General features: G+C 42.1%; 100 protein-coding genes and 6 pseudogenes (1 of these 106 only partly in view). 44 read left to right on the top strand and 62 right to left on the bottom strand.

Going from position 1 to position 115,343, the window contains the following annotated elements; translation table 11 throughout:
- Positions 1-594 precede the first annotated feature (594 nt).
- The gene (locus ACQY3F_RS07075) at positions 595-1,047 is read left to right on the top strand and encodes a beta/gamma crystallin domain-containing protein (protein ID WP_428354187.1); all 453 of its coding nucleotides are present in this window, start codon (positions 595-597) and stop codon (positions 1,045-1,047) included.
- A 193-nt stretch (positions 1,048-1,240) separates the two neighbouring features.
- On the opposite strand, the gene ACQY3F_RS07070 is transcribed toward ACQY3F_RS07075, so the two are convergent.
- A complete protein-coding gene (locus tag ACQY3F_RS07070) occupies positions 1,241-2,245 on the bottom strand; it encodes an IS630 family transposase (protein WP_428353111.1) in 1,005 nt (334 codons plus the stop codon).
- 330 nt (positions 2,246-2,575) lie between these two features.
- On the opposite strand from ACQY3F_RS07070, the gene ACQY3F_RS07065 reads away from it, so the two are divergent.
- Complete coding sequence (locus tag ACQY3F_RS07065; RefSeq protein WP_428354186.1) at positions 2,576-2,761, top strand: hypothetical protein; 186 nt, start codon at positions 2,576-2,578, stop codon at positions 2,759-2,761.
- A gap of 503 nt (positions 2,762-3,264) precedes the next feature.
- Here the strand turns inward: ACQY3F_RS07065 and ACQY3F_RS07060 are convergent.
- Positions 3,265-3,924, bottom strand: coding sequence for a protein-L-isoaspartate(D-aspartate) O-methyltransferase (locus ACQY3F_RS07060; RefSeq protein ID WP_428357630.1), 660 nt, complete (start codon positions 3,922-3,924; stop codon positions 3,265-3,267).
- Positions 3,924-4,664 (bottom strand): 5'/3'-nucleotidase SurE, encoded by a 741-nt coding sequence (gene surE / locus ACQY3F_RS07055; protein ID WP_428354185.1) that lies wholly within the window; start codon positions 4,662-4,664, stop codon positions 3,924-3,926. Before surE ends, ACQY3F_RS07060 begins: the two co-directional genes overlap by 1 nt.
- A gap of 57 nt (positions 4,665-4,721) precedes the next feature.
- On the opposite strand from surE, the gene ACQY3F_RS07050 reads away from it, so the two are divergent.
- The gene (locus ACQY3F_RS07050; protein WP_428354184.1) at positions 4,722-5,297 is read left to right on the top strand and encodes a Smr/MutS family protein; all 576 of its coding nucleotides are present in this window, start codon (positions 4,722-4,724) and stop codon (positions 5,295-5,297) included.
- Here the strand turns inward: ACQY3F_RS07050 and ACQY3F_RS07045 are convergent.
- The gene (locus tag ACQY3F_RS07045; protein WP_428354183.1) at positions 5,250-6,050 is read right to left on the bottom strand and encodes an undecaprenyl-diphosphate phosphatase; all 801 of its coding nucleotides are present in this window, start codon (positions 6,048-6,050) and stop codon (positions 5,250-5,252) included. The two genes, ACQY3F_RS07050 and ACQY3F_RS07045, sit on opposite strands and share 48 nt — an antisense overlap.
- A 75-nt stretch (positions 6,051-6,125) precedes the next feature.
- Between ACQY3F_RS07045 and ACQY3F_RS07040 the strand changes: the two genes are divergently transcribed.
- Positions 6,126-6,536 carry a hypothetical protein gene (locus ACQY3F_RS07040; RefSeq protein WP_428354182.1) on the top strand — a complete coding sequence of 137 codons (411 nt, stop codon included), beginning with the start codon at positions 6,126-6,128 and terminating at the stop codon, positions 6,534-6,536.
- Between the two features lie 300 nt (positions 6,537-6,836).
- Here the strand turns inward: ACQY3F_RS07040 and ACQY3F_RS07035 are convergent, their stop codons facing one another.
- From ACQY3F_RS07035 to ACQY3F_RS07020, 4 genes are all read right to left on the bottom strand, one after another.
- Entirely contained in the window at positions 6,837-7,085 is a 249-nt protein-coding gene (locus ACQY3F_RS07035) for a hypothetical protein (RefSeq protein WP_428354181.1), read from the bottom strand.
- Positions 7,085-7,861: a hypothetical protein gene (locus ACQY3F_RS07030; protein WP_428354180.1), complete on the bottom strand. Its 777-nt coding sequence runs from the start codon at positions 7,859-7,861 to the stop codon at positions 7,085-7,087. Before ACQY3F_RS07030 ends, ACQY3F_RS07035 begins: the two co-directional genes overlap by 1 nt.
- A 312-nt stretch (positions 7,862-8,173) precedes the next feature.
- Positions 8,174-9,535 carry an IS1380 family transposase gene (locus tag ACQY3F_RS07025; RefSeq protein ID WP_428353842.1) on the bottom strand — a complete coding sequence of 454 codons (1,362 nt, stop codon included), beginning with the start codon at positions 9,533-9,535 and terminating at the stop codon, positions 8,174-8,176.
- A 70-nt stretch (positions 9,536-9,605) separates the two neighbouring features.
- Positions 9,606-10,619, bottom strand: a complete 1,014-nt coding sequence (locus ACQY3F_RS07020; RefSeq protein WP_428354179.1) for a Na/Pi cotransporter family protein — start codon at positions 10,617-10,619, stop codon at positions 9,606-9,608.
- Between the two features lie 366 nt (positions 10,620-10,985).
- Here ACQY3F_RS07020 and ACQY3F_RS07015 point away from each other — a divergent pair, with 366 nt between their 5' ends.
- Entirely contained in the window at positions 10,986-11,867 is an 882-nt protein-coding gene (locus ACQY3F_RS07015; protein WP_428354178.1) for an NAD(+) kinase, read from the top strand.
- Between the two features lie 2 nt (positions 11,868-11,869).
- Positions 11,870-13,552 (top strand): DNA repair protein RecN, encoded by a 1,683-nt coding sequence (gene recN / locus ACQY3F_RS07010; protein ID WP_428354177.1) that lies wholly within the window; start codon positions 11,870-11,872, stop codon positions 13,550-13,552.
- A gap of 649 nt (positions 13,553-14,201) precedes the next feature.
- Here recN and ACQY3F_RS07005 read toward each other — a convergent pair.
- A pseudogene (locus ACQY3F_RS07005) lies at positions 14,202-14,993 on the bottom strand (IS1380 family transposase); the annotation flags it as partial.
- Positions 14,994-15,120: 127 nt separating this feature from the next.
- Here ACQY3F_RS07005 and ACQY3F_RS07000 point away from each other — a divergent pair.
- Positions 15,121-16,028: pseudogene (locus ACQY3F_RS07000) on the top strand (tyrosine-type recombinase/integrase).
- Positions 16,025-17,101, top strand: coding sequence for an IS91 family transposase (locus ACQY3F_RS06995; protein WP_428352924.1), 1,077 nt, complete (start codon positions 16,025-16,027; stop codon positions 17,099-17,101). The pseudogene ACQY3F_RS07000 and the gene ACQY3F_RS06995 overlap by 4 nt, the downstream one beginning before the upstream one ends.
- A gap of 210 nt (positions 17,102-17,311) precedes the next feature.
- On the opposite strand, the gene ACQY3F_RS06990 is transcribed toward ACQY3F_RS06995, so the two are convergent.
- Positions 17,312-18,001 carry a transposase gene (locus tag ACQY3F_RS06990; protein WP_428353770.1) on the bottom strand — a complete coding sequence of 230 codons (690 nt, stop codon included), beginning with the start codon at positions 17,999-18,001 and terminating at the stop codon, positions 17,312-17,314.
- A 142-nt stretch (positions 18,002-18,143) separates the two neighbouring features.
- Here ACQY3F_RS06990 and ACQY3F_RS06985 point away from each other — a divergent pair, with 142 nt between their 5' ends.
- Positions 18,144-19,874 carry a monovalent cation:proton antiporter-2 (CPA2) family protein gene (locus tag ACQY3F_RS06985; protein ID WP_428354176.1) on the top strand — a complete coding sequence of 577 codons (1,731 nt, stop codon included), beginning with the start codon at positions 18,144-18,146 and terminating at the stop codon, positions 19,872-19,874.
- Positions 19,875-20,686: 812 nt separating this feature from the next.
- On the opposite strand, the gene ACQY3F_RS06980 is transcribed toward ACQY3F_RS06985, so the two are convergent.
- Complete coding sequence (locus tag ACQY3F_RS06980; RefSeq protein ID WP_428354175.1) at positions 20,687-22,870, bottom strand: IS4 family transposase; 2,184 nt, start codon at positions 22,868-22,870, stop codon at positions 20,687-20,689.
- Between the two features lie 29 nt (positions 22,871-22,899).
- Between ACQY3F_RS06980 and ACQY3F_RS06975 the strand changes: the two genes are divergently transcribed.
- From ACQY3F_RS06975 to ACQY3F_RS06960, 4 genes and pseudogenes are all read left to right on the top strand, one after another.
- Positions 22,900-23,742, top strand: a complete 843-nt coding sequence (locus ACQY3F_RS06975) for an IS66 family transposase (RefSeq protein ID WP_428354174.1) — start codon at positions 22,900-22,902, stop codon at positions 23,740-23,742.
- A pseudogene (locus tag ACQY3F_RS06970) lies at positions 23,739-24,596 on the top strand (Druantia anti-phage system protein DruA). The gene ACQY3F_RS06975 and the pseudogene ACQY3F_RS06970 overlap by 4 nt, the downstream one beginning before the upstream one ends.
- Positions 24,597-25,138: 542 nt before the next feature.
- On the top strand, positions 25,139-25,555 hold the full coding sequence (locus ACQY3F_RS06965) for a hypothetical protein (RefSeq protein ID WP_428354173.1): 417 nt from the start codon (positions 25,139-25,141) through the stop codon (positions 25,553-25,555).
- A gap of 444 nt (positions 25,556-25,999) precedes the next feature.
- Positions 26,000-26,527, top strand: coding sequence for a DUF1097 domain-containing protein (locus ACQY3F_RS06960; protein WP_428354172.1), 528 nt, complete (start codon positions 26,000-26,002; stop codon positions 26,525-26,527).
- A 116-nt stretch (positions 26,528-26,643) separates the two neighbouring features.
- Here the strand turns inward: ACQY3F_RS06960 and ACQY3F_RS06955 are convergent, their stop codons facing one another.
- The gene (locus tag ACQY3F_RS06955; RefSeq protein ID WP_428354171.1) at positions 26,644-27,030 is read right to left on the bottom strand and encodes a group II truncated hemoglobin; all 387 of its coding nucleotides are present in this window, start codon (positions 27,028-27,030) and stop codon (positions 26,644-26,646) included.
- A 95-nt stretch (positions 27,031-27,125) separates the two neighbouring features.
- Here ACQY3F_RS06955 and ACQY3F_RS06950 point away from each other — a divergent pair, with 95 nt between their 5' ends.
- The gene (locus tag ACQY3F_RS06950; protein WP_428354170.1) at positions 27,126-27,794 is read left to right on the top strand and encodes a Bax inhibitor-1/YccA family protein; all 669 of its coding nucleotides are present in this window, start codon (positions 27,126-27,128) and stop codon (positions 27,792-27,794) included.
- Between the two features lie 262 nt (positions 27,795-28,056).
- Here ACQY3F_RS06950 and lpxB read toward each other — a convergent pair whose 3' ends face one another.
- Positions 28,057-29,202 (bottom strand): lipid-A-disaccharide synthase, encoded by a 1,146-nt coding sequence (gene lpxB / locus ACQY3F_RS06945; protein WP_428354169.1) that lies wholly within the window; start codon positions 29,200-29,202, stop codon positions 28,057-28,059.
- A gap of 253 nt (positions 29,203-29,455) precedes the next feature.
- Between lpxB and ACQY3F_RS06940 the strand changes: the two genes are divergently transcribed.
- Positions 29,456-29,998, top strand: a complete 543-nt coding sequence (locus tag ACQY3F_RS06940; RefSeq protein ID WP_428354168.1) for a DUF2058 domain-containing protein — start codon at positions 29,456-29,458, stop codon at positions 29,996-29,998.
- A 395-nt stretch (positions 29,999-30,393) separates the two neighbouring features.
- Here ACQY3F_RS06940 and lnt read toward each other — a convergent pair whose 3' ends face one another.
- On the bottom strand, positions 30,394-31,962 hold the full coding sequence (gene lnt, locus ACQY3F_RS06935; protein ID WP_428354167.1) for an apolipoprotein N-acyltransferase: 1,569 nt from the start codon (positions 31,960-31,962) through the stop codon (positions 30,394-30,396).
- A 282-nt stretch (positions 31,963-32,244) separates the two neighbouring features.
- Positions 32,245-33,294 (bottom strand): UDP-3-O-(3-hydroxymyristoyl)glucosamine N-acyltransferase, encoded by a 1,050-nt coding sequence (gene lpxD / locus ACQY3F_RS06930; protein WP_428354166.1) that lies wholly within the window; start codon positions 33,292-33,294, stop codon positions 32,245-32,247.
- A 398-nt stretch (positions 33,295-33,692) separates the two neighbouring features.
- Here lpxD (ACQY3F_RS06930) and ACQY3F_RS06925 point away from each other — a divergent pair, with 398 nt between their 5' ends.
- Positions 33,693-33,860 carry a DUF2934 domain-containing protein gene (locus ACQY3F_RS06925; RefSeq protein WP_428354165.1) on the top strand — a complete coding sequence of 56 codons (168 nt, stop codon included), beginning with the start codon at positions 33,693-33,695 and terminating at the stop codon, positions 33,858-33,860.
- A gap of 172 nt (positions 33,861-34,032) precedes the next feature.
- Here ACQY3F_RS06925 and ACQY3F_RS06920 read toward each other — a convergent pair whose 3' ends face one another.
- Both ACQY3F_RS06920 and ACQY3F_RS06915 read right to left on the bottom strand, forming a co-directional pair.
- Positions 34,033-36,357 carry a heavy metal translocating P-type ATPase gene (locus tag ACQY3F_RS06920; protein WP_428354164.1) on the bottom strand — a complete coding sequence of 775 codons (2,325 nt, stop codon included), beginning with the start codon at positions 36,355-36,357 and terminating at the stop codon, positions 34,033-34,035.
- Between the two features lie 73 nt (positions 36,358-36,430).
- Positions 36,431-36,643, bottom strand: coding sequence for a heavy-metal-associated domain-containing protein (locus ACQY3F_RS06915; protein ID WP_428354163.1), 213 nt, complete (start codon positions 36,641-36,643; stop codon positions 36,431-36,433).
- A gap of 132 nt (positions 36,644-36,775) precedes the next feature.
- Between ACQY3F_RS06915 and ACQY3F_RS06910 the strand changes: the two genes are divergently transcribed.
- Positions 36,776-37,222 (top strand): rhodanese-like domain-containing protein, encoded by a 447-nt coding sequence (locus ACQY3F_RS06910; protein WP_428354162.1) that lies wholly within the window; start codon positions 36,776-36,778, stop codon positions 37,220-37,222.
- 4 nt (positions 37,223-37,226) lie between these two features.
- Positions 37,227-37,868 carry a high frequency lysogenization protein HflD gene (hflD, locus tag ACQY3F_RS06905; RefSeq protein WP_428354161.1) on the top strand — a complete coding sequence of 214 codons (642 nt, stop codon included), beginning with the start codon at positions 37,227-37,229 and terminating at the stop codon, positions 37,866-37,868.
- 51 nt (positions 37,869-37,919) lie between these two features.
- On the opposite strand, the gene ACQY3F_RS06900 is transcribed toward hflD, so the two are convergent.
- Genes ACQY3F_RS06900 through hpnH form a run of 5 tightly spaced genes read right to left on the bottom strand, consistent with a single transcriptional unit; the run spans position 37,920 to position 42,135 of the window.
- Positions 37,920-38,480, bottom strand: coding sequence for a DUF1415 domain-containing protein (locus tag ACQY3F_RS06900; RefSeq protein ID WP_428354160.1), 561 nt, complete (start codon positions 38,478-38,480; stop codon positions 37,920-37,922).
- 9 nt (positions 38,481-38,489) lie between these two features.
- Positions 38,490-39,275 (bottom strand): MlaA family lipoprotein, encoded by a 786-nt coding sequence (locus tag ACQY3F_RS06895; protein WP_428354159.1) that lies wholly within the window; start codon positions 39,273-39,275, stop codon positions 38,490-38,492.
- Between the two features lie 14 nt (positions 39,276-39,289).
- Positions 39,290-39,907: an ABC transporter substrate-binding protein gene (locus ACQY3F_RS06890; protein WP_428354158.1), complete on the bottom strand. Its 618-nt coding sequence runs from the start codon at positions 39,905-39,907 to the stop codon at positions 39,290-39,292.
- A 7-nt stretch (positions 39,908-39,914) separates the two neighbouring features.
- Positions 39,915-41,027 carry a glycosyltransferase gene (locus tag ACQY3F_RS06885; protein WP_428354157.1) on the bottom strand — a complete coding sequence of 371 codons (1,113 nt, stop codon included), beginning with the start codon at positions 41,025-41,027 and terminating at the stop codon, positions 39,915-39,917.
- Positions 41,028-41,043: 16 nt separating this feature from the next.
- Entirely contained in the window at positions 41,044-42,135 is a 1,092-nt protein-coding gene (hpnH, locus tag ACQY3F_RS06880; protein WP_428354156.1) for an adenosyl-hopene transferase HpnH, read from the bottom strand.
- A gap of 360 nt (positions 42,136-42,495) precedes the next feature.
- Between hpnH and ACQY3F_RS06875 the strand changes: the two genes are divergently transcribed.
- Genes ACQY3F_RS06875 through ACQY3F_RS06845 form a run of 7 tightly spaced genes read left to right on the top strand, consistent with a single transcriptional unit; the run spans position 42,496 to position 53,061 of the window.
- Positions 42,496-43,575 (top strand): phytoene/squalene synthase family protein, encoded by a 1,080-nt coding sequence (locus tag ACQY3F_RS06875; protein ID WP_428354155.1) that lies wholly within the window; start codon positions 42,496-42,498, stop codon positions 43,573-43,575.
- An 8-nt stretch (positions 43,576-43,583) separates the two neighbouring features.
- Entirely contained in the window at positions 43,584-45,500 is a 1,917-nt protein-coding gene (gene shc / locus ACQY3F_RS06870; RefSeq protein WP_428354154.1) for a squalene--hopene cyclase, read from the top strand.
- The gene (locus ACQY3F_RS06865; protein WP_428354153.1) at positions 45,497-46,216 is read left to right on the top strand and encodes a phosphorylase; all 720 of its coding nucleotides are present in this window, start codon (positions 45,497-45,499) and stop codon (positions 46,214-46,216) included. Before shc ends, ACQY3F_RS06865 begins: the two co-directional genes overlap by 4 nt.
- On the top strand, positions 46,213-48,816 hold the full coding sequence (locus tag ACQY3F_RS06860) for an MMPL family transporter (RefSeq protein WP_428354152.1): 2,604 nt from the start codon (positions 46,213-46,215) through the stop codon (positions 48,814-48,816). The genes ACQY3F_RS06865 and ACQY3F_RS06860 overlap by 4 nt, the downstream gene beginning before the upstream one ends.
- A 20-nt stretch (positions 48,817-48,836) precedes the next feature.
- On the top strand, positions 48,837-50,228 hold the full coding sequence (locus ACQY3F_RS06855; RefSeq protein ID WP_428354151.1) for an aspartate aminotransferase family protein: 1,392 nt from the start codon (positions 48,837-48,839) through the stop codon (positions 50,226-50,228).
- A 12-nt stretch (positions 50,229-50,240) separates the two neighbouring features.
- Positions 50,241-52,103, top strand: coding sequence for a 1-deoxy-D-xylulose-5-phosphate synthase (gene dxs, locus ACQY3F_RS06850; protein ID WP_428354150.1), 1,863 nt, complete (start codon positions 50,241-50,243; stop codon positions 52,101-52,103).
- A 49-nt stretch (positions 52,104-52,152) separates the two neighbouring features.
- The gene (locus ACQY3F_RS06845; RefSeq protein WP_428354149.1) at positions 52,153-53,061 is read left to right on the top strand and encodes a cytochrome c oxidase assembly protein; all 909 of its coding nucleotides are present in this window, start codon (positions 52,153-52,155) and stop codon (positions 53,059-53,061) included.
- A 633-nt stretch (positions 53,062-53,694) separates the two neighbouring features.
- Here ACQY3F_RS06845 and ACQY3F_RS06840 read toward each other — a convergent pair.
- Complete coding sequence (locus tag ACQY3F_RS06840; RefSeq protein WP_428354148.1) at positions 53,695-57,522, bottom strand: coiled-coil domain-containing protein; 3,828 nt, start codon at positions 57,520-57,522, stop codon at positions 53,695-53,697.
- A 923-nt stretch (positions 57,523-58,445) separates the two neighbouring features.
- Here ACQY3F_RS06840 and ACQY3F_RS06835 point away from each other — a divergent pair.
- Positions 58,446-59,006, top strand: coding sequence for an ECF-type sigma factor (locus ACQY3F_RS06835; protein ID WP_428354147.1), 561 nt, complete (start codon positions 58,446-58,448; stop codon positions 59,004-59,006).
- A gap of 426 nt (positions 59,007-59,432) precedes the next feature.
- Here ACQY3F_RS06835 and ACQY3F_RS06830 read toward each other — a convergent pair whose 3' ends face one another.
- Together ACQY3F_RS06830 and ACQY3F_RS06825 are read right to left on the bottom strand one after the other, a co-directional pair.
- The gene (locus ACQY3F_RS06830) at positions 59,433-60,263 is read right to left on the bottom strand and encodes a hypothetical protein (RefSeq protein ID WP_428354146.1); all 831 of its coding nucleotides are present in this window, start codon (positions 60,261-60,263) and stop codon (positions 59,433-59,435) included.
- Positions 60,264-60,320: 57 nt separating this feature from the next.
- Positions 60,321-61,516 (bottom strand): ISAzo13 family transposase gene (locus tag ACQY3F_RS06825; RefSeq protein WP_428352995.1). Its coding sequence is split into 2 segments (ribosomal slippage): positions 60,321-60,709 and positions 60,709-61,516, totalling 1,197 coding nucleotides; the frame shifts between segments, so codons are not numbered across the junction.
- A gap of 75 nt (positions 61,517-61,591) precedes the next feature.
- Here ACQY3F_RS06825 and ACQY3F_RS06820 point away from each other — a divergent pair.
- Positions 61,592-62,593, top strand: coding sequence for an acetate/propionate family kinase (locus ACQY3F_RS06820; protein WP_428354145.1), 1,002 nt, complete (start codon positions 61,592-61,594; stop codon positions 62,591-62,593).
- Positions 62,594-62,900: 307 nt separating this feature from the next.
- Positions 62,901-63,521 (top strand): hypothetical protein, encoded by a 621-nt coding sequence (locus tag ACQY3F_RS06815; protein WP_428354144.1) that lies wholly within the window; start codon positions 62,901-62,903, stop codon positions 63,519-63,521.
- A 479-nt stretch (positions 63,522-64,000) separates the two neighbouring features.
- Here ACQY3F_RS06815 and ACQY3F_RS06810 read toward each other — a convergent pair whose 3' ends face one another.
- From ACQY3F_RS06810 to ACQY3F_RS06760, 11 genes and pseudogenes are all read right to left on the bottom strand, one after another.
- Positions 64,001-65,077 (bottom strand): IS91 family transposase, encoded by a 1,077-nt coding sequence (locus ACQY3F_RS06810; protein WP_428352924.1) that lies wholly within the window; start codon positions 65,075-65,077, stop codon positions 64,001-64,003.
- Positions 65,074-65,981, bottom strand: a pseudogene (locus tag ACQY3F_RS06805) (tyrosine-type recombinase/integrase). The gene ACQY3F_RS06810 and the pseudogene ACQY3F_RS06805 overlap by 4 nt, the downstream one beginning before the upstream one ends.
- Before the next feature lie 457 nt (positions 65,982-66,438).
- Complete coding sequence (locus ACQY3F_RS06800; RefSeq protein ID WP_428352924.1) at positions 66,439-67,515, bottom strand: IS91 family transposase; 1,077 nt, start codon at positions 67,513-67,515, stop codon at positions 66,439-66,441.
- Positions 67,512-68,419: pseudogene (locus tag ACQY3F_RS06795) on the bottom strand (tyrosine-type recombinase/integrase). The gene ACQY3F_RS06800 and the pseudogene ACQY3F_RS06795 overlap by 4 nt, the downstream one beginning before the upstream one ends.
- A 73-nt stretch (positions 68,420-68,492) precedes the next feature.
- Entirely contained in the window at positions 68,493-69,413 is a 921-nt protein-coding gene (locus ACQY3F_RS06790; RefSeq protein WP_428354143.1) for a hypothetical protein, read from the bottom strand.
- Positions 69,414-69,416: 3 nt separating this feature from the next.
- Entirely contained in the window at positions 69,417-70,229 is an 813-nt protein-coding gene (truA, locus tag ACQY3F_RS06785) for a tRNA pseudouridine(38-40) synthase TruA (protein WP_428354142.1), read from the bottom strand.
- 14 nt (positions 70,230-70,243) lie between these two features.
- Positions 70,244-70,960 (bottom strand): DUF2959 domain-containing protein, encoded by a 717-nt coding sequence (locus ACQY3F_RS06780; RefSeq protein WP_428354141.1) that lies wholly within the window; start codon positions 70,958-70,960, stop codon positions 70,244-70,246.
- Positions 70,953-71,534, bottom strand: coding sequence for a uridylate kinase (locus ACQY3F_RS06775; protein WP_428354140.1), 582 nt, complete (start codon positions 71,532-71,534; stop codon positions 70,953-70,955). The genes ACQY3F_RS06780 and ACQY3F_RS06775 overlap by 8 nt, the downstream gene beginning before the upstream one ends.
- Positions 71,534-72,910, bottom strand: coding sequence for an aminodeoxychorismate synthase component I (gene pabB, locus ACQY3F_RS06770; protein ID WP_428354139.1), 1,377 nt, complete (start codon positions 72,908-72,910; stop codon positions 71,534-71,536). Before pabB ends, ACQY3F_RS06775 begins: the two co-directional genes overlap by 1 nt.
- Before the next feature lie 99 nt (positions 72,911-73,009).
- Entirely contained in the window at positions 73,010-74,080 is a 1,071-nt protein-coding gene (locus ACQY3F_RS06765) for a hydantoinase/oxoprolinase family protein (protein WP_428354138.1), read from the bottom strand.
- Positions 74,070-75,086, bottom strand: a complete 1,017-nt coding sequence (locus tag ACQY3F_RS06760; RefSeq protein WP_428354137.1) for an ATP-grasp domain-containing protein — start codon at positions 75,084-75,086, stop codon at positions 74,070-74,072. Before ACQY3F_RS06760 ends, ACQY3F_RS06765 begins: the two co-directional genes overlap by 11 nt.
- A gap of 1 nt (position 75,087) precedes the next feature.
- On the opposite strand from ACQY3F_RS06760, the gene ACQY3F_RS06755 reads away from it, so the two are divergent.
- Entirely contained in the window at positions 75,088-75,783 is a 696-nt protein-coding gene (locus tag ACQY3F_RS06755; RefSeq protein WP_428354136.1) for a HisA/HisF-related TIM barrel protein, read from the top strand.
- A gap of 11 nt (positions 75,784-75,794) precedes the next feature.
- Here ACQY3F_RS06755 and kdsB read toward each other — a convergent pair whose 3' ends face one another.
- Together kdsB and ACQY3F_RS06745 are read right to left on the bottom strand one after the other, a co-directional pair.
- On the bottom strand, positions 75,795-76,559 hold the full coding sequence (gene kdsB / locus ACQY3F_RS06750; protein ID WP_428354135.1) for a 3-deoxy-manno-octulosonate cytidylyltransferase: 765 nt from the start codon (positions 76,557-76,559) through the stop codon (positions 75,795-75,797).
- Complete coding sequence (locus tag ACQY3F_RS06745; RefSeq protein ID WP_428354134.1) at positions 76,559-76,744, bottom strand: Trm112 family protein; 186 nt, start codon at positions 76,742-76,744, stop codon at positions 76,559-76,561. The genes kdsB and ACQY3F_RS06745 overlap by 1 nt, the downstream gene beginning before the upstream one ends.
- A 146-nt stretch (positions 76,745-76,890) precedes the next feature.
- Here ACQY3F_RS06745 and rpoH point away from each other — a divergent pair, with 146 nt between their 5' ends.
- Positions 76,891-77,748: an RNA polymerase sigma factor RpoH gene (gene rpoH, locus ACQY3F_RS06740; protein ID WP_428354133.1), complete on the top strand. Its 858-nt coding sequence runs from the start codon at positions 76,891-76,893 to the stop codon at positions 77,746-77,748.
- Between the two features lie 74 nt (positions 77,749-77,822).
- On the opposite strand, the gene ACQY3F_RS06735 is transcribed toward rpoH, so the two are convergent.
- The 7 genes from ACQY3F_RS06735 to adk form a co-directional block, all read right to left on the bottom strand.
- Complete coding sequence (locus ACQY3F_RS06735; protein WP_428354132.1) at positions 77,823-80,318, bottom strand: FimV/HubP family polar landmark protein; 2,496 nt, start codon at positions 80,316-80,318, stop codon at positions 77,823-77,825.
- Between the two features lie 73 nt (positions 80,319-80,391).
- A complete protein-coding gene (locus ACQY3F_RS06730; RefSeq protein ID WP_428354131.1) occupies positions 80,392-81,414 on the bottom strand; it encodes an aspartate-semialdehyde dehydrogenase in 1,023 nt (340 codons plus the stop codon).
- On the bottom strand, positions 81,414-82,502 hold the full coding sequence (gene leuB, locus ACQY3F_RS06725; protein WP_428354130.1) for a 3-isopropylmalate dehydrogenase: 1,089 nt from the start codon (positions 82,500-82,502) through the stop codon (positions 81,414-81,416). Before leuB ends, ACQY3F_RS06730 begins: the two co-directional genes overlap by 1 nt.
- A gap of 29 nt (positions 82,503-82,531) precedes the next feature.
- A complete protein-coding gene (gene leuD, locus ACQY3F_RS06720) occupies positions 82,532-83,164 on the bottom strand; it encodes a 3-isopropylmalate dehydratase small subunit (protein ID WP_428354129.1) in 633 nt (210 codons plus the stop codon).
- 11 nt (positions 83,165-83,175) lie between these two features.
- Positions 83,176-84,582: a 3-isopropylmalate dehydratase large subunit gene (leuC, locus tag ACQY3F_RS06715; protein WP_428354128.1), complete on the bottom strand. Its 1,407-nt coding sequence runs from the start codon at positions 84,580-84,582 to the stop codon at positions 83,176-83,178.
- A gap of 25 nt (positions 84,583-84,607) precedes the next feature.
- Complete coding sequence (lpxD, locus tag ACQY3F_RS06710; RefSeq protein ID WP_428354127.1) at positions 84,608-85,663, bottom strand: UDP-3-O-(3-hydroxymyristoyl)glucosamine N-acyltransferase; 1,056 nt, start codon at positions 85,661-85,663, stop codon at positions 84,608-84,610.
- A 15-nt stretch (positions 85,664-85,678) separates the two neighbouring features.
- Positions 85,679-86,323: an adenylate kinase gene (gene adk / locus ACQY3F_RS06705; protein ID WP_428354126.1), complete on the bottom strand. Its 645-nt coding sequence runs from the start codon at positions 86,321-86,323 to the stop codon at positions 85,679-85,681.
- 351 nt (positions 86,324-86,674) lie between these two features.
- Here adk and ACQY3F_RS06700 point away from each other — a divergent pair, with 351 nt between their 5' ends.
- A complete protein-coding gene (locus ACQY3F_RS06700) occupies positions 86,675-87,136 on the top strand; it encodes a CBS domain-containing protein (RefSeq protein WP_428354125.1) in 462 nt (153 codons plus the stop codon).
- Positions 87,137-87,195: 59 nt separating this feature from the next.
- On the opposite strand, the gene lysS is transcribed toward ACQY3F_RS06700, so the two are convergent.
- From lysS to ACQY3F_RS06645, 11 genes are all read right to left on the bottom strand, one after another.
- Positions 87,196-88,695 (bottom strand): lysine--tRNA ligase, encoded by a 1,500-nt coding sequence (gene lysS, locus ACQY3F_RS06695; RefSeq protein ID WP_428354124.1) that lies wholly within the window; start codon positions 88,693-88,695, stop codon positions 87,196-87,198.
- A gap of 81 nt (positions 88,696-88,776) precedes the next feature.
- Positions 88,777-89,875 (bottom strand): peptide chain release factor 2 gene (gene prfB / locus ACQY3F_RS06690; RefSeq protein WP_428354123.1). Its coding sequence is split into 2 segments (ribosomal slippage): positions 88,777-89,799 and positions 89,801-89,875, totalling 1,098 coding nucleotides; the frame shifts between segments, so codons are not numbered across the junction.
- 104 nt (positions 89,876-89,979) lie between these two features.
- Positions 89,980-90,300 (bottom strand): non-heme iron oxygenase ferredoxin subunit, encoded by a 321-nt coding sequence (locus ACQY3F_RS06685; RefSeq protein WP_428354122.1) that lies wholly within the window; start codon positions 90,298-90,300, stop codon positions 89,980-89,982.
- Between the two features lie 20 nt (positions 90,301-90,320).
- Positions 90,321-91,091: a class I SAM-dependent methyltransferase gene (locus ACQY3F_RS06680; RefSeq protein WP_428354121.1), complete on the bottom strand. Its 771-nt coding sequence runs from the start codon at positions 91,089-91,091 to the stop codon at positions 90,321-90,323.
- A gap of 358 nt (positions 91,092-91,449) precedes the next feature.
- Entirely contained in the window at positions 91,450-91,902 is a 453-nt protein-coding gene (sufU, locus tag ACQY3F_RS06675; RefSeq protein ID WP_428354120.1) for a Fe-S cluster assembly sulfur transfer protein SufU, read from the bottom strand.
- A gap of 204 nt (positions 91,903-92,106) precedes the next feature.
- Positions 92,107-93,330: a SufS family cysteine desulfurase gene (locus ACQY3F_RS06670; RefSeq protein ID WP_428354119.1), complete on the bottom strand. Its 1,224-nt coding sequence runs from the start codon at positions 93,328-93,330 to the stop codon at positions 92,107-92,109.
- Positions 93,331-93,460: 130 nt separating this feature from the next.
- The gene (gene sufD, locus ACQY3F_RS06665; RefSeq protein WP_428354118.1) at positions 93,461-94,786 is read right to left on the bottom strand and encodes a Fe-S cluster assembly protein SufD; all 1,326 of its coding nucleotides are present in this window, start codon (positions 94,784-94,786) and stop codon (positions 93,461-93,463) included.
- Positions 94,786-95,535: a Fe-S cluster assembly ATPase SufC gene (sufC, locus tag ACQY3F_RS06660; RefSeq protein ID WP_428354117.1), complete on the bottom strand. Its 750-nt coding sequence runs from the start codon at positions 95,533-95,535 to the stop codon at positions 94,786-94,788. The genes sufD and sufC overlap by 1 nt, the downstream gene beginning before the upstream one ends.
- 158 nt (positions 95,536-95,693) lie before the next feature.
- Positions 95,694-97,142 carry a Fe-S cluster assembly protein SufB gene (gene sufB, locus ACQY3F_RS06655; protein ID WP_428354116.1) on the bottom strand — a complete coding sequence of 483 codons (1,449 nt, stop codon included), beginning with the start codon at positions 97,140-97,142 and terminating at the stop codon, positions 95,694-95,696.
- A 13-nt stretch (positions 97,143-97,155) separates the two neighbouring features.
- Positions 97,156-97,611 carry an SUF system Fe-S cluster assembly regulator gene (locus tag ACQY3F_RS06650; RefSeq protein ID WP_428354115.1) on the bottom strand — a complete coding sequence of 152 codons (456 nt, stop codon included), beginning with the start codon at positions 97,609-97,611 and terminating at the stop codon, positions 97,156-97,158.
- Between the two features lie 75 nt (positions 97,612-97,686).
- Entirely contained in the window at positions 97,687-99,954 is a 2,268-nt protein-coding gene (locus tag ACQY3F_RS06645) for a DNA internalization-related competence protein ComEC/Rec2 (RefSeq protein ID WP_428354114.1), read from the bottom strand.
- 177 nt (positions 99,955-100,131) lie between these two features.
- On the opposite strand from ACQY3F_RS06645, the gene ACQY3F_RS06640 reads away from it, so the two are divergent.
- A complete protein-coding gene (locus ACQY3F_RS06640) occupies positions 100,132-100,641 on the top strand; it encodes a DUF2062 domain-containing protein (protein WP_428354113.1) in 510 nt (169 codons plus the stop codon).
- 72 nt (positions 100,642-100,713) lie between these two features.
- On the opposite strand, the gene lolD is transcribed toward ACQY3F_RS06640, so the two are convergent.
- Genes lolD through fur form a run of 3 tightly spaced genes read right to left on the bottom strand, consistent with a single transcriptional unit; the run spans position 100,714 to position 103,068 of the window.
- The gene (gene lolD, locus ACQY3F_RS06635; protein ID WP_428354112.1) at positions 100,714-101,394 is read right to left on the bottom strand and encodes a lipoprotein-releasing ABC transporter ATP-binding protein LolD; all 681 of its coding nucleotides are present in this window, start codon (positions 101,392-101,394) and stop codon (positions 100,714-100,716) included.
- The gene (locus ACQY3F_RS06630; protein WP_428354111.1) at positions 101,387-102,634 is read right to left on the bottom strand and encodes a lipoprotein-releasing ABC transporter permease subunit; all 1,248 of its coding nucleotides are present in this window, start codon (positions 102,632-102,634) and stop codon (positions 101,387-101,389) included. Before ACQY3F_RS06630 ends, lolD begins: the two co-directional genes overlap by 8 nt.
- 23 nt (positions 102,635-102,657) lie before the next feature.
- Positions 102,658-103,068: a ferric iron uptake transcriptional regulator gene (fur, locus tag ACQY3F_RS06625; RefSeq protein WP_428354110.1), complete on the bottom strand. Its 411-nt coding sequence runs from the start codon at positions 103,066-103,068 to the stop codon at positions 102,658-102,660.
- 275 nt (positions 103,069-103,343) lie between these two features.
- Here fur and ACQY3F_RS06620 point away from each other — a divergent pair, with 275 nt between their 5' ends.
- The gene (locus ACQY3F_RS06620; RefSeq protein WP_428354109.1) at positions 103,344-103,766 is read left to right on the top strand and encodes an outer membrane protein assembly factor BamE; all 423 of its coding nucleotides are present in this window, start codon (positions 103,344-103,346) and stop codon (positions 103,764-103,766) included.
- Between the two features lie 5 nt (positions 103,767-103,771).
- Here the strand turns inward: ACQY3F_RS06620 and ACQY3F_RS06615 are convergent, their stop codons facing one another.
- From ACQY3F_RS06615 to ACQY3F_RS06605, 3 genes are read right to left on the bottom strand one after another with little or no spacing between them, the layout of a single operon-like run.
- Complete coding sequence (locus ACQY3F_RS06615; protein ID WP_428354108.1) at positions 103,772-104,047, bottom strand: RnfH family protein; 276 nt, start codon at positions 104,045-104,047, stop codon at positions 103,772-103,774.
- A gap of 41 nt (positions 104,048-104,088) precedes the next feature.
- Entirely contained in the window at positions 104,089-104,517 is a 429-nt protein-coding gene (locus tag ACQY3F_RS06610; RefSeq protein WP_428354107.1) for a type II toxin-antitoxin system RatA family toxin, read from the bottom strand.
- Positions 104,517-105,890 carry a sodium-dependent transporter gene (locus tag ACQY3F_RS06605; RefSeq protein ID WP_428354106.1) on the bottom strand — a complete coding sequence of 458 codons (1,374 nt, stop codon included), beginning with the start codon at positions 105,888-105,890 and terminating at the stop codon, positions 104,517-104,519. The genes ACQY3F_RS06610 and ACQY3F_RS06605 overlap by 1 nt, the downstream gene beginning before the upstream one ends.
- A 364-nt stretch (positions 105,891-106,254) precedes the next feature.
- On the opposite strand from ACQY3F_RS06605, the gene smpB reads away from it, so the two are divergent.
- From smpB to ACQY3F_RS06550, 11 genes and pseudogenes are all read left to right on the top strand, one after another.
- Entirely contained in the window at positions 106,255-106,737 is a 483-nt protein-coding gene (gene smpB / locus ACQY3F_RS06600; protein WP_428354105.1) for an SsrA-binding protein SmpB, read from the top strand.
- 92 nt (positions 106,738-106,829) lie between these two features.
- Complete coding sequence (locus ACQY3F_RS06595) at positions 106,830-108,482, top strand: putative bifunctional diguanylate cyclase/phosphodiesterase (RefSeq protein WP_428354104.1); 1,653 nt, start codon at positions 106,830-106,832, stop codon at positions 108,480-108,482.
- The gene (locus ACQY3F_RS06590; RefSeq protein WP_428354103.1) at positions 108,428-108,832 is read left to right on the top strand and encodes a HopJ type III effector protein; all 405 of its coding nucleotides are present in this window, start codon (positions 108,428-108,430) and stop codon (positions 108,830-108,832) included. The genes ACQY3F_RS06595 and ACQY3F_RS06590 overlap by 55 nt, the downstream gene beginning before the upstream one ends.
- A gap of 2 nt (positions 108,833-108,834) precedes the next feature.
- Positions 108,835-109,881 (top strand): NAD(P)/FAD-dependent oxidoreductase, encoded by a 1,047-nt coding sequence (locus ACQY3F_RS06585; RefSeq protein WP_428354102.1) that lies wholly within the window; start codon positions 108,835-108,837, stop codon positions 109,879-109,881.
- A gap of 175 nt (positions 109,882-110,056) precedes the next feature.
- Positions 110,057-110,440: a hypothetical protein gene (locus tag ACQY3F_RS06580; RefSeq protein WP_428354101.1), complete on the top strand. Its 384-nt coding sequence runs from the start codon at positions 110,057-110,059 to the stop codon at positions 110,438-110,440.
- A gap of 184 nt (positions 110,441-110,624) precedes the next feature.
- On the top strand, positions 110,625-111,062 hold the full coding sequence (gene trxC, locus ACQY3F_RS06575) for a thioredoxin TrxC (RefSeq protein ID WP_428354100.1): 438 nt from the start codon (positions 110,625-110,627) through the stop codon (positions 111,060-111,062).
- Between the two features lie 174 nt (positions 111,063-111,236).
- Complete coding sequence (locus ACQY3F_RS06570) at positions 111,237-112,772, top strand: CHAD domain-containing protein (protein WP_428354099.1); 1,536 nt, start codon at positions 111,237-111,239, stop codon at positions 112,770-112,772.
- Between the two features lie 10 nt (positions 112,773-112,782).
- On the top strand, positions 112,783-113,526 hold the full coding sequence (locus ACQY3F_RS06565) for a ParA family protein (RefSeq protein ID WP_428354098.1): 744 nt from the start codon (positions 112,783-112,785) through the stop codon (positions 113,524-113,526).
- Between the two features lie 549 nt (positions 113,527-114,075).
- A pseudogene (gene tnpA / locus ACQY3F_RS06560) lies at positions 114,076-114,477 on the top strand (IS200/IS605 family transposase).
- 152 nt (positions 114,478-114,629) lie between these two features.
- Entirely contained in the window at positions 114,630-114,998 is a 369-nt protein-coding gene (locus ACQY3F_RS06555; RefSeq protein ID WP_428354097.1) for a hypothetical protein, read from the top strand.
- Positions 114,999-115,223: 225 nt separating this feature from the next.
- Positions 115,224-115,343, top strand: the start of a protein-coding gene (locus ACQY3F_RS06550) for an NUDIX domain-containing protein (protein WP_428357628.1). It continues 309 nt past the right edge of the window; 120 of the gene's 429 nt are visible here — the first part of the coding sequence; the start codon lies at positions 115,224-115,226; its stop codon lies beyond the right edge, outside the window.

Raw genomic sequence — 115,343 nt, 5'->3', positions numbered from 1 at the left:
CTAGTGCGACTGTGGAGTCAACAAACAAGTCAGACTCGGGTATTATTGAATTCTCGCTCCTTAGTGAAGAAAAGTAACATAAGTATCTCATGTTTTATGTCATTTAATTAACAAAAATTAACCAGGCATCAGAAGTGTGTTTAAGCTCCTAAGAACAGACTAAGTAAACAATAAGCGTATTTTATTCGTAAGTTTCCATCCTTACTTTTCCTATATTGAATCAGCTGCATATGTTATTTATCAAACTTTATGTAATAAGATTTTCTACACTGGAAAAATAAACCTTTGCTAAAACCTTATAATAGTGAGATAAAGAAACTGGTGGGTTTGTGTTAATTCATAGCTGCATTTCCCGTAATTCTACCTGATTACCCATAACTTTCAGCTATTCTGCGTCATTCCTGCAAGCTTTTAGCAGGAATCTCATGGGTTTAGTGCAGATTCCCGATAAAAGACTTCGGGAATGACGAGGTTTTTAACATACTGATTTTCTAGGTTTATTCTACTGTAGCTGAGAGTTGTACGTAATCAGGTAATTCTATGAAACTCTAATTAAATTTATAACTCACTGAACTTTAACTAAGGGGAAGAGAGATGAAACATATTAATTTAGTACCAAAAAATAGTAAAGTACTCATGCTACTCATTGTAATATTCAGCCTAAGTACAAACGTTTATGCAAAAAAAAACGATTGCTGGGTTGATATATATGATGATACTCAATATAAAGGCAAGTCAATTAGGTTAAAAGGGCCTATTCAATTAGTCAATTTATTTGATGTTCAAGGAACAAATTGGGATAAAAAAATCGAAAGTATTGTTGTTAGCCCTAAAGCTACACTGACAGTATTTGAAAATCAGAATTTTAAATTGACACTGGCTGAAATGGCAAACCACCCAGTCTTAATGAAATCTCTTGGTATTACGCGACAAGATATCCTAGAGGATTCAGAACTGATCTTTCATCCAGACTCTAAAATACATGGTTTTGGAGAGTTTGATTTTTACCATAAAGTTAGGTCGTTGAAAATTACCTGTGTTAAATAAATATAATATAGACCTCGCGTGGTCACGGTTGTATTCTTAAGCTGTAATGAATATTTATGTAATTATACTTCGCGTGATGACGAATGCGGTTGTATAGTAAGCAGATTTTTGTCGATTGCAAAGCCTGTCCCGTACTTGATACGGGGACGCTGAAACTAGCGTATAAGTACCCATGCAAAATTAATTTAACCTTTTATGCAAACTCTACTTTGTAATTCTTTCCAATATTAGACAGCACCTTAAATAATTCTTCCTGAAGAGAGGCATAGGATTCATAAGCTGAAAAAGGAAGCCATTCGTATTTTATTTTACGCCATATAATCTCGATAATATTTAACTCGGGTGAGTATGGCGGTATACGGTAAATGGATAGGTTTTTTTCTTTCCACCTTTCAAGGTTTTCATTAAATTCATTACTCGTATGAGTCGATGCATTATCAATAATAAGAGTTGTTGGTTTTTTAATCTGTTTAGCAAATTCATCAATACAAGCCACAACAACCGAAGTGTTTACACTCCCTTCAAAAACAAAAGAATCAAACCTGCAATCTCTGTTAACAAAACCTAATACATTAAGACGCTTGCTGTTTGAGCTTGGTATTTCAATCGTCTCACCTGACTGTTGCCAAGCATAAGGAACACAGGGTTCTAGTGTAAACCCCGACTCATCAAAGTAGCACAAATCAAGTTCATTCTCTTTATGTTGTTGTATTAATTCTTTTATTTCATCGGTTGCCAAATCAAATTTATCTTGATTACGCTTTATCCTTAAGGATTTTCTAACTCGTTTCCAAACAAGATCAGCTTGTTTACAAATACGTTTTATAGTATCAATGCTAACTGAAATGCCTAGATCTTCTTCAAATTTTGCTAGTACTGATTTTAATGATCTAGGAGATTTTTCAACTCTCTGGACTAAGCTTATTTGTTGTTTTTCAGTTAAAATACCTCGCCGTCCTCTTCCCTGACAGTCAACCAATCCATCGATTCCATTCTTTTCCCAGTTAGAAAACCAAGTGGAAACAGTTTGGCGGCATACGTTATAAATAGAACAAATCATGGGAACAGAATGCTCTTTGAAACTTAATAAAATAGCATGAGCTCGACTTCTACTTAAATGAAGTGGATGGTTTTTATGCATCACATTTAAAGCAGTAATTTCTTCTGGGAGTAGGTGTTTTATATAGAGCACAAACATTTAGAGTCAGCAAAATAATTGTTTATTATGACACCTTTTTTCGTTAAATTAATTTTGCGTAAGTACTTAGCTAGCTACGCAAAGGTTTCAGCAATGTAGCTATCGGCAAAAACTCAGCCGCTAGAAATCCGCATCCGTGACCGCGCGAAGTATAAGTCCTCAGGACCTATAACCGTGAGTGTGTGATGTATAACTGAGTAATTAATATGCAACACCCGTTAAAATTCATAGCGCACTTAATTCAAACCAGACTCAGAGAGAGTCTGCTTCTGTTGTTTTTCACTATTGCTTTGGTGATCTTGTTTCACTTATATGGGCAAACCCAGATAGATGATAACTGGGATCAATTTATCATCGATCATCATTGCAGGATTATCCCAAAAGAAAGTAGTAATAATCATCGCACAGGCTGGATCTGTAATGACGGGGAAACCTATTACAGATGGCGGCAACAATTGTGATATTAAAACACAGCGTAACTATTCAGACAAGCTGAGAGAAGTTACAGCAAAATAATCACTGTAGGATGGGCAAAGGGCTTCATCCGTGCCCGTCAACGAAAACATGATGGGCACGTCGTACCTCCTTTGCCCATCCACAAAACGCTTGTTCCATCAGGGTATTTTTTATCAAAGACCTGCTTCTCTGGTGCCTGGCTGGAAATATACAATCTTGGTGACTGGAAAGTCGGGATACAGGGCGAATAGCCCTGTTATTTAGGCTCACCCTATTCTGTTTTAAAATTATCAGAATGTAGTCTGTATTGCGCATGCTCCATACGGGCTACACAAAGTTTCGGGTATCATTGAACATCTATCCACATAAACCCAATATTACTTAGGAACGCGCACGGAATAAGTTGAGCATCTGGTGCAGGATTTTTATTCGTATTCAAAGCCTGCCCCGTGCTTGATACGGGGACGGAGAAACAGGCGCATAGCCAGCTACGTAACAGTTTCTACAACGCAGAAGACGGATAAAAAGACCCGCCAGTTGCTTAAGTGTGTCGTGCGCGTTCCTTAGCTTCTCCCCGATAAGAAAGGCACAAAGTTCACCGGCTCCAGGCTATCTATTTCATACCCTGATTCAGTACGTATGACTCTTTGTAATTCTTGTATACCCCGTTCACGACCTATAGGAATCAACATAATTCCACCGATGGCCAATTGCTCTAATAATTTCTGTGGAATTTCAGGGGGAGCCGCCGCAACCAGAATACCATCGAAGGGAGCCTTTGCTTCCCATCCCCAACCGCCATCACTATGTAAATAACTGACATTGCGTATAGCTAAGTCCCATAACCTGTCTCTTGCCTTTTTGTATAAGGGGTAGATGCGTTCGACTGTATTCACATGCTCTACTAGCTGTGCTAATACAGCTGTCTGATAACCACAGCCCGTACCAATTTCCAGCACATTCTTTAAATGCCGTTGATCGACTAATAATTCAGTCATCTTGGCTACGATATAAGGCTGAGAAATCGTTTGTCCATGACCTATTGGAAGCGCGGTATCTTCGTAGGATCGACTGGCTAGGGCATCATCCATAAATAGATGCCTAGGCACATTACGCATGGAATCAAGAATTTTATGATTAGTAATTCCCTGGTCAATCAGGCGATTAATCATGCGCTCACGAGTGCGCCTTGATGTCATGCCTATGCCTTGTATCGTGTTCATCAAGATAGCCATTCCTTTAGTGTGTCCAGCGCATCATATCGGGTTAAATCTAATTGCAAGGGAGTTATCGAAACATAGCCCTGACTTACCGCGTAAAAATCGGTTCCTGGCCCCGCATCTTGCTCTGCTCCTGGTGGGCCTACCCAGTAAATAGTATTTCCTCTGGGATCCTTATCCTGAATAACCGGCTCTGCTTTATGCCTTTGTCCCAAGCGGGTGGATTGAAAACCTTTAATTTCAGTCCAGGGCAAGTCAGGCACATTAACGTTCAATATAATATCTTTTGCCAACGGTTTTGCTAGTAAACGCTGCAATATCTCATTTGCAACTTTAACGGCTGTATCCAGATATTGGGGATCGCTACTCACCAGCGAAATTGCGACCGCCGGCAAGCCTAGAAACCGCCCTTCTGTTGCTGCAGCGACAGTCCCTGAATAAAGCACATCATCACCCAGGTTCGCGCCATGATTTATACCCGCAAACACCATATCTGGTTCTTTATCGAGTAAGCCAGTAATAGCCAGATGCACACAATCGGTAGGTGTGCCATCGACTTTAATAAAGCCATTAGCTGTATGCTGGGCGCGTAATGGCATTTCCAAGGTTAGCGAATTACTTGCAGCACTGCGATTCCTATCGGGCGCTACGACTGAAATTTCTGCAAATGCTTGCAGTCCATCAGCCAGCGCGATAAGTCCTTGCGCTAAATATCCATCATCATTACTTAACAGAATATGCATTTTTTCAATAAATTCTATAGAATTGCTTATATTAGAGTTTCATGCCAATAAAATACAGTGATCGTGAGCGATAAACCAGAAAAAAAACAAGATAGTGACTTATTTCTTAAAACTGTAGGGAAAGTAATGCCGATCAAATCGGATAAACATAGTGTTGTGCTTACCAAAAAGCCCCCACCCTACCCCAAGAAAAAAACCTCACTTATTGCTGATAAGTTAACCCTCACTCCCATAGAGCCCATTAATGCTCTGCAAGCTGAAGATACCTTCAGTTATAGCGCACCCGGCCTACAAAAAAACGTTTTGAAAAAAATGCGCCGTGGTCATTATGGAATGGATGCAGAGCTGGACCTTCATGGTTTAACCAGTGCGCAAGCTAAACGCGAGCTGGTAAAATTTTTACATTTTTGCGAACAGGATGGCTGTCGCTGTATACGTATTATTCACGGCAAAGGCTATCGCTCAGAAAATAATTTACCGGTATTGAAAAATGACTTGAATATCTGGTTAAGACAACATCAGGAAGTTCAGGCATTTTGTTCCGCCGCCCAAAAAGATGGCGGTGCCGGTGCTGTTGTTGTTTTGCTAAGCCTGTCCAGCAAATACGCCGATCAAGATGACTCCCAATATTAAACGATACCAGACAAAAGGCATCATGCCGATTTTATTTAGCAAGCGTAAAAACCAGGCGATACTTAGATAGGCAACAATAGCAGATACTGCCGCACCGATAAACATAAAATTCCAGCTAACGACTATGTCTGATTGATATAACTCCAGTGCTTTTAAAGACCCCGCTAATGCGATGACCGGTATCGATAATAAAAAGGAAAACTTTGCGGCAAACTCACGTTTTAAACCCAATAACAAACCCGCAGTAATAGTAATTCCGGAACGTGATGTACCGGGAATTAGAGCGATTGCCTGAAATAAACCCACCATCACTGCATCCAGTAAAGTAATCTTATCGCGTTGTTCTTTAGCGCGCTTTTCAGCCCACCATAGCAATAAAGCAAATACGATGGTTGCCGCAGCAATAATCAAGGGCGAGCGCAATGCCTCTTGCATAGCATCCGACAGACTAATACCAACCAAACCCACTGGAATGGTTCCCAAGCCAACATACCATGCCAGCTTGGCTTCATCATTAAAGCCTTTACCTACTAGAGAACCTAGCCATGCACAGATAATTTGTGCCAGATCTTTACGATAATAAACCACTACTGCTGTTAAGGTACCCACATGCACAGCCACATCAAATGCCAGACCTTGATCTTCCCAGCCCGCTATCACTGGCAATAATATTAAATGTGCTGAACTTGAAATCGGTAAAAATTCAGTCAGTCCCTGTAATACAGCTAAAGCTATTGCTTGAAAAATATCCATTAAAAATCCAATTATAAAAAACAGTGATAAAATAGCGAAATATTCTACCTTGATTAACTCTCAGCTATTAATATTATGCAAAAAAAAATCATTCCATTAAGCGCATTAACCCTTAGCATTGTTCTTGCTTCAGGCTGTACAACTTTTTCTGACAAACCATCTACAGTCATTCAAACTACAGACACAGAAACTGTCATGATGAGCAATTACCCGACCCGTGATCGTGTTGAATATGTGTTTAATTGCATAGCCAAGCACGGCGGCAAACTGGATTATGTCACCCAGTACGCCTGTGGTTGCAAAATCGATAAGATCGCTGAGAAATTGACCTTTGCAGAGTATGAAGCAGCAGCAACCTTTACAATGCTACGCAGTACACCCGGCGAAAATGGTGCTGTTTTCCGGGATCCAAAACATTCTAAAGACTTGCGTACGCGTTTAAAAGAAGCTGAAGCCTATGCTGAAGAAAATTGCTTTGTGAAATAATATATTAAAATCTGGGTGAGCATAAAATTGCTCACTCTGAACTTAAACTATAAGCAGTTTATATTACATTTCTTTAACCTAGAAACCGCAGTTGAGCAGGGATTTTGTGGAAAATCTGAGTGCGAAAGACAAGGCACAGCTAGCAGGCAATGGCCGTAGCCCTTGGCAATAGCTGTAACGCAGTATTTCGCGCTCAGATTTATTCACAAAACCGTGAAGCGGAGTCTGTTCACCCTGCAGGTGATAAGTTGTTACGGTCATTATATTTTATATTCAAATGCTTAGAGTGTTTTTTAGCGTTCAACTGCGGTTTTTAGGTTTAATGATCTTCACGCCTTTCTTTCTTTGCGCGTAAATTATATCTAACTCCTGCTGTAATTCGACAGCTTTTTCAGCATTAGTACATTTTTTCAGTTTTTCTTCTAAGCCCCTTTCTTTTTCTTTTAATTTTTTTAATATGCGCTTGAAGTCTTTGACTCGCCTTTCTTTTTCACGTTGATCGGCATCGAAAAATTCTTGTAGTTTAATTAATAACTTTTTTTTGCCCATTATTTTTTCCTCTGCAAACCTGGATTATTAGATTGCATTGTATTTATTAATTCATTCTCGTCCAGCACCATTTCACGTTGCGCATCCGTTATTTTGTCTTGTTGTACAATAAAAATGGTTTCTGCCATCGCCACTAAATGCTTTTTTATTGCGTACATATAAGCACTATCATTAATCAGGGAAGTGCCCGCATCAGGCGTCACTTTGTGTTCACGAATCAAACCATCGATTCTCTCGTTCATCTGCTGATCCTGATCTTTGATTTTGACTTTAAAAATATCAAATGACAGTAGGTTAATTTCATTACTGCCGCTTTGCTTTACCTGAATGCGTAACTTGTCTAATTGCCTGATTAACTCCGTTATCTGCAAGCGAATTTTGTCATATTCCTGTTTTACAAAATGGTTTTGAGATGTATCCATCAAAATCAGGTTCTTTTGTAAGTGTTTACTATCCTTGATAGCTTCGACTATATGCCTGTTTGCTTCACGCAACCAGTATAGGCGACCGGACTGCGGCATGCCCTTGCTTAGAGTCGCCTGGCTAATAAACTCAATAATTGCACTATAAATTCCTTTTATATTTCGATCATAAGCTGCCTGAACATCATAACTAGCGTTGACTCTGGACCTTAGTAACAATTGTTTTAAATCCTGCGCAGATAAAGCATCTTCTTCAACAAACCCTAGCGTGGTTAGAATAATATGCCGGCCATGTCTATATAATCTCAAGGTTTCCTGATGTACCGCTAATACCACAGTATCAGGAAATGCCATGGCTGCAGCATTCAAAAACTCTGGTTTATCAACACTGACTAATTCGCCCTTTAAAATATGCTGTATAAATTTTACTACCTAAATCCTGCAAGCCCATATTTTGACTCTCATTAACCTGTCTAGCTAAGTGGTTATTAGGTTTTTACTGCCGCTTTGCCAGCCCTCTTTGTCCAACCGATCAAAATATCCAGATTTAAATCATAAATAGAGGAAATTTTTTGTATCGTATGGATATCCCCCGAGCCCAAGGCAATAAACACCCTGCCAACGTGCCATGACCTTTTAATCAAAGTGACTTAACTTCGGTTAATGTTAAGCGAGTAACCCCACCTTAACCCAATCATCCCATTCCTGTTGATAGAGCGGACCTGCAGGTGTTCTGACTCTCAGCTGATTATTGCCTGTGAGTAATTTTCCAGCCACCCGAATCAGATAAGTACGAAGTGTATCCGGCTCCCATTGGCACAACGTTTTGTTGCCACTCAATTGAGCCATCCAGCGCACGGTATTGTAGGCAAGAACGGCGCAATGAAATAATGCGGCATTAGCCAGAAATTGATTCGTTCTGATTTTACCTAAACCCATTTGTGATTTTGCTTCTTCAATCCATGTTTCGCACGTCGCTCGTTCACCATACTTCTTATGTGTTTGCCAAGGCGATAGAGGTTCAGTTGTTACATAACAAAAATAGTCATATTCTGCCGTATCCCAAAGCTCGGACTGAGGTCCTGTCACTTGTTTAGGTTGCTTTATCCTGACCGCGACAAACTGACGAGAGCGAGACCAGCCACCACAACGATATTGAAACTCGCTCTGCTCCCAACCGGGTCGGCCTTGTATGGCTGTCCAGGCCTGTTTGGCCAGCAATGCGTTCAAATTCTTAAGTTTAACCTTTATTAGATACCCATGCCCTCTGGTATCGAGAAATTCAAGCAAATCACCGACAAAATAACCACTGTCACCGCGAAAAATAATGCGCATCCGATTGGGCAAGTGTGCAAGTAACTGTTTGGTAAATTCTACAACACCATTGCTTGTAAAGGCATTGCCTGTCCGGAACCAGGCTTGTAAAATTTCTTTTGTTTCCGCTAGAAAAGCGAGTTGTGGATGGTATGAACGGGCACCTTTCTTTTTGGGGTTGAAGCCTTTGGCACTTCCTTCTTGTCGACCACAAACGGTGTCCACAGTTGAATCGACATCGACCCACTGGACGGATTGTATGCCAGTTTTCGATTTTCCGGAACGAAGCAATCGCCGCCAGTGTTGACCACGCAAAGTATGCGTGAGCGTTTCAAACTGGCTTATCTGCCTATCACTTACTTCTTTAAAGATCCGTAAAATTGTGGTTTCAACAGGAATCTTTATCCAGCCAGCTACTTTGCGCAGTACGCTATCTGCCCATACGGTCGTCACCTTTGCCATTGATGTTGCTCCCCCCATCATGCCAACCAACGTCAATAGAACCACATCAGATAAGTGATGGTCTGCATTTTCACCCCGCCGATGTGGAACGCTTTGTTTTACGGTTTTTTCAAAACCTATCCTGTCTAAATATTTCACGACGGGAATCAGTCCCGCCTGGCTTGTCAATCCATGTGCTGTAGATGTCATTTTTACCGTTCGGGTACGGTTTCTTACGTGAGATGAGGATTTTGATACTTTAGAGGGCTTCATTAAAACAATGAGATAGTGAAATCAGGAAAATGATATTATATCATTGTTTAATAAGGAGTTTTGTGGATTATTATGTATAATGCTTGCAGGATTTAGGTACTAATCTATCGATAAAAGGCAGTAATATCAGAATACCCGTGACATTAAACAAAGTATGAAACATTGCCAGCTTAAGCGTGTAATCATCCGCAGCAATATGCACAAGTGTCGCTAGATAATCCACTGCGAGCACAAACTGATTCAGCATCAATAAGGCAATACATGCCGTTATCACATTAAAGATTAAATGCGCTGCTGCTAATCGCTTACCTTCAACATTGACCCCAAGTGAGCTAATGATTGCGGTAATCGTGGTTCCGATATTCGCGCCTATGGCTAAAGCCAGGGAATTTTCATAGCTAATTTGCTGCACTGATAAAGCGGTAATGATAATGGCCATGGTCGCATCACTAGACTGGATAATCACCGTAGTGACCAGTCCTATTAACATAAAAATCAATAACCCTTTAGTACCCGGTATAGCATATTGAGCCAAATCGATGCTGCCACGAAAAACGGCAAAGCCCTCTTTCATATAATGGATGCCCAGAAATAAAAAGCCCATACCGACTAATATGGAACCCATGGCACTTAATAATTTGCTTTTTTGAAAAATCAGGAAAACGCCAAACACCAGCATCGGCATGGCGAAATTGGCTATTTTTACCTTCAGTCCAAAACCAGCAATGAGCCAGGCACTTGCTGTGGTGCCCAGGTTTGCCCCAAAGACGACCCCGATACCCGAGGCTAAATCTATTAAACCTACACTTAAAAACGAAATGGTCAGTACCGAAACCAGTGAACTAGACTGCATCAAAGTCGTAGCGACCAGGCCAAAACTTAAACTTTTCCACAGCCTGTTAGTACATGCCCTGAGTATTCTTTGCAGTGCCCCGCCTGAAAAACCCTGAAAGCCCTGTTTTAACGATAGAACACCGAATAAAAATATAGCAACGCCCGCAGCAACCTGAGTAAAATCAGGGCTGATCCATAAGCTATAAGCCAAAATCATTAATAAAAGGGGTAAAATAATTTTACTTAGCATGACGGGTATTTTTATTCTGCTCTACTTGTAATTTAAGTATAGGCTAAAACCTCTGTTGCTTGTATATTACGCCTTATAGAATAATTGAATAAAGCGACTATACTTCGCACGGCCACGGTTGCGAATTTTATAACGAGTCGAATTTTGTTGAGAGCAAAGCCTGCCCCGTACTTGATACGGGGGCGCTGAAACAGGCGCATAGCCTAGCTACGCAACTGTTTCAGTAACGCAGCTAGCGGCAAAAAACGCCCGTTAGAGAACCGTGTCTGTGCGAAGTATCATGTATCGCTAGCATATTTCTGGCTCTGACCTAATCAGTAATTTATTGCAGATAATCTTCTATCATTATGATGTGTATAAACATTTATGCTTAAAGAATTCAAAACTATTGGTATTTTAGGAAAAATCCAAGACCCTGAAATAGCTGATACTTTAAAAGCGCTTTATCAATTTCTTAAACCTCATTATCAAATTTCTATTGACCCAGGTAGCGCGGCATTAATCCCGGAATATTCTGGTGCAATTCATCCTCTGACGAGTCTAGTTGAACATTGTGACATTCTTATTGCAGTCGGTGGCGATGGAACATTTTTAGCGGCTGCACGTGCAGCCGCAGATTGCCATATTCCACTGGTTGGAGTTAATCTCGGACGGCTAGGCTTTTTAGTCGATATTTCACCCGATGAGTTACTCACTAAATTAGGCGATATTCTGCAAGGAAAATACCGTAAGGAAAAGCGCTTTTTACTGCGTACCAAAATCATTCGCAATCACCAGATTATTCACGAAGAGACTGCAGTCAACGAGGTAGTCGTACACCGCTGGGTGACCCCCAGCATGATCGAATTACAAACAACTATTGATGGTGTATACCTGAACACCCAGCGTTCCGATGGCTTAATTATTTCTACGCCTACTGGTTCCACTGCGTATGCCTTATCTGCCGGTGGGCCTATTATTCATCCAGGATTAAATGCTTTGTTATTAGTCCCGCTTAATCCGCATACCTTATCCAACCGACCGATTGTGATTAATGGTGATTCCGAAATTGAGATCAACTTTAATAAAAACAAAGAAATCAATGCTCAGGTAACTTGCGATCATATAGACATTCCCGATGTATTAATAAGTGATACAATTTTAATTAAAAAAGACCCTGACCCTATCACCATACTGCACCCGGAAAATCACGATTTTTTCCATACCCTACGCGATAAACTCAACTGGAGCAGTGGCTACCATTTCTAATCATGCTACAAAATCTAAATATTATTGACCTCGCCATCGTCGAGTCCCTGGATTTGAACCTGGAACAAGGCTTGTCTGTATTAACCGGTGAAACAGGCGCAGGAAAATCCATTTTGTTAACCGCTCTTGGCCTGGCATTAGGCGACCGTGCAGATGCCAGTTATATACGGCCAGACTGCGAACGTGCTGAAATCAATCTCAGCTTTGATCTCTCTGACGCACCGGCTGCTCGAACATGGCTGGAAGAAAATGAACTGGATGCCGATGACCAATGTCTAGTACGCCGTACCATACGCCAGGATGGCAAATCTAAAGCCTATATCAATGGCCGTCCGACGACATTGCAACTGTTAAAACAATTGAGTTCGCAATTAGTCGAAATACATGGCCAGCATGCTCACCTGACCTTACTGGACAACGAAGAACAGCGCCGCTTTCTGGATGATTATGCGCAAAACAAAGTGTTGCTGACTGAAACCAATCAGGCTTATGCGCAATGGCGCTCTAATTTTCATGAGCTAAAGACACTGATTCAGTCATCAACCGAGCAAAGCAACCAACAGGATTTATTTAGTTACCAGCTTAATGAGCTGGAACAACTAGATCTGGCAAATTATGATTATCCTGCCCTATCAACTGAACATACCAAGCTGGCTAACCTAGGACAGATCCTGAGCATAGGCCAAACCCAGCTAGACGCATTGATTGAAAATGAACATCAATCAGCCAATCAGATTGTTAATCAATGTATCAGCGCTTTAAGCGACTTAAGTACACTCACAAAGGAACTAGAAGAGCCCACTCAATTGCTGATAGAAGCCCAAATTCAGATTCAGGAAGCGAGCCAGCAACTAAGACATTTTCTTGAAGCCCAGGAAATTGACCCACAGGGTTTACAAGAATTAGACAACCAGCTCAGCATTATCCAAAACCTGTCGCGTAAACATCAGGTCAACCCGGAAGAGTTACCCGCGGTTGCAGAAAATCTGGCGACCCAATTAGACAACCTCACTCACAGCTCTGAACGGATAGAAGAACTCAATACGCTAGTAGAGCAAAATCTAAAAGATTATTTTGCATTAGCAAAGACGCTTAGCAAGAAACGTACGCAGTCTGCAATAAAACTTTCCAAGCTTATTTCGGAGATGATCCAGGAACTCGGCATGCCGCAGGGCGAATTTAGTATCTCAGTTGCCGCTCAGGAACAAAGCCAGCCTAAACTCAATGGCACGGATAAAATCGAATTTCTAGTCAGTGCTAATAAAGGCTTACCTCTACGGCCTCTGGCAAAGGTCGCTTCAGGTGGCGAGTTATCCAGAATCAGCTTAGCCATACAGGTAACCACCAGTCATGATAAAGATGCACCGACCATGATTTTTGATGAAGTAGACTCTGGCATAGGCGGTGGTATCGCTGAGATTGTCGGCCAGAAGCTACGCGCCTTAGGTAATACTGCCCAGGTTTTATGCGTCACACATTTACCTCAGGTAGCATCACAGGCACATCAACATTTATTTGTATTTAAAACCAGTGATGCAGAAATGACCACCTCACAAGTTAGAACTTTATCAACCGAGCAACGTATAGAAGAAACAGCGCGTATGTTAGGGGGTGTCAATATCACCGACTCGACACTGGCTCATGCCAAGGAAATGTTGCTGGCAGGTATGTCTGGTAATCGATGAAAGTACTAAACATTAAAGACTACAATGCTATTGATGCGCTACGTACCTCAGCACCCTATGCTATGTAAGCCCTTACCTGCTAATCTATTCCGAATTTGACCCGACAAACCAGTCTTTGAAAGTTGACACTTTTCGATATTAACACAGTACAGGAGTAAAAAAGCTTTAGCTTTTCATGAAGTCAGCAATAGCTAAAGCTATTGCACTCCTGAAATTGAAATTTAGTCTAACTGGATATATTGCAGGATAAAAAATGGTGGGCAAAAAAGCCTGCCAACCTTACCTGTCTGCTTATAATAACATTAAAGTAATCCTAGAAGGCTGTGAAAGTTTTATGTGTAGGAACAGTGTTTCGTGTAGTATTTAATGTTTTCCTTTACCTACGAACCCTATTATAAGGCAGTTACACTATCACCTAAATCCTGCAAGCCCATATTTTGACTCTCATTAACCTGTCTAGCTAAGTGGTTATTAGGTTTTTACTGCCGCTTTGCCAGCCCTCTTTGTCCAACCGATCAAAATATCCAGATTTAAATCATAAATAGAGGAAATTTTTTGTATCGTATGGATATCCCCCGAGCCCAAGGCAATAAACACCCTGCCAACGTGCCATGACCTTTTAATCAAAGTGACTTAACTTCGGTTAATGTTAAGCGAGTAACCCCACCTTAACCCAATCATCCCATTCCTGTGGATAGAGCGGACCTGCAGGTGTTCTGACTCTCAGCTGATTATTGCCTGTGAGTAATTTTCCAGCCACCCGAATCAGATAAGTACGAAGTGTATCCGGCTCCCATTGGCACAACGTTTTGTTGCCACTCAATTGAGCCATCCAGCGCACGGTATTGTAGGCAAGAACGGCGCAATGAAATAATGCGGCATTAGCCAGAAATTGATTCGTTCTGATTTTACCTAAACCCATTTGTGATTTTGCTTCTTCAATCCATGTTTCGCACGTCGCTCGTTCACCATACTTCTTATGTGTTTGCCAAGGCGATAGAGGTTCAGTTGTTACATAACAAAAATAGTCATATTCTGCCGTATCCCAAAGCTCGGACTGAGGTCCTGTCACTTGTTTAGGTTGCTTTATCCTGACCGCGACAAACTGACGAGAGCGAGACCAGCCACCACAACGATATTGAAACTCGCTCTGCTCCCAACCGGGTCGGCCTTGTATGGCTGTCCAGGCCTGTTTGGCCAGCAATGCGTTCAAATTCTTAAGTTTAACCTTTATTAGATACCCATGCCCTCTGGTATCGAGAAATTCAAGCAAATCACCGACAAAATAACCACTGTCACCGCGAAAAATAATGCGCATCCGATTGGGCAAGTGTGCAAGTAACTGTTTGGTAAATTCTACAACACCATTGCTTGTAAAGGCATTGCCTGTCCGGAACCAGGCTTGTAAAATTTCTTTTGTTTCCGCTAGAAAAGCGAGTTGGACGAAGCCGCTATCGCGGAGAAAAACAGCGCATCCCTTAAATTTAAAGTGTAACCTCATTGCCTGTTATATGCATAACAGGTAACTTGTAAGCTCATCCAACTAACAATAATGAGGTTACACTGTTATGACACCATCGATAGAGCTTAAATTCAACCATTATTATATCCAGCACTGTAAGCATTTAAAGCTTAAGGGACTGCAACCCAAAACCATTGACGCTTATTCACGCGCTATTCGCCGTATCGGGGAACACTTTCAGGGGCATCTGGATAACTTAACGCAAGATCAACTGGTGGATTATTTTCATGCTCTTTTAAGCCGCCTTTCCTGGAGTGCCGTGAAACTAGATCTCTATGGTCTCAAGTTTTTCTATACACATGTGCTACAAAAGCCGTGGGTTGATGTGCTAATGATTAAACCACCACGATGTACGCGTATACCCGATATTGTCACTGTGGTTGAAGCACAACAACTGTTTATGTCGACCCGTAATCTAAGCTATCGAGTTTTTTATTTTACGATTTACAGTCTAGGTTTACGTTTGGGCGAGGGCTTAAGCCTGAAAGTAGGTGATATTGATGCGACACGCATGCGGGTACATATTCGCAATGCCAAAGGCAATAAGGATCGGCTTGTGCCTTTGCCTGTGAATACCTTGAAGGTGTTGCGTAAGTTTTGGGCTGTGCATAAAAATCCAGTGCTGGTATTTCCCAACCGTGCCCGGGGTCTAAAAGGTGCACATCTTGCTGAATCCCCCCTTGATCGCGGTGGCATCCAGAAGACAATCCGTCTTGTGACGCAAGAAATGGGACTAAAAAAAAGATTTCCTGCCACTCGCTGCGCCACAGTTACGCCACTCACCTGTTAGAAGCCGGGGTTGATTTAGTTGAGTTGCAGAAGATTCTGGGCCATACCAGTTTAGTAACCACGGCTCGCTATACGCATTTGACCGATATTACCGATGAGAATGCAGAGCTGCACATTAATCAGTTAGTCAATGACTTTTCTATTCACTGGGGGCAGATTTCATGATAACCCTAGCTGCAGTGATTGATCAATTTCAGTCTGACTTTTTAAGCGAGTATCAATCTCGTTTACGCTCCAATCAGATCAGTGCATTACATGCCATGAAGAGCTGTCGGACACAGCTGAGTCCTGTGATGCAGGTTAACTGTGCAGACTGTGACTATCAAACCTTTGTGCCTCATTCCTGTGGCCAGCGTAACTGCCCGCATTGTCAACATCATGAGAGTCAACAATGGATTGAACGACAGGTACAAAAACAAGTCCCTGCTGATTATTTTATGAATACCTTTACCTTACCTGCGCAGTTAAGGTCGTTAGCCAGGCAGCATCCGCGGTTACTTTACAGTATGATGTTTGACTGTGCCTGGGCGACTTTACAGAGTTTTAGTAAAAATGATAAGCAGTTGCAAGGCGATGCCGGGGCGATTGCTGTCTTACATACACACTCACGCGAATTAAATTATCATCCGCATATTCATGTCATTATGCCTGCGGCAATCGTGGATAAAATCAAGAAGCTCTGGCGCACTAAGGAAGGCAAATACCTGTTTCATCATAAAGCACTAGCAAAAGTATTTCGTGCAAAGATGCTAGCGCGTATGAACGAAGAAAAGTTGCCATTTCCCACAGCTATTCCGGAAAAATGGGTGGTCGATTGTAAGTTTGTCGGTGCAGGCGATAAAGCATTGATATATCTGGGTCGATACCTGTATCGTGGTGTGATTCGTGAACAGGATATCTTATCCTGCCAAAATGGCAAAGTAACCTACCGTTATCAAGACAGCAAAACCAAACGCTATCAAACCAAAACGGTATCGGGGGCTAAATTTCTGTGGCTGGTGCTGCAACATGTTTTGCCTAAAGGCTTTCGTCGTGCGCGCAATTATGGCTTTTTACATCCGAATAGCAAGGGTGTTATTAAGTTGATTCACTCCCTGCTAAAGTTTGACCCGACGAAGATATTGCGTGCACTCAAAGTACGGCCGGCATTCAGTTGCAAATGTTGTGGCGGGGCGATGGTTGTTGGGCGTCGGCAAATACCCAGGGTGGAAATAATGTTTCAGCCTTTGCCAACTTAACAATTGGAATCACTAGCGCTTATGTAAATTTAAACACTTCGACCCAGGCTATCAGCGGATTAAATGCTGAGGGAGTTGCTTGGGCTAAAATCGGAGATTAAGGCAGAATTTTGCTCCGATACTTGGACTTTGAGAGTTGACTGCAATGGACAACGCTCAAAGTTCAGTTAAACAGGTAAAAACAGAGGTTCGATTCATCAGTCGGGCTGATCAACAAAAAGCTATTTTCATAGAGCGCATTAAATGAATTCCTACTATCGTGCCGGGCTTGTCCAACAAACGGTTCAGATTGTGGCTCGCTTCGCGATCACAATCTAACCTTATTCGTTGTGGATGGTATGAACGGGCACCTTTCTTTTTGGGGTTGAAGCCTTTGGCACTTCCTTCTTGTCGACCACAAACGGTGTCCACAGTTGAATCGACATCGACCCACTGGACGGATTGTATGCCAGTTTTCGATTTTCCGGAACGAAGCAATCGCCGCCAGTGTTGACCACGCAAAGTATGCGTGAGCGTTTCAAACTGGCTTATCTGCCTATCACTTACTTCTTTAAAGATCCGTAAAATTGTGGTTTCAACAGGAATCTTTATCCAGCCAGCTACTTTGCGCAGTACGCTATCTGCCCATACGGTCGTCACCTTTGCCATTGATGTTGCTCCCCCCATCATGCCAACCAACGTCAATAGAACCACATCAGATAAGTGATGGTCTGCATTTTCACCCCGCCGATGTGGAACGCTTTGTTTTACGGTTTTTTCAAAACCTATCCTGTCTAAATATTTCACGACGGGAATCAGTCCCGCCTGGCTTGTCAATCCATGTGCTGTAGATGTCATTTTTACCGTTCGGGTACGGTTTCTTACGTGAGATGAGGATTTTGATACTTTAGAGGGCTTCATTAAAACAATGAGATAGTGAAATCAGGAAAATGATATTATATCATTGTTTAATAAGGAGTTTTGTGGATTATTATGTATAATGCTTGCAGGATTTAGGTATTATAATTTATACCGACTTTATCCCAGTAACAGGACAATTTTTATGCATGCTGACAACAGTATTCTGATTTATATACTGGAGCTTTTAGCGGCTGCAGTCATAGCGATCCCCATTTTTCATCGCCTGGGACTGGGTTCTGTACTTGGCTATCTGGTGGCAGGTGCAGTACTTGGGCCTTGGGGTCTCAAGCTAATTAATGAAGTTGAAGATTTGCGCCATGTCGCCGAATTTGGTGTGGTCTTTTTACTGTTTTTAATCGGCCTGGAAATGAAACCCGATCGTTTATGGGTTATGCGTCGCATGGTCTTTGGCTTAGGTGTTGCCCAGGTATTAATCACTGCATTGCTCCTATTTGCTACCGCCCAGCTCTTTGGTTTCCCATTAAAAGTCAGTATTATTGCCGCTTTTGGTTTAGCCCTATCCTCGACCGCCTTTGGCCTACAGATTTTGTCTGAAAAAGGCGCACTTACCTGTACTTACGGTAGAGCGTCATTCGCCATACTGCTATTACAGGATCTTGCAGTGGTACCTCTGATGGCAATGGTTTCGCTTTTATCAGGTGGCGAAACATTATCCAGTAGTGCCGGAGTCGGCTTACTGAAAGTATCCGCTGGTATTATTAGTGTAATTCTCGTCGGGCGTTTTTTACTCAATCCGATTTTAGATCGCGTTGCGGCCAGCCGAAATTCTGAAGTTTTCATTGCAGCGACGTTATTAATGGTGCTGGGTATCGGTCGTGCGATGGAGTTGCTACACTTATCGATGGCGCTAGGTGCATTTTTAACCGGGCTGATGCTTGCCGAATCACATTATCGTCATCAAATTGAAGCCGATATCGAGCCAGTACGTGGCATACTATTAGGCTTGTTTTTTATGACAGTCGGCATGAGCATTGATTTCGGTCTATTGATCAAGGAATGGCAGTGGGTTTTACTGGCAGTTGCCGGCCTATTGCTGATTAAAACTTGCGTACTGTGGGTTTTATCAAGAATAAGCGGTCTAGATAATCGTAATGCCTTACGCGTAGCTCTACTATTATCTCAAGCCGGTGAATTTGGCTTTGTCTTATTCGGCTTAGCATTGATTACCGGTGTGTTATTACCCGAGCGTGTGCAATTTCTTACCTTAGTCATCGCCTTGAGCATGGTGACTACACCCTTTATCGTAAAGTTAGGTGACTGGTGGCTATCCGTGACTTCACTAGACGAAAGCGAAACAGCCATAACTAATACTACTGCGCCAACACCTAATACAGCTGACGTTGAAGGTAAAGTCATTATTGCTGGTTTTGGCCGGGTTGGCAGACGTGTCGCCCAACTATTAGATCGTGCTGGCGTGGAATATATCGCCTTAGATAATAATCATGAATGTGTTAATCAATTTCGGGGCGAAGGTTTTAATGTTTTTTTTGGTGATGCCAGAAAATTAAAAGTACTCCAGTCAGCAGGGGCTGAACACGCTACCATGCTACTTTTTTCACTGGATGATTTCACCAACCTTGAACATTTGGTTTTAGATGTGCGCCGGCATTATCCTAAAATTCAAATTCATGCGCGTGCACATGATATTGCCCATTGTGAGAAGCTACTTAACGACGGCGCAAACCAAGTCGTTTCAGAAACACTGGAAGCGGGCTTACAATTAGGTCAAATGGCGCTGATCAATAGTGGCTTTGATAAAGACAAAGCGAACAGACTAGTTGCCGATTTTCGTTTGGAACTGTATAGCGCACTCAATGACAGTGTAATTTATAAATCCAGGCCGCCTAATTAGGCGGCTGTCCGAGAATACAAACCGTCGCGAGGGAAAGCTATTTTGAGTCCGTTTTTTCGTTCATTTGAGGCGAATAGTTGTATTCTTTAACGAAAATGCGCGGAAATCACATAAACAGAAACTACAATCTATATAGGATGCACTGTCAATAAGGAAGCGCAATAATCACCGATAAATGCGCTTCATGCTTCAGCACATCCTTTTATTAAAAATAAAACCACGTCCTTAGGACGTGGAGTTGGGCGGAAGGCATATTAAATAATTGTTTAAGAAGTATTGGTGAGAGTGAGTAATGAGAAAAAAAGGGGAGATACTCTTGTGTTTTGGATTACTTATTTCTTCAATAAAATCACTGTCTTTTTTTGAGAGATACGAGATACACAACAAATAAGACGGTTTCAGGGTATCACCAAAGCACCCTTCTTGGGTAACCACGTCCTGTGGGCGTGAGTACTTCGTAGGCTCTGCCTGACACTATTAGAGAGTGTTAAGAGGAGCGGTATAACAGGGCTACCTTTTAAAAGGGCTTAAAGAGGGGGAGTAAAAAAGCTTTAGCTTTTTCCGCAACAGCAATAGCTGAAGCTATTGCACTCCACCCGATTTTTTGAACACCAACGATGCTAAAAACACCCTTCTAGGGCTGCCTATTACCCATAAATCATGACACACAATATCACCCGCCTTCCAGCAGCAAGAACCCGGCACACAAAAGCTGCAAAGCTGCGTACCCTCGCCACATGATTTGATGACCGGGCGGGGGATCTTTTTTCCGCCCCAGATGTCCTCCAATTCTTGCTACCAATTGTACAGCTTCACCTAGTAACAAAGGGGGTTTTAATCTTTTTTTTTGCGTAGGCGTGCAGGGTACGCAATTCAACATCAGAAAATAATATTTCAGCAGGAAGCTCAGGCGTTTCTCTACCCAGAAGCGTCATGAGCATGATCCGCCAGGCGATAACCAGATTGATACCAATCGCCCGACGCAACCGCTCAGCCGTTTCATGAGCAAGATCGTCAATTTTACAGCCTGATTTTAGCACACGATGCCAGTCTTCAATTCGCCAGCGCAACGTATACCAACGCAAACACTTTTCAATGTCCTTTGCGGATTCAATTTTAATCGTTGTCAGTAAAAACCACTCGACGGCCTTTGTGCCTTGAGGCGGGTTTTCTTCTAGCGCATGGATAAGCTGTATTTCAACCGGCTCTTTGTCATGATAATAGCTGGGAGCAGGGAGTTGTATGGCTAAGTGACGCAATGCCAGTTCTGCCCGCCTTCCTGGTCTTGCTGCTTTGGCTTTTTGCTTGCTTTTTTTAGGTCGGGCACTTTGCTGGGGAACATTCACGCTGACTCGACTTTGTACGCTGGTTTCACGAATGGCTGCGAACAGTTTGAAGGGGGATTGATTAATATTACGGTCGTGCTGAGCACGAATAAGCAGTTCAACACGGGGGTTTTTTCTTTGTTCATCAAACAATTCAAAAAAATCAGCTTCCCGGTCACAGACATTAACCAGTTGTGTTTGCGGCATGGTGGCCGCTAATTCAACTAAATCACGGTGGTGCTCTATCCAGACAAAGGTCTTTTTTTCTTCAATCGGTATTTTTGATGGCTTACGTTTGTCATCGGGCAATCGGGGGTGCGGGGCAATACACTGTGCTTTTAGGACGCCCAATGGCAATCCGTTTGGCGCAATGGCGAAGCTTGAGTGTAAAGTCAGTCCTTTGGTTTTTGCACCGGTCTGGTTGGCTTTCAACTCCCCTAAACCACTGCATTTATCCAGGTTTGTGTAGTTGAGTTCACTGCCATCTTGCAGACATAGAACCGTTTTTTGCCCCATCATTCGTCGCGCTGTCCGTTCGCGGTGAGGTTGCAAGATATTTTCCAGATTAACGGCTGAGCCTTCTGGCTGGTCAATCATGCGATAGTAGGCCTTGGTGGCTGGCCAGTCACCTTCAACTGTCCCTGAGAAGGCACTGCCAGGGTTCTGGGATTTTGCATCAGCGACGTTGACGAGTCTTTTGCTTAATCGTTTATCGCCCAGTGGCGCACCGCCAAATTCATGTTCGGCCCATTGCTCAGCATCCAGTCCTTCACTGATAGCCAGTGCGCCCAGACCTGCATTGGCTGATAATCCCAGCTGTTTCCTGAAAGAGGTATCGAGTGGGTACATATAAATCGTTTTTTGACTTAATGTCGAGTCATTATGCCGGTCCTGGCGTCCCCGCCCTTTGGTTTTTCCGATGGCCAACCAGTTTGAAGCCTTATAGCAGGTGCCCGAATAGTGCTCGGTATCAACAAAGCTTTCAATGAGCAAGGGTGAGTATCCATACTGCCGGTTAAAATCTTTTGCTATCGTTGCCATGCTCATGCCCAGTACTTTCGATGCCAGGTATTTGCAATTGACGCTGGGACGGATCAAAAAACGACTCATCCCTACGATCCTATGGAGCTGCGCTTGACGCTCTTCTTGATTCCAGCCTATCCATTGATCGCGGGCGGATAATTGCAAAGCCGGCGCGGCATACCCAATCCCTCCTAACCAGCCATGCTCGGAACGAATCAGGTAGCGCATTTGCCGGCCCACCAATGTTGCGGCTTTCAGGTAGTGCTCTGTGAGCATCAGTTCATTCCAGATTCGCATCTGCTCTGCCTCTTGTACTGGTACCAATTCAAGCGCTGTAATGTGAATGACTTCAGCGGGTACATCAACAGGGTGCGGCACGGAGTCCGTTAAGCGACGGGGTGATTTAGTGCCTGTTTTGTGTTGCGCCTTAGGGAGCTCAAAATGTCCCGATGATTCTAGATCACGGAGTGCTTTCAGGCAGCCACTGGTTTGCATTTTCCCGCGTGCATCGTGAAATTCAAAGTGTGTACAGACTTGTTTGGCTAAATCGCTTCTATGTGCAACTCCCTTGCCTCCCAGTAATTGTTTGATGTATTCTATATTGCTTGATAAGGAGAGTGTTCGTTTGATTTGGTGTTGTTTATTCATGCCTTATAGCATGCAATAATTATTCTTTATTGTCCAGCTGTAATTTATGGGTAATAGGCAGGCCTAGCCGTAGTGGTGATATACCCATCAAGTATTTTTCCGGACTGGATAAACACCTGAAACAGGTCATTGTGGTCTGTGATCGTTATAAAGGTTACATTCGGCTGGCACGGGAAATTCCACAGATCATACTGGCTTTCTGCTGGGCACATGTCCGCCGTGACTTTCTGGATGCCGCCAGAAGCTATCCGAAACTTGAAGCATGGATGCTTGATTGGGTCGAACTCATTGCCGAACTCTATCATCTTAACAAGCAACGCCTGAAAGAGTGGGACGAAACAAAAAGTCTGGAAACCCAGAATCAAGACTTCAAGCAACACCATCAAGCCCTTGCACAGGCAAGCCAAAAGATGAAAGAGCGCTACGCGCATTTACTGGAAGCGGAGAAAGAGAACAAAAACCTAGAGCGCATTCAATGCAAGATCCTAAACAGCCTGAATAACCACGGGAAAGGATTGATGGTATTTGTGGCTAATCCCCAGGTGCCCATGGACAACAATATCGCCGAGCGGCGTATGCGTAATCCCGGTATGGGGCGTAAAAACTATTATGGTTCAGGGAGTCAATGGAGTGCCAGACTGGCAGCCATGATGTTTTCACTGTTTCAGACAATCCTGTTATGGGGATTGAACCCACATCACTGGCTTCACGACTATCTAGATGCCTGTGCGAATAATGGTGGGCAGCCTCCCTCAGACATCCGCCCGTTTATTCCCTGGATGATGAGCGAGTCGCGCAAACAGCAGTTGAGCAAACCCTTGCCTGAACTGACTGCGACTCCACTCGAGTCAGAACAGCCCCAATCACCATGACACGGTATTGTGGACGAAACTTTAGCGAGCAGGAACTGGAACAGATGCGGAAATTGATTGCCGAGGATGCTGGGCGCACGCGTGCCGAACTTTCGCGCCTGACCTGCAGGATGCTTGATTGGTACAAGCCTGATGGAGGGCTCAAGGATATGTCATGCCGTGTTGCCATGCTGCGCATGGCAGAAGATGGACTTATCGCTCTGCCGCCACCACGGCGCAAACCACCCCCGCGACAGAAACTCAACTTTACTGAACAGACGGACCCGCAACCAGCGATCCTCCGGCCTGTTCATGAACTTGCGGCCATCCAGCTTTGTCCAGTCATCACCCGTGATCATTCACGACTATGGAATGAGTACATACATCGCTACCACTACCTGGGGCACAAGCCGCTACCCGGCGCACAGCTTTGCTACTTCGTCATCCTCGACGAGCAAATTATTGCAGCGCTCGGTTTTAGTGCGGCCGCCTGGCAAACGGCACCACGTGATCAGTTTATTGGCTGGAGCCACGAACAGCGGCAAAAAAACCTGCCGTTAGTCGTGAACAATGCCCGTTTTCTGATTATGCCCTAGGTGAAATCCAAAAATCTTGCTTCCACTATTTTATCCATGATAGCTCGTCGCCTTCCTACACAATGGGAAGAGCGTTATGGCATCCGTCCGGTGTTACTGGAAACTTTTGTTGATACCGAGCGATTTGCAGGGACTTGTTACAAAGCCGCCAACTGGATCTACGTAGGTAAAACCAAAGGGCGCGGCAAGTTGGGACCTGCTGGTAAACAAAGCGTACCCATCAAAGACTTATGGCTTTATCCGCTGTGTCGTCAGTTTAGAAGCCACCTAACTCGCTGATTCTAGGTAGTATGTGTTGGTCGAATATTTACTCCCTTTAAGACATAAGATAATGAAATGGTTTAATAAAACAGGACACTTCATATCGGGCTTTGGTGGTTGCAGACACCTTACCCCCTGATTGCCGCCTTACGAAGGCTCACTTTCGCTTAGGTGATTGATTTGGCTAGAGCTTCCTCAGATTCCGCATTGGCTCTCTATAACCGTGGTTCCCTGTTGGGTAGCTATGGAGAGTTTCTTTGGACACCCTTGCTTTCGCCTACTTCTTCCCTTCTCACAGGGCAAAGGCTGGACTTTCACCAGCTAGCTGACTATCATGCCAGTCACACTACGTTATTTCGCTTTGCTCAATAAGCTAACCCAGCCTACGCCTTAACTTATTGATATTAAATCAATAAATACTTAAGTAAGCAGCATTAGGATTGAGGGGGATCTATAAAAATTTAGGTTATTGATATTATTTAGCTTAATATTAAACATCAATCCTCCCCTAGCCCCTCCTTGATTAGGAGGGGGAGTTATTCTATTTACATGATAATAACATGAGCTTATTTGTAGAAAAAATCACCCAGTGGATTAATAAACTAGTTTCTCTGGTTATATTACTGGTCATGCTGCGCCTGGTTTTATACATGCTAACCAATCTCTATGTCTCTGCTCAAAGAATGGCGTCTGGAAATATGTGGCTGGCTAATCACGATGCTGAAATGCTGGATTGGGTGGTTTTTTTTATCGTTATGGTAAAGGCCTATAAAGTGCTGGTCTCCTATACTAAATATCAGCATGTCAGTATTCGTTATGTAACTGAGCTGGTAATCATCACCTGTTTTCTAGAATTTATCTTTGAACAGGATCTTAGTGAACAAATCCGCATCATTTTAGGTGCTGTCGGCATAGCAACCTTGTTTTTATACCTGTATTTTTACACAACATTTAAGGAGATGGACATTGGGCATTAGCCCAGTCTTATTCTCTGCAGTTGCGCCCTGAATTTCAGGTGCAGCATTATCCTAAAAACCGCAGTTGAACGCTAAAAAACACTCTAAGCATTTGAATATAAAACATAATGACCGCAACAACTTATCACCTGCAGGGCGAACAGACTCCGCTTCACGGTTTTGTGAATAAATCTGAGCGCGAAATACTGCGTTACAGCTATTGCCAAGGTCTACGGACATTGCCTGCTAGCTGTGCCTTGTCTTTCACACTCAGATTTTCCACAAAATCCCTGCTCAACTGCGGTTTCTAGGATTATCCGATTGCGTAATTTAAATTTACATGCTTAAATCAGCGAGCATCCACTACTCGATATTATTAATATCGCTTAGTCGTTTTTTTATATTGCAGTTCCGTCTCACTGCAACTTAACTATTTAATCGAGACGATCTTGAGGAGATAAGAATATGAATAGTCTTTCAGCCCTGTCTGTCAGTATTGGAATAATCGCAGGAATCGCAACTTTTCTGGCTGTAGGCCCGTTGAGCGGCGTGTTTCTAATCTGGGCAGCAACCATTTCCTGGGCAGCTTATTTTGCTCTAGGTGGCACAGATGAAGCAGCAAAAAACACGGCTATCTGTAGTGTGTTTGGTGTTGTTGTAGCAACCTATGCAGCCTATGAAATAGCGACCATTTCGCCTGATACTTTACTTGGCTTTCCAATGATGGCGGGAATCATTGTAACTTTTACCGTGATCGCCATGTGTCTGGCTGCTAACGTTCCTGCACTTTCTGCAATACCTGCTAGTGTGCTTGGCTATTCAGCGACCTTTGGCTACCTTTTACAAACACCAGACAAGTTATCTACAGACGTGTTGCTTAATCTAGGATGGGATAACCCAGTCTGCGTTATCTCTTTCTCGCTATTGCTGGGCGTGGGACTAGGTATAGGTTCTGCAAAGCTTGCAGCAAAATTGACGACTATTGCCGATTAATCAGCTGCATTAATAAAGCAACACCCGTAGCCTGTATAGAGTTTACGGAATACTGAGCATTCAGAGCCCATCATTCTCACGTATTCCGCAAGCTCCACAAGGGCTACATTACGCTATTACTCGGCGTTAATCATATGCGTTGCTAAATCCTCTATTGCCTGTTTAAGGTTCTTTCTTAATTCATCCGGCATTGCTATTTCGTACAAGGCTTTGTGCATACAAAATATCCATTGGTCTCGCGCCTGCTGATTGACTTTAAAGGGAAAGTGCCTCTGTCTTAATCGTGGGTGCCCATACTCTTGTATAAATAAATCAGGACCGCCCAGCCAGCCAGATAAAAATTTAAATAGCTTATCTTTCGCTGCAGATAAGTCAGTCGCGTGGATTGCCCTTAGCTCTTTAGCCTCAGGCAGGGTGTCCATATAAAAGTAAAATCGCTCGACTAAACTTGTAATCGCTTTTTCACCACCCAATATTAGATAGGGAGTCTGTTGTTCTGTCATTTATTTTGTATTTTTTTGTAAATTTGTTGTTCAATATTAGCAAATTCTTGTAAGATTACAGATATTCTTTTTCCATCAACTACGGCTATACCACTATGAGATTAAATGTTGCAGCTACACCTGCCAGTGCAAGTATATTGGCAACCAATAAAGTTTTAAGAAACACCTATATGCTGCTTTCTTTAACTTTACTATTCAGTGCTTTCACTGCCGGCTTTGCTATGATGATAAATATGCCTCCCTTAGGCATGATTGTGACTATGGTGGGTTATTTTGGCTTACTTTTTGTCACGACCAAATTCAGAAACAGTGCATGGGGCATCGTCTTTATCTTTGCTTTAACTGGCTTTATGGGACTCACTCTGGGCCCTATTGTAAATATGTACCTTAATGCCTATAGTAACGGCCACGAGCTAGTAATGACAGCACTAGGCGGTACTGGTATTATTTTTATTGCGCTGTCGGGTTATGCCTTAACAACACGTAAGGATTTCAGCTTTTTAGGCGGATTCTTAATGGTCGGTATTCTGGTCGCCTTTTTGGCTGGTATTGGAGCGATGGTTTTCTCTATCCCTGCGCTGTCTTTAGCGGTTTCAGGTATGTTTATTTTATTGATGTCCGGTATGATTTTATACCAAACCAGTGAAATCATTCATGGCGGTGAAACTAACTATATTCTTGCGACTATTTCTTTATATGTTTCCATTTACAATCTATTCCTGAGCTTGTTGCAGATTTTAGGTATATTTGGTGGCAATGACTAGCGGTTAGTTTTTAACTAACTATTTAAAAGCCCGGATTTCCGGGCTTTTTTATGTCTTATTGATTCCTAAGGAAATAACTCTACAAACTTTACAAACTCGACTAAGGCACCTGGAAACACACATCATCCAACTTTGCTGGTCTTTTTGTCCGTCATTAGCACTCTATCAATAGTTACGTAGCCAGCTATGCGCCTACTGCTACAGCACTAATGACAAACATAAATTCTGCCCAAATATTGGACACTTATTTATTTCCAGGTGCCTAATCTTGCAACATTTCCAGTGCCAATTCAGCCATATTCTCCGAACCACCACCCTCTCCTACTTTTACTTTTACTGTCTGTAATCCCTCACGGATTGTCTGTGCATATTGTTTATCTTGTAGCAAATGCAGTATTTCCTGAGCCAGATTTTCAGGTGTTGCAGCATATTGGATAAACTCTTTTACAACGGATTTCCCGGCAATAATATTAGGCAATCCAATAAACTCGGTATCCACCAGTATTTTTGCCAATAGGTAGGTAATCGTAGAAAGCTTATAGGCAACCAGCATAGGCACTTTCAGTAGTGCAATTTCCAAAGTCGCAGTACCTGATACCGTCATCACCGCATCACAGCATTGCACAGCATCATGAAACTGACTTTTAATGCTTTTAACCTGAATATTCGAGTGCTGAAAAGAGGCTTGTAATAGTGCATCTGAAACAGAATCAGCCTGTGGCAACACAAACTGCACACCAGGTATGGCTTTTTGAATCAATTCAGCGGCCTGTAACATAATCGGCAACATACGGTTTATTTCATCGGTACGGCTTCCTGGCAATATACCTACTACGGGCTTATCGCCATCAAGAGCATAAGCCTTGAAATCCTCTTCTCTACTGCGCTTTGCATAAGCCGTATCAACAGAAGGATGCCCTACATACCGCACCGGCACATTTTCCTTTTCATAAAACGGCACTTCAAAGGGAAATATAACCGCCATCATATCGATAACTTTGCCATACTTCACCACCCGCCCAGGACGCCAGGCCCAGATTTGCGGACTGACATAAAACAGTACTTTAATTCCCTGTTGCTTAGCGAAACCTGCCAGTTTGAAATTAAATTCCTTGTAGTCTATACAGATCAGCAAATCAGGACGTTGCTCCAGCAACAAGCTCTGCATGGCATTTAAGGCTCGTTTGATCTCGGCATAGCGTTTAATAACCTCTATTACACCTATAACCCCTATATTAGAAGAGTCATAATTTATCTCTATCCCGGCTTCGGCCATTTTCTTGCCGCCCATGCCGATACCCTGTATATCCGGACTGCGTTTTTTTAATTCAAGAAATAAATTTGCGCCATGCTGGTCGCCTGAAGACTCTCCAGATACCAGCATAACTTTCTTGGACGATTGACTCATATAAGGTATGACTCCAGTACTATTTAAATATAAAATACGCTTAATCCTAGAAAAATCAGCTGCTCACGTTTTCTAGCACAAGCTCTTGATTCCACCGCACTTGCAAAATGTCCGCTTAAGCTATGAGTGAAGCGGACATTTTTTGAAAGTGTTATATTAATTCAATATCTTGCACTATAAATTCGCGCTCAACTGATTTTTCCAGGTTAACCCAATTACCAAAACCGATCAAACCTCTATAAAGGCAATAAGTATGGCAATCTCATTACAAGACCAGCTTTTAAACTCAGGTCTTATTAAGAAAGATAAGGCAAATAAAGCAAAAAAAGAAAAGTATAAACAATCAAAGCAACAACGCAATAGCAAAACCGAACAAACCGAAGAAGCCACCCTGCTTGCACAAAAGTCTCTGGCCGAAAAACAGGCAAAAGATCGAGAATTAAACCTGCAGCAAAAAAACCAGGCTGAAAAAAAAGCGGTTGTTGCGCAGATCAAGCAACTGATTCAGCTCAACATTCAAGCTAAAGATGAAGACGGCGTTGCGTATAATTTCTCGGACAATAATGTCGTTAAAAAGATTTATGTTAATCAAGCCACATTAAAAAACATTACTAACGGTAAATTAGCTATCGTTAAATATGGTGCTAGCTATGAACTAGTCCCTGCTCAGGTAGCCGAAAAAATCAAACAACGCGACGGCAGTTTTATTCTGGTTTTAAATGACAAAACCGAAGATGACTTAGCAACAGATGACCCCTATGCTGACTTCCAGATTCCTGATGATTTAATGTGGTAAGGAGCGAGAATTCAATAATACCCGAGTCTGACTTGTTCCTGCCTACGCAGGAATGACGTTTCTTTTGACTCCACAGTCGCACTAGAAAAACAGTTACGTAGCCTGCCAAGTGCCTGCGTAAACACATTTAACAATTCTGTAAATGGGTAGAACGTAGCATCGGTTTTTTAGGTGCGTAGAGACTCGTGAGAGCGCGCAGCGAAACCCATCAGTCCCACGTAAAATGATGGGTTTCGCAAAAAGACGCTCTACCCATCCTACGCATAACCTTAACAAAAAAATGTTAAAATAATTATGCCTCCATACTTATGCCGCTGCTTTCCTAGCACGCCTGTGCTGCCAAAATCCTGCGTCATACTTGCGGATATTATTAAACCCTCGCTCCTAAGCCCGTTTTACATAGCGATTTTTTTGGCACGCAAGCGATAGCCATTTAACAGCAATAATAGCGATAAACCGATCAACAAACCCGGCATTAATGCAAAATAACGCTGATAAAAAGTCGCTTTAGGCTGGATTAGATAAGGCACGCTATATAAGCCCGCCCACGCTTGATGCATCGGTGATTGCTCTAATACTTCACCCGATGCCAACACGACTGTTGAAATCCCGGTATTAGTAACCCGCACCAGCGGCCTGCGGATTTCTACCGCTCGCCCTAGTGTCATATACATATGCTGGTAAGGCTCTTGCCAGGTGCCATACCAGGAATCATTGGTAACATTCACTATAAACTGCGCGCCTAAATCAGCCAGAGATTTAGAAAAATCCGGATATAGGCTTTCATAACATATTTGCGGACCTATTTTATACTCCTCTAAAGCAAGTAATTGCGTAGGCCCCTGACCACGACCAAAATGTCCAACCATGGGCAACCATTCACGAAATACCGGAAATTTCTCCTCGCCAGGAATGTACTCGCCAAAAGCTAGTAAAATGGTTTTACTGTAATACGGTGATTGTACCTTTCCCTTTTTATCTATAATAAACAAGGAATTAGTAATCAAGCCATTGTCGGGATCTTTCGCATAAGCGCCGGTAATTAATGCAACTTCGCGCTGCTTAATATATTTGATCAGTTGTTGCGCATAATAGCTACCCTGATATTCAGGATTTAATAACGCAGGAAATGCGGTTTCAGACCAAAGAATAAAATCAATTTTATTGTGCGCATATTTTGCCAAGCCTTGATCAGTAGCAGTCTGATATTGATCTATTATTTGCTCATAAAACCCACGGCCAACTTCAGCCGCGACCTTCTCGGCATTACCTATATTTGCCTGTACCAGCAGAGTATTAAAAGTAGCATCAGGCATAGGTAGCCATGCTTTAGCGCTTAAGCCAAATGCATTCAAAGCAAGAAAGGTGATAACCACACGGGTCAATACAACACGCCCCTGTTTATCTTGTCTTTTCTGCCAGGCAAAATACAGCGGGACATTTGCCAGTACTGTCAACATACTTAAGCCGCTAAAACCTATATATTCAGCCAGTTGATAGACAGGAATTTGCGCACCATACCAGGAATAACCAAAATTCCATTTAAACAACATGGGCATTGCCCATAAGCATAAAGCAGTGAACAAGCCCATAACCAGAATAGACTGCCAGCCGGTGTAGAGCTTGAGTGATCGTCCGATAAACCACAACGCGCCAGCTACCGATACAAATAAATGTGCAAACAAGGCAAATAAAATCATGCCCAATACGGCGGCAACCCACGGGACCTGGGCAAATTCATGCAATAAATAAGTAACCCAGTTAAAACCGATCAGGGAAAAAACAAAGCTACATAAAACACCGCCTAGAATGACGTTTTTCAGCCGTGTTTGCTGTTCCCAGAATATCCATAAGGGGATAAAACCAAACATAGAAGCCCAGGGAGGGAAAGGAATATAGCTAGTACCAATAAAAATGCCTGATAAAACGGGCAATAGCCACAGGTTTGTTAAAAATTGTCTCATTTTTGTGTGATTAAGATTTGCGCGGGATTACTTGAGTATTGGGATGTTTTCTATCTAGTTAAGGATTGTGCAGTAAACAAATTAGTCAACCTGGAAGCCGGGGCTTTACTTGTTGTAGATTTTATTTCGTGCTCATTCCTATGCAGTTTATGATTTTATTTTTTACCATGAAGGACATGAAGGTAATGAAGAAAAAATATTAGGGGTAAGGTGAGCGAAAAAGTAAATCAGCACAAACTTCAAGTTCTTCATGCCCTTCATGGTAGAAATAAACAGCCTTTTTTATTCCTTATCTAGACGAGATAGCTTTTGCTCTACTTCTGTTAGGCGTTTTAGAATATTTTTAACCTGGCCTAATAAAGCTGGTAATTTAGGGATGCTGGCCATTTCACGCATTACTTGTTTTATAGGTCGATTCGGTGCTCCCCAGACGACTTGATCAGCTTGTACATCTTTGGAAATACCGGTTCTTGCCGCCGCGGTTGAACCATCGCCCATGGTGATATGATCAGCTATCCCTACCTGCCCCGCTAAAGTCACACGTTTACCTAGTGTAACGCTACCCGATAGGCCCACATGGGAAACAATAATACAGTGCTCACCGATATCGTTGTTATGTGCAATCTGCACCAGGTTATCAATTTTCGTGCCTTTACCAATCCGCGTCATACCAAAGGTGGCTCTATCAATACAGCTGTTGCAGCCTATTTCTACATTGTCTTCGATTATTACTCCGCCAAGTTGCGGCACTTTCTTCTGTTGCTGACCATCCCAGAAATAACCAAACCCTTCCCCACCGATTACCGTACCAGCATGAATAATGACGTTATGGCCTATCTTGACTTTGGACAAGATAGTTACATTCGGACCAATCTGACAGTGTTCCCCGATAACCACATCATGCGCAATATGTGTATTTGAATCTATACTGGTATTAGCACCAATCTTGACATTTTCCTGTATATATACATGCGCGGCAATGGCAACAGATGCTGCGATAGCAACTTGGTTTTCAGCAATAGCGGCAGTGGGATGAATACCCGAAAACTTCGCACCGGAGTCATCAAACATCATCATTATGCCGATAAAAATTTCTTTCGGCTTAGCAACTTTTAATATATTTTTACCCGCTAGGTCAGGAAAGCTCTGCGGCACTATTAAAATCGATGCGTTACTCTGTTGTGCAATTGTCAGATACTTGTCATTTTCTGCAAAAGCTATTTCACCGAGCTGTGCTAGCTCTAATGAATTGACTGCATTGACTACAGAATTAGCATCGCCGAAGATTTCACCACCCACTTGTTGTTGAATATCCGTTAAACGCATTTGCATTTTATTTTCCTTGGTAAATATAGACTTCGCGTGGACATAGATGCGAAAAACATAGTGAGCTGATTTTTGTCGATAGCAAAGCCTGCCCCGTACTTGATATGGGGACGCTGAAACTAGCGCATAGCTGGCTACTTAACTGTTTTAGCAACATAGCCATCGGCAAAAACTTCAGCCGCTAGAAATCCGCATCTGTGACCGCGCGAAGTATATACCGCTAAAAGCTTGAAAAAAGCCCTAAGCGTAAGTTATCATTAATCATTAGCCTAATGCTGATAACTATTTTACAGGTAAACTTTAGATTATGTTATCTGTACTATGCTGATTAATTCAAGAAAGGGGTTTGCCTGCTGTGGCCCTGCAATTAGTTCACACATTAACCATATACTCACATATATCATATGATTGAAGATCAAACACAAAAATGGATTTCTGATGCTGCTTATTTCAACTCTTTAAACCGTGACACCAAACCAGGACAGGACGTTAAAGACTGGCTAGCGGCTGAAAAACTGTATTTTCAACTGATGAAAAAAAGAGTTAAAACAGGCTTAGTTAAGATAAATTGAAGATTGCGGCTCTAATTCTACACAGCTAAATCAAGAGTCTACTTCTTCCCTGTATATTGCACAGGGAAGAAGATATACTTCGCGCAAGTGATGCTCTATTGATAGCCTTTGCGGTGCTTGCGAAATACAGAAAAAACAGCACAACTCCGTATTCAACAAAGCTCCATACGGGCTACGCTAAACTCTTTTTAAAAGCCTCGAACAATTCTAAAACCTGTTCTTTATAACCTTTCTTCTGCTCAGTCCCTAAGTCCATCCAGCGTAAACGGTTCGCATTGGCAACCACGGTTACTGAAGACATCGCCATCGCCGCACCGGCGATCATAGGGCTCAACAATATCCCAAATACTGGGTATAACAATCCTGCAGCAATGGGTATGCTGAGTGAATTATAAATAAAGGCGCCAAATAAGTTTTGCTGTATATTCGCAACCGTTGCTTTGGAAAGCAGCATCGCTTCTGGCACTTTTTGTAGTGAACCTTGCAAGATCACAATATCCGCACTTTCTATTGCTACATCCGTTCCAGTACCAATGGCTATGCCCACGTTGGCCTGCGCTAAAGCAGGTGCATCGTTGATACCATCACCAACCATACCGACAATCTGTCCTGCTTGTTGCAACTCTTTAACTATCGCAGCTTTGTCTTCCGGCAATACTTCTGCACGCACTTCGCTGATTCCTGCTTGTTTCGCTATGGCAGCGGCAGTGGCTGCATTATCTCCGGTTACCATAAGCACCTGCACGCCCTGATTCTGCAATTGCTTAATGGCTGCTGCAGAATCTACTTTAATCGGATCAGAAACCGCTATAATTCCCGCGATAGCATTATCAACCGCCAGTAGCATCGGGGTTTGACCCAGCTCAGCAAGGCTCAGCATTTTACTATCAAAGGCTTCATAGGCAACGCCTTTTTCCTGCATTAAAGCGACATTACCAAATAACACAGCCTGATCTTTAATCATCGCAGACACGCCATGCCCTGATACAGCGACAAATTGTTTAGCGCGGGCTAATTTTAAGGACTTTTCTTCCGCAGCACGGAGAATTGCAGACGCCAAAGGGTGTTCAGAATTTTTCTCGATACTGGCGGCTAATTGTAAAATATCGTCTTGAGTATAATCACCTGTTGTTTCAATAGTTGAAACTGTCGGCTTACCTTCGGTCACCGTACCTGTTTTATCAAGTACTAAAGTGCTGATTTTTCCTGCTACCTGTAAGCCATCACCATTACGGATCAGAATACCCGATTGTGCCGAACGGCCTACAGCCACCATGACTGAAATTGGCGTTGCCAATCCTAAAGCACAGGGACAGGCGATGACTAATACGGTCATCGCAGTGACAAAGGCATATCCTAATGCAGGTTCAGGCCCCCAGGTATTCCAGATCAAAAACGTCAATACAGAAATACAAACCACCACGGGCACAAAAATACTGGCGATCTTATCGGCCAATTTTGCTAATTCAGGTTTACTGCCCTGAGCCTGACGGACACTTTTAATAATTTGCGCCAGAGCGGTATCACGACCTATGCGCGTTGCCTGATACAAAAAGCTACCTTGCTGATTCATGGTACCTGCGGCAACACTAGCGCCGAGAATTTTTTCTACCGGCAAAGACTCTCCGGTTAACATGGATTCATCAACCGTAGAGTGACCCTCTATTAATTCACCATCTACAGCAATTTTTTCACCCGGACGCACTCTCAGAGTTTCACCTAAGCCAACATCTTCAATAGGGATATCCAGCTCTTGTCCGTCTCTGACAACTCTTGCAGTACGTGGTTGCAGACCGATCAAGGCACGAATCGCGCTGGAAGTTTTGCCGCGTGCCTTGGTTTCCAGAGCGGCACCAAAATTGATAAACGCAAGAATAATGATCGAAGCTTCGAAATAAGCATGCGCGGATAACGAGGGTAAATATTCAGAGTAATCAATCACTACGCAGGAATATAGCCAAGCGGAACCGGTACCTAGAGCAATTAAGGTATCCATATTAGCCTGGCGTACAAGTATAGATTTCCAGGCACCAATAAAAAACTGTCCACCGGAATAAATCAAAATAGCGAGGGTAATCAAGGCGACTTCAGGCCAGAACCAGTTTCCTGTTTCCGAACCTATATCAGGCACTCCGCCAAAATGCCCTATGATCATTAGCGGCACACCAAATACCGCAGCAACCGTCGCTTTGCGCATTAACTGCCGATAGCGCGCCATTTCCTGCTCTTCCTGTTCGGCAGGGTCTTCAAAGCCTTCCATGACAGCACCGTCATAACCTGAATTTATAAGTGATTTTTTTAATAAATCAGGGTCAACTTCACCTTTTACTATGGCCGAATGGTCAGCAAAATTCACTGCGACGGACGTTACTCCTGTAACCGAGGTTAATGCAGTTTCCACCGCAGCCACACATCCCGCACAGCTCATACCTAATACAGATAAGCGAATTTCTGCTTCACTACTCTGGGCATCTTTTGGGTTATTTTCATCGCTCATAATAATTCTCTCATTGCGTTACAGACCCGAGAAGAAGACAAGCTAAGGTCTACTCTAAAATCATCGTAAGAATTTAATCTACAACCGTAAAACCGGCATCTTCGATCAGCTCAATAACACCCTCTTCTTCTAGCGTAGCTGTATCAAACTCAACTTCTACCCAGTCTTCACTGTGGCTGGTATCTACAGATACAATACCGTCTTTACCTGATAATGCCTGCTTAATCGTGTTTTCACAACCACCGCACTTCATTCCAGTTACTTTTAGCTTTACTTTTGTTGTCATTAATAGCTTCCTAAAGTTGATTATAAGTTAACTGTATATCATACTCGACTAATAAACATTAATCATGATATAAATTACCTTGAAATATACATCTGCTTAATAATTTTTTCTCTTTTTTAAAAATATCAGTCCATGCTTAAAAAAAATCTCATTCTGCACTCATTCATTCTTTACATGGTATTCTTCAGCAATATACTTGGCGCTGCGGATCTAACTAATTTAACCCCCAGCGAGGTCAATAGTGGCCTGGGTAAAGATGCCATTATTATTGATATTCGCACACCACAGGAATGGCAGAAAACCGGCATAATCCCGGGCAGTCACCCACTTAGCTTCTTTGATCCAAACGGCAAATACAATACTCAACAATGGCTTGCAGAAGTGCAAAAATTACAATCCACACCTGATCAGGAAATAATATTGGTCTGTCACTCAGGTGGCCGTAGTGGTAGAGTAGGGACTCTTTTAAGCGAAAAACTGAACATGTCTAATGTATCGCATTTACAGAATGGCATCACCGGATGGCTAAAAGAACAACGCCCTACTGAAAAAGCGTGTACTCCTACTCAAACTTGCTAACTCTATGTCTTTCAAAACTATAACCTACCAAACAATTGCTCTTGCTGGCATAGCCCAGGCTACCTATCTGGTACAACAACTGGCAACAACCGGGAAAGCCGATAAAGAAGCTATGCAAGCCAGCTTAGGTAGTTTATTAGCGCTAGAGCCAGAAAACCCTGTAGATATCTATGGAGGGCTTGCAGGTGTAAAGCTAGGCCTTGAACAACTACAACTGCAATTCAAAACCCACAGTGTACCTAATACTGAAATAGCGCGCTATGCTGCGTCTCTCGTCTTTTTAGAAAGTAATTTTTCTGCCAATAAGGAAATGCTTAAAACCGTACGCAATAAGATCAAAGTAGCCAAGGCACAAAGTGAACATTTTGGTATCGCACATGAAAACGTGACCGCCAATCTAGCTGATATTTATCACACCACCATTAGCACCATTAATCCACGCATTATGGTCAACGGCGATCAGACCCACCTGTCCTCACCTCAAACTGTAAATAAAATCAGGGCCTTGTTATTAAGTGGCATACGTTCCGCCATGTTATGGAAGCAATGCGGGGGAAGTCGCTGGCGTTTTATATTTTTTAGAAAAAAAATGCGTAGCGAAATTGATTTTTTATTATCCGAGCTAGAATCTAAAAAGATTGCCTAACTGAGTTCTTATACTTCGAATAGCGGACTGAAGTCCGCTCTACATGGGTAATCAATCTTTATTAGACTGCAAAGCTTGTTCTAACAGGCTTTGCATTTTCTCAACACCCATTTCCCGGGCAAGCCGGACATTATTCTGAGGAATATTTTCAAGGTTTTTATATTGCTCTAAAGCCGCCTCTATACTCGCCTCTCTCAGCAAGTGAAATATAGGATAAGGCGCACGATTAGTATAATTGGCAGGATCATCTGCTGCGCTATCAGCAAAACAATATTCAGGATGAAAACTGGCTAATTGATAGACACCCTCATAACCCTGCTTATGCATCTCATCATCGGCAATTTCCAGTACATCCAGAAAATTATCAAAATCCTGTAAGGAGCTAGGGAAAATAAGTAATGTCGTGGCTATGTCACTTTGGATATCTAACCTGTCAACCTCAAGCATTAGATCTTCCAGGCAATATTCCAGCGACTGCGCATCACTCACCTGAAAATGAATTTTTCCTTGCTCAAAAACCGGCCTGGCAAAGGGGCAAAAATTTAGCCCTATAACAACGTGCTCTAACCAGTACCGCGTTTGCGCAATGACCTCTTTAGTCTGAATTATCATCGCCCCTATTTACAGTTTAATATCTAAGTCTTGTTGCAATAAATCCAGCTCTTCATCATCAAATAACTCGTCGTCCAACTCAGGCAACAAAATATCCTCTGCTGAGTTCGCGCCTTCGGTTATCTGGTAATCACGCCACTGTCTATAAGAAACACGCATAAATAAGTAGGGATCAACCGCTGCTTCATCAATAAAACTTAAAGACTGATCAGCATTCGAGCGAGAATTCAGTAGGTCTAATACTTGTAAAGGCCAAATCAGATAACTCACTGGGCTAGCAGCAGCATCAACGACCTTACCCGGAATACCTCGATAAGACGAAGGGCCTAATACCGGGATAACCACATACTCTCCACGAGGCACGCCCCAGACCGCCATGGTCTGCGAGAAGTCTTCTTCGTGATATTCAATTTCCGCATAACTGGCGACATCGATCAAGCCACCTAAGCCCAGCAGTGAATTGATAACAAAGCGTTCAAAGTCATCACCTGCAGGTATTCCTTTGCCCTGCAGGGCATCATTTACAACAGTTCTGGGTTCTTTGAGATTGGTGAAAAAGTTGGCAACAGTCGTGCTTAAGAAATCAGGAAGAGCAAATTGATAAACCGTAACCAGAGGCGAAGAAAAATATTTGTCTACACCTTTGTTAAATCCATATATCTTACGGTTTACATTTTCATGCGGGTCGTCAAGATTAATGACTGCTACTGTTTCTGGTTTACTGGTACTGGCACAGGCGACGATTTGTAGAATACAGGCAACAGCAATAAGACGTAATAGTTGACGAATAATCAAAAGCGAATTGTGTGTTAATTAGAAAATTTTTCAATTTTAACAGAAATCTCCGCTAATAGAGCATCAAAACCTGATTTTTGTATTACTGCGACATACTCAGACCGCTTTAAAGCAAGATCACTGACGCCATTAGTGATGATATTAATTATGCGCCAGTTATCACCGGTTTTTTTCAACAGATAGTCCATACTGACATCTTTATCATCAGGAAGCACTAAAAATGTATGTACATAAATTTGCCCCGGCGACAATTGTTTGGCTGATTCAACTTTAAAACTTTGTCCCGAGAAACCATTAAAATAATGCGCATAAGAAGCAATACTTAAGGTGCTAAATTTACGAATTAGCTCTTTTTTCTGTTCGATAGTTAGCGTTTTCCATTCTTTGCTTACTACGATACGGGTAATTTTAGTGAGGTCATGACTCTTTATGACTGCGGGTTTAAATACTTCAAAGCGTTGCTCAAAAGTAAGCTTGTCACCCTGCTGCATAACATTCAGTATCACGCCCTGAAAGTCTGTTACCACTTTTGTTGCCGCTTTTATTTCAGCATCTTCGGCAACTTCAGCAAACCCTGCCGAAGTGAAGCAAAATAAAAAAAACATCATTATTACTTTTCTAATTGGCATCATTGTTGTTTTAACCTTTCTGATAAATTCGACCTTTCCAGCGTGAACGCTCACCTCGCCAATAGCGCAAAGCTGAAGTCCAGGTCATTAACAAATACAAACCAGCTATTACTGGCATACAAAAAGCCCACGCACTATTGAGTGCATAAAAACGCAGGGTAGGCAGATACAGTGCCAGCATGATTAACATAGCTAACACGGCAAATAACCAGGCAAGCCCGGTAAAAAAAATCACCCCATACAAGGGTAACAAATACATCAGCGACATCAAGACAGTACAGACCAGCAACAGGCTATTGGAATAAAAAAGCTGCGTATAAGCAGTTCGCGCAACCATATCCCAAATTTCTCTTAAAGAAACATAAGGACGCTGACTAATAACGCTGTTCGTAAGACCTACCCAGGTTTTATAACCTGCCTGTTTGATTTTCTTGGCCAGCGTGCAATCATCAATCACGGCATCTTTTATAGCAGCCATTCCTCCAATTGCATGCAGCGCCTGGGTATCCACCAGAATGCATCCACCCGCAGCAGCAGCCACTTTACTGTCAGGCTTATTTGCCAGTGCAAAGGGGTAGAGCATTTTAAAAAAGTAAATAAATGCCGGCATCAGCATTTTTTCCCAGAAGCTATCGACCTTCAGCATTGCCATCAGGGAAACAAACTGCAAACCTTCCGCATCACGTTTGGCTTTTAGAGCCGATACAATGCCTGGCTTTAGATAAATGTCGGCATCCAGAAGCAAGGTTAGCGACGTTTGCACTACCTGCAAGCCTTGCTCCTGCGCCCAGAGTTTACCTGTCCAGCCTGCAGACAAGGGTTTAGACTGGATAATCTGCAAACTCTCCAGACCTACCTGCCGCGCGATTTGTGCTGTACTGTCATGCGACTCATCATCGACCAGCAAAACATGCAATCCCTGCCCTTGCTGCTTTAAACTCTGCAAAGTCTCGGCAATCACTTCAGCTTCGTTCCGCGCCGGAATAAGCACGGTTATATCGCTTAAGTCAGCAGCGAGATGGCCATCAGTCTCTAATACTTCTCGGGTGCGCCAAGGTTGCCAGGGAAGTAATGCGCTCAGCACCCAGATAAATGCCGCCAGACCGCTTAATACTTCAGTCATGTATTTTACAAACGACTTAAACTTCTACTTTAACCGGTATATCCGTTAATGTATTGGTCGTCGGTTTATAACTCGGCGCCTGCACAATAGCGCCTTCTGTTCTAGGCCCACGAATTGCAGCACCCAAAGCTTTCAACGGATGCGCCAGTGTATCTTCTACAGCCGTCGCTTCGTAACCACAATGCGCCATACAGCCTTCACATTTAGGGTTCTTTCCGGCACCGTATTTCTCCCAGGACGTGGTATCCATCATTTCCTGAAAACTGTCTACATAACCTTCGTCTGACAACAGGTAACAAGGCTTCTGCCAACCGAATACATTACGCGTTGGATTTCCCCAGGGAGTACAGTCATATTGCTGATTTCCCGCCAGAAAATCCAGGTATAGGGAAGAGTGATTTAACTTCCACTTTTTCTTCTTGCCTATAGCAAAAATGCCACGAAACAATTCTTTTGCTGTCTGACTGGAAATAAATGACTCCTGATCCGGCGCATCTTCATAACTAAAACCCGGAGCGATAGTAATCCCTTCTACACCTAACTCTGTTGCATAATCAAGAAAGTCCGCGACTTCCTGCGCTGTTTCACCTTGAAACAGCGTACAGTTAATTGTGACTCTAAAGCCTTTATCCAGCGCCATTTTAATTGCTTCTATCGCAATATCAAACACCCCATCCTGACATACCGACGCGTCATGTCTAGTTTGGTTGCCATCAAGGTGTACCGAAAAAGTCAGGTAGGGCGATGGAGTATAATCTTTAATCTTCTTTTTTAACAATAAAGCGTTAGTACACAAATAAATAAACTTCTTACGCTCGACAATACCAGCAACAATCTCCGGCATTTCTTTATGAATTAAGGGTTCCCCGCCAGGAATAGACACCATAGGTGCGCCACATTCATCCACCGCCTGCAGACATTCCTCTACAGATAGGCGTTTGTTCAAAATATCGTCAGGATAGGCAATTTTTCCACACCCGGCACATTCCAGGTTGCAACGGAACAAAGGCTCTAACATTAGTACCAAAGGATACTTATCAATACCTTTAAATTTTTGCTTCATTAGATAAGTACCTACAGCAATTTGCTGTCTTAATGGAACACCCATAACCTTTTACTCCAAATCTTGAAAATAGTGATAACTCAATAAAGTTGCAAATTCGCAACAAAAAAGAAAAGTTTGGAAACAGCTGTTAAAATCCTTAAGCAAACTTCCATTAATAATTCCTAATAACTGCCTAGCATACTATTTTTAATAGCTTAACACCAGTTTGAAACAGTTTTTTTGTCATAAAAACAACAAAACCTGTGCAAAAAAAACACCCCTACGAATGATTTAAACGCCAATTTATAAGACTAAAATGCTACTTTTTCGCAAAAAAACAACATATTTTGTATTTAAGCCACAGACAGTCTATAATTCGTCACTAATTTGGTTTTTTCTTTTAACACACTTTTTACAGACTGCATGACTGACTCTCAAATTTCTATTGAAAACCCGGAATCGCTTCTAGCTGCTTCTGTCGATGATTTTCAGGCTATATTACTTGAAGGTGTGTCACGCACATTTGCATTAACCATCCCTCAGTTACCTGCGGACTTATATCCCGCCGTGGCAAACGCCTATCTTTTATGCAGGATAGTCGATACCGTAGAAGATGAAGTATCGCTCAGTTTTACCCAAAAACAACAATTCTGCAACCGCTTTATAGAAGTTGTTAGAACAGGTAATGATGCCGCTAGCTTTGCAACGGACCTGGCACCGCTACTTTCAGAACAAACCATTCCTGCAGAACATGTACTGATTCAGCTAACGCCTCGGGTGATAGAAATTACCCATAGCTTTGACCCCGAGCAAATTGCAGCGCTACTCGGCTGTGTTGATACCATGGCCAAAGGCATGCCTGCCTATCAGGGCATGGATTTACATGGCGGTCTTGCCACTCTGCAGGACATGAATGAGTACTGTTATTATGTTGCAGGTTGTGTCGGTGAAATGCTGGCGAAATTATTTTGTCATTACTCAGCGGATATTAATCAGCACCGCGAACAGTTATTAGAGCTATCTGTCTCCTTTGGTCAGGGCTTACAGATGACTAATATTTTAAAAGATATCTGGGATGATGCACAGCGTGGTGTGTGCTGGTTACCTCAGGATGTTTTCACAGAAACTGGCTTTGACTTAAAAGAACTGAATACATCAACAGATAGCGCTGAATTTCGCCTCGGTTTAGAACATTTAATCAGTATCGCCCAAGGCCATTTGAAAGATGCGCTGACTTATACTCAGTTACTGCCTAGCCATGAAACCGGTATGCGTAACTTCTGCCTATGGGCATTAGGCATGGCAGTATTAACCCTCAATGAAATTAAACAGCACCTGGATTTTAACGATTCCAATCAGGTCAAGATTACGCGTAAAGATGTCAAAAAAACTATATTGACAACCAAAGTTATTGGCCGTAGCAACTTTCTGCTATCACTACTTTTTGATTTAAAAAGTAAAAACCTGGTCTGCAAAGACTGGCAATATCAAGCAAAGAACTAGGTCGCACTATGTTTACCGAGGACTACAATAATATGAGCAATATCCATTCATTGGACAGCGCCATAAAAAAAGCACAAGATAAACTGCTGTCTATGCAACACCCTGATGGTTATTGGTTGTTTGAACTGGAAGCTGATTGCACCATTCCAGCAGAATACATCATGATGATGCATTACCTGGATGATATTGATGCAGAACTGCAAGCTAAAATAGCCGTTTATTTACGCGCACATCAATCTGCAGAGGGTAGCTACCCTCTATTTACCGGCGGCAAAGGTGATATCAGCTGTAGCGTAAAAGCATACTATGCCTTAAAACTAGCGGGAGACGACATAGATCAACCGCATATGTTGCGTTTACGCGATTTTATTCTTAATCAGGGCGGCGCAGCTAAAGCTAATGTATTTACGCGTATTGCTCTCGCTATTTTTGAGCAGCTTCCCTGGCGCGGTGTGCCCTTTATTCCTGTGGAAATCATGTTACTCCCTAAATGGTTTCCGTTTCATATAGATAAAGTCTCATATTGGTCCAGAACCGTGATGATTCCTTTATTTATCTTGTGCACCTTAAAAGCAAAAGCGAAAAACCCATTAAATATAAATATTCTGGAACTCTTTGTTGTTCACCCCGATCAGGAGCAGCATTATTTTCCTGAGCGAGGCTTGCTGAATAAATTCTTTCTGTTTCTGGATGCGCTGGGACGTAAATCACGTATCCTGGTTACTAAAAGAATGCACCAGATAGCCGTAGCTAGAGCTAAGAACTGGTTTACCGAACGTTTAAATGGCGAAGACGGTTTAGGTGGCATTTTCCCGGCGATGGTCAATGCTTATCAAGCTATGCTATTACTTGGCATGCCAGCCGATCATGAACAGGTTATAACAGCGCGTAAAGCAATCGATAAATTACTGGTTATTAAAGAAGATCAGGCCTATTGCCAGCCTTGCCTCTCTCCCGTCTGGGATACCGGTCTGGCCTTACTTGCCCTGCAAGAAGCAGATTTAGACAGCACTAAAGCCAGCAGAGGGCTTGCCTATAGCTGGTTAAAAACCAAACAATTATCCGACGAACCAGGAGACTGGCGCATTCAGCGCCCTAAGCTGGAAGGCGGAGGCTGGGCATTTCAATTTGAAAACCCGCACTTTCCCGATGTCGATGACACTGCCGTGATTGCCTATGGAATGGCGACATCTGACTTGCCCGATATGGACGAGTCTATTCACCGTGCAACACGCTGGATTGTGGGCATGCAAGCGGGTAATGGCGGTTATGGTGCTTTTGATGTGGATAATACTTATTATTATCTGGATGAAATCCCCTTTGCCGATCACGGCGCTTTATTAGACCCGCCGACTGCTGATGTGAGCGCACGCTGTATTATGTTAATGGCGCAAGTAGCTCAGGATCATGATGAATACTTACCTGCCTATAATCGTTGCCTGAACTATATTCGTAGTGAACAGGAAGAAGATGGCTCATGGTTTGGTCGTTGGGGCACTAATTATATTTATGGCACCTGGTCGGTATTAATCGCTCTGGAACAGACCGATACACCTAAAGATGACCCGATGTACACCAAAGCGGTTAGCTGGCTTAAAAGTGTACAACATGAAGATGGTGGCTGGGGTGAAGACAACCAGAGTTATCATGAAACAGGCATGAGCGGCCAATTTCATACCAGCACGGCTTTTCAAACAGCCTGGGCAACGCTGGCATTAATGGCAGCCGGAGAATATGAATCGAAAGAAGTACGAGCGGGTATTGATTATTTGCTACATACGCAACAGAAAGATAGCTTTTGGGCCAGTGATTGCCATACTGCGCCAGGATTTCCACGGGTGTTTTATCTGAAATATCACGGTTATGACAAATTCTTTCCATTATGGGCTTTAGCGCGTTATCGTAATGAGCAACGCAACAAGTGATTACCGGTATTCTGGTTGCTTTACCTGAAGAATTACACACTCTGACTAAATCTAAGATTAAACAGGGTGAGTGCTTTGCTGTATCTGAAAATACTCTTATCGTTCTGTCAGGCTCTGGCCCGACAAATGCGAATAATGCTGCACAATCCCTCATTGATCAGGGTGCAACTCAATTAATTAGCTGGGGTTGCGCGGGTGCATTAGCGCCATATTTAAAAGCCGGAGACCTGGTTATCCCCAAATGCGTGCTAACTAAGGATAGCCTTAAGTTGGCTACACACAAAGCCTGGTCAGAACAGGTGATTAAGCTGATAGATAAGTCGATAAACTATCATCAGGCCTGTCTATTAGAAAGAGATACGGTTATCAGTCTGGCGCAGGAAAAAAACCGACTATACCAGCTTACTCAGGCTATCGCTGTCGATATGGAATCGGCAGCTGTCGCGCAACTTGCTAAACAGGCACAAATTCCTTTTATCGCTATCCGCAGCATAGTCGATCCAGCTAAGCTAAATTTACCAGAGGCAATTAACTATGCCATGACCGATAGCGGCGTGGTGTCCATTGCTAAGCTTACAAGATATTTATGCCGCCACCCTGGCGAATTGCCCGGTTTAATTATACTTGGCCTGCACTTTAAAGCGGCCAGTAAAACCCTCCAATATCTTGCCAGACAACTGCCACAGATAACCCAGACTCAGTGGAGTCCGGCATGAGTTTGACAGCTAAAATTCTGACCTGGCAAGGCTGCTTTGTGACTCGCTATGCATGGTTGATTATTTGCGCCGCTTTATTGTTAACAGGCTTGAGTATTTACTATGCAAAAAACCATCTTGGCGTCAACAATAATTCCTCTGAAATGCTATCGCCAGATTTGCCATTTCAGCAAAACTATAAGCGTCTGGAAGCTGAGTTTCCTCAGGATACCAATGCTATTCTGTTTGTGGTTGATACGCCTACACCTGAAGAAACCACGATCGCAGCTAGCAACCTATTAAAACGGCTAAATAATAATAGCGAGTTCTTTGAAGCCAATTATATTCCAGATGACAATGCATTCTTCCGTCAACAGGCTTTTCTTTACCTGTCTACTGCAGAGCTAGATAAATTAGCCAGCAATTTAACCGATGCGCAACCTTTCATAGGTTACCTGGCACAAAATTATAATCTGCAAGGCCTGTTCACAATTTTAGGCCAAGCTCTGGAAAATGAAGATAGCGTCATAAGTCAGAGCTTACCTGCCCTGCTCTCATCTATTAGCACTGCTTTTGAAAAAGTAGCGGCAGGAGAGCATTACCATGTCTCATGGCAAACCATACTCAACCCCAATAGTGCAACCAATAAGACGCGTCGCATAGTCATTGCCAAACCCAAGGTACATTTTCAATCCATGATGCCTGTTGCTGCAGCGATTGAAAAAGCACGCGCGCTATCTAGCCAGCTAATGCAGGAAATGCCGGGTGCAAATATTCGCATTACAGGCGATATAGCGCTACAACATGAAGAACTTGAAGATATAGGCGATGGTGCAATACTCAGCGGTATCGGCTCATTTATACTGGTTCTGACGATCCTGTTCAGATGTTTTCACTCGATAAAATTATTATTGGCAACGCTGATTACTCTGTTAATGGGTTTAACATTGACGGCTGGCTTTGCTGCTATCGCTGTGGGGCATTTAAATGTTATCTCAATTTCCTTTGCTGCACTCTATATAGGCCTGGGAGTGGATTTTGCTATCCATATGAACTTGCATTATCGCGCGCAACTGGTAAACAATCAGAGCAATATAGACGCGATTAAAATGGCCTTGCACAGCGTTGGCTTTTCACTGTTTCTATGTGCATTAACGACTTCAATCGGTTTTTTTGCTTTTATCCCTACTGACTATAAAGGTGTCTCCGAGCTAGGAATGATATCTGGTGTCAGTATGTTTATCGGTCTGGCTGTTTCCATGCTGGTCTTACCTGCACTGTTGACCGTATTCAAACTTAAACACGCTAAAGCTTTTGCTATACCAGCCCAGCCCTCTTTTATTCAGACTCTACCATTTCGCTATAAAAAAACCATTCGCAGAAGCACCATTGCAATAACGATAGCCTGCCTGTTTGTCATTCCATACATCAGCTTCGATTCCAACCCTATCGATATGCGTAATCCAGCAGCAAGCACGGTGATTGCCTTTAAAAATTTACTCAAGTCCAAAACAGACTCACCGTATGCACTTTATGCCTTAAGCAATAACCTGCAAGAAACACAGCTCACGCAGGATAAGCTAGAACAGCTTACTAGCGTTCATGGGACTATCTCACTGGAAAACCTGGTGGCAACTGATCAGGACGATAAACTGTTTACTATCGAAGATCTAGCATTAATCTTAGGCCCACAACTAAGCCAGTTTAATGCTCGGCTTACTCCTTCTGATACCGTTGCTGTATTAAGTCAATTTAAAGCAACACTGGCCAGCGCACTAGAAAATAAAAGTACCAGTATAGACCCACAAGTCTTGCTAAAACTTAGCGCAAGCATCGATATTTTTTTAGCCGCTGTGGAGCAGTTTCCTGAGCCGGTACTACTAGAGCAAAAACTAGATAACAGTATTTTAGGTCTACTACCGTACACTATTAACATGCTGAATCAGGGTTTAAGTGCTTACGCCTTTGATTTAAACGATATACCTGATTATATTCGCCTGCAGTGGTTAAGCCCGCATGGCATTTACCGTACAATGATCATGCCGGAGGAAGATTTAAATATCCCGGCAAACTTAAAGCAATTCGCTGAACAAGTGCAAAGTATTGAACCAACAGCAGTTGGTATGCCAGTGGGTGACCTTGCTTCAGGCAAAGCCGTCGTCGGTGCATTTCAGCAGGCTTTCACCAGCTCGCTGATCATTATTAGCTTATTGCTATTTTTTATACTGAGAAGTGTTAAAAAAGTGTTGTTAGTCATCGGTCCTTTATTGCTTGCAGGACTATTAACCTGTACCGCAAATGTTTTTCTTGGCATTCCGTTTAATTTTGCTAATATCATCGCACTGCCCTTACTACTGGGTATGGGAGTGGATAGTGGTATTCATATTATGCACTGCTTATATGAAGGTCTGGAAGACAACCAGCACTTATTACAAACCAGTACCGCACGTGGCGTAATGTTCAGCTCGTTTACCACCATGAGTAGTTTTATCAGTCTGGCATTAATACCGCATTTTGGGATTTCTAGCATGGGAATTACGCTGGCAGTAGGGATTAGCTTTACCCTGCTGTGCACCCTGTTTGTATTACCTGCGTTTAGCAATAGAAACATTCAACTTTAATTATAGTATCCAGAAGAGTCATGTCACTTAGTATCGCCGAACTTTTTACTCAACATAGCCATGAAAAATTTGAGTTACACGAAAACTATTTGAATAATCAAATGGTTCGGGTATTGCAAACGATAGGCTATGACCGCAACTACGCAAAAGCGCTGGGGCAGTATTTATATGATCAGGATAATAACCAATACCTGGATTGTTTAAGTGGTTTTGGCGTATTTGCCGTAGGGCGTAATCATCCGACCGTTATCAGCGCATTACAGGAAACGCTAACCCTGGAATTACCTAATCTGGTGCAAATGGATGTCTCTTTATTAAGTGGCTTGCTGGCTAAGAAAATTCTGGCTACGACACCTGATAACCTAGATAAAATGTTTTTCTGTAATTCAGGCACCGAAGCGGTTGAAGCGGCCATTAAGTTTGCCCGATATACCACTAAAAGAGAAAACATCGTGTTCTGTGATCATGGCTATCATGGTTTAACCATGGGCTCTTTATCGTTAGTCGGTGAAGAAATATTCCGCGATGGATTTGGCCCATTTCTACCCGGTTGTAGCTCTGTACCGTTTAATGACCTTGCAGCACTGGAACAGGCTTTAAGTAATAAAGATATTGCGGCATTTATAGTCGAACCAATACAGGGTAAAGGCGTTAACCTTCCTGATGACAACTACCTCGTAGGTGTACAGCGCCTGTGCAAACAATATGGTACGCTTTTTGTCGCCGATGAAGTTCAGACCGGGATTGGTCGTACCGGAAAGTTCTGGGCTATCGATCACTGGGATGTACAACCGGATATGATTTGCATGGCTAAAGCCTTATCTGGAGGGTTTGTTCCGGTGGGCGGCGTCGCCATGACCCGTAACATTATGGATACGGTGTTCAGTCGCATGGATAGAGCCGTGGTACATGGCTCGACTTTCGCCAAAAACAATATGGCTATGGCTGCAGGGCTAGCAACCTTACAGGTCATCGAAGATGAGCAACTAATAGCTAACTGCGCTCAAGTAGGCGAAGATATTATCAGTAGCTTAAATGCTCTGAGCAGCAAGTATGAATTTTTAAAAGAAGCACGCGGTAAAGGGCTGATGATCGCCATTGAATTTCACGCGCCCAAGAGTCTCAAATTAAAAGCTGCCTGGGCAGCACTGGAAGCAGCAAATAAGGGCTTATTTTGTCAGATGATCACCATCCCTTTATTTAAAGATCATCACTTACTTACACAGGTGGCAGGGCACGGCATGAATGTCGTCAAACTTTTACCACCACTGAACTTAACACAACAAGATCGCGACTGGGTTGTAAACTCGTTCGATCAAGCCATTGCTGACACTCACAAAGTCCCTGGCTCAATCTGGTCGCTAGGTAAAAACCTTGCTAGCCATGCACTCAAATCAAAAACAGGGTCATAAGGAACGCACACTATGAATATCGCAGAAAACTACCCACTATTACATACTATCGACCTTCCCAACGATGTGCGGAAATTAGACCGTAATCAACTAATCCCCCTCTCAGGGGAGTTGCGCGAATTTTTGACTCACTCGGTTAGTTTATCCGGCGGGCATTTTTCCGCAGGCTTGGGCACCGTTGAACTCACGGTTGCTTTACACTATGTCTACAACACCCCTAAAGATCAACTAGTCTGGGATGTAGGCCATCAGGCATATCCACATAAAATCCTTACCGGGCGTAAAGAGCGTATGACCACCATTCGTACCAAAGATGGTGTTTCTGCCTTTCCTAAACGTAAAGAAAGTGAGTACGATGCATTTGGCGTAGGCCACTCAAGCACTTCGATCAGTGCTGCATTAGGTATGGCTATCGCCGCTGAAAACAAAGGCGAAGACAGTCGTATGGTGGCGATTATTGGTGACGGTAGCATTACCGGCGGCATGGCCTTCGAAGCGATGAATCATGCGGGTGCCATGGATGCTAATTTACTGGTTATTCTGAATGATAATGACATGGCGATTTCGCCTAATGTCGGCGCCATGAATAACTACTTTACCAAGATTATTTCCAGCAAGCTCTACTCTTCTGTGCGCGAAGAAAGTAAAAAAGTGCTGAGCGGCTTACCGTCTGTATGGGAACTCGCTAAAAAAACCGAAGAACATGTTAAGGGCATGATTGTTCCTGGTACTTTATTTGAAGAACTCGGTTTTAATTATATTGGTCCGATTGACGGTCATGATGTCGATATGCTGGTCGAAACTCTGCAAGCTGTAAAAGAACTTTCCGGCCCGGTGTTTCTGCATATAGTGACAAAAAAAGGTAAAGGCTATGAGCCAGCAGAAAAAGACCCATTAGCCTACCATGGTGTTCCTGCCTTTGATCGTAGCAAAGACTGCCTGCCAAAAGCTGCACCTTCGCCTCATCCGACTTATACCCAGGTATTTGGCAGATGGTTATGTGATATGGCCGACAAAGATCCACGCTTATTAGGCATTACCCCTGCTATGCGTGAAGGCTCGGGTATGGTTGAATTCTCCGAGTGCTTTCCAAAACGATATTTTGATGTGGCTATCGCTGAGCAACATGCGGTTACTCTGGCTGCCGGTCAAGCTTGTCAGGGTGCCAAACCTATCGTTGCAATCTACTCGACATTTCTCCAACGAGCTTACGATCAATTAGTACACGATGTTGCTATCCAGAACCTGGATGTCTTATTTGCTATCGATCGAGCCGGCCTGGTAGGTCCTGACGGCCCGACTCATGCGGGCAGTTTTGATTATAGTTTTCTGCGATGTATCCCGCACATGGTAGTCATGGCGCCTGCTGATGAAAATGAATGTCGCCAAATGCTAACCACCGGGTATAACTATGATGGCCCCGCTTCTGTACGCTACCCGCGAGGCAAAGGTCCTGGAACAGCTGTAAATAGTGATTTTACTGAATTAGAAATAGGTAAAGCAGAAATCCGTCACAAAGGGGGGCGTTTAGCCATTCTTGCCTGGGGAAGCATGGTTACTCCCGCGCTGGAAGTAGGTAAACACCTGGGCGCTACGGTGATAAATATGCGCTTTATTAAACCGCTAGATGAAGACATGATTTTAGCCATGGCGAAAAGCCATGATGTACTGATCACTATTGAAGAAAATGTCTTGGCAGGTGGTGCAGGTAGTGCTGTAAACGAATTTTTACAGGCGCAACAAATTTTGATGCCAGTATTAAATATCGCCTTGCCTGATGAATTTATCGAGCAAGGGACTCGTGAGGAACTATTGGCTGAATGTGGCCTTGATATGCTAGGGATATCTAAGAAAATAGAAAAATTTTGCGCCTAATCAAGCGCTTAAGGGTGTATTTTGTTGCCCATCAATAAGCTATAAAGCTGTGTCTTATACTTCTATAAAATCTCTTCTAGCCCTGAGCCTACTGCTGTTTCCCATCATCAGCCTGGCTCACGGCACGATTAGGCCCTGGCAACCGATCTGGTCGGCATGGATCTATACACCTGATGTCGCCATTCCCATGTTATTGACTCTGGTGGTGTATTTCCGTGGCCGGGCTAAACGGCGTGAGGCTGGTCGCCCTGTCAGCACAGGGCAAACTATTACCTTTTTGCTAGGCATGCTGTGTTTTGTTATCGCTTTGCAATCCCCTTTAGAACCTTTATCTGAGCACTTCCTGTTTTTTCATCAGATAGAACATTTATTAATGCGTGGCCTGGGGCCTTTATTACTTATATTAAGCATGCCTCTTGCCCCCTTATTGCAAGGGCTGCCAAAAATAATTCGCCATTCAGTGTTAACGCCTATCATCAGGAATAAGCCCATACAATGGCTGTATAGGTTTCTCGGGCATCCAGTCATTGCCTCAATACTTTTTATAGCCACCTTATTAATCTGGCAAATTCCCAGCCTGCATAACCGATCACTGGCAGATCAGTCTTTACATAACTGGATGCACTTTACCATGATACTCACCGGCTTCTTTTTCTGGTGGCTAATCTGTGATCCACGACAGAAAACTTCGCGTATTCCGTTTGGTATACGCATTGTTATTTTATGGTTAGTCACCATTCCCAATACTATTATTGGCGCCATAATTACTTTAAAAAGAGACCAGATTTATACCGCGTATGATGTACTCGATGGCCGTCTATCCATCGAATTAATGCTCGACCAGCAGCTCGGCGGCATTATGATATGGGGGCCTGGAGGCATGATGGGCCTGATTGGTACAGCCGTCGTCTTTTTCCTGTGGACGCGTAAGGATAGAAAGTTACGCTACGAAAAATAAGCGGGCCTTACTTCGGTCGCTCACTTGATTTTACTATCCAGCCATTCATTTAACTGCTCTGCATGATCAAAATGATAACGTTCCATGATTAACCGGGGAAGTGGCCAGAACTTAATAATTTCATCGCTAAAATCATCCTAGAAAAATCAGTTGAGCGCGGATTTATAGTGCAAGATATTGAATTAATATAACCCTTTCAAAAATTTTAACGTCACCTTTAGGTTAAGCGGGCACTTTTTGAAAGTACCGAGGAATCAAGAGCATCAGAGCTCCTGAACTCGACATAAAGAAATCAAAAGCTTACTGTTTTCACAAGATAATTAGATGATACTAAAGTACAAGGTTGGCGCTGAGTATACGAAGCCCAACATGATATTGCACAGTGATTGTTGGGCTTTGCAAGCTCAGCGCCAACCTACATATCAAGCATTGGCATCAAGTTATCATCCTAGAGTTCAGGTGCTCTGAAGATATTGAATTAATATAACCCTTTCAAAAATTTTAGCTTCACCCTTAGGTTAAGCGGACACTTTTTGTAAGTGCTGAGGAATCAAGAGCTTGTGCTAGAAAATGTGAGCAACTGATTTTTCCAGGATTATCGATGGGCACCTTTTAATTCTAGCTTTAAAAAAATTACTGCACGATAATTTTTAACGGCGTGCTGTTATAGTGAAGATTTCCGTCACTGGTCTTGTGACCGACAAAGATCTCATGGCTTCCCGGAAGTCCCGATAAGCCTTTAGCAACCGTTATCTGGTTAACATCAGCCAATGTCTGAGTTGCAAATGGGAGCAATGTACTTATATTGACATCCCATACAAGCCAGTTTTTATGACTGTCCTGCATATACCAGTTGCCTGCATATAAGGAAACAACATAGATATCATTAACACTGCCCTGATATTCGGCTGCAATATGCAACTCAGCCTTAATATCAAATTTCTCACTTACACCGAACTGCTGCCGGGTATTACCTAGTTCATTCAGTGCCCCAATATAGATTCGGGTCGAGCTAGATTGAGTGTTAATACTCGTCACAGGTAACTCAGGCAAGCTACCCACCCCTTCGGCAGTGTAGCGAGGCAGAACAGTCTTGTCTCGATCCATAGTGATGGTTACAGATGGATCAGTCGAAACGACCTCACCACTTTCTAACCAGGCCTGGAATTTGAGCTGCTCATAAACGAGTGGCGCTTTTAGTGTTACCTGAGTCTGGCTAGGATAGCTACGTAGGAAATTCCCCTGGCCGCCGGTGCGTTTTTTAAGGTCCTCTGTCAACACTTCAATAGGCGGCGCTTTGCTTATTGATTCCGCCGCTATACGTAAGGTCTTAATATTATTCTCAGAGGGTGTGTATTCATAATTCACCCGGATCCGCATATGATTAATCTGTACTGAATCAGTACTGAAATCAGGCGAAGCAGAGCGTTTCATATAAAGATCCGCCCAGGCACCAGGGCTGGCAAAGATTTTCAAATTCTCAGCATTTTCACCGATCACGGATGCTATTAAAGATTGCGCAGAGGCGCTGTTAGTTTGTAAGCCTTGTAAACTACCATCCCCATTATAACGGGTAGTCCACTGAATAGGCCGCGTGTCGCTGTTCAAATAATGCTGGAATAAATAACTTTCACCCGCTTTTCTAATCTGCGATATGCCTGAATGGATAAAGCTGATATCAACATAATTCAGATTGTCAGGACTGCTAAAATCTAGTTGCAGAACCTCGATTGAGCTGATACGTAGATCTTCTTCAGAGCCACTGAACAGATTAAAGCCATCCACTAGATTGAGTTTAACACCCTCCGGATTCTGACTGATTGCAGTTAAGTACTCAGCGGGGATATCAAACTCTACCGCAGTATCCTGGCTAACACCTCCGCCATTATTGTATTCTTCAATAATTTCCTCAGCGATAGAACTGATTTGTTCTTTATAAATGACACCTAGGTTTTTGAAGTCGCTTTCACTTAAATTAACATTTTCGGCATTACAGCCGTCATTAACCACATCTTCCAGATTATTATTATCATTTGCAGCCTGTAGTTGACAGAAATCATCAAATAATGAGTTCATATCCAGAGCAAATGGGTAAGGCCTTATCAACCGGTATTCATACGATCTGACCATGTAGTACTGATACTGCTCCAGACGATGACGTGCACGTTGTGCCATATCTTTGGTATAAGCCATTACACGCGGATCAAGTATATCGTTGGTATTAATAACATCCTGATGAAACACATCAACTGCCAATAGGTTCTTGCTGATCGCACTGTTTGACGTGTTAAGAATATCAATTGCGGTCATTAAATCCATGACTAATATAGCTTTACGTTGATGCAATCCCGTCATTTCTTCCGTTAATGCTAGCCAGCGTGAGTCCTTGGCCAGGATACGCTGTAATTCTGCATTGATTGCTGCATTGTTAGCGGTGTTACCATTAACCAAATCTAGCAAAAGCGTGCCCTGTTTTTTTGCCAGTTCCGCTTTTTCCTGTGCATCTTTAACCCCTGCTTTAATCGCACATTTTTCAGGGTCTCCTGTTTCAGCGATACAATCACTAATAGCTTGCTGATCTCCAATAGCATTATTGGCTGTAGTCCAGGCTGCATCACCTGTGATAGTTAACAGTTCTTTTAATAGTGGCTTGTCCGGATCAATATTAGGCAGCTCGAAAACAACCTGTGTGGCAATATTTGCCAGCGGTATATGCTCGGTCAAGGCTAATAATGAATCCCGTATTCCATTTAATAGTGCGGCCCCTTCTGCTTCGCTACGTAAGTCTTCAGTGCGTTGCTGCATTTTTTGTTTAAGCTGATCGCTATCGGTATCGAGCTGAATAATACGCGGCCTGATATTAGTTATCGTATCATTCGCTTTTTCGTACTCATCTTTATAGTCTTCAATTTCTTCATTGAGCGTAGTTACCATCTGTTCTGCATAGTTTTTACGCGCTTGATTGCTACTGATGTTTTGCTGCATGGAATGGGTCAACCATAAAACATCCATGGCTGAATCGATTTCATTATCATAAACACTTTGATTTACTTCAAAGGATAAGCCGGGTACCCAGCCAAAAGGCTTACTAAAATAATCCAGGCCGGCTTTCAGACGTTGTTGCAATGTCAGTGCTTCATTCAGTACCTGATTTATTTCAGCCTGATGTAAATCGCGTGCTGCCTCCGCGTCGTCCGAAGCTAGATCTGGATCAAACGCATCCCATTCTGCTGAACCTTTATAGCTATTGATTAGCGCAATAATTGACTCTAGATCTGCATCAACTTGTTCATAATAGCCGTATAAATACAGGTCTTTTGTATAACGTAAAGACTGGCTAAGCAGAGGTGCAGTCAGCCAGCTGAATTCACTATCCAGTTCTATATACTCACCATCAGTACCGTTTTGACCCTGTGTTCCTGCATAGCTGGTACCACTTGATGCTGAGAAACTATTGGTATTGCTACAACCGGAATTATTACAGCTCCAGTGGCGAATGGTCCGAGGAGTAGCCCAACGGCCACCCGACACAAAGCTCGCTGCGATACCTCCTAAGCCTGCTTCTAATGCCGCTTTGTCTGACAAATTGTCTAACATGGGCGCAATTAGAGTTCCTCCGAATCCGCCATTTCCAGAAACCCCTGGCCTTATAGCATTGCCACCATTTCTTTGTCGGACACTCGAGCTACCCCAGGTTTTTCTGGTATAAAAACCTGCCGCTGGCCAGACTATATAAGTCGCTGCCTGACTGGCTGAGAAATTATAGGATGTTGAGATCCCATTATGAAGATCATTATCGATAATTAAACTCACAGATTTTCCGTTAGCGCCAGGTGTGCCCTGCCCTCCTTTTTGCCCAGCGGCACCACGTAGAAAAAACCGAAACGGCTCTGCATTGTCCACTTTCAGTTCACTAATATGTAAGGTGATATCACCGCCAGGGTTCCCGGCCTGTCCAGCTTGGGCAGGAGCAGCCTGGATTTCCAGTGCATAAGGCGTAGTATCAATAAAGGCAGTACCATTGCTGTCATCAAAACTTAGCTCGCGGGCATGAATGGTGACATTGGTTTGAGGCAGGCGCCAGGGACTGCGGATGATGACAATATCCGCATCGATTCTAAAATCTCTTATGGTTTTATTCTCATGATAACTCTCCCATAGACCATTATCATGTCCTTCTTCAATAATTAGGACATTCCCTGAAATAGCTACCGATTGCGTGACTTTATCAGTTTCACCATTAAAGCTGCTAACGGACGGATTTTCAGTCACCGTTTTAGTAATATATTGTCGCGATTCCGGATCGGGCATACTTTGAACGGGTTCCAGTCCAAACGCAGTATATTCTGGTATTTGCGCAGCCTGTGCCGAATTAATACTCAACATGGCTAGGCCACAGAGCAATAAACAGGTATTCAGGCTTATGCTTAAGCGGTGTAAATGTTTATTAAACGTTTTCATGATATTCCCCTTTTCCCACCTTGCTTTAAAGCAGGGTTACTTATATATTTTTCAATAGCTTGTTACACAACAAGCTTACAATTCAGCATCCCTGTTAGCTAGGCATAAAAGGCGCACGATAGCTATAAACCAATCCGACTGTTAATTTCATAATACACCCATAAAATAAACCTATGCATGTTTTTAAATATGACACCCGGTAATTACAATTTTATAAAGGGTCTTAACCTTATAAGCAAGAAACCCGTATAAATCCCCTCATTTTATTTCTTCATAAGTAAAAATTTTTTGTCTAAACCTCTTGTAGCGCGTTATGGAGCATGCAGGAACGACAAAGAATTACCTGATTACGTACAACTCTCAGCCATAGTAGAATAAAGCTTGAAACATCAGTATGTTAAAAACCTCGTCATTCCCGAAGTCTGTTATCGGGAATCTATGCTTATCCGACTAGATTCCTGCTTAAGCTTGTGCCCACGCTTGACTGGGTAGCATGTAGGAACGACAAAGAATTTCGTTCGTGGCACCTATTCCCCGCATTACATAACAACAAGTGAGCTATACCGATATACCATTAATATATAATGATTCTATCGATAGTTGTATAAGTTCTTGCGCTATAATTGGGGAGTAGGCTTTAGCCTACATAAAGCAGTAGCAATGCAGGCTAAAGCCTACATAAAGCAGTAGCAATGCAGGCTAAAGCCAGCGCCCCAGCTATTGAACTTTATACTGCGAATACTTTTGCAACTACTAATAGCTGAAGCTTAAAGCTAATCAGCAATATTTTTAATAAGCTTAAACCTATTTAGCTTCTACACAGCTATGATAAAATGCAAAGTATTGATTACCCTGATTTAACTACATTAATAACTGTTCTCTACTAAGTATGAGCTTTTATTCTTCAAACCAACGCAACTGCAATGACTTCCGATAGCCCCATTACGCAATTATTATTAGATTGGCGCAAGGGTGATCAGCAGGCTCTGGATCAGCTCACGCCGATAATTTACCAATCCTTGCGCCGCTTGAGCATCCGTCATCTTAGCGGTGAAAATTGCCCGACGATTCAACCTACCGAATTATTACATGAAGCGTACATGGAACTGGTTGATGTCGATATAGACTGGCAGGATCGTGCTCATTTTTTTGCTGTGGCATCGAGAATGATGCGGCGCATGCTAATCAACCGGGCTAAACATAGGCAACGCTTAAAACGCGGCGGTGATCAACAGCGCATTGAAGTAGATCTGGACCAGCTGGCTCCGATCGAGACTGAAGTGCAAATCCTGGAACTCAATGATGCTTTACTGAGACTTGCAAAGATTGACCAGCGTAAAAGTGATGTGCTGGAATTTCATTTTTTTGGCGGCCTTAATTACCATGAGATTGCTACCGCGCTGTCGATTTCCGAAGCGACTGTAGACCGTGATTTACGCTTTGCCAAAGCCTGGGTGCATAGCGAGATGCGCCCGGCAGCTTAGGCAGAATAAGTTTCGGTTACACATTTAAGATGAGATAGAATTTCACCATGAAGAACATGAAGGAAAAGGTGACCTGATTACCAACAACTCTCAGACCCGCCACCTACGGAAAAATAAATTCAGGCTACGCATTTATGACGAGATAGATTTTCACCATGAAGAACATGAAGATAATGAAGGAAAGGATGACCTGATTACCCACAACTCTCAGCTATGCTTCGTCATTCCTGCATGCTTCTAGCAGGAATCTCATAGGATAAGCAAAGATTCCCGATAAAAGACTTCGGGAATGACGAACTTTTTAACAAACTGGTGTTTCAAGTTGTATTTACTGATGGCTGAGAGTAATACGTAATCAGGTAAGATTAAACTCACATGTTCTGAATGATAATAAATCATTATCTCCTGAACCTAAATTCCCCAAGCTTAATACTGGATACTAGTCGGAATCTGATCCAGGCTCGCTACCTGAGTATTCATGGCTTTTAATTCCTTATCAAGATCATGCAAGGCTTGCAGAAAATCCTGTTGCGCTTGTTTTAATTCTGGCTCACTAAATTCATAATCTACATCCTGTAATAAAGTGACATTATGAGGTTCATAGAACAGCAAGTCAGTAAACCAGGCACTGAGTAAATCCCAGCGAGTTACCAGCTGTTCATACCAGCCTTCTGCTATTTTGCCTTTACCTGGCGGTGGCACACGCAGACGAAACGGATTGCCATGAGACTGTTTATTATGGATGCAAATATGATCTGTACCATGTGCAAGACTAAGATCCCATAAAATCATCGTTAGCACCTTAGACAGTAATTCCAGGTCTAGCTTTTGCTGATCAACCAGCAGATCTTTACGATTGGGAAAGCCAGGAATCCATTCACTAATGCATTCTGCCCAGAGCCCTATCATTTCCCGGTCTTTATTCTTACGTTCTACATCATCATCCGTTACAAGTTGCTGTAACACGACATCGACAAATTGCATAAATACATCATAGTAACGTTGTAGATATACACCGAATACGGAATCCGGAATTTTAGGTTGTAATGGAAATGTGTACACAGGGTACCCAGCGGGTTTGCCCTCTCTGCCGATATAGCCATCGGCGAGCAATTCGCGTATAAATTTTCCAGGCGCACAAAACGGTGAATAAAACACGCGTTTGTCACGGTTAATCAGTGAACCAGCGTTTTCCAGTACGGCCTTATTAACCGGTAAAGTCAGACGCAGGTGGGGAAATAATAATTTAAATAGCAAGTGGTCTTTGGGCAGTATACTGCGGGTGATTGCATTAAGGGAGATGGAAAGAAATAATCATCCAGAACAACCAGGAGAAATGGTCAAAAACCATTTCTCCAACGATGGCATTCGGTCAACAAACTGATAATACGTCTTCATTGCTTTTTTACCTACCTTTACTCCTGTTTCATATATTTTTTCTGTTAATTTAACAATAGGTGCTTTGCCATTGTAGGTCATACTTTTGGCAAATTTTAAAGTTGTTTCAACTGTATCCATTATGTCGCCACTAATATGATTTTCATAGGCTCCCCATACTCGTTCAATTGGGTTATATTTACTATGATAAGGAGGGTAGTAGGCCAGTTTTATCTTTATGTTGCTTTTTTCAGCAAACTCCACAAGCCTTTTTATAAACTGAGTTCTGGAGCTACTGTTCTCCATACCATTGTCAGCGTGTGTGTCAGAATATCTACTCCATATTTTTCTTGAATTTCTGGCCAAATTTCTTCCAATCGGTCAACGATGAAATCACTGCTGGCATAGCCTGCTGTAAAGAAAAGGAAAAAATCATCATGTTCAGGCAGATAAAAACCAAAAGGAGTTAACTTTTCCTTAACATCTAAATCATGATCCTCTGCTTTTGTTAAAACCCGATTTCGTCCTCCCCGTGAAAAATTTCCTATATTCATTCTTGCTTTGGCATCAATTGATATACGAATCTCTTTTGGGTTGATATCTGCCATTCCATTGACTGAATGAACTTGTTCAAAAATTGCATCCGTTTCCTTGATTTTCTTATGAGGCTTTGTTTTTTGTACCTTTTTTGGATGGTAACTCAGGTCATTTAATTTTGTATTGATAGTTTTTGAGCAAGGTAATGTTTTTTCATCGTAATAATCAATCTCCAGTAAACGTTTTCTAACTTCTTTAGCCGTTAGCCGGGTATATAATCGACAGGAATTAAAAGAGGGATCCGTTTGACACTCCGGTTCAGCAATTTTTTTTATGTCATCAAGTAGATGAGGAAAATGCTCTTCACTTTTATTACGCCCTCTCGCTGAAAAATTATCTTCTATGGGCTGAGTTTCAAGTTCATATTGTCCTTTTCGGATAGTGCCTCTATTCCATCCTAGTTTTTCTTCAGCAATACTTGCACCACCTGAGCCTAGTAGCTCCACCGTTTCAGCCATGAATATACGACGTACCGAGCCTTTTAAACGATGGGCTGTATTTATAATCCAACCTATAATGCTATCTGTTAATATCAACAAGCTTATCTGCCTAGTGTGAGAATAAATTCAGAATTCATTATTATAAATTATTGAGACACAAGCTTACTTCGTTTGGATGATTATTTCTTTCCATCTCCCTTATCAGAGAGTGCGTTCCTGAAAACACTCTCTGATTTACTCTGCATAGGACACCGGGTAGTTCACGGCGGTGAAAAATTCTGTCAGCCTACTCTAATAGACACGGCAGTTTTAGCAGAAATTAAAAAAATGATTCCGCTCGCGCCTTTACATAATCCAGCAAATATCACCGGAATAGAAGAAGCAATGGCGTACGCAGTAGGCGTGCCACAAGTCGCCGTCTTTGATACTGCATTTCATCAAACACTGCCCGCACACGCGTACCAATATGCCGTGCCTCAGCAATGGTATACCGAGCATAGAGTACGGCGTTACGGCTTTCATGGTACCTCGCATTTTTATGTGGCAAAACAGGCGGCTCACTATCTTGAACAGTCTTTAGATAGCTTGAATTTGATTACCCTTCACCTGGGGAATGGAGCAAGCATGACAGCGATTTCTGCGGGAAAAAGTATCGATACCACGATGGGCATGACCCCCCTGGAAGGCGTGATGATGGGGACACGTAGTGGCGATTTAGATCCTGCGATCGTGTTTTATCTAAACCGGCAGGGATTATCAAATATAGATATTGAGGCCGCGCTGAATAAGCAAAGCGGATTAAAAGGCGTGTGTGGAGAAAATGATATGCGCACTGTACACCAGATGGCTGAATCCGGAGATCAACTAGCTCAACTGGCTTTAGCAATGTACAGCTATCGTATTAAAAAATATATAGGTGCGTATACCGCAGTTTTAGGCAAAGTGGATGCCTTAGTCTTTACCGGCGGTATTGGTGAGCATGATGCGTGGTTAAGAAAGCAATGTTGTTCCGAATTAAGCGTATTAGGAATTGAGATTGATGCTGAAAAAAACCGATTTGTACAAGGTGATTTAAGTGAAATTAATCAGTCTGGATCATTAGTCAAAGTGTTAGTTATTGCAACTAATGAAGAGTTGGAGATAGCGCAGCAGGCAGAATGCTGTGTGCAGTAAGTGAAGGTAATATCAAAAATACAAGACTACTTGAAAGCTTGTAGTTGACATGAAAATTAGAAAGAATTATTTTGGATGTTAATAACCATGATTTAGCGGATAATATTGAATATCAGGGGAACTGATAGGATAAATTGGATAGCAGGCAAATGCTCCAGATTTTCAGATCAATGTCTAGGGTAAACAGGGTTAAAGATCAGGATATTAATATCTTGGTATTGTGCCTGATTTGTCGGTGAACTGAGAATATCAGGGCGAATGTGTTTGTTAATAATATAGTTAAGTCTCTTAAATGGAGTAAAAAATATTGATAGATGAATCAAACCCAGCAGGAAGGCTTCATAAAATTTTATCTGGAGCAAAAAACCAACCTGACAATAAAAAAGTTAGTGAGGTCTGGTCATTAGCTCTTAACATGGAAAACAATGATATTGACCTTACTAAAGGTGTCGTTGAGTTATATAAGCTATCTCAAGAAATTCAATCCCTTATTAAAATGAATAATGGACTGAATCACCAGCTATATTTATCTTCATTTGTTCGTATTGATAAAGCATTTTTCCCTCTTAATTTGGCTAGCAACTGGAGTAGCGTTAAACCCCACTTAACAGAAGAGGCTTTAACTAGGTTACAGTTTTGTGCAGAAGAACTCTCTAGCTTTTACTCAGAGGAAACAATTTCAGAAGATGACTTAAAAGACATCATTGATAAAACCGATGAACTTTTCAATTCACTTTATCAATGTTCATTGCCAGATACTCTCAGGTTAACTCTGTTAGAAGAGGTTGAGAGAATAAGAAATGCAATAAACATGTATAAAATTAAAGGGGCAAAAGGATTAAAAGAAGCATTACAAGGAACTATTGGTGCTGTTGTAGCAAATCAAGATGAATTAAAAATTCTACAGAAACAAATGATGATGTTATAAAGCGTCTTGGTGAGCTCATAGACAAGATGGATTCATTTGCATCTCGTGCATTAAAAATTAAAAAAGCCTTAAGTACACCAATTAAGTATATTCTGGAAAAGTTATCTGAACCTGAGAAAATTCCAGATGACGAAAACGACGACGAGACTTAACGAATAAGGTTAGATTGTGATCGCGAAGCGAGCCACAATCTGAACCGTTTGTTGGACAAGCCCGGCACGATAGTAGGAATTCATTTAATGCGCTCTATGAAAATAGCTTTTTGTTGATCAGCCCGACTGATGAATCGAACCTCTGTTTTTACCTGTTTAACTGAACTTTGAGCGTTGTCCATTGCAGTCAACTCTCAAAGTCCAAGTATCGGAGCAAAATTCTGCCTTAATCTCCGATTTTAGCCCAAGCAACTCCCTCAGCATTTAATCCGCTGATAGCCTGGGTCGAAGTGTTTAAATTTACATAAGCGCTAGTGATTCCAATTGTTAAGTTGGCAAAGGCTGAAACATTATTTCCACCCTGGGTATTTGCCGACGCCCAACAACCATCGCCCCGCCACAACATTTGCAACTGAATGCCGGCCGTACTTTGAGTGCACGCAATATCTTCGTCGGGTCAAACTTTAGCAGGGAGTGAATCAACTTAATAACACCCTTGCTATTCGGATGTAAAAAGCCATAATTGCGCGCACGACGAAAGCCTTTAGGCAAAACATGTTGCAGCACCAGCCACAGAAATTTAGCCCCCGATACCGTTTTGGTTTGATAGCGTTTGGTTTTGCTGTCTTGATAACGGTAGGTTACTTTGCCATTTTGGCAGGATAAGATATCCTGTTCACGAATCACACCACGATACAGGTATCGACCCAGATATATCAATGCTTTATCGCCTGCACCGACAAACTTACAATCGACCACCCATTTTTCCGGAATAGCTGTGGGAAATGGCAACTTTTCTTCGTTCATACGCGCTAGCATCTTTGCACGAAATACTTTTGCTAGTGCTTTATGATGAAACAGGTATTTGCCTTCCTTAGTGCGCCAGAGCTTCTTGATTTTATCCACGATTGCCGCAGGCATAATGACATGAATATGCGGATGATAATTTAATTCGCGTGAGTGTGTATGTAAGACAGCAATCGCCCCGGCATCGCCTTGCAACTGCTTATCATTTTTACTAAAACTCTGTAAAGTCGCCCAGGCACAGTCAAACATCATACTGTAAAGTAACCGCGGATGCTGCCTGGCTAACGACCTTAACTGCGCAGGTAAGGTAAAGGTATTCATAAAATAATCAGCAGGGACTTGTTTTTGTACCTGTCGTTCAATCCATTGTTGACTCTCATGATGTTGACAATGCGGGCAGTTACGCTGGCCACAGGAATGAGGCACAAAGGTTTGATAGTCACAGTCTGCACAGTTAACCTGCATCACAGGACTCAGCTGTGTCCGACAGCTCTTCATGGCATGTAATGCACTGATCTGATTGGAGCGTAAACGAGATTGATACTCGCTTAAAAAGTCAGACTGAAATTGATCAATCACTGCAGCTAGGGTTATCATGAAATCTGCCCCCAGTGAATAGAAAAGTCATTGACTAACTGATTAATGTGCAGCTCTGCATTCTCATCGGTAATATCGGTCAAATGCGTATAGCGAGCCGTGGTTACTAAACTGGTATGGCCCAGAATCTTCTGCAACTCAACTAAATCAACCCCGGCTTCTAACAGGTGAGTGGCGTAACTGTGGCGCAGCGAGTGGCAGGAAATCTTTTTTTTAGTCCCATTTCTTGCGTCACAAGACGGATTGTCTTCTGGATGCCACCGCGATCAAGGGGGGATTCAGCAAGATGTGCACCTTTTAGACCCCGGGCACGGTTGGGAAATACCAGCACTGGATTTTTATGCACAGCCCAAAACTTACGCAACACCTTCAAGGTATTCACAGGCAAAGGCACAAGCCGATCCTTATTGCCTTTGGCATTGCGAATATGTACCCGCATGCGTGTCGCATCAATATCACCTACTTTCAGGCTTAAGCCCTCGCCCAAACGTAAACCTAGACTGTAAATCGTAAAATAAAAAACTCGATAGCTTAGATTACGGGTCGACATAAACAGTTGTTGTGCTTCAACCACAGTGACAATATCGGGTATACGCGTACATCGTGGTGGTTTAATCATTAGCACATCAACCCACGGCTTTTGTAGCACATGTGTATAGAAAAACTTGAGACCATAGAGATCTAGTTTCACGGCACTCCAGGAAAGGCGGCTTAAAAGAGCATGAAAATAATCCACCAGTTGATCTTGCGTTAAGTTATCCAGATGCCCCTGAAAGTGTTCCCCGATACGGCGAATAGCGCGTGAATAAGCGTCAATGGTTTTGGGTTGCAGTCCCTTAAGCTTTAAATGCTTACAGTGCTGGATATAATAATGGTTGAATTTAAGCTCTATCGATGGTGTCATAACAGTGTAACCTCATTATTGTTAGTTGGATGAGCTTACAAGTTACCTGTTATGCATATAACAGGCAATGAGGTTACACTTTAAATTTAAGGGATGCGCTGTTTTTCTCCGCGATAGCGGCTTCGTCCAACGAATAAGGTTAGATTGTGATCGCGAAGCGAGCCACAATCTGAACCGTTTGTTGGACAAGCCCGGCACGATAGTAGGAATTCATTTAATGCGCTCTATGAAAATAGCTTTTTGTTGATCAGCCCGACTGATGAATCGAACCTCTGTTTTTACCTGTTTAACTGAACTTTGAGCGTTGTCCATTGCAGTCAACTCTCAAAGTCCAAGTATCGGAGCAAAATTCTGCCTTAATCTCCGATTTTAGCCCAAGCAACTCCCTCAGCATTTAATCCGCTGATAGCCTGGGTCGAAGTGTTTAAATTTACATAAGCGCTAGTGATTCCAATTGTTAAGTTGGCAAAGGCTGAAACATTATTTCCACCCTGGGTATTTGCCGACGCCCAACAACCATCGCCCCGCCACAACATTTGCAACTGAATGCCGGCCGTACTTTGAGTGCACGCAATATCTTCGTCGGGTCAAACTTTAGCAGGGAGTGAATCAACTTAATAACACCCTTGCTATTCGGATGTAAAAAGCCATAATTGCGCGCACGACGAAAGCCTTTAGGCAAAACATGTTGCAGCACCAGCCACAGAAATTTAGCCCCCGATACCGTTTTGGTTTGATAGCGTTTGGTTTTGCTGTCTTGATAACGGTAGGTTACTTTGCCATTTTGGCAGGATAAGATATCCTGTTCACGAATCACACCACGATACAGGTATCGACCCAGATATATCAATGCTTTATCGCCTGCACCGACAAACTTACAATCGACCACCCATTTTTCCGGAATAGCTGTGGGAAATGGCAACTTTTCTTCGTTCATACGCGCTAGCATCTTTGCACGAAATACTTTTGCTAGTGCTTTATGATGAAACAGGTATTTGCCTTCCTTAGTGCGCCAGAGCTTCTTGATTTTATCCACGATTGCCGCAGGCATAATGACATGAATATGCGGATGATAATTTAATTCGCGTGAGTGTGTATGTAAGACAGCAATCGCCCCGGCATCGCCTTGCAACTGCTTATCATTTTTACTAAAACTCTGTAAAGTCGCCCAGGCACAGTCAAACATCATACTGTAAAGTAACCGCGGATGCTGCCTGGCTAACGACCTTAACTGCGCAGGTAAGGTAAAGGTATTCATAAAATAATCAGCAGGGACTTGTTTTTGTACCTGTCGTTCAATCCATTGTTGACTCTCATGATGTTGACAATGCGGGCAGTTACGCTGGCCACAGGAATGAGGCACAAAGGTTTGATAGTCACAGTCTGCACAGTTAACCTGCATCACAGGACTCAGCTGTGTCCGACAGCTCTTCATGGCATGTAATGCACTGATCTGATTGGAGCGTAAACGAGATTGATACTCGCTTAAAAAGTCAGACTGAAATTGATCAATCACTGCAGCTAGGGTTATCATGAAATCTGCCCCCAGTGAATAGAAAAGTCATTGACTAACTGATTAATGTGCAGCTCTGCATTCTCATCGGTAATATCGGTCAAATGCGTATAGCGAGCCGTGGTTACTAAACTGGTATGGCCCAGAATCTTCTGCAACTCAACTAAATCAACCCCGGCTTCTAACAGGTGAGTGGCGTAACTGTGGCGCAGCGAGTGGCAGGAAATCTTTTTTTTAGTCCCATTTCTTGCGTCACAAGACGGATTGTCTTCTGGATGCCACCGCGATCAAGGGGGGATTCAGCAAGATGTGCACCTTTTAGACCCCGGGCACGGTTGGGAAATACCAGCACTGGATTTTTATGCACAGCCCAAAACTTACGCAACACCTTCAAGGTATTCACAGGCAAAGGCACAAGCCGATCCTTATTGCCTTTGGCATTGCGAATATGTACCCGCATGCGTGTCGCATCAATATCACCTACTTTCAGGCTTAAGCCCTCGCCCAAACGTAAACCTAGACTGTAAATCGTAAAATAAAAAACTCGATAGCTTAGATTACGGGTCGACATAAACAGTTGTTGTGCTTCAACCACAGTGACAATATCGGGTATACGCGTACATCGTGGTGGTTTAATCATTAGCACATCAACCCACGGCTTTTGTAGCACATGTGTATAGAAAAACTTGAGACCATAGAGATCTAGTTTCACGGCACTCCAGGAAAGGCGGCTTAAAAGAGCATGAAAATAATCCACCAGTTGATCTTGCGTTAAGTTATCCAGATGCCCCTGAAAGTGTTCCCCGATACGGCGAATAGCGCGTGAATAAGCGTCAATGGTTTTGGGTTGCAGTCCCTTAAGCTTTAAATGCTTACAGTGCTGGATATAATAATGGTTGAATTTAAGCTCTATCGATGGTGTCATAACAGTGTAACCTCATTATTGTTAGTTGGATGAGCTTACAAGTTACCTGTTATGCATATAACAGGCAATGAGGTTACACTTTAAATTTAAGGGATGCGCTGTTTTTCTCCGCGATAGCGGCTTCGTCCAACAAAGGCAATTGATTGGACATTAAATAAAACGGAGTTCTTTTTTTCTGGAAATCAGTAATAAATGCAGCCTCTGTGGATGTGGGCTCTCCTTCCTGGGCTTTACTCACTCGACTAGCCATACTTTTCATACCATCCATAACGATACGACTACCCAGGCTATGAGAGATAATGGCAAAATCTTCATCTGGAAGGTGCTCAACCGCTGTCTGACCTACAGTACAAAGTTCCTGACTTTCATTCGGTAAAGCATCCCAATCACGCCCCATCATCCAGCAAAATGCCGTTCTAAATGAAGCCAGAATGACATCCTGGCTGTGCTTACCAAGATAAATCATCGGGTCAGGACTGGTATCATTGGAGAATACCTTCAACATCTGGTTAACTTCGGCGCGACGAAATGAATACTCACCCGAAGTATCATATGCAAGCTTTTCTTTTTGCGGATTGGTAATAGATGACCAGGTCAATTCATAAAATAACATTTCTTCGTCTTGCTCTTGATCCAGTAATCGTCTTACTCTAAGCACGCCTAAATCCTGGTCAGGATATTCCTTATTAACTAATTTAATTTCCTTATAATGGCTACTCATTTCATCAAGACCTAATTCAGCCGCTAATTTTTCCTGAAATTGAGTACTGTAACCGGGTATATGTGTCCCAACCCCATGCACCATTAACACTTTTAAGAGATTATTAGAACCATCATAGTTTCCTTGCATACCGCCAAAACTTTTGCCATCAACTCGACATTCGCGTAGATCCTTTTCCTTTTGTTTGTTTAAAAAAGCCGTAGTCACACCTTCACCAAAACTTGCACAGCCGGAAATTATCAGGCTTATTGACAATAATAGTAATTTTTTCATAGTTTAAGTCTCATGCTGAAATCGCTGCGCGTTGGCAGGTAGTTTATTAAAAATTTCGTGTTTTGCCAGGCCGTACTTTTCAGGGTAAAAAACACCGCCTAAATATAATCCATGTGGAGACGCCGTCACGCCGCCTATCTGTCTATTTTTACTAGCTAATAATTCCTCTGCCCAACGCACAGGTTTATCACCCGTACCGATAGACATTAAGACGCCGGCAATATTACGTACCATATGGTGTAAAAAGGCATTGGCTGAAATATCCATAATCACCTGTTCATTCTGTCGATAGACCTCAACAAAGTACATCTTACGCATAGGGCTAACGGACTGACACTTAAGGGCTCTATAAGAAGTAAAATCGTGGCTACCCACTAAATTTTGTGCTGCCTGGTGCATACGCACTGCATCCAGATGCTGATGACACCAGGTGACTCTATCCCGTTGCAGAGCTGATCGGGTAGGTCGGTTCAATATAATATAACGGTAAAATCTTGCTATCGCGCTGTAACGTGCATGAAAATCACCTACCGCTTCTTGCACCCAGATCACACGTACATCATCAGGTAAATTAGCATTTATCCCTAACAACCAGGAATGATGACTGCGTTCTGCCTGGGTATCAAAGTGTACCACCTGTTCTAGGGCATGTACGCCAGTATCGGTACGGCCAGTACAAATAACGGTTACGCTGTGATTGGCAACGTTAGACGCTGCTTTTTGCACAGCATCCTGCACGGTGCGCAAGCCCCCTTCCTGCCACTGCCAGCCAAAAAAAGCACTGCCATCATACTCTATCCCTAATACGATACGCACCGGTTAGCTCATTGTTATTTAGCTGCGGGCAAAACTGGGAGATTTTTCTGCTCAACCAATACATGCACATAATGATTAGCTTCCGCTATAGACCTTTCCATGGCCTGTATCAACTGCGAAATATCAAAGCAAATTTCTGAAAATTCCTGCTGCAAGGCTGCAATTGCGTTAGCATTTAAATTATGCTTTAAAAACAGTACCTGATCGCGAAAAGCACCTAAAACCGGTTGAATTTTTTGCTCGGCTTTCAACATTGCTTTAATCAAGCGTAAATAATGTTGTCTGGATAATTTTAACTGCTGTCTACTCTGCGCCCTTAAAGAACGATTGGTATATTCTTTTAATTCGGCTTCCCACTCTTTAAATAATGCGTCACTGACTTCTTCGATAGCCTGAATTTTATTGCGCACGATTTCCGAACGCATATTACAAAAATCAAATTGCTGTTTTAATAAGCTATATTTATCTTCCAGACTGCCTGAATTAACGTTGACCACCGACTTAAATCGCTCCAGTGCATCTAAAAACTGTACTTTTGTTTGCTGTAAACTTTCACTGGCTTCTTCCACTCTCACGACAACAAGATCACGTTTATGCTGGCCTAAGGATTCTTTCGTTCGGTAATAAACATGCTGGAAATTATAAGTCACAAAGCGTGACAGTAATTTGACTGTACGCTGAGTTAAGCCTCTAATGGAAAATAATGAGCGAGATTGAGTATATTTAGGCATGCTTATTTAAGCGGGCGGCAAGAGTAGATAGTTGGTGATAAGAAATACAATCTATCGTCAATGAGTGATTTTGTACGAATTTTGTAAAGGCATTATCAATTATACCTAAAGCAGATAAATCTTGTAGCGAACTCGTATTTGAAAAATTAGTAGATTTAACCAGTATTAACTGATCGATTGCTAATTCTACGGCTAACCAAGCTGCCAGCGTGTCAGATGTTACATCCCAGCTTGCCGGTATGCCTGCCGCATCTAATTCACTCGCCAATGGCGACCAGACAACCACCTGTTGCGGCATACATGAGCGTACCTTTTCAATATGATTGACAATAACTAACTCAGCACATATGCCCTGATATAACAGTGCCACTTGCTGCATCGCCAGGATGGCCATGTAATGAGCTGTCCGGTCATTATATTGCCATTGCTGTTGGGTTAAGCGTACCTGATCGGCAAACACACCGCCACCTGGAACAATAACCAGCTGGCCATTTCCTTGCTGGATCGCGAGTTGCAGAAACTGACTAAGCGCAGCATGCGACAATAGACTGCCGCCTAATTTTAAGACGATCATTAAGCTTGCATCTGCTGTAGCAGATGTAATATGACGGCCGCTTTATCAAAGCTTTCTTGATATTCGGCTGCTATTTCTGAATCATTCACAATTCCACCGCCAGCCCAGAAACGTATCGTGTTATCTGAGTGCACTAAAGTACGAATGGTAATATTACTATCCATATTGCCGTCAAAGCCGATATAAGCGACCGAGCCACAATAGATTCCCCGCCGATTAGGTTCCAGTTCCTCAATAATTTCCATGGCACGAATTTTAGGTGCTCCAGTGATAGACCCACCTGGGAAACAACTGCGTAATAAGTCTAGTGCATGGCTATCTGCTGCAAGCTGTCCAGATATTGTGCTCACTAAATGATGTACCGTGGCATAGCTTTCCACGTCAAATAATTTAGGTACTTTAACCGAACCTGGTAGGCAGTTTTTGCTAATATCATTGCGTAATAAATCTACAATCATGACATTTTCTGCACGGTCCTTAGCACTGTTTTGTAATTCATCAATTTGCTGTTGATTAGCGAGTACACTTTGTTTTCTTGGCCGCGTGCCTTTAATAGGTTTAGTTTCTACTCTACCAGCAGATACCTTTAAAAACCGTTCTGGTGAGGAACTGAGTAATTGCACACCTGGGACATTTAAATACGCGCTGAAGGGAGCGGAGTTAACTAGACGTAATTGACAATACGCTGCCCAGGAATCACCCTGGCAATTAGCAACGAAGCGCTGTGCCAGATTGACTTGATAACAATCGCCTTCTTTTAAATAATGCTTAATTTTAGTAAAGGCCTGTCGATAAGTTTCCTTAGTCATATTCGACTGAATTTCGCCAGTCACTTTAAAACTCTCTATGGCTTGTGCTTCAGGATATACACTAAATTGCTTTATCAAACCCTGCCAATGCTCAGCACTATCGGCGCTACCGACTAAATAACTTTGTTTTTTCTGATGATCAACGACGACCGCCCACTGATAGATGCCAACCGCCATATCCGGGGTATGTTCTGCATCTTCGGCAATTTCTGGTAATGTTTCCAGTTTGCGCCCTAGGTCATAGGCAAAGTAACCTATGGCGCCACCATTAAAGGGTATTCCCGCAATGGCTTCCTGCCGTGGCAGGTTTTGTTTAACCAGGGTAAAAGGATCTAGCTCTGAAATACTCTCCTTACCCGCATTACAAATCAGAGTTTGCTTACCTCGAGTAACTAAAGTGCAACTAGGCTGTGCCGCAAAAATATCATATCGTCCCTGACGTTTTTCTGCGGAACCACTATCTAAAAATACTGCCCATTCCTGATCAACAATACTTGAAAATAATCGAGTACTTTCTGATAAATAGGGTAATTCGTAGAGCTGAGGACTAGTACTGGGCGTAGACATTAATTAAATTAAAGGAATTGCATAGGGGGGATGGATTAACTTTAACTTCTCTTTTTAGATAGCTAGCATATAAAGAATCTTTTTATTAATCTGACGATTTTAGCAAATATTGCTAATACAAGCATCTTCTATAGCTAAATAAGCGACCGCTACTGCGGGTGCGCAATCTGCAATTTGCATTGCGCTTGTTTGCTCTGGTGCCTGGAATAATGAATCAAAATCCACATAAGCAAGACCCAACCTTTTCGCAATTTCTTTAGCTAAAAAGCGCCCTACTCCTGCTCCAATTAACTGCTTGATATTGCCAGGTTTAGCACGCAGTATTTGTGTTTCACAGGCAGTCAATATTCTGCAAAGTTGCTGTTCGCGAATGCTATAAGCCAACTGCTGCCATTGCGCCAGAGGAAAATCTTCTGCGTCGCAACCAATCATCCTTGCTAAGCGCCGCGCACTCGCCAATTCTGTTTTCGCTTGCCCATCTGCTGTTTCATTCTGGTCATGTTGTTCATTAAGTTCTTTAGTCAGTCGATAGATATCAGCCATGCTGGCAAAATATTCACTCATTACGCCCACTTCTTTGCCTGCAAAACGCACCGACTGGGAAACCGCCATAACTGCGGTTCTAACAATACCTGTATACACTAACTCACCAGAACCCAGGCGTTGAAAATCAGTATAGCCTAGAACATCTGCATGCTGATTCTGGAATATCAATATATCGGTTGTAGTACTGCCTATATCGATAAACAAGCCCTGATTTAACTGACTGGCAACATAAGAGGCACTGGCAAGCCAGTTAGCCGAAGCAATATTATCAATATCTTGTGCAGAAATATTTAGCCCAGCAATAAAGCCCTGTCGTCCAGCATAAACCAGCAGTGTTTGCTGCCCTAGTACTCGCTGGCTAAGCGCAATAATTTCAGTCACCCCTTCTGCGCGACTAGAAAATAGATCCACTAATTCACCGGACATGGTAATCACATGCTGTACTGTTTGCTTTGGTATTTGCAGAAGAATATCTGTCAGCGCTTTTTCCAATTTATCCAGGCCTTGCCACAAATGACATGGCTCTTGATAAACCGCTACTACCTCACCCGCGCTATTAAGCCAGGCTGCTTTCAGATGTGCACCGCCTATATCCCAGCCGATAACATCTGTCTTAGTGCGCATAATTATTTTCCGCAGTGATGCTGACGTGTACTTGTTGATTTCTGCTAATATTTAGTACCGGTGCTTGAATGGGTAAATTTAACACCAGTTCAGCTACGTTAATCCCCAGCGCGGCTTTAATACCCGCATATGAAGTCGTCAGGCGTGGATTTATTTCTAGAATTAACACTTCACCAGTGTCAGTTTCAATGAAATCTATGCCTGCATAGCCAAATAACTGCGGCATTGCCTTTGCTATCTGTTCACACAACTTGTGATATTTGTGCCTATTCTGGTTCGCTATATTCACGGTACAGGCAGATAATACAAACTGCTGTTGCTCAACAACAAGATGTTGTTGATTGCAGCAAAGAAAATACGCTTGCCCCTGATAAAACAAGCAAGATAGACTAAGTGATTTACCCGGTATAAAGGGCTGAACAATATAAGATTTATCAGCTTGTAGTCGGGGCAATACGCATTTCCAATCCTGTTGTGTCTGCAAAAAATAAACCTGATCACAACCCACTGAATCATTCACCTTAATGACCCAGCTCCCGTGTCTGTATCCGGTTAAATTATCGTATGAACTAGTGGGTACGCAAGCTATCCCGGCATTTTGCAAAAGCGTAGATGTCGCCAATTTATCCTGACATAGTCCTACCGCTTGTTGCCCCGATGTATAGAGTTTTTTTCCTTGCTGATTAAAGAACTGACACCAAAAGGCCAGAACCCCATCAGTTTCAGGGGCGATTAAATAGACAGCATCATATTCGACCTGCCCGCTTAATAAGGCTTGCAAGTCCATTTGCTGAGAAATAATAATAGTTTGCCAGGCTGCTTTGAGCTCAACATCATTCTGATCAAGCCTTGCATCTTGCAAAACCAATACTTCCAGGTTTTCAATGCAGCCTAAGTCATCCAGTAGAGCCTTGCGCATCAAATGCCCTTCCTGTAATAATGATGCCGGCAATGGCTGATTGATAAAGCCCCCACCCGTAATAAATTCAAAAACCAATAAACGCATTATGCAAATTATTCCTGTTATCGATATTAAGTCAGGTCTGGTGGTACTAGCCCAGCAAGGACAGAGAAATCGCTATCAACCGCTCTCAACGCTACTATGCCAATCTAGCCAAATAGACGATGTCATTAATGCTTATTTAAACCTCTATGCATTCAGCCATTTCTATATTGCGGACCTTGATGCCTTAATGCAAACAGGTAATAATCATGGCTTAATTAATCTGCTGTTTAGCCGCTACCCTAATTTGAGTTTTATCATTGATAATGGCTCAGCCAAGCCGGTTTATACACCACTTAATACAGATCAATTAATACCCGTTATTGCTACCGAATCAATTACCGAACAAGACTTGTCGATACTAAAACAACAAACGGATAACTTTATCCTGTCGCTAGACTTTTCAGCCGGGGATACTCAAATGGGTGAACAACGAATATATCAATTTTCCAATTTATGGCCAGATCGAATTATTCTTATGACGTTGGGATTAGTCGGGAAAAATAGTGGCCCAGATCTTGTGAAATTAGCTCACTATCATAAAAACTATCCGCAGCATCAATTTATTGCTGCCGGAGGGATTCGCCATGTCGAAGATTTGTTACAGCTGAAAAAGATGGGGATTGAAACTGCCCTGGTTGCCAGTGCACTACATAATGGGAAGCTGAGCTGTGATGATATTCGTCAACTAGAAGCATAATTCCCAGTCCGTTATTGCAACATGCGTTGCTCTACCCTGAATAAATCCTCTTCAGTATCAACGCCCGCTTCTGGTGCTGTATCGACTTCTGCAACTAAGATTTTTTCGCCTTCCCAGAGAATTCTTAATTGCTCTAGCATCTCAACCTTTTCCAGTGCCGAGGTCTCCCACCCTACATAGCGCTGTAAAAAACCCACGCGATATGCATACATGCCTATGTGCCTTAAATAGCTATTCTTCCTCAGTGAGACCTCATCTAAAGCTTGAAATCCATCGCGATCCCAGGGAATGGCAGCACGGCTAAAATAAAGTGCATATTGATTTTTATCAACCACAACTTTAACCGCATGCGGATTAAATACTTCTTCTGCATGAACGATTTCTGCCGCTAAAGTCGCAATCTCGGCTGTCTTTTGTTGCGCTAAAGAGTTAGCTGCCAAAGCGATATATTCAGCTGGAATAAGCGGTTCATCACCTTGCAAATTGACGATAATTGCTTCTTTATTCCATTTATATATGTCGGCTACTTCAGCTAATCTTTCTGTGCCGCTCTCATGGGCATCACTGGTCATTACAGCTTCAAAACCGTAGTTTTTGACTACCTGTAAAATCCTTGCATCATCGGTAGCAACAACTATCTGCTCAGCTCCCGCTTCTCGTGCACGATCGCAGACGTGTAAGACCATCGCTTTATTGGCAATTTTTATTAACGGTTTTCCTTGCAGTCTGGAAGATCCATATCTGGCAGGAATAACGACCTTAAACTCACACACCATTATAATTTGTCGACTTCTTCATTACTTAAAGTTCTCGCTTCATCTTCCAGCATCACCGGTATATCATCTCGAACCGGAAAAGCCAGACGGTCTGCTTTACAAATAAGTTCCTGAGCACCCTTGTCGTAAATTAACGGACTTTTACAAATCGGGCAGGCTAGAATTTCTAATAATTTATTGTCCATTACATTCTCAAAGTATTTTATTAATTGCGGTATTTTACGCTAGTTTACTGAGTTTTTATGAAACTCTTCACAAATAATTTATTTTTATTAGCACTCTTGCATATTGAGTGCTAAAATCAGGTCATGTTTAATTATAGGAGTCTTACATGCCTAATTCATTAGCCTTACCAATTATTTTAACTGCTAAGAACTTTGATTCTTACCTCAACGTAGTTGGTCAAACTAATAAATTAAATGCTGAAGAAGAACGCGAACTTGCTATGCTCTACCGAGATCATGAGGATCTTGAAGCTGCGAAGCAACTTGTTATGGCAAATTTACGCTTTGTTGCCCATGTAGCACGTGGCTACAATGGCTATGGCTTACCTATGAACGATATTGTTCAGGAAGGTAATATTGGTCTTATGAAAGCAGTGAAGCGATTTGACCCCGATGTTGGAGTGCGTCTGGTCTCTTTTGCGGTGCATTGGATCCGCGCTGAAATCCATGAATATGTCATTAAAAACTGGCGTATCGTTAAAGTTGCCACGACCAAGTCACAACGCAAGATATTTTTCAACTTAAGAAAATCCAAGAAAAAGCTAGGCTGGTTATCTAAGGACGAAGCTGAAGCCATTGCTAGTAATCTGAATGTAGACCTTAAAACCGTTTATGAAATGGAAACTCGTCTTGACGGCAGAGATATGGCACTAGACTTGCCTGAATCGAGTAGCCATGAAGAGTCATACACTGCGCCTATTTCTTATTTGCAGCAGCAGAATGCGGACCCCGCCTTATTACTGGAAAATGCTGACTGGCAAGGACATAAAGAAAAGCTGTTAACAAATGCCTTGCAAGGTCTTGATGAACGTAGCCAGGATATCGTAGCGAGTCGCTGGCTTACAGAAAAAAAGATGACCCTGCATCAATTGGCCGAGCGTTATAATGTTTCTGCTGAACGCATCAGACAGTTAGAAAAAAATGCCATGAAGAAATTAAAAGGGGCAGTTAGTATCGCCGCATAGTTTTTTCTATAAACAAAAAAAGCCCCTTTATAGACAGGCTATAAAGGGGCTTTTTTATGCTGTACAGATTTTATTTAACTCAAAAGATTTATAATCGCCTGAGCTTCTAATTTTTGCGCATCACTGCCCTGCTCCAATACTTCTTGCGCGATCGTTCTGGCTGCATCCAAATCACCCATATCGATATAGGCTTTAGCCAAATCAATTTTGGTTTCAAGTTCATCCATATCGGTTAAATCTGAAACTTCTGAATCTATTTTATCCGTTTTAACTGGGCTTGTAGTCTCTGGTTTCTGCAATTCTGGAATATCATCAAAATCAAAATCAAATTGAAAATCATCATTTTCTGCTGAACTGGCAGTACTCGCCTCTTCAGAAGCAGCCATAGCAGCCCCCATTGCATCACTATTAAAATCAAAGGTTTCCAGATCATCTAGCAACTTTTCATCATGCGCATCAGTTGGTTCGAACTTGCTTAAATCAAAATCCAAATTTTCGATATCATGAGCTATATTTGGCTTAGCGGCATTGCCCGTAATATCCTGACCTTTAGTTTCCTCTATGGGCCTAGAGGTCAAACTAGTATCTAAATCAGGACCGCTTGATTGAGTAATCTCAGAACCCATTTTAGACATCACTTCTGTCACTGATTTTACGTCATCGGGAGCAATGCTGGTTGCTGCATTCAAGTAATCATCACTAGCCACATCAGTGGCTTCAAAAGTTGCCTCACTCTCTCTGTTACCCCTGCTGAATAAAGCAGAATCTGGAATAATTTCACTACCCATCTCAGAAACCTTGACCCAAAAATTAATATCAGTCTGTTTCCCGGCTGTCGCTAATTCGCTCGCATACTGCTCAAAATCGGTTTCATTTTCACTTGCATAAAAAACTTCCAGCAGCTTCAATTTATATTCATCTTTCTCTGGACTATCTGCAATAGCTTGACGCATCAACTCTTCAGCTTGTTGATATCGGCCATAAGCAAGATAAACATCGGCTTCCGAACTTGGGTCAACTTCAGCTTGATCTGTTTCAAATATATCAAAATCACCTGGAGTAAATTCACTTAAAAACGAACTTTCTCCTATTGTCCCCCCATCGTAAGGTGCTTTATTATCTATGACAGGAACTGAAATTTTATCTCCAGACTTAGTAGCTGTTTGCTCATGTGCAGCAGAAAACATGCTGATTTCATTTATCTCTTCTTCTACTCTCCGCTTGCGTCCTAATAACCAGCCAAACCCAAGTAAAACAGCAATTCCAGAGCCTAAATAATAGTAATTTAAACCAGAATTATTCTCTGGCTGTTGTTTATCTGCTTCAGCTTGTTTAGTATCCGGAGTATTTTTTTCTGTCACTTGTTGCTTATCAGTAAGCTGCTCAGGTAGAGATCCGACAGGCTGGGAGGCTTGCGTATTATCCTGCTGCTCAAGCTTATTAGCATCAACATTATTCTCTTGACTTAAAGGCCTAACAGCCAGCGGATCCTTTGCTAGTTGCTGGTTTTGCATCGCCGCAAGCTGCTGATCTTTAATTGCCATCATTTCCTGCACGATCGCAAATTGCTTTTCCAGATTAGCGAGCCTTTCCTGTAATTGCTGATTTTCAGATGTTAACTTTTCAGTTTCATTGCTATTATTTGCTAAAGCTACTGACTCAGAGAGAGCCTCTTCGCTTGGAGGAATCAGAGTTAATTTACTGCTATCGGAAGCTATTTCGGGAGCTTCAGTGCGCGACTCAGGTTTAACTGATACAGGTTTTGGCTGTACTACTACGGGGTCAGCAACTGCCTTACCTTCCCAGATAGCCATTTGCCTATAAAACTGTTGCCGCGCCTGCTGTTTTGAAAGTTTTAAAATATCGACTCTAGCAGGAATCTTTAAAGATTTCCCCTGCATCAAAGCATTGACATTTTGCTTATAAAAAGCGCCTGGATTGGCTTTATATAACGCCATCATCATCTGTTCTACAGAGATATCAGCATGTTGATTTACTTTTTCGGCAACTTTCCACAGTGAGTCGTTTCTATTGGTAGGGCCGTACTCTCCAGGTATTGCTAAGCTACTAAAGTTATTTTGTATCTGGGCGACAGGTTCTCTAACTAGGACGGGCTTTTTTTTTGCGCGAGTAACGGGGGGGGCTACAACAGGAGCTGGAATGCTTTGTTGTTGATAGACAACAGGCGGATCAACTAAAACAGTAAATTCTTTATACAATTCACCATTAGGCCAACTGACTTCGACTAAAAAGTCCAGAATAGGTTCTTGCAAAACCTGATCAGAAGTCATTTTAATCACTATTTTCCCATTGGGTTTCACCATGGGCTTGAATTTAACTTTAGAAATAAAATAATTCCAGGAGATACCTAACTTATCAAATTGATCTGTCGTTGCAAGGTTCACCTTTATATCATCAATATGCTCACCAGGACTTAGAGAAAGAGCTATTTCGGCGTTTAATTTTTGATTTAAAGCTGAGTATAATTTTATGTCTCCAATACCCAGAGAATGAGCTGTTAAAGGCGCTAAAAATGACACCGCCGCTATGGTTTTAGTCAGTTTATTCACAACACTCTCTCCAAGCTACATATTTATCCACTACCGAACCCCGAATACTATTTAATATACCAACAATTCTAGACTAGATGTAATTTTTTACTAGCTCTTCCGCAATTTGCACGCTGTTCAAAGCCGCTCCTTTACGTACATTATCAGCCACAACCCATAAATCAATTCCATTTGGGTGTGAAATATCTTCTCTGATACGTCCGACAAACACATCATCATTACCTGATGACTCTGTAACAGCCGTTGGATAACCCCCGTCTACTCTCTCATCCATCACGGTAATTCCAGGTGACGCAGCTAAAATTTCGCGTACTTTTTCGACACTGATTTTAGTACGCGTTTCTATATGAATTGCTTCAGAATGGCCATAAAAAACTGGGACACGTACTGCCGTAGGGTTCACTAAAATACTATCATCAGCCATAATTTTTTGCGTCTCCCACACCATTTTCATTTCTTCCTTGGTATAACCATTGTCCATAAACACATCTATTTGCGGCAATACATTAAACGCTATTTGCTTAGGGTATACTTTTGTTTCAATCGGCTTTCCATTTAATAATTGCGCCGTCTGACTGACAACTTCTTCAATCGCTTCTTTACCCGAACCGGAAACCGCCTGATAGGTACATACATTAATGCGCTCGATACCCACTGCATCATAGATAGGCTTTAATGCAACCAGCATTTGAATCGTTGAACAATTGGGGTTCGCGATAATACCGCGCACGGTATGCTGAGCAATACTTTCGGGGTTTACTTCAGGAATAACCAGAGGAATATCATCGTCATAGCGAAACTGTGAAGTATTATCAATTACGATACAACCCGCCGCTGCTGCTTTAGGCGCATACTCTGCTGACAAAGAAGCTCCTGCAGAAAATAAACCGATATCTGCTTTGGAAAAATCAAACTCTGCTAAATCCTGAACCCTAAGCGTGCTTCCATTAAAAGGAATTCGCTTTCCTGCCGAGCGCTCGCTTGCTAAAGCATACACATTATCAACCGGAAATTTTCTTTGTTCCAGAATGCCAATCATAGCTTCGCCGACCGCACCAGTCGCACCGACTATTGCTACATTATATTTTTTACTCATTACTTAGACCTAATTTGTAAGGCTTTAACGACTGTATCACCCATTTCTGAGGTACCCACTTTTTTCATTCCAGCTGAATAAATATCTGCTGTCCGCACATTTGTATTCAAAGCATCATTAACCGCTAATTCAATACGTTCCGCAGTTGCACCCAGATTAAAGGTATATCTCAGCATCATTGCAGCAGACAAGATAGTCGCCAAAGGGTTGGCAATTCCTTGTCCGGCAATATCCGGGGCAGAACCGTGGATAGGCTCATACATGCCCTTAGCGTTTATATCCAGCGAGGCAGATGGCAACATCCCAATTGAACCCGTTAGCATAGAGGCTGTATCGGATAAAATATCACCAAACATATTTGTTGTAACCAGCACATCAAACTGTTTAGGTGCACGTACTAATTGCATGGAAGCATTATCGACATACATATGACTCAACTCTACATCAGGGTACTCTTTGCCAACCTCTGTCACGACTTCACGCCAAAGTTCAGTGCATTCCAACACATTTGCCTTATCCACTGAGCATAAGCGGCGATCGCGTTTTTGCGCTATTTTAAAAGCAGAATGAGCAATACGTCGAATTTCTGATTCACTATAAACCAGCGTGTTATAGCCTTGCTTCTCACCATTCTCCAGCTCCCTGATGCCACGTGGCTGACCGAAATAAATCCCGCCCGTTAATTCACGCACTATCATTATATCCAGACCTGACACGACTTCATATTTCAATGATGAAGCATCCGCAAGTTGCGGATATAAAATAGCCGGACGCAAATTTGAAAACAGTTGTAGTTCAGAACGCAAGCCTAATAAACCTTTCTCAGGACGTACAGCAATATCCAGCGACTCCCATTGATAGCCACCTACAGCGCCTAATAAAATAGCATCGGCCTGTTGCACCAGGCTTACTGTATCAGCAGGAAAAGGGGTTCCAGTTGCATCATACGCAGCACCCCCGATTAAACCTTGCTCAAACTCCAGACCCAGGTCCATATCCGTATTTAAGTATGCCAATACTTTTATCGCTTCAGCGATAATTTCAGGTCCTATTCCATCACCTGGTAATACTGCAATTTTGTGTGTCATTTACGCAAAAACCTATTTCTTTTTCTTAGTTATACAAATAGCCAAGGCGCGCGTTTTGCACGCTCTATTTCGTAGGCTTTGATTTTGTCAGTTTGTAACAAAGTTAATGCAATATCATCTAGACCATTAAATAAACGATACTTTCTGCTGCCATCAATTTGAAAACCAAAGACCTGTCCCGTAGGCGTAGTCACTGATTGTGTATCGAGGTCAATACTTAATTGATAACCCGCCTGGACTTCAATAAATAACTGGTCTACCTGTTGAGCAGCTAACATAATTGGCAAAATGCCATTTTTAAAACAGTTATTATAAAAAATATCTGCAAAACTGGGGGCTATAATCGCACGAAAACCGAAGTCTTCCAGAGCCCATGGCGCATGCTCGCGTGAAGACCCGCAACCAAAATTCTCACGGGTTAATAATATTTCTGTGCCTTGATAGTCAGGATTATTTAAAATAAAGTCCTGTTTTAAAGGTCGTTGACTACAATCCATTTCTGGCTCGCCCATATCCTGATAACGCCATTCATCAAATAAATAGGGACCAAAACCCGCGCGGTGAATGGATTTTAAAAATTGCTTTGGAATAATCGCATCAGTATCTATATTTGCCCTATCCAAAGGCAGTACCGTTGCCTTTAATTTTTTAAATGCTTGCATTAATCTTTTCCTTACGCCCAGTCTCTTACATCAACAAAATGTCCTGCAATTCCAGCAGCTGCAGCCATCGCCGGACTGACTAAATGTGTACGCCCGCCATAACCCTGTCGGCCTTCAAAATTGCGATTCGACGTTGAAGCACAACGCTCTCCTGCTTCCAGCTTATCTGCATTCATCGCTAAACACATGGAACATCCAGGTTCACGCCACTCAAAACCCGCAGAAGTAAAAATTTTATCCAGGCCTTCTTCTTCAGCTTGCTGTTTAATCAAACCGGAGCCTGGAACAACCAGCGCCAAGATAACATTTTCTGCACGTTGCTTACCCTCAACCACACTCGCAGCAGCGCGTAAATCTTCAATTCTTGAGTTGGTACAAGAGCCAATAAAAACCTTATCAATGACGATATCTGTCATTGCCTGCTCTGCTTTTAGCCCCATGTATTGCAGTGCATTCTGTATACCCTGCTGCTTTACCGCATCAAATTCATCCACTGGATTTGGAACCTTAGCATCGATTGCAACCACCATCTCAGGGGAAGTACCCCAGGTCACTTGTGGCTTAATCGAACTGGCTTCTATTTCAACAACTTTATCAAATCTAGCACCAGGGTCTGAATGTAGCTTTTGCCACATTCTTTGTGCCATATACCATTGGTTACCTTTAGGCGCATAAGGTCTACCCTGGTAATAATCGATAGTGACATCATCCACTGCAATAAGACCGGTTCGCGCACCGGCTTCTATAGCCATATTACACACCGTCATGCGGCCTTCCATGGATAAGTTAGTTATCGCTGTACCTGCAAATTCGATAGCATAACCCGTGCCTCCCGCCGTACCAATTTCACCAATAATCGCCAGAACAATATCTTTAGCAGTAATGCCTGTGCCTACCTGGCCATTCACCTTAATCAGGAAGTTCTTTGATTTTTTCTGGGTCAAACACTGGGTTGCTAAAGCATGCTCCACTTCAGAGGTGCCTATACCAAAGGCAAGTGCGCCTGAAGCACCATGCGTTGAAGTATGTGAATCACCACAGACAACAGTCATGCCGGGTAATGTTGCGCCCTGCTCCGGACCCACCACATGCACAATGCCTTGGCGTAAATCAGACATATCAAATTCGGTAATCCCAAATTCGGCACAGTTATTTTCCAGTGTTTGAACTTGCAAGCGTGAAATAGGGTCAGCAATACCCACACTTCTATCCGTTGTCGGTACATTATGATCTGCAACAGCTAAGTTACGCGTAGTACGCCAGGGCTTACGACCAGCTAACCTTAAGCCCTCGAAAGCCTGTGGCGAAGTTACTTCGTGTATCAATTGCCTATCTATGTAAATAAGCGAGGAACCATCATCTTCCGTGGAGACAACATGATCATCCCACAGTTTGTCATATAAAGTTTTTGCTGCCATTTCTATCTGTACCGTTTTATTATTATTATTTTGAAAGTTTTGCCACTTGCTTTTCTAATCTCCTTAAGCGCGTCCACACTTCACTTAAACGCTGAAAAATGGCTATATTTTTGGTGTATTTTTTAAAAGGTTGCGCAGGCCCATAAGCATAAATACCTGACTCTTTAATACTGCTATGCACACCTGCCCTGTGTAATAGCATAGTGTCATCAGGGATATGCACATGATCCAGAACTCCTGTCTGTCCTGAGGCAATAACCCGTTTACCAAAATGACTAGAACCAGCAATTCCTGTCTGAGCAACGAGTATGCAATCTTCTTCAATAATGACATTATGTGCCAAATGGCATTGTGCATCGATAATGCAGCCATCGTGTATTTTTGTTTCAGTATAGGTTGCCCGATCGATAGTCGTAACCGAACCTATAACAACCTTATTACCAATCACCACGCGACCTGTTTGCGGGATACGGTGATGATGAAAGTGCTCATCTTGCGCAAAACCCTGACCGTCACTGCCAATCACACAAGCTGCCTTTAAAATACAGTCATCACCAATAAGGCATCCATAAGAAACCACACAACTCGGGTAAATAACGGTACGAGCACCAATCACAACATCAAATTCGATGACTGTATTTGCCATAATAACCACAGCAGAACCCAGCTGCACGTCTTTGCCAATAACAACCCCCGGACCGATAACGGCATTGTCTGGCACTATTACTGACTCATGAATAACTGCCGTGGCATGAATACGCCCCCATTCGGAGTGGTATACATCACGATCCACATATTTCTGACGTATATACGCCATAGCCATACGCACATTTGGCGCAAGTAAAATTGCAGTATTTTCTAATTCTATTTTTTCTGCTATCGCTTGTGTCGTAACAATAGTCGCAACGCCCGCTGGTAGCAGAGCCGCTAGATATTTCTCATGTTCAACAAAAACCAGATCACCAGACCCGGCTGCTTCCGCTGGAACGATGCCTGTGACGCGAGTATCAGCGCCTATATGAGCAGTAATTAAGCCTTGTTGTTTAAAATCCTGATAAATTTCCGAACTTAAAATATCCACTACAGCTCCTTAGTCTTATGCCAGTGCGCTATGAACTCTGGCAGTAATATCTGTGACAGCACCGACACCTGCAACTGTTGCAAACTGTACTTTTTCTTGATCAGCCATAGTAAGATAAAACCCCACTAAAGGCTTGGTTTGCTGATGATAGACATCTAAGCGTTTTTTTACCGTCGCTTCCTTGTCATCATCCCTTTGAATTAAGGGCTCACCTGTCAAATCATCTTTTCCTGTTGTTTTCGGCGGGTTGTATTCGATATGGTAGGTACGCCCCGACTCCAGATGTACGCGCCTTCCGGCCATACGTTTGATAATTTCCTCATCATCCACAGCAATTTCTATCACATGATCAATCTCTACGCCCATGGCTAACAAACCTTCAGCCTGCGCAATAGTGCGCGGAAAACCATCTAATAAGAAACCATTGACACAATCTGCTTGAGTAATTCTATCTTTAATCAAGCCTAAAATAATATCATCAGAGACTAAACCACCTTCATCCATAATTTTTTTAGCTGCTTTACCGAGCTGTGTACCCTCTCTGACCGCCGCACGCAACATATCTCCGGTTGAAATTTGCGGAATAGCATGTTTTTCAGTGATAAATTGTGCTTGTGTGCCTTTCCCAGAACCTGGACTACCTAAAAGAATAACGCGCATTTTTGACTCCGTTAGCTACCGCTAAAAACATTAAACTTAAACACCGACTTTGACTGGTGTTTTTTAAGCTTTTCAAATTAACATAACCATTTATTTTATAACATTCGATGATATAACTCTTGTAAAATTATGCATAACTGCATATTCTGTGCGCTTAACCCTAGAAAAATCAGTTGCTCACGGTTTCTAGCACAAGTTATTGATTCCACCGCACTTCCAAAAAATGTCCGCTTAACCTGTGGGTGAAGCTATTTTTTTGAAAGTATTACATTAATTCAATAGCTTGCACTATAAATTCGCGCTCAACTAATTTTTCTAGGTTAATAATAATTATAAAGGAGAGATAAACACATGCGTGTTGAAGATTTAATGACCCAGAAAGTATTTACAGTAGAACCGCAAGACATGATAGACCGCGTCTTCTTCCTGATACATTACGAAAAAGTGCGTCATTTACCTGTCGTAGAAAAAGGCAAAGTAGTCGGTATCGTGTCTGATAGAGACCTGTACAAGGCACTGGGGCCAAAAAGTAATTCCAAATCGATTGCTGCAGAAGGGACTACAGAGTTACACGTACTGCCCAAAAAAGTAACCCATATAATGCATCGTGGGGTTATTACCGTTCACCCTGATACTTATGCATCAAAAGCTGCTGCCCTGATGGCAGAAAAAAGAATCGGCGCATTACCTGTCGTCGACAATAAAAATAAGCTGGTTGGCATACTATCAGCGACCGATATACTAACCGTATTCTCGAAAATTGAGCATGCCAGTGAAAAACGCGCGGAACAAATCGCTGCCAACGCACACTAAAGCGTTAGGGTAAAAAGCCTCTGTAGAGGTTTTTTACCCACAGCTTAAACGATATTTATTTACGTTTTGGGGCGCATATGCGGGAATAACAAAACATCCCGAATAGAAGGAGCATCAGTAAATAACATCACCAGACGATCAATACCTATCCCTTCCCCTGCAGTTGGTGGCATACCATGCTCCAGAGCAGTTATATAATCTGCATCAAAATGCATCGCCTCATCATCACCCGCTTCTTTTTCCTGCACCTGTTGCATAAATCGCTCCGCCTGGTCTTCAGAATCATTTAACTCGGTAAAACCATTAGCAATTTCCCGGCCACCGACAAAGAATTCAAATCGATCGGTGACATGCGGGTCATCATCGTTTCTGCGCGCCAAAGGCGACACCTCTACTGGATAAGCGGTAATAAAGGTAGGATTCATTAAACGACTTTCCACTGTTTTCTCAAAAATCTCGATCTGCACCTTTCCTAAACCATAGCCTTCTTTAACCGGTATACCTAGTTTTTTAGCTACTGTTACTGCTGCTTCACGGTTATCTATGTCCGCAGGGCTTAAATCAGGATTAAAATGTAAAATGGAATCAAACACTGTCATACGATCAAAAGGTTTACCAAAATCGTAATCTTCACCCTGGTAAGTAATCACCGCCTGTCCAACAACATCCTCTGCCAGGCCTTTTAACATGGCTTCGGTTAAATCCATTAACTCACCATATTCAGCATACGCCTGATAAAATTCCAGCATAGTAAATTCAGGATTGTGTCGAGTTGACAAACCTTCATTACGGAAATTTCGGTTAATTTCAAAGACTCTTTCAAAGCCACCAACAACCAGGCGCTTTAAATATAGCTCAGGCGCTACCCGCAGATACATACCTATGTCTAGAGCATTATGAAAGGTCTCAAAAGGACGCGCAGTTGCTCCACCCGGGATCGTCTGCATCATGGGTGTTTCGACTTCAAGAAATTGTCTTTCAATTAAAAACTGGCGTATATAGGCAACAATTTTTGAACGCATCAAAAAAGTATTGCGCGATTCTTCGCTCATAATCAAATCCAGATAACGCTGCCTGTATTTAATTTCCTGATCGGCAATACCGTGAAACTTCTCTGGTAATGGGCGTAAAGCTTTAGTTAATAAGCGTATATTATCGATCTTGACACTCAGCTCACCCACCTTAGTTTTAAAAAGAACCCCTTCGGCACCAACGATATCGCCAATATCCCACTTTTTGAATTGCTCGTTATAAAAGCCTTCAGGCAAGGTATCGCGAGTCACATAAAGCTGAATTTTTCCTGACATATCCTGGATATGTGCAAAACTGGCTTTACCCATAATACGTCGCGTCATCAGCCGCCCAGCTAATTTAACACGCACTGGATCAGCTTCTAATTCTTCTTTGCTTTTGGCATCATATTCAGCGATCAGCTCACCGGCAACAACATTACGGCGAAAATCAGTAGGGAAGGCAATCGCACCATTTTCACGTAATGCATCCAGTTTAGCCCGGCGTTGTTTAATCTGCTCTTGTTCTTCGTGTTCTAATTCTGACATTATTTACTTTAAAATTAATTATGTTGTAGTGTGGGCGATAAATTGGCTTTACTCGTTACGAAAAACCAGTTTCAATGATGCTTACAAACCGCTCTTCAAACTGGCTTCGATAAACTGATCTAGGTCACCATCTAATACTGCTTGCGTGTTACCCGTTTCGACATTGGTACGTAAATCCTTAATGCGCGACTGGTCTAATACATAAGATCGAATCTGGCTACCCCAGCCTATATCAGATTTATTATCTTCCACTGCTTGCTGCGATTCGGAACGCTTGCGTAACTCCAGTTCATAAAGCCTGGATTTTAGTTGCTTCATTGCCGACTCTTTGTTTTTATGTTGCGAGCGATCGTTCTGACATTGCGCCACGGTATTCGTAGGGATATGAGTAATACGCACGGCTGACTCGGTTTTATTAACATGCTGACCACCCGCACCACTGGCACGATACACATCAATACGTAAATCGGCAGGGTTAATATCGATTTCTATATCATCATCAATCTCCGGCGCAACAAATACTGATGCAAACGATGTATGACGGCGACTACCTGAATCAAAAGGCGACTTTCTCACCAGACGATGCACTCCCGTTTCAGTGCGTAACCAGCCAAAAGCATAATCACCTTCGAATTTTATGGTCGCACTTTTAATCCCGGCGACTTCGCCTCGCGATTCTTCAATCAACTCGGTTTTAAAGCCTTTACGTTCACCCCAGCGCAAATACATGCGTTCGATCATTGCCGCCCAATCCTGAGCTTCTGTACCTCCTGAACCTGATTGTATGTCCAGAAACGCGTGATTAGCGTCCATTTCACCGGAAAACATGCGCCGAAATTCCAGACCTGCTACCTGCTCTTCAAAAACCGCTATCTCTGCCACAACAGTATCGACTGTTTCTTCATCTGCTTCGGCTACGGCCATTTCGAGTAATTCAGCAGCATCATTTAGACCTACTTCCAGTTGGGAAATAGTATTCACGACTGTTTCTAATTGCCCTCTTTCTTTACCCAAAGCCTGTGCCTGCTGTGGGTTATTCCATATTTCGGGGCTTTCCAGTTCGCGTAAAACCTCTACTAATCGCTCACTTTTTACATCATAGTCAAAGATACCCCCTGAGAGTATCCGTACGATGCTGTAAATCATTTATTTTATTGTTAATCGGGTTTATTTCTTGCATAGAATTTATTTTTTACTGAGACATTCCGGCTTTTAAAATGTGGGATATTATATACTATTTCTCCCCTGGGGCCTGGATAATACGCCCATTCTATTAACTCCAGGCTAATCCCAGCGTGAGTCCTTTACCATTAAACGGCCCCCTTCAACCTTCACCGTTAAACTGGCTATATCTTCATAAGCTGGTGCAGATTTCACTTCGCCTGTTCTAATGCAAAACCTGGCTCCATGCCGTGGACAGATGATTTCATCACCATCAAACTCGCCACTGGCAATTTCAGCCCCATCATGCGTACAAACATCTTCCAGAGCATAGAAGCCATCTTCTAATTTAAAAATAGCGACATCAACACCATCCACATCAACTACCAAATGTTCGCCTACTGCCAGTGCATTTTCTGCTACTACATCAACCCATTCAGACATTTTTTCCTCGTATTAGTTTTTCAGGTGCCCTTCATATAGACATCGTATCTAAGCAATTTACTCTTAAAACTTTGCGCTGGCTTGCCCCCCAAAGGTTGGGCATAATCTGGGCTTTTGACCACCACTTTTTTTGCCGTCGCTTGTAATGCAGTGACAAATAATTCTTCTTTATCTAAATCAGCGCCCAATAATTCGCGCAAGATCAGCATGGATTTTTTGGGTAGAGCTGATTTTTTACGTTTAGCGGGAAACATCGGATCAATGTAGATACAATCAGGTGCATTATCTAGTTGCCCTAATATTTCTATCGCATTTCCAGGTAAAAGTTTTGGAGCAGACAAAGCTAATCTTGTTACCCAATCTACTTGCTCTAAACGCTGAAAAGCATCGTGAAGTAATTCTAGCATCACCGGCGAGCGCTCTATACAAGTAAGCTCATATCCCATACGAAATATATGCAGGCTATCTTGTGCCCAGCCGGTAGTTGCATCGACTACCGTTCTGGTTTTCCTACCGATGGCCTGAGCTAAAGCGCCTTCTTTTGGCGCAGGCCAGGATCGTTGCTCACCTTGCCTAGGCTCAATGTCGACCATTAAACCCCCCTTTTTAAGCAGCTCTTTATCCAGCAGTTTCAAACAGCCATCACGCCAACTTAAAAAAAAATCTTCTGGGGTTTTATTATCTACAGAATGATACAGAGGAACAGATAAACGCAAAGACAAAGCTTGAGAAAGTTCTAAATCAGAGTTCTCATTATGTAAAACAGCCAACTTATCGATATAGTTTTGCATAAGGCACCTGGAAACACACATCATTCATCCTTGCTGGTCTGATTGTCCGTCATCAGTCCTGTAGCAATAGTTACGTAGCCAGCTATGCGCCTATTGCTACAGCACCGATGACAAACAAAAATTCTGCCCAAATATTGGACGATTATTTATTTTCAGGTACCTAATAAGTACCCAAGCATAATTAATCCAACATTTTACTTGTCTTTTTTCTAATTTTCAGCGTTGCATAAATAGTTGCGTAGCCTGCTATGCGCCCATTTATGCGCCTTGAAAATGAAAAAAAATTCTGCGTAAAATTTGTTAAATTAATGATGCTTGGGTACTTGTAGATAGCTTTCAAACAACCCAAACGACAGCTTTATTCAGTTGAAATAGAATCCTGCTCATTTTTTATCGCAGCATCCAGAGTATGCCAAGCCAGAGTTGCACACTTAACTCGCGCAGGATATTCACGTACACCGGCTAATACGGCTAATTTACCGATAGCTTCCAAATTGATCTCTTCGCCTTTGCCTGTCGTCATTTCATGAAACTGGGTAAATAATTCTTTGGCTTCAGTTTCAGTTTTACCTTTAACAATTTCAGTCATTAATGAAACAGAAGCGGTCGAAATCGCACAACCAGACCCCTGAAAACTCGCGTCAGTAATTTTATCGCCATCCATTTTTAAAAATAATGTCAGACGATCACCGCATAAAGGATTAAAGCCTTCTACCTGACGATCTGCATTTTCCATGACATGAAAATTGCGTGGATTTCTATTATGGTCAAAAATAACCTCCTGATAGAGGTCGCGTAAATCATCAAACATTGTGTTCTCTAGTTATTTGTTTTCAGTCGAGTTAGTTACTGCACAATAAAACTTACCCTTCGGGTGCTGTTAAAACACAGCTATTTATAACATATTTGTAATCACCATGAAGGACATGAAGAGCATGAAGGTATCAGTGTTTTTCTTCATTATCTTCATGTCCTTCATGGTAAAAAACATTAATTACTTAGCAGCCACAAGGAATTAGCCAAAAATCTCTATTAAATCTTCAATGCCCTTGATTAATACATCAATTTCATCTTTGGTATTATACATTGCAAACGAGGCTCTTGCAGTGGCCGGCACTGCAAAAAAATCCATGACCGGCATGGCACAATGATGCCCTGCGCGTATGGCAATACCCAAACTATCGAGCATAGTACCTATATCATGTGGATGTATTTTATCTAATACAAAAGAAAGAATCGCACCTTTTTCCTGTGCTTCTCCTATCAGCCGCAAACCTTTTATCTGCTTAGCTTTTTCAGTCGCATAATCGAGTAATTCTGCTTCATAAGCAGCAATATTGTCCATACCGATAGTATTTAAATAATCAATCGCAGCGCCTAGTCCCACAACATCAGCAATACTCGGCGTGCCGGCTTCAAATTTATAGGGCAAGACATTATATTCAGTTTCTTCAAAGGTAACCTTACGGATCATATCGCCGCCACCCTGGTACGGAGGCATGGCTTCCAACAGGGCTTGTTTACCATACATCACACCAATGCCTGAAGGCGCGTACAGCTTATGTCCCGAAAACACATAGAAATCACAATCCAGAGCTTGTACGTCCACCGACATATGTGGAATCGCTTGCGCGCCATCTAATAATACCGGGATATTTTTTGCTTTAGCGGCTGCAATAATTTTTTCTACCGGATTAACCGTACCCAGCGCATTAGACATATGCACCACAGACACCAGCCGGGTTTTATCACTGATTAATTTTTCAAATTCTTGGTAGATTAATTCACCTTGCAAATTAATAGGGGCCACTTTTAACACTGCACCTGTTTCTTCGCATAACATCTGCCAGGGGACAATATTCGAATGATGCTCCATCGCGGTAATAAGAACTTCATCACCGGCTTTAATATTGCTCTTGCCAAAGGTTTGCGCAATTAAGTTAATCGCCTCGGTAGCACCACGTACAAAGACAATTTCCTTAGTGCTTTGTGCATTAATAAAGTCTTTAACTTTTTCCCTCGCACCTTCATAGCGATCGGTCGCTTTAACGCTTAATGTATGTACACCGCGATGCACATTAGCATATTCATGACTGTATAAATGCACTATGCTGTCAATCACCTGCTGTGGTTTTTGGCAACTTGCTGCATTATCCAGGTAGACTAGAGGCTTATTACGAATTTTTTCCTGTAAAATCGGAAAATCCGCACGAATTTTTTCGATGGGAAATGATGTCATATTATTTCTTGTGTTTGTAGGTTGGATTAGCTTTTTTATTGCGAAGCATTAAAAAACGTTATCTGCGCTACGCTAGATAAGCTAATCCAACCTACATTTATGCGTATTAATTAATCAATTTTTTTGGAATTTAAAGCCAATCTTGCTCTATACCCGCCTGAGGAAAGCGCACTAATAATTGCTCTAGCACTATATTATGTAGCTCAGGCAGCTTGATCTTCTCAACCATTTCATTGGCAAAAGCAAAGGTCAGCATATTTTTTGCTGTTTGCTCATCCACACAACGTGATTGCAAATAAAAAATCGATTGTTCATCTAATTGCCCAACAGTGACACCATGCGCACATTTCACATCATCCGCATAAATTTCCAGTTGCGGTTTGGTATCCACTTCAGCATCATCAGAAAGTAACAGGTTACGGTTGTTCATCATCGAGTCGGTTTTTTGCGCCTGCTCTGCAACCAGCACTCGTCCCTGAAAAACACCTCTTGCTCGCTGATTTAAGACGCCTTTATACAGTTCATGACTAATAGCGTGCGGCTGCAGGTGATTTATACGCGTATGATTATCAATATGCTGGCGCTTAACACCTAGATACAAACCGTTTAAATCACATTCGGCTGCCTGCTCCAGATCGGTATGTATATCATTTCGCGCAAGCAGTCCGCCAAACGCAAAATTATGATGTTGAAAACGACTGTCTCGTGCCTGTTTTACATAAGTACCACCAAAATGATATGCTTTCTCGCCTTCCATTTGCAGCTTGTACAAAGTTAAATCAGCATTCTGACTCAGAAAAACTTCCATAACCGCAGCAGAACAATAGGCCTCATCACAGCCAATAAAAGTCTCAACCACTTTAGCTTCAGCCGATTCTTCCAAAACTATAATATCGCGTGTATTCGCCATAAAATTAGCCTGCGTCACCACATGCAGAATTTGAATGGGTTTCGCTAAAACTTCTTTAGCAGGGACATGTAAAAAAAGCCCGCCATTAAACCAGGCAGCATTAAAAGCTACAAAACCATGCTCTTTAGAGTCTACTGCCTGTGCAAAGTACTTTTCCAGTAAATCCGCTTGCTGTTCTAGGGCACTGCTCATATCCAGAACGCTTACAGATTCGGGTATACCTTGCAGACTAGATAAGCTTTCCGAAAAATGCCCATCAACCAGAACCACAGACCAGGCATCTTGCATGATGTGCTGATTAAGGCTGTCAATTTCTATAGCGCCAATTTCAGTCGAAGAAACCGGCGAAAATAATTTTTTCTCAATGGCAGAAACATTGGTATAACGCCACTCTTCCTCCCTTAAAGAAGGAAAACCATGTGCTGAAAATTGCTTTGCAGCATCTTGTCGCAATGCTTTTAGCCAGGCAACAGATTGCCCCGGTAATGCATCTGTAAATTTTTCATATTCAGCAAAATATTGGCTAATTTTATGTTCAGCACCCATTATGCTACCTGCTCTTCAACCCAGCGATAACCTTTAGCTTCCAGTTTCAAAGCGAGTTCAGGGCCACCTGATTTGACAATTCTCCCATCTGCTAAAACATGTACGATATCAGGCTTGATGTAATCTAGTAAACGCTGATAATGGGTAATCATTAAGAATGCACGATCGGGTGCACGTAAAGAATTTACCCCAGCTGCCACAACTTTCAAAGCATCAATATCTAGACCTGAATCAGTTTCATCCAGAATACATAAGCGTGGTTCTAAAATAGCGGCCTGCAAGATCTCATTACGTTTTTTCTCACCGCCCGAGAAACCTTCATTCACTGAGCGATATAAGAACTTTTCGTCCATTTCCAGTAATTTAACTTTATCTTTAACTAGCGTTAAAAAGTCCATCGCATCTACTTCTGGCAAACCCTGATGCTTACGAATGGCATTTAAAGCGGCTTTCATTAAATAAATATTGCTCACACCCGGGATTTCCACAGGGTATTGAAATGCTAAAAATACGCCTTCACGCGCTCTTTCATCGGGCTCCAGGTCTAATAAATCTTTTCCCTGATAGGTCACTTTCCCAGAGGTTACCGTATAACCAGATTTGCCAGATAAGACATGGGACAACGTACTTTTACCCGCACCATTAGGCCCCATAATCGCATGGACTTCACCTGACTTGATTTCTAAGTTAACACCTTTAAGAATGGGTTTATCACCTACACTGACATGAAGATTTTCTATGCTTAGCATTTATTTTTTACCTGATTAATAATTTTAACTATTCTGTTTACTGGAAAATGCCCAGCTAACGTTGTACGGACACTACTTCGCGCGGCACTGATGCGGATGCGGAAAATCAGCCACTAGAAATCTGCAGTCGTGACACTGCGCGAAGTATGACTTGTTTGCTAACCTACGGAGCCTTCTAAACTGATGCCTAATAAGGCTTGAGCTTCTACTGCAAATTCCATAGGTAATTCTTTAAACACGCTTTTACAAAAACCATTGACGATGATTGATACCGCATCTTCAGCCGATAAACCACGCTGTTGACAGAAAAACAACTGATCATCGCTGATTTTTGAAGTCGTCGCTTCATGCTCTACCTGAGCCGAAGGTTGTTTCACTTCAACATAAGGAAAAGTATGCGCCCCACATCGATCACCTACTAATAAAGAATCACACTGGGTATAGTTACGCGCATTGATTGCGCCCTTACCTATTTTTACCAGACCACGATAAGTATTTTGTGAGTAACCAGCAGAAATTCCTTTTGCAATAATGGTACTACGAGTATTTTTACCGATATGGATCATTTTAGTACCCGTATCCGCTTGCTGATAATTATTGGTTAGCGCAACAGAGTAAAATTCACCGACCGAATTATCGCCTATTAACACACAACTTGGATATTTCCATGTAATTGCAGAACCCGTTTCTACCTGCGTCCAGGACACTTTAGAATTTGCACCACGGCACTCAGCACGCTTGGTAACAAAATTGTAAATTCCGCCAACACCATTTTCATCGCCTGGGTACCAATTCTGTACCGTAGAATATTTAATCTCAGCATCATCCATGACAATTAACTCCACTACCGCAGCATGCAATTGATTCTCATCTCGCATCGGTGCAGTACAGCCTTCTAGATAACTAACATGACTGCCTTCATCTGCAATAATCAAGGTACGTTCAAACTGTCCGGTATTGGCGGCATTAATTCTAAAATAAGTAGATAACTCCATCGGGCAACGCACACCTTTAGGAATATATACAAAAGACCCATCGGTAAACACCGCAGCATTTAACGCTGCGAAAAAATTATCACCATCAGGAACCACAGTACCTAGATACTGTTTTACCAGTTCTGGGTATTCTTGCAGGGCTTCAGAAATGGGGCAAAAAATTACCCCTGCATCTTTTAGTTTACCTTTAAAAGTAGTCGCCACAGACACGCTATCAAATACAGCATCAACCGCAACGCCTGCTAAACGCTCCTGCTCATCCAAAGGAATACCGAGTTTTTTATAGGTTTCCAGTAATTCCGGATCAATTTCATCTAGACTTTGTGGCTTATCTGAATCTTTTTTTGGAGCTGAATAATAACTAATTGATTGATAATCAATAGGTTCTATTTTCAACTTCGCCCAATTAGGTTCTGCCATAGTCTGCCAATGGCGAAACGCTTTTAAGCGATATTCCAGCATAAATTCAGGTTCACCTTTAATCGCTGAAAGTTTGGCTATGACCTGCTCATCTAAGCCAGGCGGAAAAGTTTCCACTTCCAGTTCAGTGACAAAGCCTTCTTTATACTTTTGCCCAATTAAATTATCAATTTCTTGTGCGCTTGTTGACATAATTACTCTTTATCTATTTTAAACGATACAAACTGGCCACTGGCACAGTAATTTCCTGCGGCGGGTTTGCGGGTAACAACATATCCGCTAAAGTCACCGATTCCAGGGCCTGCTGGATAGTTTGATTAACTATCCGCCAATTATTGCCTATCTGACACCCCGCTACCTGTTCACAACTATCTTCCAGCGTACTGCATTCAGTCAGGGCAATAGGTCCTTCCAGTGCGGTAATCACCGATGCAACGGTAATATCCTCAGGTTTATGTATTAAAGCATAACCACCTTTGGCCCCTCTCACAGAACTTAATACTTCAGCTTTAAGCAATAATTTCAAAATTTTGCTTACGGTGGGTAAAGCAATACCGGTCGCTGTTGAAATCTCTACAGCCGCATGCACTTTAGTCTGGCTTTTTGCCATAAAACTTAAGATAACTGTGGCATAGTCAGTTAATTTAGCCAGACGTAACATGTATACTCCTACGATTTAGGACTATTTTAGTCCTGTTTAATTCCATAGTAAATAGCTAGGTTATTATTTAGTGAATTATTTTTGCTGATTCCAGTAGTAACTATGCCCCTCTCGATAACTTTCTAAGCGTATTTTATTAGCTGAAATTTTAATAGTGATCGCCCCGGTTTCACCCGTTATATAGTATTTAACATGGCTAGATTGATAGCGTTCGATCACCTCTGGATGGGGAAAGCCAAAACGATTCGGTGCATCTGCCGGTATTAAAATGATGTTTGGGTTTACCTTAGCAAGAAAAGCAGCGCTGGAAGAAGTTTTACTGCCATGATGTGGTGCTACTAATACATCAGCGGATAAAGAATGACTCACATGCTTAACCAGATAGTCTTCTGCAAGCTGCTCAATATCCCCGGTCAATAACACACTAGAGTGCGCAGTCACTATTTTTAAAACACAGGAATTATCATTTTCATTGCGAAACCCCTGCTTAGGTGGAGATATAAATTGAAAACTTACCTCATCCCATTCCCAGCGATAACCTGCATAACATTGCCTGGCATTATAAGCGGCTAATTGACCAGGCACACTACTAAATACTTGCTGTGTAGGGATTGAGTTTAATACCGCTACTGCACCCCCGATATGATCATTATCTGCATGACTAATGATTAATTTGTCCAAAACGAGAATATATCGGTTATGCAAAAATGGAAGTACAACATTTTTACCCATATCATATTTATCAGAAAACCGGGCTCCTGCATCAAATAGCAAGGTATGTTCAGCAGTTTCAATGACAACTGAAAGACCCTGACCTACATCCAGCAGCGTCATGTTCATTTCTCCCGGTTCTGGCCTAACAGGCTTGACCAGCAATACCGGCAATAGCAATATCCCCCCGAGAAACCGCCCCGGCACTCCTTTAGGGGCCAACAAAAGTAACACACCGAACAAAGCGAGCAACATCTGCCACAATTGCGGTTTTGGCCGGGTAATACTTGCGATGGGTAAATCAACCAGGTACTGCAGGAATTTCCATAACAACTGCAATAGCAGATCTACAATATGCAATGTAAATGCGCCAAGGTCCGGAAACACTTGCATAAACATTAGGGACAATAAAGATAAAGGCACCACGATCAGACTGACGACAGGTACTGCAAGCATATTGGCAATGGGTGAGATAATCGACACCCGTTGAAAGAAGAACAACAATACGGGTAGTAAACTCAGTGCGACGACTAGATGTATTTTTAAGCTACTTGCTAAGCGATGTTCACGGCCCAGTCGAGCAGACAGAACATAAACAATGCAAAAAACGGCAAGAAATGATAAATAAAACCCCGCAGAAAGCACTGCAAAAGGATCTATCAATAAAACAGCTAGTAAAGCCAGCGCAAAAACATTCAAGGTTTTGACATTTCTGCGCATGACAATTGTCAGCATTAATATACCCAGCATGATCAGCGCACGCTGTGTAGGTATAGAAAAACCAGCCAGAGCGGCATATAACAGAGCAGCCATAAAGGCAAAACAAGCGGCCACTTGAGGCGCTGAATACATAGTCGAAGGCAATCGTAACCAGCACTTGTATAGCAACCAATACACCATCCCGGCAATTAATCCTATATGCAAACCGGAAATAGCCATCAAATGATTGGTACCGCTATTAGTTAGGACCTGCCATTGCTGGGCAGATATCTGATTCTTATCGCCTATGCTTAAAGCTTTAATCAATGCCAGACTGTTTGGACTCACGTCTTGCTTAGCTAGCATATTAGCCAGCTTCTGGCGAATAACTGAAATACTTGTCCAGAAGGGTTTGCTGGTTAATAAACGTGCTGTTTTAGCTTGTCTGATATAGCCTGTCGCGCCTATATGGCGAATAAATAGCCATTTTTCATAATCAAAACCGCCAGGATTTAGCGTACCATGTGGCTGTTTTAATTTGACATAGAACTGCCAGGTTTGCCCTGCTTCAATCTTTTGCTGAGGGTAATACCAGCTTAGGCGTAACTTATCAGGTAACGGCACAGCCGCCTGCGTCACCCGAAAATCAAAACGCGCACGCCGCGAATTATATTCAGGCAAACCAATAATTTCGCCCTGTATTAAAAGTTCTTTACCCTGTCGTTCAGGTGCTAGGTTTCTGGATAGGTAATAATCAGCAGTCATACTGGCAAACACTACCCCGACCAGGAAATACATGATGCGCCAATACTTAAAAAAAGACAGCCCTATAGCGACAATAAGCGCAAACGTTATGATTAATTCATTAGGCAATACTGTCCATTGCTGACAAAACAACACACCTAAAAAAAAGGACAGGACAGATAAAAGCATACCCAGTACATCCTATAAAAGACTTGCATTCATTTTCAGTTTGTTAGCATTTAATGCTTAAGCAAAAAACTTTTTTACTATGCACAATGCTATTAAAACTTATACTCTCACGGCTTAAAATGAATACTAAAACCTGCTACACTTAACACCTATTTATATTAGTGGATATTAGTCATCATGCCAAAAAAGCTTATAAAAAAATACATGCCATCACCTGAATCCATTAAAGAGCATAAGCACCTGACTTTTTTGGGCGATAAACTACATGACCCTAACCTCTGGCATTTAAACAGACGTTCGGTTGCTGCAGCCTTTGCAGTTGGACTGTTTGTAGCCTGGATTCCGACCCCCGGACAGATGATTATCTCCGCAATAATCGCGCTTTATTTCCGTGCAAACCTGCCAATTTCGGTTGCTTTAGTCTGGGTCACTAATCCGCTGACTATGCCGCCGATGTTTTATTTTGCATATCGCTTCGGACTATGGATATTGAACATGCCTTCACCAGACGCGGACTTTGAATTTTCATTGGAAAGTGTCACGACAGGAATAAGTGATATAGGCGGGCCTTTTCTTATGGGGTGTCTGGTACTCGGTATTATTTCATCGCTGATTGGTTATTTCGGTATTCGGCTTTTTTGGCGTTGGCATGTTGTTAAGCAGTGGCGTGAACGTGCTGAACGATAAGTAAAAGATAACCCATCGTTATAAAGAACCCAAAAGGCAGGCTCTCCAGCCCGCCTTAGGCACCTTGATGGATTATTCTACAATCATCCCATCAGCCATATGCAACACCCTGTCCATACGACCTGCAAGATCAGGATCATGGGTGACTATCAAAAAACTAATTTGCAGCTCCTGATTAAGTTCCAGCATTAACTGATATATACTTTCAGCAGTTTTACTATCCAGATTTCCCGTGGGTTCATCTGCTAAAATACATTTGGGTTTGTTAATTAATGCACGCGCAATAGCGACTCTCTGACGTTCACCACCGGATATCTCACCTGGCTTATGCTTTACTCTGTGTTCTAAACCAACACGCAGCAAAATTTCTTCAGCGGCCTGTCTTGCCTGAGAGATGGAGCTACCGCCTATAAGTGCGGGCATAGCCACATTTTCTAAAACGCTAAATTCACCTAATAGATGATGAAATTGGTAAATAAAACCTAATGAGCGGTTTCTTAATTTAGCTAATTTAGCCTGACGTACTTTTTTTAAATTCACACCATCCAGAATAACTTCACCACTGCTGGGTTTATCCAGGCCACCGAGTAAATGTAATAAAGTACTTTTACCTGAACCAGACGAGCCCATAATAGCCACTCGCTCTCCCGCAGAAATAGAAAAATCTATGCCTTTTAAAACCTCGACATCCAGATCTCCTTGCTTAAAGCGCTTGCTTAATTGATGACACTGTAAAATAGCTTGATTATTCATAGCGCAACACCTCCGCTGGATTTACTCGCGATGCTTGCCAGGCGGGATATATAGTCGCTAGCAATGATAATACAAAGGCAACAATCGCAATGACATAGACATCAGCCCAGACCAGTTTTGAGGGTAGACTACTTATATAATAAACATCAGCAGCCATAAAATGAACGCCGAAGAACTTTTCAATTGCAGGCACTATCGTCTCGACATTTAAGGCTAATAACACCCCACCTACCGTGCCTAACGCAGTACCTATCAAACCGATAATTGCACCTAAAACAATAAAAATCCCCATCACCGCCATCGGTGTTAACCCTTGTGTCTTTAAAATAGCAATATCACCACGTTTGTCTGTCACTACCATCACTAAGGTGGAAACAATATTAAATGCCGCTACCGCAACAATTAATAATAAAATAATAAACATAACCCGTTTTTCAGTTCTAATCGCCTGGAAAAAATTACTGTGTGCATTTGTCCAATCACTGACAAAATAATCACCATACAATTGCCTGGCTAATTCATATGAAATTTCTGGCGCATTAAATAAGTCATCCAGCTTTAACCGCAGCCCCGAAACATTATTATCCATACGAAATAATTTTGCGGCATCCTCCATATGAATAATGGCCATATTTCGGTCATACTCATACATCCCAACTTCAAAAAGACCCGTAACGGTAAAGCGGCGTAAACGAGGAATAATTCCAGCAGGTGTTGAATTGACCTGCGGGCTGATTACGGTGATTTTATCTCCCACTCTTGCGCCCAGATAGGTTGCTAGTTCAGCCCCCAGAACAATGTGATATTTCCCCGGCTGTAGATCTGTAAGTGAGCCCACTTTCATTTTCTCGCCCACTTCAGAAACCGCATTTTCCTGTTCAGGTAAAATACCGCGTAGCATCGATCCACTCACTCTACGTCCAGCATTTACCATGACCTGTCCATTCACAAAAGGAGCCGCACCTTCAACATGCGGAAGGTCTTTCACCTTTTCTTTCAAAGCGGGCCAATCATTAAGTTCTCCACCACGCCCAGTAATGGTCGAGTGCGCGGTCATACCTAAAATTCGTTGACGTAATTCGGCCTCAAAGCCGTTCATAACCGAGAGCACTGTAATCAGCGCAGTCACACCTAAAGCAATCCCTAAGACGGAGGTTAAAGTAATAAAAGAAATAAACTGAGTGCGGCGTTTTGCACGCGTATAGCGCAGGCCGATATAAATAATAAGGGGTTTAAACATATAAATTTATCAAAAAAACGAGGTTACTTACAATTTGGACATAAGCCATACAGGTATAAACTGTGGTCAGTTAGCTCATAACCCAGCTTTTTGGCGATCTTATTCTGACGTTCTTCAATGATTTCATCGGTAAACTCGTCGACCTTGCCACACTTAACACATACCACATGATCATGGTGCTGACCTTTATTTAGCTCAAAAACCGAGTTACCGCCTTCAAAGTGATGTCGAGATACCAGGCCTGCAGCCTCAAATTGAGTCAGTACCCGGTAGATGGTAGCCAGCCCGATTTCTTCATTTTCGCTTAATAGAATCTTATAAACCTGTTCAGCATTTAAATGCCGCTCATTAGTTTCCCGTTCCATAATTTCCAGAATCTTCATCCGAGGCAAAGTTACCTTTAAACCGGCATCGCGTAATTCTTGTGTTTCCACTTTGCTGTTACTCCTAATTTATTAATTCATACGCCAATAAAACGCGTACATAAGTATATTGTATAGCTTTTAAAGCAAAACAATAATATATAGTTTGTTAGTTTTCCATTTAAACATCAGGTATGATATTTATGCATAAACCTAGAAAATTCAGTTGAGCGCAGAATTAATAGCTTGCGCTAGAAACCGTGAGCAACTGTTTTTCTAGGATAAGGCCACACTATCAACCGAAAAATCACAATTCAATGCTGCACTCGCTACGCCTCATAATTTTTTTGTTCGTTACAGTCTTACTATCAGCCTGCTCTACTCTGGCTGTTGATGTTCCTTTTGTTTATAAAATTGATATAGACCAAGGTAATGTCATTACTCAGGATATGATTAATCAGCTACGTCCCGATATGACCAAGAGACAGGTTATTTATGTTTTAGGATCACCATTACTTACCGATCCGTTTAGTACTAATCGTTGGGATTATGTCTATTCTGTACAACCTGGCGGAGAAGACAGGCTGCAAGACCGGATTGCGCTTTTTTTTGCCGGTGATAATTTAGTGCATGTAGAAGGTAACTTAACACCCGAGTTAAACCCACCACCACCGCCACCGACAGAAACCACGATAGAAGCACCCAAACGTGATTTAAGGAGAACTTTATACCAAATGATCGTTGACCTATTTACCTTCGGTGAAGACTAAGGCACCTAACGCCCTTGTTTTACTGCTCGTTGCCGTCGCGCTTCCATAGGGTCAATCGCCAGACTTCTATATATCTCGACACGATCATTATCCTGTAATCGCGTCATAAGCGGGCAAATCTGACTAAATACGCCTACTTTATTAATTGCCAAATCTATTTCTGGAAATTGCCCTGTAATACCTGATAAGACTATTGCCTGCTCAACTGTACAACTATCATCCACCTGCAATGCAATAATTAATTGCTTATCAGACCTGGCATAGGCGACTTCAATATTCAACGGAGCACCTGATTAGTCAATACAAAGCTGCATTCAATAGACTAATAAATCTGCTTGGCGCGACTAGTAAAAGAGGTCACCATTGTATTGCAAATTTGATTAAACACAGCCCCAAAAGCTAAGTTAGCTAAAACACCGTTAATCTCAAATTCAAGGTCCAGAGAAATTTTACTGGCATCTTCGCGTAAGGGCATAAAATTCCAAACACCATCTAATGATGAAAAAGGTCCATTGAGTAAAGATACCGTAATACGCCCTCCTTCATCATTGACATTCCGGGTTGCAAAGGAATTCTTAAAGCCGCCTTTTGAGATCTGCAATTCGGCTTCGACTACAGAACCTTCTCGACTGATTATTCGACTTCCCGTACACCAGGGTAGAAACTCAGGATAGGCTTCAATATCACTGACGATGTCATACATAGCATGCGCCGAATATTTAACTAACGCACTTTTATTGACCCTAGTCATTAGCTGAATATTCCAAATACACCCAACACATGCAAAAATACAAGAAATACGGCAGCAGGGGCAACATAACTGACCAGGAATTTCCAGATCGAATATTGCTGCTCATTTTCTAAATTCAACTCCTCTTTACTATGCTTTTCAAGCATAATTCTGCCAGCAAACACTGCAATAAAGAAACCGCCTAAAGGAAGCATTATGTTAGCTGTCAGATAATCCAATGCTTCAAAAAAAGTTGCTCCAAACAGCGTATTATCCGACCAGCTATTAAAAGAAAACACTGTTCCCAGACCTAGTAGCCAGGTCACAAAACCCATAGCTATACAGGCTTTTTTGCGCTCAATATCATAACGCTCTACACACCAGGCGACCGCAGGCTCAATTAAGGAAATAGAAGAAGACAATGCTGCAAAAACTAATAAGATAAAAAACAACAGGCCAAATATCCAGCCCCCAGTCATATTTCCAAAAGCAATCGGTAGGGTTTGAAAGATTAAACCCGGGCCAGAACCTGCCTCTAGCCCATTGGCAAAAACGATGGGAAATATGGCAATCCCTGCTAACAGCGCAACCAGAGTGTCTGCAGCAGCAATAAGAATAGTTGTTTTAGCTATTGAAATATCTTTGGGTAAATAGGAGCCGTAAACCATAATTGCGCCCATGCCCAGACTCAGGGTAAAAAAAGCATGACCCATGGCGGTTAAAACACTTGCTCCTGTAATTTCACTGAAATCTGGTTTAAACATAAATTCCAGACCCTGCATGTACGCGCCAGTCGTCATCGCATAGCCAACGAGTAACATTAAGAGTATAAATAATCCCGGCATTAAAAACCGTACTGCTTTTTCCAGTCCGCCTTGTACGCCACGAGCAACAACAGACATCGTTGCCACCATAAATACTGTATGCCAGAAAATCTGCTGGCCAGGGCTAGCCTGCAAATCAGCAAAAAGGTTATTTATCTCTGCAGCACTCTCACCCGAAAAACTACCGGTAAACGCTTTAACAACATATGCCATAGACCAGCCGGCAATGACACTGTAATAAGATAAAATCAAAAATCCGGCAATAACACCTAACCAACCTAAATAATGCCAGTTTGTATTCGCCCCTGCCTCTTTGGTCAGTGTTTGCAGAGTATGAATCGGGCTTTGTCGACCCCGCCTGCCCATCATCGTCTCGGCAATCATGATAGGAATCCCGATAACAGCGACACAAAGCAAATAAACAATGACGAAGGCCCCGCCACCGTTTTCACCGGTAATATAAGGGAATTTCCAGATATTACCCAGGCCGACCGCCGAACCAGTCGCCGCAAGTATAAATGCAAAACGTGAAGACCATTCACCATGAATAGATTGATTTGTATCTGCCATTAAGCTACCTACGCGTTAGAAAAATCATTTTTACCAGTAAATTTAAAGTAAAATACTGTTTGTGTAATAAATATAGTGTATCGCAATATTTGTAATATAAGGATCAACAAACACCTTTAATCCTAGAAAAATCAGTTGAGCGCGAATTTATAGTGCAAGATATGGGTTTCACAGTGCTTGCAAAAAATTTTAGCATCACCCATAGGTTAAGCGGACATTTTTTGGAAGTGCGGTGGAATCAAGAGCTTGTGCTAGAAAACGTGAGCAACTGATTTTTTTAGGTTAATGAGCATTAAATCTAATACACCCTAAAATCGATACATTATACATTTTCCTAAGTATTAAAAAACAGAATTGAAACCTAATGGCCGGAAAGAAATCCAAGAAAAGCAAACAAAGCGATAATACCATTGCAAAAAACCGCTATATTTCACACGAATATTTTATTGAAGAACGCTTTGAAGCAGGTCTTGTGCTGGAAGGCTGGGAAGTCAAAAGTATGCGTGAAGGCAAAGTGCAATTGAAGGAAAGCTATGTGTTTATCAAAAAAGGCGAAGTATGGATCTCTGGCATGCATATCTCGGCACTCAATTCAGCCTCTACTCATATCACTCCCTTTGCTACACGAGTACGCAAGCTACTGTTACACGCCCAGGAAATTAGCAAACTGATTGGTAATGTAGAGCGCAAAGGCTATACACTCGTACCTACTTTTCTATATTGGAAAAACAATCGCGTAAAACTGGAAATTGGCCTGGCCAAAGGTAAGAAATTACATGATAAACGCGCGACAGAGAAAGACCGTGACTGGCAGCGCGAAAAAGCGCGTAACTTAAAACTAAATTAAATAATAAGGCACCTGAAAATAAATAAGCGTCCAATATTTGGGCAGGATTTTTGTTTCCAGGTACCTAACCCAGTTCAATAAGAGCGTGAAATATGTCCCAATCTATCCAAAGCTCGCAGTTACTACTAAATGTCAACATCTTAAAAGGCCAGGTAACAAAAACAGCCTATCAAGGTGTTTTTATAGCCTTATTCAGTATAATTATTGCGACACTTTTAGTAAGTCTATTTACTACAGGCGAGATTTCAACAGCAAGCATTATCCACATACAACGAGAAAATTACGGCTTATGGGTTTTATATTCATTTCCGTTTATTTTCGGTTTCTGGGGGCAGTATTCAAACTCTCTTATTGTCTATCAGGCGGGGGCAATGATCCAGGATCAGACTAATGAGTTACGCTATAAAACAATCGCTTTAGAAAAACAAGCAACGCACTCCTCGACACATGATCTGTTAACCGATTTACCTAACCGTTCGCTTTTTTATGATCGTGTCGAGCAAGCTATTTTAGCTGCAAATCATCACAACACCTCATTATCAATCCTATTACTAGAAATCGAAAACTATCAAAACATTTACGACACTATCGGTAGAATTAGCAGTGATATATTGTTAAAACAAATATCTATTCGCTTACAGGGAAGCGTACAAAACAATAACTGCATTGCACGCATAGAAGGCAACACGTTTGGTTTTCTTAACAAGGATAGAAATCAAGATATTGTACAAATTGCCCGTAATATCCGCCAAAGTATGAATATGGCTTTTACGGTAGAACGCCTACAAGTAGCAGTACAGACTTGTATAGGTATAGTAAATTTCCCGCAACACGGTGAAGATGTTGACACTTTAGTACAGAAAGCCGGCATTGCTTTATATATTGCCCGCAATAACAAAGAAGGTCTGGCAGTTTACAACCCTGAATTTGATCAACACAGCCCATTACGCCTCACTTTAATGAGCGAACTACGTAATGCCATCAGCCGCAATGAACTCATTTTATATTACCAGAGCAAAATATCTCTACGCACCAATAGCCTGTATGGTGCTGAAGCATTATTACGCTGGAATCATCCCAAATACGGCACTATTTCACCCGATGAATTCATCCCCATGGCGAAACGCACTCGAAGCATACAGGAAGTGACAAAATGGGTAATCTGGCAGACATTTACTGACTGTGCAAAATGGCACCAGCAGAGCATCAATTTAACGCTGTCTATCAACTTATCTGCTAATGATTTACATGATCCAGACTTACCTGATTTAATCGCAGGAATTCAGGTTGCAACAAATATAAACCCTGAATGGATCATGCTTGAAATCACTGAAGGATCCATAATGAGCGACCCTGAAAAAGTCCAGGAAATTCTATTACGTCTGCACAATATGGGCTATAAGTTTTCTATTGATGATTTTGGCACGGGTTATTCATCATTAGTCTATTTAAAGAAAATGCCCTTATCTGAACTAAAAATTGACCGTTCTTTTGTGCGCGATATTTTAAACAATGAAAGTGACGCTATTATTGTGAATGCAATCATCAACCTTGCCCATAACCTCAGCTTGAACGTTGTTGCGGAAGGGGTGGAAGATGCCGAAATAATGGCCAAATTAGACGCTTACGATTGTGATATTATTCAGGGCTATTTTCTAAACAAACCGCTACCAGAAAATGAATTCAGCGCATGGATGCAAGACTCTCCATGGACTTTAAACACATCCTCACCCTCGAAAATATGACACTAAACATTTTTGTAAACAAAGTAAAATCAAGCCAGGAAATTAACTTTGCTGACAGCATGCATATCATCAATGAATTTTATGATTACACACCCACCCGATTTAGCAACGGCTTAGGCAATCAAGCCGTCATTAATGAAGCCAGTACGAATGAAGGTTCGTGTAAAATATTTGCCTTTGCGCAACTCCAGCAACTTGATCAAGAACAGACATTAAAGCTGTTTGGTGAATATTATCAAGAGGTGTTAAATGACCCACAAGGCACTGGCCATCAAAATATAAGAAATTTTATGCACTCTGGCTGGGGCGGCATTCAGTTTAACGAACAAAATACTTTACGCCTGAAATAAAGGTGAGAAGGCAAGTAGACTATCTGATTATTGGCCAAGGATTGGCAGGTAGCATACTCAGCAGAGAATTAATAAAACAGGGTTGTAGCATCCAGTTAATTGATAACCAAAAAGAAAACGCGTCACAAATTGCCGCAGGGTTAATAAACCCTATTACTGGAATGCGCCTGGTTAAAAACAAAGAGTTAGATATTCTATTACCGAGTGCAAAACAAACATATCTACAGCTAGGTCAGTTTTTTCAGCAGGATTTCTATCTAGAAAAACCAATGTTGCGAGTGCTACGCAATACACAAGAACTGCAAAAATTTAAGCAACGTATTCAAGATTCGGCTTATCTTGATTACCTTGAACCTAATCTGAGACCCGCTCCTGATTCAATTATTGCGCCACTAGGCATCATTCAACAAAAACAGACGGGTTACCTTTTAACACAAAAATTATTAGCTTGTCTAAAAAGCTATTTTCAGAAGAAAAATTGCTACCAGGCTGAACAGCTTGATTATCAAGACTTGACTATAAATGACAATATCCAATGGCAGGATATTACAGCCAAAAAAATTATATTCTGTGAGGGCTACCAGGCAATAAACAACCCCTGGTTTAAATATCTCCCCTTCCAGTTAGCAAAGGGGGAAATACTCACCCTGACTACAGCGCAAACATTACTACCTGAACTACTAAATTTTGGTCACTGGCTAATTCCACTAAATAAACATCAATTTCGCACCGGTGCGACTTTCGATAATATTAATTTGAACACACTCACCACCCAAAAGGGTAAAAACACATTACTCAAAGCACTCACTCGGGTAATGCCAGCACTCAACTCAGCAACAATCGATACACAACAAGCAAACATACGCCCCACAACTCTGGACAAAATGCCTTTTATAGGGCAACATCCCGAACACAAAAATATAATGATCTTTAACGGCTTTGGTGCAAAAGGCAGCTTACAGATACCTTATTATAGTAAACAATTTGTACAGCACTTATTAACTAATGCACCCATTGCACCGGCAGTTAATTGCCAACGTTACAGATAACAAACAAATACCTTTTCATACCATTTGTAGCAAAATGACCATGATTTTCAATTTAATTGATTAATCAGCTTTGCGGTCATTTAATGCTCACAATAATTGTGTTAGAATCCTACATAACATGTGACTGTCTAGATAGAAACGTGTTCTTATAATAACAACTACGAGGTATACATATATGAAATTATTAAAAAGTGCTCTTATTGCCTTCACATTAACACTTTCTTTAGGCTCTTTTTCAACGACGGCTCTTGCTTGTGAAGACGGAAGAACATGTTTTGGTCCAGCCCAGGCAACTGATATTGTTTTAGGTCATATTGCCATGGCTATGAAGTCAGTTGAAGCAGGAGAGAATGGCCCTACTGCTATTGCTCATGTTAGAGCAGCACTAAAAGCCAGTAAAGAAATCAATGCCAGCGACCAAGTTGACCGGGCTCGCAGTCGTGCAAATGGAGATCTTAAAAAAGCTAGATCTGCATTCAAAAAATCTGACATGCAAACTGGTGAAGATTATTTAGGTAAAGCTGAAAAAGCATTTACAGATATTAAAAGACAACTTTAGTCTGTTGTTGATTTAAATAAAAGTTCGAGCGGGGGTTAACGGCATTCGCCAGAAACCCCTCTCGTACCATTAATGACCACCCATCTTGTACAATTCTCTACCCCCGCTTAGCAATATTACTCAGTATGCCAATTGCTATTGACTACTCGTATAAACAAATCCAAAAAATTCTCTGGGTAATTTTATGAGTCATTCACTTCATATCGTCTGCCCTGCTTGTTCATCTACCAATCGAATACCTTCAATTCGCCTTAGCGAAAATCCAAAATGCGGCAAATGTCATCAAGCCCTGTTTATCGCTCAAGCTGTTGAGTTAACGGCAAACAATTTCCAGCAACACCTTCAGCGTAATGATATTCCACTGCTTGTAGACTTCTGGGCTTCCTGGTGTGGTCCGTGCAAAGCTATGGCACCCGCCTTTAAATTAGCTGCAACTCAACTGGAACCAAAAACCCGTTTGGCAAAGCTGAATACTGAAAACGAACAAGCAATTGCAGCGCAATATGCAATTCGCAGCATTCCGACCTTAATACTCTTCAGTAATGGTAAAGAAATCGCCAGACAATCAGGCGCGATGGACACTCAGACTATCGTAAGCTGGGTTAAAAAACACCTAACTTAATCTCAAAAAACCAACACACTGTCCTTGCCCACAGATTAATTGATCTTTGTCATAACAAGCAGGCGGGTAGCATGGTATTATGTCTGGCAAAAATAAGCTGATAATCGCAGCAAACAATCTTCAGGTTTTTTTACAACACTTATAAATCACAATAACTAAACCTCATAAAAAAAAATGACAGCAATCCCATTACACTTTGAATTGCCTGAAAGCCTGACGGCTACAAAATTTTTAAAAAAACTGCAAAAAAAAATCGACTTTGAGATTGCTTCGCAACAATACACAATCAAAACTTTTTATGATAGTTTCGATTGGCGGTTATACAGTACAGATATCATTTGTGAACTAAACCAATCTAAATCAGCTTCACATGTCAGCCTGCTCGATAGAAACACCGGGACATTTCTGGCTCTCGAAGAACAAAAAGACATGCCACAATTTAGTGATCAATTCCGTAAAGGTCGTCTAAAAACGCAATTATCAGCGCTACTGGAAATGCGGGCTTTAATGCCCTTGTCCCAATTACCGCATCAAGCCTATCGCCTTAACGTACTCAATAAAGATAAAAAAACTGTCTTACGCATACGCCTGGATGAATATGAATCACTGCCAAATCGTATCAGCTTACAAGTCTTAAAAGGCTATGAAAAAGCGTTAGAAAGAACCAGTTTATTATTACAGAACGTACTGCAGTTAAAACCAACAACGCCTTGCTCTGTTCTGGATCATGCACTTAAACTGCAAGGTCGTAAAGCCAAAGACTATAGCTCTAAACTCTCGATACAGCTAGAACCTGAAATGCATGCGGATGAGGCGAGTATCATTATCTATCGTCAGCTATTACGTTCCATGAAGATTAATGAAATAAATACGATTGCTGATATCGATAGCGAATTTTTACATGATTTCCGCGTTGCTATCAGACGTACCCGTGCTGGCTTAAGCCAAATTAAACACACACTACCTTCACCTATCGTTGCCCAATATGCTGTATTTTTTGCCTGGTTAGGCCAGATCACCGGCCTAACACGAGATATGGATGTTTATTTATTAAGTTATAAGCAATATAAAGAAGCCCTGCCCGTCTCTTTACGAGAAGACATCACACCGCTTTATGAATTCCTCAAACAAAAGCAGCAGCAGGCACAAAAAGAATTAGCTGAAAAACTTAGCAGCCCAACCTATAGAAAGCAATTAGACGCTTGGGAACAATTTTTAAAAAAACCCTTAGCTAAGAAAGACAAAGGTATAAATGCAAAAATAAGCATTAATAAATTAGCTGACCAGCGCATCTGGAAAGTTTATAAACGTATTATTCTTGAAGGTAAGTCCATCAACGAATCTTCTCCCGCTGAAGCGCTGCATGACCTTAGAAAGACCTGTAAAAAATTGCGCTATTTAATGGAGTTTTTTCAGAGCCTGTATCCTAAAGAGGATATGAAATCATTGATTAAAGCGCTTAAAGACTTGCAAAGTGTCTTAGGAGATTTTCAAGATTTTGAAGTTCAGGAAACCAATATCAAGCATTTTAGTGAAGAAATGATGGCCAAAAACACACCTTCTAATACCTTTCTGGCTATGGGTGTATTAGTACAGTATCTAGATTCCATGAAATGCAAGGCACGTAATGAATTTGCTGCACATTTTGCACTTTTTGAACAATCAGAAAATCAGACTGCTTTTAAACACCTATTTGCGCATAAGGCATAGGAGAAGATAAATGAAAATCATCGCAACCTATAGTATTAAAGGCGGAGTTGGCAAAACTTCAACAGCGGTTAACCTGGCTTTTATAGCTGCACAAAAAGGTTATAAAACACTCGTCTGGGATCTCGACCCGCAAGGCGCAAGTACTTATTATTTTAGAGTCAAGCCAAAGGTCAAGGGTGGCAGTAAACAACTGATAGCTGGTGAACGTAAGTTAGATGGCTTAATTAAAGCAACGGACTTTGATAATCTGGATTTATTACCGGCAGATTTTTCTTTCAGAAATTTAGATCTGGTGCTCGATGAGCGCAAAAAACCGACCCAGCGCCTGAAAAAATTACTGGCTCCGCTAACTAAAGAATATGATTTAATAATTCTCGATTGCCCGCCTAATATCTCTTTATTATCAGAATCCATTTTTGAGGCGTCTGATGTTCTGCTCTCCCCTATTATTCCGACGACACTTTCACTGCGCACTTTAGAGCAATTAAAAAAATATATAAAAGATAACAAGCTTAAGAATATACAGTTGATTCCTTTTTTCTCTATGGCCGATAGGCGCAAAAAAATGCATAGAGAGATTATCGAAACCTTAGTTGAAAAACATCCTGATATTTTGCAAACTGTGATTCCCTATGCCAGTGATATAGAACGTATGGGCTCGGAGCGCATGCCATTAGGTGCCTACATTAACAGAGGCCGATCGACAGATGCCTATCAGGCACTGTGGCAAGAAATCATTGCAATTATTGAATAATAATCATCCTTCTAAGGCGGTGAAGTTTAACCAGACGAATAGCTCAAACAAAACTGTCATAATTCTGTCACATTTCACACCTTATAATAGACAGCTGAGTTACGTTCTAAATTTATTACCCCATAAGTACCCAAGCATAATTAATTCAACATTTTACTTGTCTTTTTTCTCATTTTCAGCGTTGTATAAATAGTTGCGTAGCCTGCTATGCACCGTGTATGCGCCTTGAAAATGAAAAAAAATTCTGCGTAAAATTTGTTAAATTAATTATGCTTGGGTACTTACTCAACACCCTGGAGAACAAGCTAATGTCTAAAAATATAATTCTAAAACTGGCAGAATTTAGCCTATTTATTCTAAGTCATACTACCTATGCAGCACCTCACTATAATGTTAATGACTACTATCAGGTGTACAAAGATGGACGAATTTATATTACAACTTAGATAACCGCGCCCTGTGGGCGGGGGTAAAAAAAGCTTTGCGAAAAGGTCTGCTCAAGAGTATCAAATAGTTAAGTTGTTCCCGCAATTTAACTAGGAGAAACAAATGAGCAGATTTCAAAAATTAGCACATGTCGTCTGGTTTTGCCAGTACCCTATTGTTTTTGTGCCAAAGTACCGTTATCAAATTTTAAAAGGAGATCTTGGGAAGTATGTTTACCAGAGTATTTATGCTCATACTGAGAGAGCAGGGTGTGAAGTTATCGAATTAAATGTACAGCCTGATCATGTCCATTTGCTTGTGAAAGTTCCCCCAAAGATTTCAATATCAGATTTGGTTGGGAGAGTAAAAGGAAAGACTGCAATTTAAGCTTTCCAGAAATTTCCCAGTTTGCGTACAAAGAAATACTGGGGAAATCATTTTTGGTCGGCTGGTTACTGTGTTGATACCGTAGGTATGGATGCAGAAATGATAAGAAAGTATGTAAAGTTCCAGGATAATAAATAACCACTGAAATATTGGGAACAACTTGATCTTATTTCAGCAAGGCCCCAGAGGGGTTTTGCTGAGGACGGCCTTTTAGGTCGAACTTAAACCACGTTTTATAAGCGTGGTAGTTAATTTTTGATGATTTTGCAACCTATGACACCTTTAATCAGGTGGGCGAAACAGCTTATCGTTTAACGCGTATTGGTGCTGGTCCTAACAGTGAAACACTGGTTTTCGGTTTACAGAGTAAAGATAAAAAAATGAACTCAGGTTTTGGCTCCGTTGCACTATATGAAGGCACCGCCGAAGGGATTACTGATGGATTTTATGGCGAAGTCATTAACGATGGCCGCATTTATGTGTTCAATGAATGGGCTGATCTAAAAGAATTCTTATCGGTCGGCGAAGCCATTTTCCGTTTCACCCAAATCGGCGCAGGCCCTAATGGCGAGACCGTGGTTTATGTACTTAACAAAAGCAATAAAAAACAACAACCCACTGAATTGATGGCAGAATTTTCACGTAAGCACAAAAAATAATTCTTTATTACAAATCACCAGGCAAGTTCTTTTTAACAGGGCTTGTTAATATCTCTATGGTTTTGGATAAATTTAACAATAGTACAAAGCCTGCAATATCACAGCCCATAATGCAAATACTAGCTCCTTATATACGTAATACAGTTCGTGCCGTGATAATCCTAGAAACCGCAGTTGAACACGAATTTTGTGGAAAATCCGTGTTCAACTGCGGTTTCTAGGATTATGCAAAATGGAGCTATCCTGATGCAGAAAAAACAGTATCAGACAAAGAGCACCTTTTACAGCTTGCCTGGTGGCGCTCAAGATCCGGGCGAAAGTTTAGTAGAGGCCTTGCACAGAGAG

Origin of the sequence: Methyloprofundus sp., assembly GCF_965251085.1 — a bacterium.
GTDB lineage: Bacteria > Pseudomonadota > Gammaproteobacteria > Methylococcales > Methylomonadaceae > Methyloprofundus.
The sequence above is the reverse complement of the archived record's forward strand: the minus strand, read 5'-3'. Positions and strand labels throughout refer to the sequence as shown.

Excerpts from the sequence above, each read along its gene's own strand:
- ACQY3F_RS06780 (WP_428354141.1), bottom strand. The coding sequence starts at position 70,960 with ATGCCTAAATATACTCAATCTCGCTCATTATTTTCCATTAGAGGCTTA.
- sufC (WP_428354117.1), bottom strand. The coding sequence starts at position 95,535 with ATGCTAAGCATAGAAAATCTTCATGTCAGTGTAGGTGATAAACCCATT.
- ACQY3F_RS06640 (WP_428354113.1), top strand. The coding sequence starts at position 100,132 with ATGCCAAAAAAGCTTATAAAAAAATACATGCCATCACCTGAATCCATT.
- ACQY3F_RS07040 (WP_428354182.1), top strand. The coding sequence starts at position 6,126 with ATGCAAAAAAAAATCATTCCATTAAGCGCATTAACCCTTAGCATTGTT.
- ACQY3F_RS06925 (WP_428354165.1), top strand. The coding sequence starts at position 33,693 with ATGATTGAAGATCAAACACAAAAATGGATTTCTGATGCTGCTTATTTC.
- ACQY3F_RS06645 (WP_428354114.1), bottom strand. The coding sequence starts at position 99,954 with ATGCTTTTATCTGTCCTGTCCTTTTTTTTAGGTGTGTTGTTTTGTCAG.
- dxs (WP_428354150.1), top strand. The coding sequence starts at position 50,241 with ATGAATATCGCAGAAAACTACCCACTATTACATACTATCGACCTTCCC.
- ACQY3F_RS06835 (WP_428354147.1), top strand. The coding sequence starts at position 58,446 with ATGACTTCCGATAGCCCCATTACGCAATTATTATTAGATTGGCGCAAG.
- ACQY3F_RS07020 (WP_428354179.1), bottom strand. The coding sequence starts at position 10,619 with ATGCTAAGTAAAATTATTTTACCCCTTTTATTAATGATTTTGGCTTAT.
- ACQY3F_RS06995 (WP_428352924.1), top strand. The coding sequence starts at position 16,025 with ATGATAACCCTAGCTGCAGTGATTGATCAATTTCAGTCTGACTTTTTA.
- lpxD (WP_428354166.1), bottom strand. The coding sequence starts at position 33,294 with ATGCAAATGCGTTTAACGGATATTCAACAACAAGTGGGTGGTGAAATC.
- ACQY3F_RS06860 (WP_428354152.1), top strand. The coding sequence starts at position 46,213 with ATGAGTTTGACAGCTAAAATTCTGACCTGGCAAGGCTGCTTTGTGACT.
- sufB (WP_428354116.1), bottom strand. The coding sequence starts at position 97,142 with ATGTCAACAAGCGCACAAGAAATTGATAATTTAATTGGGCAAAAGTAT.
- ACQY3F_RS06580 (WP_428354101.1), top strand. The coding sequence starts at position 110,057 with ATGAAATTATTAAAAAGTGCTCTTATTGCCTTCACATTAACACTTTCT.
- trxC (WP_428354100.1), top strand. The coding sequence starts at position 110,625 with ATGAGTCATTCACTTCATATCGTCTGCCCTGCTTGTTCATCTACCAAT.
- ACQY3F_RS07035 (WP_428354181.1), bottom strand. The coding sequence starts at position 7,085 with ATGGGCAAAAAAAAGTTATTAATTAAACTACAAGAATTTTTCGATGCC.
- ACQY3F_RS07065 (WP_428354186.1), top strand. The coding sequence starts at position 2,576 with ATGATAACTGGGATCAATTTATCATCGATCATCATTGCAGGATTATCC.
- ACQY3F_RS06840 (WP_428354148.1), bottom strand. The coding sequence starts at position 57,522 with ATGAAAACGTTTAATAAACATTTACACCGCTTAAGCATAAGCCTGAAT.
- ACQY3F_RS06570 (WP_428354099.1), top strand. The coding sequence starts at position 111,237 with ATGACAGCAATCCCATTACACTTTGAATTGCCTGAAAGCCTGACGGCT.
- ACQY3F_RS06980 (WP_428354175.1), bottom strand. The coding sequence starts at position 22,870 with ATGAATAAACAACACCAAATCAAACGAACACTCTCCTTATCAAGCAAT.
- ACQY3F_RS06685 (WP_428354122.1), bottom strand. The coding sequence starts at position 90,300 with ATGTCTGAATGGGTTGATGTAGTAGCAGAAAATGCACTGGCAGTAGGC.
- ACQY3F_RS07030 (WP_428354180.1), bottom strand. The coding sequence starts at position 7,861 with ATGGCATTTCCTGATACTGTGGTATTAGCGGTACATCAGGAAACCTTG.
- lnt (WP_428354167.1), bottom strand. The coding sequence starts at position 31,962 with ATGAGACAATTTTTAACAAACCTGTGGCTATTGCCCGTTTTATCAGGC.
- ACQY3F_RS06730 (WP_428354131.1), bottom strand. The coding sequence starts at position 81,414 with ATGAGTAAAAAATATAATGTAGCAATAGTCGGTGCGACTGGTGCGGTC.
- ACQY3F_RS06855 (WP_428354151.1), top strand. The coding sequence starts at position 48,837 with ATGTCACTTAGTATCGCCGAACTTTTTACTCAACATAGCCATGAAAAA.
- ACQY3F_RS06965 (WP_428354173.1), top strand. The coding sequence starts at position 25,139 with ATGAGCTTATTTGTAGAAAAAATCACCCAGTGGATTAATAAACTAGTT.
- ACQY3F_RS06610 (WP_428354107.1), bottom strand. The coding sequence starts at position 104,517 with ATGACTAGGGTCAATAAAAGTGCGTTAGTTAAATATTCGGCGCATGCT.
- ACQY3F_RS06955 (WP_428354171.1), bottom strand. The coding sequence starts at position 27,030 with ATGACAGAACAACAGACTCCCTATCTAATATTGGGTGGTGAAAAAGCG.
- ACQY3F_RS06565 (WP_428354098.1), top strand. The coding sequence starts at position 112,783 with ATGAAAATCATCGCAACCTATAGTATTAAAGGCGGAGTTGGCAAAACT.
- ACQY3F_RS06680 (WP_428354121.1), bottom strand. The coding sequence starts at position 91,091 with ATGCAAAACTATATCGATAAGTTGGCTGTTTTACATAATGAGAACTCT.
- leuD (WP_428354129.1), bottom strand. The coding sequence starts at position 83,164 with ATGCAAGCATTTAAAAAATTAAAGGCAACGGTACTGCCTTTGGATAGG.
- ACQY3F_RS06775 (WP_428354140.1), bottom strand. The coding sequence starts at position 71,534 with ATGATCGTCTTAAAATTAGGCGGCAGTCTATTGTCGCATGCTGCGCTT.
- ACQY3F_RS06755 (WP_428354136.1), top strand. The coding sequence starts at position 75,088 with ATGCAAATTATTCCTGTTATCGATATTAAGTCAGGTCTGGTGGTACTA.
- ACQY3F_RS06885 (WP_428354157.1), bottom strand. The coding sequence starts at position 41,027 with ATGACTGAAGTATTAAGCGGTCTGGCGGCATTTATCTGGGTGCTGAGC.
- ACQY3F_RS07070 (WP_428353111.1), bottom strand. The coding sequence starts at position 2,245 with ATGTTTGTGCTCTATATAAAACACCTACTCCCAGAAGAAATTACTGCT.
- sufD (WP_428354118.1), bottom strand. The coding sequence starts at position 94,786 with ATGGGTGCTGAACATAAAATTAGCCAATATTTTGCTGAATATGAAAAA.
- ACQY3F_RS06900 (WP_428354160.1), bottom strand. The coding sequence starts at position 38,480 with ATGATAATTCAGACTAAAGAGGTCATTGCGCAAACGCGGTACTGGTTA.
- ACQY3F_RS06950 (WP_428354170.1), top strand. The coding sequence starts at position 27,126 with ATGAGATTAAATGTTGCAGCTACACCTGCCAGTGCAAGTATATTGGCA.
- ACQY3F_RS06790 (WP_428354143.1), bottom strand. The coding sequence starts at position 69,413 with ATGAAAAAATTACTATTATTGTCAATAAGCCTGATAATTTCCGGCTGT.
- ACQY3F_RS06960 (WP_428354172.1), top strand. The coding sequence starts at position 26,000 with ATGAATAGTCTTTCAGCCCTGTCTGTCAGTATTGGAATAATCGCAGGA.
- ACQY3F_RS06910 (WP_428354162.1), top strand. The coding sequence starts at position 36,776 with ATGCTTAAAAAAAATCTCATTCTGCACTCATTCATTCTTTACATGGTA.
- ACQY3F_RS06605 (WP_428354106.1), bottom strand. The coding sequence starts at position 105,890 with ATGGCAGATACAAATCAATCTATTCATGGTGAATGGTCTTCACGTTTT.
- rpoH (WP_428354133.1), top strand. The coding sequence starts at position 76,891 with ATGCCTAATTCATTAGCCTTACCAATTATTTTAACTGCTAAGAACTTT.
- adk (WP_428354126.1), bottom strand. The coding sequence starts at position 86,323 with ATGCGCGTTATTCTTTTAGGTAGTCCAGGTTCTGGGAAAGGCACACAA.
- ACQY3F_RS06890 (WP_428354158.1), bottom strand. The coding sequence starts at position 39,907 with ATGATGCCAATTAGAAAAGTAATAATGATGTTTTTTTTATTTTGCTTC.
- ACQY3F_RS07045 (WP_428354183.1), bottom strand. The coding sequence starts at position 6,050 with ATGGATATTTTTCAAGCAATAGCTTTAGCTGTATTACAGGGACTGACT.
- kdsB (WP_428354135.1), bottom strand. The coding sequence starts at position 76,559 with ATGGTGTGTGAGTTTAAGGTCGTTATTCCTGCCAGATATGGATCTTCC.
- lolD (WP_428354112.1), bottom strand. The coding sequence starts at position 101,394 with ATGAATAATCAAGCTATTTTACAGTGTCATCAATTAAGCAAGCGCTTT.
- lpxB (WP_428354169.1), bottom strand. The coding sequence starts at position 29,202 with ATGAGTCAATCGTCCAAGAAAGTTATGCTGGTATCTGGAGAGTCTTCA.
- hpnH (WP_428354156.1), bottom strand. The coding sequence starts at position 42,135 with ATGGGTGTTCCATTAAGACAGCAAATTGCTGTAGGTACTTATCTAATG.
- leuC (WP_428354128.1), bottom strand. The coding sequence starts at position 84,582 with ATGGCAGCAAAAACTTTATATGACAAACTGTGGGATGATCATGTTGTC.
- sufU (WP_428354120.1), bottom strand. The coding sequence starts at position 91,902 with ATGTTTGATGATTTACGCGACCTCTATCAGGAGGTTATTTTTGACCAT.
- ACQY3F_RS06810 (WP_428352924.1), bottom strand. The coding sequence starts at position 65,077 with ATGATAACCCTAGCTGCAGTGATTGATCAATTTCAGTCTGACTTTTTA.
- pabB (WP_428354139.1), bottom strand. The coding sequence starts at position 72,910 with ATGTCTACGCCCAGTACTAGTCCTCAGCTCTACGAATTACCCTATTTA.
- smpB (WP_428354105.1), top strand. The coding sequence starts at position 106,255 with ATGGCCGGAAAGAAATCCAAGAAAAGCAAACAAAGCGATAATACCATT.
- surE (WP_428354185.1), bottom strand. The coding sequence starts at position 4,664 with ATGCATATTCTGTTAAGTAATGATGATGGATATTTAGCGCAAGGACTT.
- hflD (WP_428354161.1), top strand. The coding sequence starts at position 37,227 with ATGTCTTTCAAAACTATAACCTACCAAACAATTGCTCTTGCTGGCATA.
- ACQY3F_RS06765 (WP_428354138.1), bottom strand. The coding sequence starts at position 74,080 with ATGCGCACTAAGACAGATGTTATCGGCTGGGATATAGGCGGTGCACAT.
- ACQY3F_RS06745 (WP_428354134.1), bottom strand. The coding sequence starts at position 76,744 with ATGGACAATAAATTATTAGAAATTCTAGCCTGCCCGATTTGTAAAAGT.
- leuB (WP_428354130.1), bottom strand. The coding sequence starts at position 82,502 with ATGACACACAAAATTGCAGTATTACCAGGTGATGGAATAGGACCTGAA.
- ACQY3F_RS06800 (WP_428352924.1), bottom strand. The coding sequence starts at position 67,515 with ATGATAACCCTAGCTGCAGTGATTGATCAATTTCAGTCTGACTTTTTA.
- ACQY3F_RS07075 (WP_428354187.1), top strand. The coding sequence starts at position 595 with ATGAAACATATTAATTTAGTACCAAAAAATAGTAAAGTACTCATGCTA.
- ACQY3F_RS06990 (WP_428353770.1), bottom strand. The coding sequence starts at position 18,001 with ATGAAGCCCTCTAAAGTATCAAAATCCTCATCTCACGTAAGAAACCGT.
- recN (WP_428354177.1), top strand. The coding sequence starts at position 11,870 with ATGCTACAAAATCTAAATATTATTGACCTCGCCATCGTCGAGTCCCTG.
- ACQY3F_RS06920 (WP_428354164.1), bottom strand. The coding sequence starts at position 36,357 with ATGAGCGATGAAAATAACCCAAAAGATGCCCAGAGTAGTGAAGCAGAA.
- ACQY3F_RS06985 (WP_428354176.1), top strand. The coding sequence starts at position 18,144 with ATGCATGCTGACAACAGTATTCTGATTTATATACTGGAGCTTTTAGCG.
- ACQY3F_RS06875 (WP_428354155.1), top strand. The coding sequence starts at position 42,496 with ATGACTGACTCTCAAATTTCTATTGAAAACCCGGAATCGCTTCTAGCT.
- ACQY3F_RS06650 (WP_428354115.1), bottom strand. The coding sequence starts at position 97,611 with ATGTTACGTCTGGCTAAATTAACTGACTATGCCACAGTTATCTTAAGT.
- ACQY3F_RS06595 (WP_428354104.1), top strand. The coding sequence starts at position 106,830 with ATGTCCCAATCTATCCAAAGCTCGCAGTTACTACTAAATGTCAACATC.
- ACQY3F_RS06670 (WP_428354119.1), bottom strand. The coding sequence starts at position 93,330 with ATGACATCATTTCCCATCGAAAAAATTCGTGCGGATTTTCCGATTTTA.
- ACQY3F_RS06700 (WP_428354125.1), top strand. The coding sequence starts at position 86,675 with ATGCGTGTTGAAGATTTAATGACCCAGAAAGTATTTACAGTAGAACCG.
- ACQY3F_RS07015 (WP_428354178.1), top strand. The coding sequence starts at position 10,986 with ATGCTTAAAGAATTCAAAACTATTGGTATTTTAGGAAAAATCCAAGAC.
- lysS (WP_428354124.1), bottom strand. The coding sequence starts at position 88,695 with ATGTCAGAATTAGAACACGAAGAACAAGAGCAGATTAAACAACGCCGG.
- ACQY3F_RS06915 (WP_428354163.1), bottom strand. The coding sequence starts at position 36,643 with ATGACAACAAAAGTAAAGCTAAAAGTAACTGGAATGAAGTGCGGTGGT.
- ACQY3F_RS07060 (WP_428357630.1), bottom strand. The coding sequence starts at position 3,924 with ATGAACACGATACAAGGCATAGGCATGACATCAAGGCGCACTCGTGAG.
- shc (WP_428354154.1), top strand. The coding sequence starts at position 43,584 with ATGTTTACCGAGGACTACAATAATATGAGCAATATCCATTCATTGGAC.
- ACQY3F_RS06590 (WP_428354103.1), top strand. The coding sequence starts at position 108,428 with ATGGATGCAAGACTCTCCATGGACTTTAAACACATCCTCACCCTCGAA.
- ACQY3F_RS06760 (WP_428354137.1), bottom strand. The coding sequence starts at position 75,086 with ATGCGTTTATTGGTTTTTGAATTTATTACGGGTGGGGGCTTTATCAAT.
- ACQY3F_RS07025 (WP_428353842.1), bottom strand. The coding sequence starts at position 9,535 with ATGAAGCCCTCTAAAGTATCAAAATCCTCATCTCACGTAAGAAACCGT.
- ACQY3F_RS06630 (WP_428354111.1), bottom strand. The coding sequence starts at position 102,634 with ATGTTTAAACCCCTTATTATTTATATCGGCCTGCGCTATACGCGTGCA.
- ACQY3F_RS06940 (WP_428354168.1), top strand. The coding sequence starts at position 29,456 with ATGGCAATCTCATTACAAGACCAGCTTTTAAACTCAGGTCTTATTAAG.